The sequence below is a fragment of the Cyanobacterium sp. Dongsha4 genome, from assembly GCF_036345015.1.
Taxonomy (GTDB): Bacteria; Cyanobacteriota; Cyanobacteriia; order Cyanobacteriales; family Cyanobacteriaceae; genus PCC-10605.
On the sequence record NZ_CP084098.1, the window covers coordinates 1,557,132 to 1,672,474 of the forward strand.

The 115,343-nt window shown below is 34.9% G+C and carries 101 protein-coding genes and 2 pseudogenes (1 of these 103 only partly in view); 50 read left to right on the forward strand and 53 right to left on the reverse strand.

What is annotated here, in order from left to right; all coding sequences use genetic code 11:
• Positions 1–5: 5 nt before the first annotated feature.
• The 3 genes from Dongsha4_RS06570 to Dongsha4_RS06580 form a co-directional block, all read right to left on the reverse strand.
• A complete protein-coding gene (locus Dongsha4_RS06570) occupies positions 6–155 on the reverse strand; it encodes a hypothetical protein (RefSeq protein WP_330204901.1) in 150 nt (49 codons plus the stop codon).
• A gap of 260 nt (positions 156–415) precedes the next feature.
• Positions 416–1,729: a DUF2330 domain-containing protein gene (locus tag Dongsha4_RS06575; protein ID WP_330204902.1), complete on the reverse strand. Its 1,314-nt coding sequence runs from the start codon at positions 1,727–1,729 to the stop codon at positions 416–418.
• Between the two features lie 135 nt (positions 1,730–1,864).
• Entirely contained in the window at positions 1,865–2,722 is an 858-nt protein-coding gene (locus Dongsha4_RS06580; RefSeq protein ID WP_330204903.1) for an RnfABCDGE type electron transport complex subunit D, read from the reverse strand.
• A 259-nt stretch (positions 2,723–2,981) separates the two neighbouring features.
• Here Dongsha4_RS06580 and Dongsha4_RS06585 point away from each other — a divergent pair, with 259 nt between their 5' ends.
• Positions 2,982–3,731, forward strand: a complete 750-nt coding sequence (locus Dongsha4_RS06585) for a phycobilisome rod-core linker polypeptide (protein WP_330204904.1) — start codon at positions 2,982–2,984, stop codon at positions 3,729–3,731.
• A 117-nt stretch (positions 3,732–3,848) separates the two neighbouring features.
• Here Dongsha4_RS06585 and Dongsha4_RS06590 read toward each other — a convergent pair whose 3' ends face one another.
• On the reverse strand, positions 3,849–4,862 hold the full coding sequence (locus Dongsha4_RS06590) for a diguanylate cyclase domain-containing protein (protein ID WP_330204905.1): 1,014 nt from the start codon (positions 4,860–4,862) through the stop codon (positions 3,849–3,851).
• A 323-nt stretch (positions 4,863–5,185) separates the two neighbouring features.
• Between Dongsha4_RS06590 and leuC the strand changes: the two genes are divergently transcribed.
• Complete coding sequence (leuC, locus tag Dongsha4_RS06595; protein WP_330204906.1) at positions 5,186–6,595, forward strand: 3-isopropylmalate dehydratase large subunit; 1,410 nt, start codon at positions 5,186–5,188, stop codon at positions 6,593–6,595.
• A gap of 174 nt (positions 6,596–6,769) precedes the next feature.
• Here the strand turns inward: leuC and bfr (Dongsha4_RS06600) are convergent, their stop codons facing one another.
• The 3 genes from bfr (Dongsha4_RS06600) to Dongsha4_RS06610 form a co-directional block, all read right to left on the reverse strand.
• A complete protein-coding gene (gene bfr / locus Dongsha4_RS06600) occupies positions 6,770–7,237 on the reverse strand; it encodes a bacterioferritin (RefSeq protein WP_015220715.1) in 468 nt (155 codons plus the stop codon).
• Between the two features lie 21 nt (positions 7,238–7,258).
• A complete protein-coding gene (gene bfr, locus Dongsha4_RS06605) occupies positions 7,259–7,723 on the reverse strand; it encodes a bacterioferritin (protein ID WP_330204907.1) in 465 nt (154 codons plus the stop codon).
• A 169-nt stretch (positions 7,724–7,892) separates the two neighbouring features.
• Positions 7,893–8,405 (reverse strand): C-type lectin domain-containing protein, encoded by a 513-nt coding sequence (locus tag Dongsha4_RS06610; protein WP_330204908.1) that lies wholly within the window; start codon positions 8,403–8,405, stop codon positions 7,893–7,895.
• A 238-nt stretch (positions 8,406–8,643) separates the two neighbouring features.
• Here Dongsha4_RS06610 and Dongsha4_RS06615 point away from each other — a divergent pair, with 238 nt between their 5' ends.
• Positions 8,644–9,321 (forward strand): TrkA family potassium uptake protein, encoded by a 678-nt coding sequence (locus Dongsha4_RS06615; protein WP_330204909.1) that lies wholly within the window; start codon positions 8,644–8,646, stop codon positions 9,319–9,321.
• Positions 9,322–9,501: 180 nt separating this feature from the next.
• On the opposite strand, the gene Dongsha4_RS06620 is transcribed toward Dongsha4_RS06615, so the two are convergent.
• Together Dongsha4_RS06620 and Dongsha4_RS06625 are read right to left on the reverse strand one after the other, a co-directional pair.
• The gene (locus tag Dongsha4_RS06620) at positions 9,502–10,863 is read right to left on the reverse strand and encodes an OB-fold nucleic acid binding domain-containing protein (RefSeq protein ID WP_330204910.1); all 1,362 of its coding nucleotides are present in this window, start codon (positions 10,861–10,863) and stop codon (positions 9,502–9,504) included.
• A gap of 348 nt (positions 10,864–11,211) precedes the next feature.
• The gene (locus Dongsha4_RS06625) at positions 11,212–11,580 is read right to left on the reverse strand and encodes a hypothetical protein (protein ID WP_330204911.1); all 369 of its coding nucleotides are present in this window, start codon (positions 11,578–11,580) and stop codon (positions 11,212–11,214) included.
• A 39-nt stretch (positions 11,581–11,619) separates the two neighbouring features.
• Here Dongsha4_RS06625 and Dongsha4_RS06630 point away from each other — a divergent pair, with 39 nt between their 5' ends.
• Complete coding sequence (locus tag Dongsha4_RS06630) at positions 11,620–11,901, forward strand: DUF6439 family protein (RefSeq protein WP_330204912.1); 282 nt, start codon at positions 11,620–11,622, stop codon at positions 11,899–11,901.
• Here the strand turns inward: Dongsha4_RS06630 and Dongsha4_RS06635 are convergent.
• Both Dongsha4_RS06635 and Dongsha4_RS06640 read right to left on the reverse strand, forming a co-directional pair.
• Positions 11,896–12,348: an anti-sigma regulatory factor gene (locus tag Dongsha4_RS06635; RefSeq protein WP_330205397.1), complete on the reverse strand. Its 453-nt coding sequence runs from the start codon at positions 12,346–12,348 to the stop codon at positions 11,896–11,898. The genes Dongsha4_RS06630 and Dongsha4_RS06635 overlap by 6 nt on opposite strands.
• A gap of 235 nt (positions 12,349–12,583) precedes the next feature.
• Positions 12,584–13,546 carry a DUF362 domain-containing protein gene (locus Dongsha4_RS06640; protein ID WP_330204913.1) on the reverse strand — a complete coding sequence of 321 codons (963 nt, stop codon included), beginning with the start codon at positions 13,544–13,546 and terminating at the stop codon, positions 12,584–12,586.
• Positions 13,547–13,797: 251 nt separating this feature from the next.
• On the opposite strand from Dongsha4_RS06640, the pseudogene Dongsha4_RS06645 reads away from it, so the two are divergent.
• Positions 13,798–14,166, forward strand: a pseudogene (locus Dongsha4_RS06645) (transposase); the annotation flags it as partial.
• A 187-nt stretch (positions 14,167–14,353) separates the two neighbouring features.
• On the opposite strand, the gene Dongsha4_RS06650 reads toward Dongsha4_RS06645, so the two are convergent.
• Together Dongsha4_RS06650 and Dongsha4_RS06655 are read right to left on the reverse strand one after the other, a co-directional pair.
• Positions 14,354–14,542, reverse strand: a complete 189-nt coding sequence (locus tag Dongsha4_RS06650) for a type II toxin-antitoxin system RelE family toxin (protein ID WP_425590780.1) — start codon at positions 14,540–14,542, stop codon at positions 14,354–14,356.
• Complete coding sequence (locus Dongsha4_RS06655) at positions 14,542–14,802, reverse strand: type II toxin-antitoxin system Phd/YefM family antitoxin (RefSeq protein ID WP_330204914.1); 261 nt, start codon at positions 14,800–14,802, stop codon at positions 14,542–14,544. The genes Dongsha4_RS06650 and Dongsha4_RS06655 overlap by 1 nt, the downstream gene beginning before the upstream one ends.
• Positions 14,803–14,957: 155 nt before the next feature.
• Between Dongsha4_RS06655 and Dongsha4_RS06660 the strand changes: the two genes are divergently transcribed.
• Both Dongsha4_RS06660 and Dongsha4_RS06665 read left to right on the forward strand, forming a co-directional pair.
• Positions 14,958–15,788: a hypothetical protein gene (locus tag Dongsha4_RS06660; protein ID WP_330204915.1), complete on the forward strand. Its 831-nt coding sequence runs from the start codon at positions 14,958–14,960 to the stop codon at positions 15,786–15,788.
• Positions 15,788–16,807, forward strand: coding sequence for a DNA (cytosine-5-)-methyltransferase (locus Dongsha4_RS06665; RefSeq protein ID WP_330204916.1), 1,020 nt, complete (start codon positions 15,788–15,790; stop codon positions 16,805–16,807). Before Dongsha4_RS06660 ends, Dongsha4_RS06665 begins: the two co-directional genes overlap by 1 nt.
• Before the next feature lie 88 nt (positions 16,808–16,895).
• On the opposite strand, the gene Dongsha4_RS06670 is transcribed toward Dongsha4_RS06665, so the two are convergent.
• From Dongsha4_RS06670 to bchM, 3 genes are all read right to left on the reverse strand, one after another.
• Complete coding sequence (locus Dongsha4_RS06670) at positions 16,896–18,131, reverse strand: vWA domain-containing protein (RefSeq protein WP_330204917.1); 1,236 nt, start codon at positions 18,129–18,131, stop codon at positions 16,896–16,898.
• Entirely contained in the window at positions 18,128–18,832 is a 705-nt protein-coding gene (locus Dongsha4_RS06675) for a MerR family transcriptional regulator (RefSeq protein WP_330204918.1), read from the reverse strand. Before Dongsha4_RS06675 ends, Dongsha4_RS06670 begins: the two co-directional genes overlap by 4 nt.
• Positions 18,833–18,950: 118 nt before the next feature.
• Positions 18,951–19,649: a magnesium protoporphyrin IX methyltransferase gene (bchM, locus tag Dongsha4_RS06680; protein WP_330204919.1), complete on the reverse strand. Its 699-nt coding sequence runs from the start codon at positions 19,647–19,649 to the stop codon at positions 18,951–18,953.
• A gap of 247 nt (positions 19,650–19,896) precedes the next feature.
• On the opposite strand from bchM, the gene Dongsha4_RS06685 reads away from it, so the two are divergent.
• The 3 genes from Dongsha4_RS06685 to Dongsha4_RS06695 all read left to right on the forward strand — a co-directional run bounded on the left by Dongsha4_RS06685 (position 19,897) and on the right by Dongsha4_RS06695 (position 24,195).
• Positions 19,897–20,634, forward strand: a complete 738-nt coding sequence (locus Dongsha4_RS06685; RefSeq protein WP_330204920.1) for a 16S rRNA (uracil(1498)-N(3))-methyltransferase — start codon at positions 19,897–19,899, stop codon at positions 20,632–20,634.
• Positions 20,635–20,658: 24 nt separating this feature from the next.
• On the forward strand, positions 20,659–21,474 hold the full coding sequence (locus Dongsha4_RS06690; protein WP_330204921.1) for a M48 family metallopeptidase: 816 nt from the start codon (positions 20,659–20,661) through the stop codon (positions 21,472–21,474).
• Positions 21,475–21,669: 195 nt separating this feature from the next.
• A complete protein-coding gene (locus Dongsha4_RS06695) occupies positions 21,670–24,195 on the forward strand; it encodes a glycogen/starch/alpha-glucan phosphorylase (protein ID WP_330204922.1) in 2,526 nt (841 codons plus the stop codon).
• A 134-nt stretch (positions 24,196–24,329) separates the two neighbouring features.
• On the opposite strand, the gene Dongsha4_RS06700 is transcribed toward Dongsha4_RS06695, so the two are convergent.
• The 4 genes from Dongsha4_RS06700 to Dongsha4_RS06715 form a co-directional block, all read right to left on the reverse strand.
• Complete coding sequence (locus Dongsha4_RS06700) at positions 24,330–25,196, reverse strand: transporter substrate-binding domain-containing protein (protein WP_330204923.1); 867 nt, start codon at positions 25,194–25,196, stop codon at positions 24,330–24,332.
• On the reverse strand, positions 25,193–25,870 hold the full coding sequence (locus tag Dongsha4_RS06705; RefSeq protein ID WP_330204924.1) for a DivIVA domain-containing protein: 678 nt from the start codon (positions 25,868–25,870) through the stop codon (positions 25,193–25,195). The genes Dongsha4_RS06700 and Dongsha4_RS06705 overlap by 4 nt, the downstream gene beginning before the upstream one ends.
• Before the next feature lie 253 nt (positions 25,871–26,123).
• Positions 26,124–26,768 carry a ribosome maturation factor RimM gene (rimM, locus tag Dongsha4_RS06710; RefSeq protein ID WP_330204925.1) on the reverse strand — a complete coding sequence of 215 codons (645 nt, stop codon included), beginning with the start codon at positions 26,766–26,768 and terminating at the stop codon, positions 26,124–26,126.
• Positions 26,769–26,794: 26 nt separating this feature from the next.
• Positions 26,795–26,935 (reverse strand): hypothetical protein, encoded by a 141-nt coding sequence (locus tag Dongsha4_RS06715; RefSeq protein WP_330204926.1) that lies wholly within the window; start codon positions 26,933–26,935, stop codon positions 26,795–26,797.
• Between Dongsha4_RS06715 and Dongsha4_RS06720 the strand changes: the two genes are divergently transcribed.
• On the forward strand, positions 26,934–27,722 hold the full coding sequence (locus tag Dongsha4_RS06720) for a hypothetical protein (RefSeq protein ID WP_330204927.1): 789 nt from the start codon (positions 26,934–26,936) through the stop codon (positions 27,720–27,722). The two genes, Dongsha4_RS06715 and Dongsha4_RS06720, sit on opposite strands and share 2 nt — an antisense overlap.
• Positions 27,723–27,984: 262 nt before the next feature.
• Entirely contained in the window at positions 27,985–29,589 is a 1,605-nt protein-coding gene (locus Dongsha4_RS06725) for a 2-isopropylmalate synthase (protein WP_330204928.1), read from the forward strand.
• Between the two features lie 80 nt (positions 29,590–29,669).
• Here the strand turns inward: Dongsha4_RS06725 and Dongsha4_RS06730 are convergent, their stop codons facing one another.
• Positions 29,670–30,572 (reverse strand): phosphatidate cytidylyltransferase, encoded by a 903-nt coding sequence (locus Dongsha4_RS06730; RefSeq protein WP_330204929.1) that lies wholly within the window; start codon positions 30,570–30,572, stop codon positions 29,670–29,672.
• Positions 30,573–30,671: 99 nt separating this feature from the next.
• Here Dongsha4_RS06730 and Dongsha4_RS06735 point away from each other — a divergent pair, with 99 nt between their 5' ends.
• Entirely contained in the window at positions 30,672–32,501 is a 1,830-nt protein-coding gene (locus Dongsha4_RS06735; RefSeq protein ID WP_330204930.1) for a DNA phosphorothioation-associated putative methyltransferase, read from the forward strand.
• Positions 32,502–32,685: 184 nt separating this feature from the next.
• Entirely contained in the window at positions 32,686–33,060 is a 375-nt protein-coding gene (locus Dongsha4_RS06740) for a hypothetical protein (RefSeq protein ID WP_015219507.1), read from the forward strand.
• Between the two features lie 284 nt (positions 33,061–33,344).
• Here the strand turns inward: Dongsha4_RS06740 and Dongsha4_RS06745 are convergent, their stop codons facing one another.
• Positions 33,345–34,637, reverse strand: a complete 1,293-nt coding sequence (locus Dongsha4_RS06745; RefSeq protein WP_330204931.1) for an LCP family protein — start codon at positions 34,635–34,637, stop codon at positions 33,345–33,347.
• 541 nt (positions 34,638–35,178) lie between these two features.
• Here Dongsha4_RS06745 and Dongsha4_RS06750 point away from each other — a divergent pair.
• Both Dongsha4_RS06750 and Dongsha4_RS06755 read left to right on the forward strand, forming a co-directional pair.
• Positions 35,179–35,745: a J domain-containing protein gene (locus Dongsha4_RS06750; protein ID WP_330204932.1), complete on the forward strand. Its 567-nt coding sequence runs from the start codon at positions 35,179–35,181 to the stop codon at positions 35,743–35,745.
• 2 nt (positions 35,746–35,747) lie between these two features.
• Entirely contained in the window at positions 35,748–36,791 is a 1,044-nt protein-coding gene (locus tag Dongsha4_RS06755) for a hypothetical protein (protein ID WP_330204933.1), read from the forward strand.
• 281 nt (positions 36,792–37,072) lie between these two features.
• Here the strand turns inward: Dongsha4_RS06755 and Dongsha4_RS06760 are convergent, their stop codons facing one another.
• Both Dongsha4_RS06760 and Dongsha4_RS06765 read right to left on the reverse strand, forming a co-directional pair.
• Positions 37,073–38,368 (reverse strand): NYN domain-containing protein, encoded by a 1,296-nt coding sequence (locus Dongsha4_RS06760; RefSeq protein WP_330204934.1) that lies wholly within the window; start codon positions 38,366–38,368, stop codon positions 37,073–37,075.
• Positions 38,369–38,484: 116 nt separating this feature from the next.
• On the reverse strand, positions 38,485–38,940 hold the full coding sequence (locus Dongsha4_RS06765; protein ID WP_330204935.1) for a peroxiredoxin: 456 nt from the start codon (positions 38,938–38,940) through the stop codon (positions 38,485–38,487).
• A gap of 102 nt (positions 38,941–39,042) precedes the next feature.
• Between Dongsha4_RS06765 and Dongsha4_RS06770 the strand changes: the two genes are divergently transcribed.
• Positions 39,043–39,819 (forward strand): rhodanese-related sulfurtransferase, encoded by a 777-nt coding sequence (locus Dongsha4_RS06770; RefSeq protein ID WP_330204936.1) that lies wholly within the window; start codon positions 39,043–39,045, stop codon positions 39,817–39,819.
• Positions 39,820–39,920: 101 nt separating this feature from the next.
• Here Dongsha4_RS06770 and Dongsha4_RS06775 read toward each other — a convergent pair whose 3' ends face one another.
• Positions 39,921–40,874 (reverse strand): ABC transporter ATP-binding protein, encoded by a 954-nt coding sequence (locus tag Dongsha4_RS06775; RefSeq protein WP_330205398.1) that lies wholly within the window; start codon positions 40,872–40,874, stop codon positions 39,921–39,923.
• A 237-nt stretch (positions 40,875–41,111) separates the two neighbouring features.
• Here Dongsha4_RS06775 and hemF (Dongsha4_RS06780) point away from each other — a divergent pair, with 237 nt between their 5' ends.
• The 3 genes from hemF (Dongsha4_RS06780) (at position 41,112) to sfsA (ending at position 47,785) form a co-directional block, all read left to right on the forward strand.
• Positions 41,112–42,131 (forward strand): oxygen-dependent coproporphyrinogen oxidase, encoded by a 1,020-nt coding sequence (gene hemF / locus Dongsha4_RS06780; RefSeq protein WP_330204937.1) that lies wholly within the window; start codon positions 41,112–41,114, stop codon positions 42,129–42,131.
• Between the two features lie 293 nt (positions 42,132–42,424).
• Positions 42,425–46,768 (forward strand): putative Ig domain-containing protein, encoded by a 4,344-nt coding sequence (locus Dongsha4_RS06785; protein WP_330204938.1) that lies wholly within the window; start codon positions 42,425–42,427, stop codon positions 46,766–46,768.
• A gap of 285 nt (positions 46,769–47,053) precedes the next feature.
• Positions 47,054–47,785, forward strand: coding sequence for a DNA/RNA nuclease SfsA (gene sfsA / locus Dongsha4_RS06790; protein ID WP_330204939.1), 732 nt, complete (start codon positions 47,054–47,056; stop codon positions 47,783–47,785).
• Positions 47,786–47,908: 123 nt separating this feature from the next.
• Here sfsA and Dongsha4_RS06795 read toward each other — a convergent pair whose 3' ends face one another.
• Together Dongsha4_RS06795 and Dongsha4_RS06800 are read right to left on the reverse strand one after the other, a co-directional pair.
• The gene (locus tag Dongsha4_RS06795) at positions 47,909–49,690 is read right to left on the reverse strand and encodes an iron uptake porin (RefSeq protein WP_330204940.1); all 1,782 of its coding nucleotides are present in this window, start codon (positions 49,688–49,690) and stop codon (positions 47,909–47,911) included.
• Between the two features lie 964 nt (positions 49,691–50,654).
• Positions 50,655–52,289, reverse strand: a complete 1,635-nt coding sequence (locus Dongsha4_RS06800; RefSeq protein WP_330204941.1) for an AarF/ABC1/UbiB kinase family protein — start codon at positions 52,287–52,289, stop codon at positions 50,655–50,657.
• Positions 52,290–52,455: 166 nt separating this feature from the next.
• On the opposite strand from Dongsha4_RS06800, the gene Dongsha4_RS06805 reads away from it, so the two are divergent.
• From Dongsha4_RS06805 to Dongsha4_RS06825, 5 genes are all read left to right on the forward strand, one after another.
• Entirely contained in the window at positions 52,456–56,433 is a 3,978-nt protein-coding gene (locus Dongsha4_RS06805; RefSeq protein WP_330204942.1) for a hypothetical protein, read from the forward strand.
• Positions 56,434–56,520: 87 nt separating this feature from the next.
• Positions 56,521–56,754, forward strand: a complete 234-nt coding sequence (locus Dongsha4_RS06810; protein WP_330204943.1) for a DUF2281 domain-containing protein — start codon at positions 56,521–56,523, stop codon at positions 56,752–56,754.
• Between the two features lie 121 nt (positions 56,755–56,875).
• On the forward strand, positions 56,876–57,157 hold the full coding sequence (locus tag Dongsha4_RS06815) for a PIN domain-containing protein (RefSeq protein WP_330204944.1): 282 nt from the start codon (positions 56,876–56,878) through the stop codon (positions 57,155–57,157).
• A gap of 102 nt (positions 57,158–57,259) precedes the next feature.
• Positions 57,260–58,240: a cysteine synthase A gene (locus Dongsha4_RS06820; protein ID WP_330204945.1), complete on the forward strand. Its 981-nt coding sequence runs from the start codon at positions 57,260–57,262 to the stop codon at positions 58,238–58,240.
• Positions 58,241–58,275: 35 nt separating this feature from the next.
• Positions 58,276–58,449, forward strand: a complete 174-nt coding sequence (locus Dongsha4_RS06825; protein WP_330204946.1) for a hypothetical protein — start codon at positions 58,276–58,278, stop codon at positions 58,447–58,449.
• Between the two features lie 270 nt (positions 58,450–58,719).
• Here Dongsha4_RS06825 and ribH read toward each other — a convergent pair whose 3' ends face one another.
• A complete protein-coding gene (gene ribH, locus Dongsha4_RS06830) occupies positions 58,720–59,199 on the reverse strand; it encodes a 6,7-dimethyl-8-ribityllumazine synthase (RefSeq protein ID WP_330205399.1) in 480 nt (159 codons plus the stop codon).
• 126 nt (positions 59,200–59,325) lie between these two features.
• Positions 59,326–59,514, reverse strand: a complete 189-nt coding sequence (gene psbZ, locus Dongsha4_RS06835) for a photosystem II reaction center protein PsbZ (RefSeq protein WP_015219367.1) — start codon at positions 59,512–59,514, stop codon at positions 59,326–59,328.
• A 178-nt stretch (positions 59,515–59,692) separates the two neighbouring features.
• Here psbZ and Dongsha4_RS06840 point away from each other — a divergent pair, with 178 nt between their 5' ends.
• Positions 59,693–60,595, forward strand: coding sequence for a S1 RNA-binding domain-containing protein (locus Dongsha4_RS06840; protein WP_330204947.1), 903 nt, complete (start codon positions 59,693–59,695; stop codon positions 60,593–60,595).
• A 128-nt stretch (positions 60,596–60,723) separates the two neighbouring features.
• Here Dongsha4_RS06840 and Dongsha4_RS06845 read toward each other — a convergent pair whose 3' ends face one another.
• Together Dongsha4_RS06845 and Dongsha4_RS06850 are read right to left on the reverse strand one after the other, a co-directional pair.
• A complete protein-coding gene (locus tag Dongsha4_RS06845) occupies positions 60,724–62,160 on the reverse strand; it encodes a cation:proton antiporter (RefSeq protein ID WP_330204948.1) in 1,437 nt (478 codons plus the stop codon).
• On the reverse strand, positions 62,160–62,501 hold the full coding sequence (locus Dongsha4_RS06850) for a cation:proton antiporter subunit C (protein ID WP_015219364.1): 342 nt from the start codon (positions 62,499–62,501) through the stop codon (positions 62,160–62,162). The genes Dongsha4_RS06845 and Dongsha4_RS06850 overlap by 1 nt, the downstream gene beginning before the upstream one ends.
• Positions 62,502–62,659: 158 nt before the next feature.
• On the opposite strand from Dongsha4_RS06850, the gene Dongsha4_RS06855 reads away from it, so the two are divergent.
• Positions 62,660–63,289 (forward strand): LysE family translocator, encoded by a 630-nt coding sequence (locus Dongsha4_RS06855; RefSeq protein WP_330204949.1) that lies wholly within the window; start codon positions 62,660–62,662, stop codon positions 63,287–63,289.
• A gap of 37 nt (positions 63,290–63,326) precedes the next feature.
• On the opposite strand, the gene pyk is transcribed toward Dongsha4_RS06855, so the two are convergent.
• From pyk to Dongsha4_RS06870, 3 genes are all read right to left on the reverse strand, one after another.
• On the reverse strand, positions 63,327–64,739 hold the full coding sequence (gene pyk, locus Dongsha4_RS06860) for a pyruvate kinase (RefSeq protein WP_330204950.1): 1,413 nt from the start codon (positions 64,737–64,739) through the stop codon (positions 63,327–63,329).
• A gap of 285 nt (positions 64,740–65,024) precedes the next feature.
• Positions 65,025–65,759: a response regulator transcription factor RpaB gene (gene rpaB, locus Dongsha4_RS06865; protein ID WP_330204951.1), complete on the reverse strand. Its 735-nt coding sequence runs from the start codon at positions 65,757–65,759 to the stop codon at positions 65,025–65,027.
• 341 nt (positions 65,760–66,100) lie between these two features.
• The gene (locus Dongsha4_RS06870; RefSeq protein ID WP_330204952.1) at positions 66,101–67,069 is read right to left on the reverse strand and encodes a PRC-barrel domain-containing protein; all 969 of its coding nucleotides are present in this window, start codon (positions 67,067–67,069) and stop codon (positions 66,101–66,103) included.
• A 305-nt stretch (positions 67,070–67,374) separates the two neighbouring features.
• Between Dongsha4_RS06870 and Dongsha4_RS06875 the strand changes: the two genes are divergently transcribed.
• Both Dongsha4_RS06875 and Dongsha4_RS06880 read left to right on the forward strand, forming a co-directional pair.
• Complete coding sequence (locus Dongsha4_RS06875) at positions 67,375–67,926, forward strand: hypothetical protein (RefSeq protein ID WP_330204953.1); 552 nt, start codon at positions 67,375–67,377, stop codon at positions 67,924–67,926.
• Positions 67,927–68,019: 93 nt separating this feature from the next.
• Positions 68,020–68,256, forward strand: coding sequence for a DUF4327 family protein (locus Dongsha4_RS06880; protein ID WP_330204954.1), 237 nt, complete (start codon positions 68,020–68,022; stop codon positions 68,254–68,256).
• A gap of 278 nt (positions 68,257–68,534) precedes the next feature.
• Here the strand turns inward: Dongsha4_RS06880 and Dongsha4_RS06885 are convergent, their stop codons facing one another.
• From Dongsha4_RS06885 to Dongsha4_RS06895, 3 genes are all read right to left on the reverse strand, one after another.
• Positions 68,535–68,897: a hypothetical protein gene (locus tag Dongsha4_RS06885; RefSeq protein ID WP_330204955.1), complete on the reverse strand. Its 363-nt coding sequence runs from the start codon at positions 68,895–68,897 to the stop codon at positions 68,535–68,537.
• A gap of 77 nt (positions 68,898–68,974) precedes the next feature.
• Complete coding sequence (locus Dongsha4_RS06890; RefSeq protein ID WP_330204956.1) at positions 68,975–69,367, reverse strand: FHA domain-containing protein; 393 nt, start codon at positions 69,365–69,367, stop codon at positions 68,975–68,977.
• Between the two features lie 279 nt (positions 69,368–69,646).
• A complete protein-coding gene (locus tag Dongsha4_RS06895) occupies positions 69,647–71,731 on the reverse strand; it encodes a cation:proton antiporter (RefSeq protein WP_330204957.1) in 2,085 nt (694 codons plus the stop codon).
• 432 nt (positions 71,732–72,163) lie between these two features.
• Here Dongsha4_RS06895 and Dongsha4_RS06900 point away from each other — a divergent pair, with 432 nt between their 5' ends.
• From Dongsha4_RS06900 to ligA, 3 genes are all read left to right on the forward strand, one after another.
• Complete coding sequence (locus Dongsha4_RS06900) at positions 72,164–74,131, forward strand: DICT sensory domain-containing protein (RefSeq protein ID WP_330204958.1); 1,968 nt, start codon at positions 72,164–72,166, stop codon at positions 74,129–74,131.
• A gap of 29 nt (positions 74,132–74,160) precedes the next feature.
• The gene (locus Dongsha4_RS06905) at positions 74,161–74,994 is read left to right on the forward strand and encodes a M90 family metallopeptidase (protein ID WP_330204959.1); all 834 of its coding nucleotides are present in this window, start codon (positions 74,161–74,163) and stop codon (positions 74,992–74,994) included.
• Between the two features lie 190 nt (positions 74,995–75,184).
• Positions 75,185–77,200 (forward strand): NAD-dependent DNA ligase LigA, encoded by a 2,016-nt coding sequence (ligA, locus tag Dongsha4_RS06910; RefSeq protein ID WP_330204960.1) that lies wholly within the window; start codon positions 75,185–75,187, stop codon positions 77,198–77,200.
• A gap of 67 nt (positions 77,201–77,267) precedes the next feature.
• On the opposite strand, the gene Dongsha4_RS06915 is transcribed toward ligA, so the two are convergent.
• From Dongsha4_RS06915 to hemF (Dongsha4_RS06930), 4 genes are all read right to left on the reverse strand, one after another.
• The gene (locus Dongsha4_RS06915; protein WP_330204961.1) at positions 77,268–77,735 is read right to left on the reverse strand and encodes a response regulator; all 468 of its coding nucleotides are present in this window, start codon (positions 77,733–77,735) and stop codon (positions 77,268–77,270) included.
• A 38-nt stretch (positions 77,736–77,773) separates the two neighbouring features.
• Positions 77,774–78,526, reverse strand: a complete 753-nt coding sequence (locus tag Dongsha4_RS06920) for an ABC transporter ATP-binding protein (protein ID WP_330204962.1) — start codon at positions 78,524–78,526, stop codon at positions 77,774–77,776.
• Between the two features lie 318 nt (positions 78,527–78,844).
• Positions 78,845–79,084 carry a hypothetical protein gene (locus tag Dongsha4_RS06925; RefSeq protein ID WP_330204963.1) on the reverse strand — a complete coding sequence of 80 codons (240 nt, stop codon included), beginning with the start codon at positions 79,082–79,084 and terminating at the stop codon, positions 78,845–78,847.
• Between the two features lie 196 nt (positions 79,085–79,280).
• Positions 79,281–80,303, reverse strand: coding sequence for an oxygen-dependent coproporphyrinogen oxidase (gene hemF / locus Dongsha4_RS06930; RefSeq protein ID WP_330204964.1), 1,023 nt, complete (start codon positions 80,301–80,303; stop codon positions 79,281–79,283).
• A gap of 264 nt (positions 80,304–80,567) precedes the next feature.
• Between hemF (Dongsha4_RS06930) and acsF the strand changes: the two genes are divergently transcribed.
• The gene (gene acsF, locus Dongsha4_RS06935) at positions 80,568–81,629 is read left to right on the forward strand and encodes a magnesium-protoporphyrin IX monomethyl ester (oxidative) cyclase (RefSeq protein WP_330204965.1); all 1,062 of its coding nucleotides are present in this window, start codon (positions 80,568–80,570) and stop codon (positions 81,627–81,629) included.
• Positions 81,630–81,914: 285 nt separating this feature from the next.
• On the opposite strand, the gene pdhA is transcribed toward acsF, so the two are convergent.
• Positions 81,915–82,946, reverse strand: a complete 1,032-nt coding sequence (pdhA, locus tag Dongsha4_RS06940; RefSeq protein WP_330204966.1) for a pyruvate dehydrogenase (acetyl-transferring) E1 component subunit alpha — start codon at positions 82,944–82,946, stop codon at positions 81,915–81,917.
• 289 nt (positions 82,947–83,235) lie between these two features.
• Between pdhA and Dongsha4_RS06945 the strand changes: the two are divergent.
• From Dongsha4_RS06945 to Dongsha4_RS06960, 4 genes and pseudogenes are all read left to right on the forward strand, one after another.
• Positions 83,236–83,643 (forward strand): annotated as a pseudogene (locus tag Dongsha4_RS06945) (endonuclease domain-containing protein).
• 228 nt (positions 83,644–83,871) lie between these two features.
• The gene (locus tag Dongsha4_RS06950; RefSeq protein ID WP_330204968.1) at positions 83,872–86,199 is read left to right on the forward strand and encodes a hypothetical protein; all 2,328 of its coding nucleotides are present in this window, start codon (positions 83,872–83,874) and stop codon (positions 86,197–86,199) included.
• A 134-nt stretch (positions 86,200–86,333) separates the two neighbouring features.
• Positions 86,334–86,729: a hypothetical protein gene (locus Dongsha4_RS06955; RefSeq protein ID WP_330204969.1), complete on the forward strand. Its 396-nt coding sequence runs from the start codon at positions 86,334–86,336 to the stop codon at positions 86,727–86,729.
• Between the two features lie 90 nt (positions 86,730–86,819).
• Entirely contained in the window at positions 86,820–88,007 is a 1,188-nt protein-coding gene (locus Dongsha4_RS06960; protein WP_330204970.1) for a tetratricopeptide repeat protein, read from the forward strand.
• 219 nt (positions 88,008–88,226) lie between these two features.
• Here the strand turns inward: Dongsha4_RS06960 and uvrC are convergent, their stop codons facing one another.
• Together uvrC and Dongsha4_RS06970 are read right to left on the reverse strand one after the other, a co-directional pair.
• A complete protein-coding gene (gene uvrC, locus Dongsha4_RS06965) occupies positions 88,227–90,029 on the reverse strand; it encodes an excinuclease ABC subunit UvrC (protein ID WP_330204971.1) in 1,803 nt (600 codons plus the stop codon).
• 98 nt (positions 90,030–90,127) lie between these two features.
• On the reverse strand, positions 90,128–92,077 hold the full coding sequence (locus Dongsha4_RS06970) for a penicillin-binding protein 1A (protein WP_330204972.1): 1,950 nt from the start codon (positions 92,075–92,077) through the stop codon (positions 90,128–90,130).
• A 221-nt stretch (positions 92,078–92,298) separates the two neighbouring features.
• Between Dongsha4_RS06970 and ndhC the strand changes: the two genes are divergently transcribed.
• The 5 genes from ndhC to priA all read left to right on the forward strand — a co-directional run bounded on the left by ndhC (position 92,299) and on the right by priA (position 98,569).
• Positions 92,299–92,661, forward strand: a complete 363-nt coding sequence (ndhC, locus tag Dongsha4_RS06975) for a photosynthetic/respiratory NAD(P)H-quinone oxidoreductase subunit C (RefSeq protein WP_330204973.1) — start codon at positions 92,299–92,301, stop codon at positions 92,659–92,661.
• A 196-nt stretch (positions 92,662–92,857) separates the two neighbouring features.
• The gene (gene ndhK, locus Dongsha4_RS06980; RefSeq protein ID WP_330204974.1) at positions 92,858–93,598 is read left to right on the forward strand and encodes a photosynthetic/respiratory NAD(P)H-quinone oxidoreductase subunit K; all 741 of its coding nucleotides are present in this window, start codon (positions 92,858–92,860) and stop codon (positions 93,596–93,598) included.
• Between the two features lie 6 nt (positions 93,599–93,604).
• The gene (locus Dongsha4_RS06985; RefSeq protein WP_425590781.1) at positions 93,605–94,150 is read left to right on the forward strand and encodes an NAD(P)H-quinone oxidoreductase subunit J; all 546 of its coding nucleotides are present in this window, start codon (positions 93,605–93,607) and stop codon (positions 94,148–94,150) included.
• Between the two features lie 399 nt (positions 94,151–94,549).
• A complete protein-coding gene (locus tag Dongsha4_RS06990) occupies positions 94,550–95,998 on the forward strand; it encodes a cation:proton antiporter (RefSeq protein WP_330204975.1) in 1,449 nt (482 codons plus the stop codon).
• Between the two features lie 45 nt (positions 95,999–96,043).
• A complete protein-coding gene (gene priA, locus Dongsha4_RS06995; RefSeq protein WP_330204976.1) occupies positions 96,044–98,569 on the forward strand; it encodes a primosomal protein N' in 2,526 nt (841 codons plus the stop codon).
• Positions 98,570–98,576: 7 nt separating this feature from the next.
• Here priA and Dongsha4_RS07000 read toward each other — a convergent pair whose 3' ends face one another.
• Positions 98,577–98,930: a DUF86 domain-containing protein gene (locus Dongsha4_RS07000; RefSeq protein WP_330204977.1), complete on the reverse strand. Its 354-nt coding sequence runs from the start codon at positions 98,928–98,930 to the stop codon at positions 98,577–98,579.
• Positions 98,927–99,244 carry a nucleotidyltransferase family protein gene (locus Dongsha4_RS07005; protein WP_330204978.1) on the reverse strand — a complete coding sequence of 106 codons (318 nt, stop codon included), beginning with the start codon at positions 99,242–99,244 and terminating at the stop codon, positions 98,927–98,929. Before Dongsha4_RS07005 ends, Dongsha4_RS07000 begins: the two co-directional genes overlap by 4 nt.
• A 308-nt stretch (positions 99,245–99,552) precedes the next feature.
• On the opposite strand from Dongsha4_RS07005, the gene Dongsha4_RS07010 reads away from it, so the two are divergent.
• Positions 99,553–100,260, forward strand: a complete 708-nt coding sequence (locus tag Dongsha4_RS07010) for a transporter substrate-binding domain-containing protein (protein WP_330204979.1) — start codon at positions 99,553–99,555, stop codon at positions 100,258–100,260.
• Between the two features lie 196 nt (positions 100,261–100,456).
• On the opposite strand, the gene Dongsha4_RS07015 is transcribed toward Dongsha4_RS07010, so the two are convergent.
• From Dongsha4_RS07015 to Dongsha4_RS07030, 4 genes are all read right to left on the reverse strand, one after another.
• Entirely contained in the window at positions 100,457–101,575 is a 1,119-nt protein-coding gene (locus Dongsha4_RS07015; protein ID WP_330204980.1) for a Gfo/Idh/MocA family oxidoreductase, read from the reverse strand.
• A 149-nt stretch (positions 101,576–101,724) separates the two neighbouring features.
• The gene (gene ccsB, locus Dongsha4_RS07020) at positions 101,725–102,711 is read right to left on the reverse strand and encodes a c-type cytochrome biogenesis protein CcsB (RefSeq protein ID WP_330204981.1); all 987 of its coding nucleotides are present in this window, start codon (positions 102,709–102,711) and stop codon (positions 101,725–101,727) included.
• A 176-nt stretch (positions 102,712–102,887) separates the two neighbouring features.
• Complete coding sequence (locus tag Dongsha4_RS07025; RefSeq protein ID WP_330204982.1) at positions 102,888–104,084, reverse strand: DNA double-strand break repair nuclease NurA; 1,197 nt, start codon at positions 104,082–104,084, stop codon at positions 102,888–102,890.
• A 176-nt stretch (positions 104,085–104,260) separates the two neighbouring features.
• Positions 104,261–104,533 (reverse strand): DUF2470 domain-containing protein, encoded by a 273-nt coding sequence (locus tag Dongsha4_RS07030; protein WP_330204983.1) that lies wholly within the window; start codon positions 104,531–104,533, stop codon positions 104,261–104,263.
• A gap of 145 nt (positions 104,534–104,678) precedes the next feature.
• Here Dongsha4_RS07030 and Dongsha4_RS07035 point away from each other — a divergent pair, with 145 nt between their 5' ends.
• From Dongsha4_RS07035 to Dongsha4_RS07045, 3 genes are all read left to right on the forward strand, one after another.
• Positions 104,679–105,416, forward strand: a complete 738-nt coding sequence (locus Dongsha4_RS07035; RefSeq protein WP_330204984.1) for an RNA methyltransferase — start codon at positions 104,679–104,681, stop codon at positions 105,414–105,416.
• A 200-nt stretch (positions 105,417–105,616) separates the two neighbouring features.
• The gene (gene ahr, locus Dongsha4_RS07040) at positions 105,617–106,621 is read left to right on the forward strand and encodes an NADPH-dependent aldehyde reductase Ahr (protein WP_330205401.1); all 1,005 of its coding nucleotides are present in this window, start codon (positions 105,617–105,619) and stop codon (positions 106,619–106,621) included.
• A 220-nt stretch (positions 106,622–106,841) separates the two neighbouring features.
• Complete coding sequence (locus Dongsha4_RS07045; RefSeq protein WP_330204985.1) at positions 106,842–108,554, forward strand: ABC transporter ATP-binding protein/permease; 1,713 nt, start codon at positions 106,842–106,844, stop codon at positions 108,552–108,554.
• 89 nt (positions 108,555–108,643) lie between these two features.
• Here the strand turns inward: Dongsha4_RS07045 and Dongsha4_RS07050 are convergent, their stop codons facing one another.
• Entirely contained in the window at positions 108,644–109,330 is a 687-nt protein-coding gene (locus Dongsha4_RS07050; protein WP_330204986.1) for an SDR family NAD(P)-dependent oxidoreductase, read from the reverse strand.
• A gap of 88 nt (positions 109,331–109,418) precedes the next feature.
• Positions 109,419–110,876, reverse strand: a complete 1,458-nt coding sequence (locus tag Dongsha4_RS07055) for a PP2C family protein-serine/threonine phosphatase (protein WP_330204987.1) — start codon at positions 110,874–110,876, stop codon at positions 109,419–109,421.
• A 41-nt stretch (positions 110,877–110,917) separates the two neighbouring features.
• On the opposite strand from Dongsha4_RS07055, the gene Dongsha4_RS07060 reads away from it, so the two are divergent.
• Positions 110,918–111,151 (forward strand): hypothetical protein, encoded by a 234-nt coding sequence (locus tag Dongsha4_RS07060; RefSeq protein WP_330204988.1) that lies wholly within the window; start codon positions 110,918–110,920, stop codon positions 111,149–111,151.
• Between the two features lie 123 nt (positions 111,152–111,274).
• The gene (locus Dongsha4_RS07065) at positions 111,275–112,729 is read left to right on the forward strand and encodes an aminotransferase class I/II-fold pyridoxal phosphate-dependent enzyme (RefSeq protein WP_330204989.1); all 1,455 of its coding nucleotides are present in this window, start codon (positions 111,275–111,277) and stop codon (positions 112,727–112,729) included.
• A gap of 34 nt (positions 112,730–112,763) precedes the next feature.
• Here the strand turns inward: Dongsha4_RS07065 and Dongsha4_RS07070 are convergent, their stop codons facing one another.
• The gene (locus tag Dongsha4_RS07070) at positions 112,764–114,302 is read right to left on the reverse strand and encodes a serine/threonine-protein kinase (protein ID WP_330204990.1); all 1,539 of its coding nucleotides are present in this window, start codon (positions 114,300–114,302) and stop codon (positions 112,764–112,766) included.
• Between the two features lie 240 nt (positions 114,303–114,542).
• On the opposite strand from Dongsha4_RS07070, the gene Dongsha4_RS07075 reads away from it, so the two are divergent.
• On the forward strand, positions 114,543–114,743 hold the full coding sequence (locus Dongsha4_RS07075; protein ID WP_330204991.1) for a hypothetical protein: 201 nt from the start codon (positions 114,543–114,545) through the stop codon (positions 114,741–114,743).
• 342 nt (positions 114,744–115,085) lie between these two features.
• Positions 115,086–115,343, forward strand: partial view of a bestrophin family protein gene (locus Dongsha4_RS07080; RefSeq protein WP_330204992.1) — the start only. The gene runs 642 nt beyond the window's last position; 258 of the gene's 900 nt are visible here — the first part of the coding sequence; the start codon lies at positions 115,086–115,088; its stop codon lies beyond the right edge, outside the window.

A 115,343-nucleotide genomic window follows, 5' to 3' on the forward strand; every position in this document is an offset into this window, starting at 1 on the left:
TCGACCTAGGTTTTCTTGTCGCAGGGTTGAAGTAAATCTTCAATGACATTAGCGATTTTTTGTTCTTCGGGAGAAAGTTGAGAGATCAATTCTGGAGAATCAGAAAATTGATCATCGATAGTCATAGTATTGTTGTTAATGTTCAATAAAATCATAATGGTTTTGTACTAATTTTAGGACATTTAATTTGTTAATTTTATTTTAGGTGCGATCGCCCCTTGTTTTAGGGGAAGAATTAGTTATAATTATTGATATGCAAAGATTTGAAGAGTCTTATTTTTAGATGACACTAATTTGTTATAACGTCATTTAATTTGTTACTGTACACAAAATTTTAGAATGAAACAGCTCTGCTCATTTTCCCCTCATCCCCAACACCTAAAACCTCTTTCATAACTTTTAACTCATCTTCCTCTTAATTATCCCAAAGTTTACGCCACCAGGGTAAAGAGGCATTTTCAGGTTTAATGAAGTTTATTTGTTGTTTGATTTTAGTTAAATCCCAACCTGTAAGATTAGCAAGAGTTTGGGCTTCTTTTTCCTGTCTTTCTCTGGTTTGTTTATGATATTCTTGCCCTGCATCACAGGTAATTTTTTCTCGGTAGGGATGACGAATTACATAACGCCCTTGAAATAGTTGTTGATTGGATGTGTTTTGAAATTTTAAATCTTCGGGAAAATGGGTGCGATCGTATCTTATATGTAGTCTAGTAATAAATAGATTATTAAACCCCCTCGGATTATACCAAAATACTCCTGCTTGTTTTAACTCATCCGGGTTAAGGGGTTCAGCCGAACAAGGATCACAGTTACCCATATTCCAAGCATACTCTAAAAAAGCTACCTTTTTACCTTCTTTTTCATAACTACGGGTAAACATAGACTTATAGAAATCAGCAAACTGTTTTTCTACAAATTCAGGTATATCCACATTAGAAGGTATTTTCACCGTGCGATAATTAGTTAACTCGGTTTGCCCTTCTCCTGAGAGTAAATAAACAATTAAATCCTGTGCCTGTTTACTATTCACCATCCCCAAGCGAATGGGTAACATAAATTTTGGAGACTCATAGGCAATCATCAACGGGCGTAAAGACTGATAGTCAGACTTAGATAATTCCGTCAGATTTACTTTTGCTACAAAAAATTTCATCTTTTGACGGATATAGGGTTGTAATAATTCCTTTGCTCCCTTTGGAATGTTATAACCGTTGCTAATTAACCATTTTTCTAGTCCGTCTGATTCTTTGGCACTTAAAATAACAATATCGTATTCTCCCACCGTGAATTTACTTTCTACCGTCACTCCAAATGTCTCGTTTTTCTGCATCTGACTTCTTCCGCTTCTGGTAGTTTCGGCGGCGCTGGGCATATTATCCATCAAATACACAGGCTGACAAGGATCATTATCAAAATATTCAACTAATCTGGGGGCACTAAATGCGTCTAAACGCTCAATAATTTTGGGGTTGCCAACATTGACTTGATCTTCTTTAATGGGTACTGGCACTGGTACAACTAAGGCAAAATCTTTCACATTTCCTTGATAGTCATTCGCCATTGTTAAAACAGTGCGATCGCCATTTCGGGCTATAATAACTTGAGATGCCTGATTGTAAAGTTTACTGTCTGCTTTAGCCACATAAAAACCACAAAAAGCTAAAACTGAAGATGGAAAACAGAGGAATATAATTAATAATAAGCTAATTAAGGTTAGTATTTTTTTCATTTTTTTAAGACTAATTTTAATGAATATTTGGTTTATTTCTGTAAGTCCATTTTTCACCTTTACCTTTCCCTAATTTATCTACCAAAAAGAGTTTTTTAGATTAAGAAAAAATTTGCTTAACCCTTTGTTTACTAACTAATTGCTAATGGAATAATGCCAACGAAAACGATTACCTTTCCAGATTAAATCAAATAAAATTGTTAAGGGAGAAATAATAAATAATGACAAAAAAACACCATTATTAATGAAAAATAAATTACCTAAAATAAATCCCAAAAAAGCAATTACGATCGCCCACGTTATTCGACCATTTTTACCATCTGGAATAGAGCGAGGATCACTTAACATAAAAAAGGCAAAAACTAATAAACTTCCCGTCATTAATTGATGTAATAAAACATCAAAATTCCAGCCTAAATAATAGTTATAAATAGCCTCTAAAATACCGTAAGTACATAAGAATACTGCTGTTGTTTCCCACCTTCCCACTTTCTTAAGTACCATTGCTCCAGTGGCTAAAAATAAGCATAAATAAAGCCAATCACTGCCCCATTGCCCCGGAGAAATCCAACCATCATTAGTTAAAATTAATACCCCAATTATGCCAAAGTTAGCAGGGTTAAAAAAATGCTTATTATGATATTTAAAAATAAATTTAGATGCGATCGCGATCGTACTAGCAATAACTAAAGTAGAAATATCATTTGCCCTTAAAAGTAAAGATAAACCTAAGCTAGTAATCAAAGCACTTTTCCATCCCTGAAAACTAATGCTTTCTAATATTTTCTCGTTATAATTCTTATTAATTAAAGTGTTGAAATTTTGCTGATAATGTGTTAGTGATTCACATAAAAACTGTACTAATAAACAAGTAATAATAATCAGAAGAACTCTGATAGGAGATAAAGTCCAGTCCCGATTAACTACCCCCAAACTCAGAAAAAGAGAAAGGAATAAAATTTGATAGTCTCGTGCATCTTGAAAAACTTTCATAATAGTGAAACAATTTAATAATAAATACAATTTAGGTTTTTCCTGCCGTAAAATAGGCATCTTGCCCCTGTTTTGAATCAATGTTGTCCGTAATTTTGCCTCGATGTCTAATTAATAATTTCTCAGGACGAATCTGAGACAAAAAAGAGATTCAACTGTAACAAATCTTTACGTTTATTAAGGTGAGATCCCGTTGTCGATTATGCTTATGTAAAGTAGAAAAGTTTATAACAAAAGAATCAAATACGGAGGTCAAACCTTGAATCTTCCTCTTCTAAAATATGCACCTAGTTCTCAAAATACCCGTGTAGCTGGTTATGAAGTAGGTGGCGATGAACAACCTAAAATTTACGATGCCGAAAATCTCTATAGTTCCTCTGATATGGACAATTTGATTGAGGCCGCTTATCGTCAAATTTTCTTCCATGCTTTTAAATCTGATCGTGAAACCGTCTTAGAATCTCAATTACGCAACAGACAAATTACCGTGCGTGATTTTATTCGTGGTTTATTATTATCAGAAACCTTTAAAAATAGTTTTTACGAAAAAAATAGTAACTATCGTTTTGTAGAACATTGTGTTCAAAAAGTTTTAGGACGTGACGTTTACAGCGAAAAAGAAAAAATCGCTTGGTCTATCGTTGTAGCAACCAAAGGTTTAAGAGGATTTATTGATCAATTATTAGATTCTGATGAGTACCTCGAAAACTTCGGCTACGACATTGTACCTTATCAACGTCGTCGTTACTTACCTTCCCGTGAACAAGGAGAAATGCCCTTTAACATTAAATCTCCTCGTTACGATGCTTACTATCGTGGTATTCTTGGTTTCCCTCAAATTATTTGGCAAAATCAAGTACGTCGTTTCATTCCTCAAGAAAAACAGGCAAAAGCAGGAGACCCCTCTCTTTATCTCAATATGGCGCGCAGTATCAATGCACAGGCTTCTCCCACTCCCCGTGTATCTGCGTTAAATATCAGTTTAGATAAAGTTCCTTATCGCAAATAAATTCTGAGAGCAGAATAGGTAATAAGTAATTAAGTAGTAAGTAGCTGAGTTCGGTGTTTGGTGTTCGGTGTTCGGAGTTAAAAGTGATAAATGTCCCCTAATTCTTCGGTAAGTCTATTAAACATAGTCGAGCATTATTGCATTCCCTTTCCTTTGAGCTAAAGCAGTATATAAAGCATTCTCTCCCACATCTATCAACACACTAGCGGGTAAGGCTTGAGAAGGAATTGCCGTAGCGATACCGAAACAGAAACTTAAATACTCACTGATTTCTGAGTAGTGATGAGGTATTTGCAATTCTGATAAATTTTGGTTAATTTTTACAGCTACTGTTTTTGCCCCTTCTTGATCTGTGTTGGGTAATAATATGGCAAATTTTCCCTCTGTAAAATGACTCACTAAATCCCCCGGTCTTTTAACGGTAGCATTAAGGGTTTTACTCACTATATCAATACAGTTTTTGACTAATTCCTGTTCATGATTTTTTTGATAGGCTTTAAAATCCGTAATTTCTGCTAATATTAGTGAAATATTTGTTTCAGAAACATCCCCAAAAGAAGAACGTTGACGAGCCCCTCTTAACCATTCTTTTTCTAAAATTTTTAAGAAATAATCTTGATCTGGTAAAATACTTGATTCGTTTCTGTTGTTTATATTTGCTAACTCAAATTTAGCTTTTTCTAAGGCTATTTTCAATTTTTGATAATGAGGAATTAATTTTTGTAATTGATTATTTTTTTCTTTTATTTCTTGTCTTAATATTTGTAACTCAATTTGATTGGCAATTTTTGTTAAAATTTCAGCAGAACTAAAAGGATAGTTTATGTAGTCAGCACCTCCAGCATTAAACATAGTTTCTGCGTCGAAATATTTTTGATCTCTATTAATAAAAATAACTGGGATACTTTCACCTATTTCTAATAGCTTAATTTTTTTGCAAATAAGATAAACATCTTTATCTTTTAAACAAGCACTTAAAAGAATTAAATCAGGATATTTGCTATTGATTAAGTCTAGCAAATGACTCTCATTTTCAGTAATAATTACTTTATAATTAGCATTATTTAATAGTCTTAAAAATAACTGATTTTGGTCTTCTAAATCATCTAAGATAACAATTCTTTTTTTCATGATTGATAAAGGTTTTTGAGTTCTGGGTAATAATAGATTATTTTACTTTTTTATTTTAATTGAAACTTAAATTTTGAGATAAAAACTAAGTAGATTTTTAAAACAACATTAAGATATGACGATAGAACTTAAATTTAAACTTAATCTCGACTTTTTTTGGAGTTTACTATATTTATCATAAAATCAAATTTTATAAATAAGCAATAATTGTAAATAAATAAATAGGGAATCTTTAAGTTAATTTATAATTCCATGTATTGCCTAAAAAGGGTAATTTCACAGATAATAAAGGAAAAGAGAGCGTGAAAATATATTAAAACTATATGAGTAAAGGAACATTATTCGATAAAGTATGGGATTTACACACTGTAGGAACTTTACCTTCAGGACAAACTCAACTTTTCATCGGTTTACATTTAATTCATGAAGTAACGAGTCCTCAAGCCTTTGCAATGTTAAGGGAACGGAAAATAAAAGTATTGTATCCTGAACGCACTGTTGCGACAGTAGATCATATTGTGCCAACAGAAAACCAAGCTCGTCCTTTTGCTGATAGTTTAGCAGAAGAAATGATCCAAGCCTTGGAAAATAATACAGAGGAAAATAATATCAGGTTTTTTAATACTCATTCTGGAAATCAAGGTATTGTTCATGTAATCGCCCCTGAACAGGGTTTGACTCAACCCGGTATGACTATTGCTTGTGGCGACTCTCACACTTCTACTCATGGTGCTTTTGGTGCGATCGCATTTGGGATTGGGACTTCTCAAGTAAGGGATGTATTGGCATCTCAAACTCTTTCTTTAACTAAATTAAAAGTGAGAAAAATAGAGGTAAATGGAGATTTAGCCCCCGGAGTTTACGCTAAAGATGTTATTCTGCATATTATCCGTAAATTGGGAGTTAAAGGTGGTGTGGGCTACGCTTATGAATATAGCGGTACTACCTTTGAAAAAATGAGTATGGAAGAAAGGATGACAGTATGTAATATGTCCATTGAGGGAGGAGCTCGTTGCGGTTATGTTAATCCTGATGATGTCACCTATAATTATCTGAAAGATAAAGACTTTGCTCCCAAAGGAGAAAAATGGGAAGAAGCGGTTAAATGGTGGAATAGTCTTCGCAGTGATGAAGATGCAGAATATGATGATGTGGTCACTTTTTCCGCCAGTGAGATTGAGCCAACTGTAACATGGGGGATCACTCCGGGACAAGGTATTGGTATTAGTGAATCTTTACCCATCTTAGAGGAACTTTCAGAGAGCGATCGAGAAATCGCTTTACAAGCCTTTGAATATATGCAGTTACAACCGGGCGAATACTTAAAGGGCACTCCCATTGATGTTTGTTTTGTTGGTAGTTGCACCAACGGTAGGATTAGTGACTTAAGAGAAGCGGCAAAATTTGCCAAAGGGCATAAAGTCGCCCAAAACGTCAAAGCCTTTATTGTACCAGGCTCAGAACGAGTAAAACAACAAGCAGAAGCGGAAGGATTACACAACATCTTTATTAATGCAGGTTTTGAATGGCGCGAACCGGGTTGCTCCATGTGTTTAGCAATGAACCCAGATAAGTTACAGGGAAGTCAAATTAGTGCCTCATCTTCTAATCGTAATTTTAAAGGTCGTCAGGGTTCTGCTCAAGGGCGTACACTGTTAATGAGTCCTGCTATGGTTGTCGCCGCCGCTATTAATGGTAAAGTTGCCGATGTGAGGGAATTAGAAGTTAATTAGAAATAAAAAAGTAAAAAAGGCAAAGGGCAAAGGTATTTAATTAACCTCTCCCTCTCTCCTCATCACCTTATCCCCAAATATCCCAATACCCTGAACTCCGAACTCATCTACCCCTCTCCCCTCATCCTACTATCCTCTAAACACCCTGACACCTCTTTCCGAAACCTGAACTCATTACATTTGAGATTGAAGATAATTTTGTAAGCCGATTTTATCAATCAGTCCTAATTGCTTTTCTAACCAGTAAGCATGATCTTCTTCTGTATCTCCTAACATAACTCTCAAAAGTTCTCTAGTCTGGTAATCTTGTTCTTGTTCACAAATTGCGATCGCATCTTTAAGATCCCCAATAACTTTGTACTCTAATTCGAGGTCATTGCGTAACATTTCTGGGACATCTTTCCCTATTTTTAGTCCTTCTTGTTCAGATAAATCAGGGGTGGTTTCTAAAAACAACATCCGCTTGATTAACATATCCGCATGATGGGTTTCATCTTGCATTTCATGGTCAATGCGTTCATATAACTTAGTTAGTCCCCAATCATCGTACATTCGGGAATGAGTAAAATATTGATCTCTAGCGGCTAATTCACTACGCAATAACTTTTGTAACTGTTTGATAACTTTTTTATTACCTTTCATAAGATTCCTCTAAAAATAAAACTACATCATTGACTGTAAATAATTTTCCAAGCCTGAGTTGGCTATCAACCATTGTTGAGATTCTAACCAATCAATTTCTTCCTCAGTTTCTTCTAACAACTCCGTCAGTAAGTCTCTACTAACATAATCTTGTAAAGACTCACATAGATTAATAACACTACGAAGACAATCAGCTATTTCAGTAGCAATAGTTAGATCATTAGCTAAAATTTCAGGAACAGTCTCTCCGATTAACAATTTGCCTAGATTTTGTAAATTTGGCAATCCTTCCAAAAAGAAAACACGCTCGATAATTTTATCTGCCTGTTTCATTAATTTGATAGAGTATCGATACTCATACTCATTTAATTTATTTAAACCCCAACTTTTACACATTCTCGCATGAAGAAAAAACTGGTTAATAGCAGTTAACTTTAACTTGAGAACGTTATTTAGTTGTTGTTTTACCTCTTGATTTCCTTGCATATGATGATTCAGGTATTTATCTCTATAATTATAGACCACGAATTATCTTTAAATCCTGAAAATATGAATATAAGTAAAGCTAATTACTGTTAATTGCAATAAAATTTCACTAAATGTTTGAATTTAACAAGAAATAATCTTTTTTCTCAGTTAAGAAATATTTAAAATCTTAATTTTGATTATTGTCTAACTCAATAATACCCTTTAATTTAGCTTGTTCAGGTGCATCACTCCAAGTACCAACAGGGCGCTTAAAAGGATTATTCAAACCATTAATTACCCCAAAATTTTCCCCTCCTTGTTGAGGATTATTATTTGGTTCACCTTTAGCCCAATTGAGATAGTTAGAAGTTTCTCCACTAATCCATATAAATTCACCTTCCACGGCTTGATCATTAATTCCAATCCATAAAAAGTTAGTTTCTGGAGTGATGAAAGTTTTTGTGAGCCATTGATTTTCTTTTTCATCATTAATAGTGACTAAATTTCCTCCCATTTTTTCTGCCAAATCTTGGGCTTCTTGCCAAGACATTTCAGAAGTCAAAAAATATTTATGGCTATTATTTGGATTAGTAAATATTTCTTTTTCTTCGGCATTAATCGGATAATTAGCAACCAAAATATTAGCTAGAGTTAGTACCAATAATGTTTGATATTGATTTAGTTTCTGTTTTAAAATCATGGGAGTTAAATTTATAAACTAGCGTTAGAAAAATTATAGAATCAATTATTAATTTGAAAGTGTCAGGTTTAGCGGAGTAACCAGTAGGGAGAAAGAGGGATGAGGTGAGAGGCAAAAGTGTTTAATTAACATAAACCCTAATACCCCAATCCCCTAACACCTGAAAACTTACCCTTACCCGATATTCTTAAACCGAACTGAGGCTATATAATATTCTAAATTTATCAAAGGAGGTTCAATGTACATTCTCATTGGTGGGGTGGGAATGATGGGTTCTGATTTAGCAAGAACTTTGTTACAAATGGGGCATACTGTTGCGGTAGTTGATACTGATACTATGGCTTGTCAATATGCTCGTGAAAAAATAGGAGTTATGGCTTTTGAAGGGAGTGCAGTAAATACCACAGTTTTGTTAGAGGCGGGTATTCGTAAAGCTGATGCTGTGATTGCAACTTTAGGAGAAGATGCTCTCAATTTGGCCATGGTTACTTTATCTAAGTATTATGGAGTTACTCAAATTGTAGTCAGAATGAGCGATCGAGATTTTACTCAACCTTATAAATTAGCAGGGGCAACTCATATTATAAGTACTACAGAATTAGCCCTTAATCGTATAGTAAATGCGATCGAATATCCCCAAGTGGATGCAATGATGCACTTTGAGCAGGGACAAATAGAAGTTTTAAAACTTTCTCTTCCAAAAAATTGTTCTGTGGTGGGGCGTAAAGTTGCTGACATAGCCCAAGATGATAAGTTTCCCGCAGGAACTTTAATTATAGGTTATCAGATTAATCATCATGAACCTTTAAGTATCCCCAATGGCAATACGATTTTGGAAGGCGGTTCAACCATTTTAGCCGTGACAAAGCCCGAATTTGTCCGACAGTTAATTAATTTTATGGGATTATGTAATTAACTGATATTACCATTACTTTCGTTTATAAATCTAAAGGGCGTTGGTAAACTAAGGGATAATTTTTAGTTTAGATCGGGAATGAGAAATAGACAATCTGCCATGGTAATAATATTTCGAGTGCTATATACTTGAGGTAATTTAACAATATTTCATGCCACAATTAAGCAAATCCATCTAAAGTTATGAGTCAGTGTCAAAACCTTGTAAATAAGCATCAAAACTAGCATTAGTTAAAGCCTCCAAAGTATTATAAGCATCTTGAACCCAATAAGCATCTCCCAAGCGCACAATAATTCTTTCCCTTGCCCCCTCTATCACCACAAAAGTGGGAATTACTGCTTGATTTTTGTCTCCTGATTGTTCCTGCAAAATTCCTTTAATTTTACCCTGAATAGAAGGATTAGAGGCATTTTCGGGAGAAAGACGAATAAAGACTAATTTTGTCTCTGCAATTTTACTCATATAGTTAACTATAATTTGGGATTTTTCATTTTTGTTATCTGCCCTACCCCAAATAATTAAAGGGGTATCTTCTACTAAATTATCTTTTATTTGTTCATAACTACTAGCAAAAATTACCCCATCAGTTTGACCAGAAATGTCTTCTAAGGTTAGAAAAGCCATATTATTTCCATTTTTATCAATATGGGATTTGATAGTATTTAACATTGCTAATGTACAAATTTTCTGTCTTGATTTTTGATTGGATAATTCACTTAAATTAATGGGAGATAATATACTAATTTTAGTTTTTAATGGTTTTAAAGGATGTTCTGATACATAAAATCCTAGATGTTCTTTTTCTGATTTTAATTTTTCTTGGGGGGAAAAATCATCAACTCTGGGCAACTGTGGGGCGCTTTCATAACTAATTTCTGTGGTGCTTTCTGTAGCGGTATTGGTGTTATTACTCATCATTTGTTCAAAAATATTTAACTGCCCTGTTTCTTTTTCTTTTAAGCGTTTTTGAACCCAACTTACCATCAAATCTAAACCTTCTAGCAACTGCCGACGATTGGAGTGAATACTATCAAATGCACCGGCATAAATTAATGTTTCTAATGCTCTTTTGTTAACAGTTTTTAAATTTACTCTACTAATAAAATCAGCAAAGTTAGCGAATTTTCCTCCCGCTTCTTCTCTGACTTCTAAAATATTATCTATGGCAGATTCTCCCAAGTTTTTCACCGCCGAAAAACCAAATAAAATATTGTCACCTTGGGGAGTAAATTCTTTCTGAGATAAATTAATATCAGGCGGTTTGACATCAATTCCCATCTTGAGGCAATTTTCTCGATATTTTTCAACCTTATCCTGATTATCACTACTAGCAGTTAACAACGCAGACATATATTCAACAGGATAGTTTGCTTTTAAATAGGCAGTCTGATAAGTAACGTAAGCATAGGCAGTGGAGTGAGATTTATTGAAACAGTTAGAGGCAACTAAGCCATTTGCCAATATAAAATTATGGTCTTTTTCTACTCCTATATCATATACTGGTTGAACACCGAGCGATCGCCTCTTGACTATTTTCACCATCTTTTCAACGCTACAACAACGATAAATATTTTTTCATTATTTGTCATTCCCTATTATATTCATCATTCTCTAAAGTCTGCCCATAGGATATTTCTGAGTCAGGAGCAAAGTTTAAAAGGGTAAAGAAAAAAGGGCAAGGGGCAAAGGTAAATAGTGTTGGGGTGAATAATTAAAAACTCCGAACACTCATTACTCGTTACTTATTACTTTCTCCCAACACCTCACACCTGCAACCCGAAACCTGACACCTCCCAACCTAGCCCCCCAATACCCTATCCCCAATACCGTAAGGGATTAATATATTCACTCCCTACCACCTTCAACCGATAATCTTGTATCGAGCAGAGATTAGTTAATGGTTATAGTTTTTAAAATCCAACCGATAATAATACCAATGCCACTAAATCTCACTATCTGCCAAAAAGGTTCACTCAAACTACTCCATTTGAATAACTCGCTTTCGAGACGCACTTCAATTTCGTTTAATTCTTCTTCAATATATTTTAATTCACTTTTCAGGGAGTCAGGAGGATTATTTTCAGCTTTTAGGGTTTTAAGTTGCTCTTTTTGGTTAATTAATTCTTCTTTTCGCTGTGTATCGTTAATTATCTGTTGATGTCGTTGTTTTACTTTTTCTAGCTGTGCTTCCAATTGCAAAATTGCTTCTTCAATATTCAATTCATGGGCAGATTCGGGGGTCTTTTCAGAGTCAGACATTCTACAATAAAAACAAAATACTAAAGGAAATTATAACCGATGAATTCATCCCTAGAAATCAAATCAAATATTGAGGATATGAGTAATTTGGAAATTGCTCAAGTTTTAGCACAAAGAATGATGATAAGTTCCTATGATTGGCATAAATTAAAAAATAACCGTAAAGCACAAGCCGCCCAACAGTTAACAGCAAGTCTTGTCTATTTACTTAACGATGAAACAGAAGAAGCATTAGCCAGAATTAATCAAGCCCAAGGATGGTTAAATCGCACAGTCAACCCTTTGCCTTGTCCCACTCACGGACATAAAAAAAACTCATAAAAACATGAGCAAAGAAACTTTAGAATATTGAGGGACTTGTTTAGAGAGGGTTACTTGAGTGCCTTGACTATCCCAGAGAACTTGATCAAATATTTGATGTAGAATACATAAGCCTCTACCGTTTTCTGCCTCCTCTGGGGGCAAACTGCGTTCGTCTAAAGAGCAACTACATTTTTGAATAAAACCTTGTCCTTGATCACATACAACCCAAGAATATTTTCCTCGATGATAACAAAATTTAACGACAACTCTTTTACTAGGATCAAGTTTATTTCCGTGTTTAGCGGCATTGACAAGGGCTTCTTGTAGTCCTAATCGGATTTCGGGGTGAAGCCTTTTAGGTACTTTACATAACAGTAAATCAAGTATGGGAGAAAGGTATAATGTAGAGGCAAAACTGACTGTTTTCCAGTTACCAAGTTTCACAGGTAGGGAAATCGAAATCACGTTATTAACTCCCGATGATAAATAGTTGAGGGTTAAATTAAGGTTTTCGGTTTGTGAATTAAGCAAAATTCATTTTTAAACCTTGAAAAATAAGAACACCCTAATAGCAATTATACCATAATCATTGAGAGTCTTAATAAACTGTGTTTGGGATTGGGAAACTAGGGATTAGGGAGTTAGGGGATTGGCAGATTTGGAAGAATTTTTTTGTCTTCGCACCAAATTCTAAACCTTGCTATTTAATCATGGAATAGTGTTGTAAAGGTTCTTTAATAAAACGAATGTATAGATGTTTAAAGGTAGATCTTAAAACTCTAGGCAAACCGAAATCAATAGGCATTAATGCAGAGGGTAATTTCCAATCGTTGATTGCTAAATCTTGGGGTTTGAGAAGGGGAAATTTAATGTCCTCCACTTTGCTACATAGTCCTAATTTTTTTTGTGCGTTTAAAGTTGGTATTACTTCTTGCTCTACATTCAGTAAAGATGCGATCGCAACATCTAGGGCAAAAACATCATCAGAAGCTCCTAAAACGCCTAATTCTCTGGGTTCACCAGCACTAGGGCCATTTCCTTCGTGAGCAATAATACCGTCAATAATAGTCAAGTTAGGTTGAATTGCTTTGGCAGTTTCTACCAACATTTCTCCAAAACGGTTGACATCTTTTCCTGCTTCCATGTGCCACCATGCTTTCATTTTACCCGGTACGCAACCAAATAAATTTTTGACCCCCATAGTCATGGTTAACTGCATATGAGATTTAATTTTTGGTAAGTTGATGACTACATCGGCTTCCATTGCTTCTTTTGATAAGCGAAGATGATGAAAATTCTCATTTTCTACAGGATATTTATGACCATTAAATTCGATAATGGGTAAACTTAACTCTTGACACAAATCTAAGTAGCCATTGGCTTTCGCTACCCCTTCTGCACTGCCAAAAGCCGGGCTATCCCCTAAAAATGGTTTTCCTCCTGCTTCTATAACCATTTGAGCAACACAGTAAACAATTTCTTTTCTTGTAGTACACTCTTTTGTGGGACGAGAAGCTGTTAATAAATTGGGTTTAAGCAAGACGCGATCGCCTTTTTTTACGAAAGCGGACATACCACCAAAAGGAGCTAATAAAGATTCTAAAGAGTTACGTAACTCTTGTAATTCGTAGGATTGAGCTTTGAGCAAAGAAACTTGAGTCATGATAATATAGTGGTTTTAATTAAGACTGTAACAATAATATAATTAAATAAACATTGATTTCTCTAACAAACTCAGTACAGGACAGGGTTGCAATGTGGGAAGGTAGGAGGTTTGATAGAAGTTAACAAAAAATCACACAAATCCTCCTATGAATCAGGTTAACTTACTTCGGGATACTTTGAAACAACACTTACCATAGCATGGTGCAAGACTCAATTTTCTGGCATTATTCTTGATGGCACTAATTAGAGTGCGCAGATAGAGAATTTATCGGGAAACAATGGCTCACTTATCTGATGATAGAACCGCAAATACCATTTCGTCTCAGAATCAAAGCTAATCATAAAATCAGTGATGGTCGAAAAACCCTCAGTGCCAAGATAGTTTTTGCTCATCTTCAAAAAGGAGAGCAGATCACTCTGAGAGCAAAATGTTGGGTTTGGGGAAGAAAAGTCTGTGTCAGTGCCTTACGCTTGGATGATGGTGAGTTACTGATTATCATTAGCAATCAGAAAAATTCTCATGCCATCAGTGATTATGCTCATCGATGGGGAATTGAAACCTTATTCGGAATGTTTAAAACGAAAGGTTTTAACTTGGAGTCCACTCATTTTAATCAACTTATAGCATTTTTTTATAAAAGAAAGTACGTCATGAAGTGGTTAGGCTCGATCGAACCTCCCCCCACAAAATCGAACTTTTAAATTTTTATTGACTAGGATTAATCTCCATAATGAGTTTTTGCACGATGAATATAAATTAGTTTTTGAGATTCGTTAATAGTATAAAGGATTCTGTCTTTATAACTTAAACGTATAGAGTAGAATCCACTAAGATCTCCGAGGAGTTTTTTACCACTATGAGGAGTTTTTTACCACTATAAGGACTAATACTTATAATTTCTTGAATAATTTTTTTTAGTTTTTCTTTCTGTTTTTGGGTAAGTTGAGCAACATCTTTTTTGGCTTCTTTGGTAAATCTTATTTGATAAACCATCAATCAATATCTCCCAATACATCATCTAAAGAGTAAGTTTCCTGATTCGATATTTGTTCAAGGGAGCGTTGTAAACTTTCTCTGAGTCCTGAAATTGATAATAGCTCGATCGTTTCTTGTAAACTTTCATAATCTTTTTGAGAAATTAGCACCGCAGAAGCATTAACCCCTTCTAATTCATAGATTTTATTTTCTTCGTTGACTGATTTGATTAATTCGATTAAATCTTCTTGATTATTATTGATGAGCAATTTTTCCATAAGTGACACACAACTATTAATACAATTTTAGTTTAGCAAATCGATCGAACCTCCACCCCACCAAAATGCGATCGCACTTCATCCTATATTTAAGTTAAAAAAAGCTATAATAAAGCATTAAGAGGTTTAATTGATTACTATTCGTAAATGTAATAATGGATAGAGCAAAAATAGGCTCAATGACTGCAAAAGGTGGATTTATCAATGAACAAAATATTTGCGATAAATTTAACGCTTGGCAAAAAGATAATGAAGCAAGAGAATGGCTATTTATTATGGGTTATGATAGCGATAAAATAAAAAGTCTTAAAGCTATTCATATCCCCGTTAGAATATCCAAAAGTAAAGCATTAGATTTAGGCATTTTACCTCAAAAATATGAAGAAACAGTTAAATATAAAAAAGCTGATATTCAAATAAAATTAGAGATACTTATTGATCATGTTTTATATACAGAAAATATATCTTTAAAAAAAGCAAATAGTTCAGCAGGTTTTAACCAAGTTGATAAAAGATCGGTAAGTACATATAAAGCTATGTGGAATTTTGATGATGAAATCGAAACATGGTTAAAGTTATTTACGGGAGATGTTTTTCCACAAAATATTTTATCATCTGATGAATTATCGAATTTAAGAGACTCCCGAAGGTTATTTATGACAGAAATGCCCGTTTTTATTGTCAATAAAATTATTAATTTTTTCACTGAAAATAAAGTACTTATTGTTAATGATATTCTTAAAGGTAGAGGGGGTTTAAGTGCAGAGTGGTTATTAGTTACAAAAAAAGATAACAATGCAAATGATAAACTAGATTGGATTTTAAAAGATATAAATACTGCTTGTAATTTTTTTGCTCAAGGTGATGTAAAAATATCTCCTAAAGGAAGTTTATATATAGGTAAAATTACTATGCAAAGAAAAGGAGGAACTCCTGATCCTACAAGTTTACAATTTAAAATTAATCCCTTACAATTATTTGAATAATGAGTTTGTTAAAAGGAAAAAGTTTTATTGATTTATTCGCAGGAATTGGTGGTTTTCATCAAGCATTAAGTTGTTACAATGCTAAATGTGTTTTTGCTTCCGAATGGGATAAACATTGTCAGGAAATTTACTTAAAAAATTACGGAATTTTGCCTGAAGGAGATATAACTATCATTCCTGAAAATCAGATTCCTAGTCATGATATTTTGTGTGCTGGTTTTCCTTGTCAAGCCTTTAGTATTTCAGGAAAACAATTAGGATTTAATGATACTAGGGGTACTTTATTTTTTGATATAGTGAGAATTGCTAAATATCATCAACCGTCATTATTAATCTTAGAAAATGTGAAAAATTTTGCTAGACATGATGAGGGACAAACCTTAAAAGTTGTGGAAAATACTTTAAATGAGATTGGTTATGATGTTTTTTATCAAGTGTTAAATGCTTCTAATTTTGGCGTACCTCAAAAGCGAGAAAGAATCTATATTGTAGGTTTTAGAAAAGATTTAAACGTGAAAAAATTTACTTTTCCTAATAGTTATGGTAAAGCAACCAGTTTAATCAATTTTTGTTTAGATGACTCAGAAACAAAAGATTTTGTTATTAATAGAAGTGATATAAAAATTAATGATAATTTACAAATAACGAAAGATATTTTAGGAAATTATCCCCAAAAACCTATTAGAATTGGCACGATTAATAAAGGTGGACAGGGGGAAAGAATTTATCACCAATACGGTCATGCTATCACTTTATCAGCTTATGGTGGCGGTATTGGGGCGAAAACAGGAGTTTATTTAATCAATGGTAAAATAAGGAAATTAGCACCAAGAGAATGTGCGAGAATTATGGGTTTTCCTGATGATTTTAGGATTAGTAATAGTAATAATATTGCTTATAAACAATTCGGAAATAGTGTGGTAGTTAATGTGTTAAGTGCGATCTTAGAAAATATTTTACAAATTAATAATTTATGTTATGAGATAAAAGACAATAAATTAGAGAGAATTACTGTTTAGTATTATAATCATATCAACAAGATATATTTGACTAAATAATATTAAGCCCCTACGATGCCTTCATGCACACTGTGCGATCGCACCTTTATTAACGATTACGGCGTTTTTGATAATTTTGAAATTGGGCTTTTTTCCGCATAGATTGACGCTCACCTTTTTCTAAATCCTCTAATAAATCCTCCATTTCAACCATTTCAGGAGCTATCATCTCAAAACACACCCCAGAGGCCATCATTTCTTCTTTAGCCACCTGTAAACGCTCTTTTGTACCCCAAACATCCCCTCGATCCAAAGATGCGATCGCCTCTTCTTTTGCCCGTGAAGCCATTAACTGAGCCACTTTTGCCTTTACCTCCTCATTAAAAGGATAATCATTCAACTGGGCGGAATTAACTACAGGTAACTGTAACTCATGATGAGTGATTTTTCTTGACTGGGTTTCATTGTCATCATAAGCTAATCGGAATTTAACCAGAGGTGCTGATTCCGACATCGGAGGCACTTTTAACCGCAACACCATATCAAATTGATTTCCAGCGATAAGATTCGGTAATTTATAACGCCCGTATTCCGTTTTATCCAAATCATTAAACACATCCACCAATTCCACAGGTGCAAAAGTTTTAATGCCCAAACTCACCTTCTGCCCGATAGTTGCCATAATCCCCTGTAACTCAGCATTGAAGATACTTGGTAACTGATCTGGATTTTGGATAAAGTAATAATTGCCATCCCCAGATAATGCCATTCCCTGCATCAAATCCTCATTAAAATCATCCCCGATACCCATAGTAGTAGTGCTAACACCCCGTTTACTCAACCCATTAACGGCATTGCCAATGACATCAGGATTCGTTTCCCCCACATTCGCCAAGCCATCCGATAACAAAATAACACGGTTTAAATGCTCAGGTTGTAGATACTTACTAACTTGAGTCGCCCCTTCTAACCAACCGTCATACAACGCCGTCATATTGCGAGGAGTGATGCTATTGATGCGATTAATTATATTCTGCTTGTCAGTAGCTTGTTGAGAGGGAATAATTACTTCTATTTGATCATCATAGATGGTAACACTGATGCGATCGCGTTCTGCTAATTGTTGCACGGCATAGATAGCCGCCTGACGAGCATACCTGATTTTATCACCTCCCATCGAACCAGAGCGATCTACTACCAACCCTAAATTAAGAGGAGGGCGTTGTCGATTAGTCTGGATTTCAGGCACAGTGATTCTGACAATCACATCAAGATTAGTAACGCCATCACTAGAAATAGCATCTCTTAAACAGATAAATTGTACTTGAGGCCTAATAATGCTCATAACTGTCTCCTTTTGAAGAATTTACTTAAAATATTGCGGAAAAGTTCCATTAAAGACTCTCGCTCTTTGATACTATTGGGATAAATGAGATCATCACGAATATGTAACTCCAAACCATCTAAAATCCTTAAACGAGTCCAATTTTCTTCCTTATCCCATGAATTTTGATCAGTCTCATCTAACGCAGACATGGTATTTTGATTTGGTGCAGGTGATGACTGGCTTTTTTGTTTAACGTTACCTCTGATAGTGGATGGTGATTGACTTCTTTTTCCTTTTAAATCAGCGAGAAAATCTAAAGCGGAATTACTGGAATTTGGGATTGATTGTAACGGGGGATGGGCGGTAGTAATATTAAGAGAAATACCTCCGATTAGTAAACTTTTTAACTCGTCATTAGTTTTCGAGGTAAGTAAATCATTAATTGCCGTTGTGCCGATACCATCACTAAGTAAACGCTTAATCAACAATAACTGTAAAAGATGACGATAACGATAAAAAGCATAACGATTTTGCCGAATAGGCTCATCCATCAACCTTTGACTGGCGTAACTTCTTACTAGGCGAGTGTTAATTTCTTCTTTAACTTTGCTATTACCTTTAATATCAGGAAGATAGAGAGGTAATAACCCGTTAGCTACCTCCACAAATTCATCGATTAACCATTCTTGATGGTTGTTTTCTAATGTTTCTAAGTCCATAACTTTAAGATAATACTTACTTTGTCAAATGTCAATATCATTTTTAAGTGTTATCGTCTTGAAAATATAATTATCCGTAGGGGTTGAATACTATTCAACCCACAATCATTTGAAAAAATTATCTGACTGCCTCTAAAATGCGAGAATAATAAAAACTTGTACTCGTCATACCAGTGCGTTTAATTTGAAAGCCATTATCTTGAAGGATTTTAACAATATCTTCCTCTTTATGTTGATAGGCACGGGTTGTTTTACTAGGGCCAGGGAAAAATTCACCAATACGTTTTAATAAAGTCAGAAAGAAAGTTTTAGGGGCAAAACTAAGAATCAATCGAGATTTTGTTAGGGATGATAGGTGATTAATCATTTTTGCGGCATCTTCTGTGGGATAGTGAATGAGAACATCTAAACAGATAACCGTGTCATAACTTCCCCTAATAGATTCTAAATCTTGCACTCCCAATCTAATATTGCGGGGATTTTCCATCACTTGTTTTATTCTTTCTGCGGCTTCTCCTACCATTTTGGCGGAAATATCACTAGCGTAAACTGTTGCACCTTCTTGGGCAAGGGGAAGGGTTAAACTTCCGACTCCACATCCTGCGTCACAAATTGAGAGTTGAGATAAATTACCGTCATCTTTAAGCCAACTAACAACAGTGTCAATGGTTTGTTGATGCCCTTGGCGGATGTCTAATTGTACTTTATTAACTTTTCCCTCGCCGTAAATATTACGCCAACGCTCGAAACCAGTGGCGTTAAAATATTCTTTGACAACGGTTTTATCGTCTATGGTTTTTTTTGCCGTATTGACCATTTTATATATGCCTGAAAATAAGTAATTGATTAAATACAATCTCTTAATGTATCATCGTTTTGTCTTCTGTTTTGTAAGGCTTTTGTTAATTAAGCTATAATTTTTTGTCCTTCCTGTTTGATATAGTCTAGTTGTTCAATAATCACTTAAGTTATTTCTACTTTTTTCTGACCGCAACAAAAAAAATTTATCCTGAACTCAGGTTAAGATAAAATAGGTTTTTGGCTTGTTATGGAAGGATTTTCATTTGTATCGTTTAGTTATTGACCCTCAACAGAAACAGGATAGTTGTATCATATTAAAACCAGACCAAGAGCATTATTTACGTAGGGTGGTACGGTTAAATAGTGGTGATGATTTTATTGCTATGGATGGTAAAGGCAATTGTTGGCAGGTAAAATTGACCGTGACTGGTAACGAAATTGTTACATCTTTTCAGGAAAATAGGGAGTTAACTACGGCGGTGAGTTTGATTGTGGCTTTGCCCAAGGGTAGCGGTTTTGAAGATATTATTCGTTGCACCACAGAGTTAGGGGTTACTAAATTATACCCTGCTATAAGCGATCGCACTTTATTAAAACCAAAGGAAAATAAATTAGAAAGATGGCGTAAAATTGCTTTAGAAGCAGTTGAACAGTCAGAAAGACAAATTTTACCTTATATTGCCGAACCAATGCCGATAAAAGTGATATTTGAGCAATTTAAACTAAATAATAACCCAAAATATATTGCTTCCGCTCGAAGTAATGCCTCTCATTTAATGGAGTTTTGTCAACAAGATTTTCAAGATAATCCTCCCTCAGAAATAATTATTGCCACCGGTTGTGAAGGGGGTTGGACTCCCAGAGAAATAGAAAATGCGATCGCATCTGGTTTTCAAGAAGTATCTTTAGGAAAAAGAATTTTAAGGGCGATTACTGCCCCAATTATGGTAATGGCTTTAGTTGCTTCTTGGAGTGAAATATTTGAGCTAAAATCAGAATAATTACCCCTAAGATTATAAGATAAAATGTCTTTTAAATCCCCCATTATTGAGAATAAAAATCCTGAACCAAATAAGCGTCAATTATTAACAATATTTTTTCTATTTGGGGGAACATTAACTTTTTTAATTTTCTTAATTTTTTATTTATTTAATCAACTTATTTATTTAGTTCCTGTTGAGGTTGAGGAAAAAATAGGCAATTTAATTATTGAGCAAATTACCCCTAAACAAGAAAACTCAAATATATCTCAACAACTGAATGTGCTTGTTGATGAAATCGAAACATTGCTACCTAATCAAAATAATGTAAAAAGAAACTATCAAGTTATTTATATTCCTGAAAATACAGTCAATGCCTTAGCTATACCTAGTAATAAAATTATAATTTATGAAGGACTATTAAAAGAATTAAAATCAGAGAATGAGTTGGTGATGATTTTAGGTCATGAAATAGGACACTTTGCCCATCGAGACCATTTAAAAAGTTTGGGAAATATGCTCTTATTTAAGTTAATAATTAGTTCAATTGTTGGTGATTTAGATATTTTTAATTCTGGAGTTGATCTAGCTCATATTCTCGTTAATGCTCGATACTCTCAAAGGCAAGAAATGAAAGCAGATGAATTTGGATTAGATATTTTAAATAAATATTATGGTCATGTAGGAGGGGCAATCGCATTTTTTGAAACTTTAGAAAAGCAAGAAAACAATTCAAATAAACTGTCCTTTTTCTCTAGTCATCCGTCTCCCCAAAATAGGATTAAAAACCTACAAAAAATTATGGAAAAAAAAGAATATATCGAAAGTCAACCACAAGAGCTTAACATCTTACAACATTAAAAACGGTGACGTTATATTAATAAATATGAAGTTATTTTAAGGTTTTTCCCAAGAAAAATATATAGCTGAAAGTATTTGACAACAAATATAAAGTAATCCTGACTTAAATAAGTTAAATAGAAGAAAAAAAATATTCTAATTGTGAAAAAATCATATAACCTAAAGAGTATAGAGAGTATTGAAAATAAATTAAGTATGATTAAGAAAACTACATCCGGGCTATTTCGTAATAATTCTGCGAAAGAAGAACCTACCATAAGAGTAGAGGACGATCGCACCGGGATGAGTTCAGAAACCTTAAAAAGAGCGTTTTTGGACAACTTGTTTTATATTCAGGGCATAAATCGTTCTGATGCTAGTAATTACGACTATTACGTCGCTTTAGCTTATACCATAAGAGATAGATTACTACACCGTTTCTTAAAAACTACAGATACCTACAAAAAAAATCGCACCAAAATAGTGTGTTATCTATCCGCAGAATTTTTGATGGGTCGTCACCTAGGCAATAATTTAGTTAATCTCGACATTTACCAAGAAATTGAAGAAGTATTAAAAGAATTAGGACTAGACTTAGAGGAATTATTAGAACAAGAACCAGACCCCGGATTAGGAAACGGCGGTTTAGGAAGATTAGCGGCTTGTTTCTTAGATTCTCTGGCTTCTTTGGAAATTCCCGCCATTGGTTACGGGATTCGTTATGAATTTGGCATTTTTTACCAATTAATTAGAGATGGTTGGCAAGCAGAAATTCCCGATAACTGGTTAAGATTTGGCAACCCTTGGGAATTACCACGCCCCGATGAAACTGTAGAAATTAAACTCGGTGGCCACACTCAAGGTTATCATGACAGTAAAGGACAGTATAGAGTATCTTGGATTCCCGATCGCACCGTTGTCGCTATTCCCCATGATACTCCCGTGCCAGGTTACAAAACCAACACCGTTAACCCCTTAAGGTTGTGGAAAGCAGAAGCGAGTGAAGCCTTTAACTTTGAAGCCTTTAACGCAGGAAACTACGATCGCGCCGTTGAAGAAAAAATCAACTCAGAAACTATCTCCAAAGTTCTTTATCCTAACGATAACACCCCTGCTGGAAAAGAATTAAGACTAGCACAACAATACTTCTTTGTCTCTGCATCTTTACAAGACTTAATCCGCTTACATCTGCGCAATAACTCCAGTTTAGATAACTTCCACGAACGCTTTGCCATTCAGCTTAATGATACTCATCCAGCCATTGCCGTTGCCGAATTAATGCGTCTATTAATGGATGAACACGGTATGGAATGGGGACAAGCATGGGATATTACTCAAAAAACCCTTTCCTATACTAACCATACCCTGATGCCAGAAGCCTTAGAAAAATGGTCAGTTAATCTGATGGAAAAACTCCTTCCTCGTCACATGGAGATCATATACCATATCAATCACCTTTTCCTCGAAAATGTACGCTCTTGGTATCATGATAATCAAGAATTAATCGATCAAGTATCTCTGATTGAAGAAGGAGAAGAGAAAAAAGTCCGCATGGCAAACCTTGCTTGTGTGGGAAGCCATGCTATTAATGGAGTTGCGGCTTTACATACCCAACTACTCAAACAAGACACCCTCCGCTCCTTTGCCTTTATGTGGCCTGAAAAATTCATCAACAAGACTAATGGTGTCACTCCCCGTCGTTGGATTTTACTCAGTAATCCTCTATTATCTAAACTTGTCACTTCCAAAATTGGCGATGGTTGGTTAAAAGACTTAAATCAAATGCGTCAACTAGAAAAATTTGTTGATGATGCACAATTTTGTCGTGAATGGCGAGAAATCAAACAAGCCAATAAACAACGTTTAGCCGAATACATCTTCAAAAAATTAGGTATCGAAGTCGATGTTAATTCCATCTTTGACGTACAAGTGAAAAGATTACATGAGTATAAACGTCAACACCTGATGGTACTCCACATAATTGACCTCTATAACCGCATTAAACGCAACCCAGAAGCAGATATTTACCCTCGTACCTTCATTTTTGGAGGAAAAGCGGCTCCGGGCTACTTTATGGCGAAATTAATCATTAAGTTAATCAATAGTGTTGCTGATGTAGTCAATTTTGATCCTGATGTGCGAGGACGTTTAAAAGTAATTTTCTTACCTAACTTTAACGTTTCTCTTGGACAAAAAATCTACCCTGCCGCCGACTTATCAGAACAGGTTTCCACTGCAGGAAAAGAGGCTTCCGGAACTGGTAATATGAAATTTGCCATGAATGGAGCGTTAACTATTGGTACTTTAGATGGTGCTAATATCGAAATTCGAGAAGAAGCTGGAGAAGAAAACTTTTTCCTCTTTGGTTTAACCGCCGAAGAAGTCTATCGTCGCAAAGCAGAGGGTTACAATCCGTATCATTACTATGAACAAAATCAGGAATTGCGGGATGTAATCGATCGCATCAAAGATGGTACATTTAGTCATGGTAACACCGAACTATTTAAGCCCATTGTCGATCACTTACTCTACGAAGATACCTATATGCTCTTAGCAGATTACCATTCTTATATAGAATGTCAAAAACACGTTGCTATGACTTATAAAGATCAAGAAAAATGGACAAGAATGTCTATTCTTAACAGTGCCAGAATGGGCAAATTTTCAAGCGATCGCACCATTAAGGAATATTGCGATGAAATCTGGAAAGTCAGTCCCGTCAAAATTAAACTAGAATCTTAGGGATTTGGGGTATTAGGGTGTTAGGGAATTTTTAAAAGTGGGTAGAGGTTGAATATATTCAACCCGTAGTAAGTAGTAGGGAGAAATTAACCATTGTCTGTTGCCTGAGAGACCAAGAAGTCTATCATTCTTAATCAGTTTTCAACACATTGCTGACGGGGAATTAATGATTCTTTTGCAAGGGAAATAAACCAATCACGTCTGATACGGCGAAAATCCTCCGATTGTAGAACAGAGTTAACTAGATTTTCCCAATTTTCATCCTTTGATAAAATTAATCCGTATCTTTCACAGGTTAAAGGGATTTCTGGCACAATACTTAAGGAGGAATTATCCTCAATGGGTATTCTGTTTAATATTGCCTCTCCTAAAAGAAGTATCCCATCATTAGCAAAAGCGTCAATTCTTTCTTGGTTAACCGATTGAATACCCCGTAAATTACCCTTTGCTCCTTGGAAAAGTTCTAATTGGGCAAGGGGATATTTTTCTTTAATTAAATTTTCTGTGTTGGTGTAGGCTAAAACCCCAATGGTTAAATCTTTGCCATCGGAATTGAGAATAGAAGAAATGCGATCGCGCCTTGTAATTAATTGAACACCCGAAATAAAGAAAGGTTCAGAAAAAGTAACCTGATCATATTCTGGAAGACTTCTAATAGAATTAGGACCACATTCAAGATAAACAACTTTGTCTTGTACAATATCGAAACGATTATAAAGCCCAGAGACTAAAAGATTGATCGAGATAATATTTCTCTGCTCTCTTCTGATAATTTCTTCCCTAATTAACTGTACTAAACTTAAGCAAAGTCCTTCTAAACGACCATTATCACGGTAGCCAAAAGGAATTGCATCATTTCTCACCCCTACTTTTAACACCCCCGTGCGATTAATTTCTTCTAAAACTGTCTCCCCCCTAGCGACAGAAGGGGTTAAATAACCCCCTCCAAACCAACAAAAAAGGGAAAAAGACAGTAGTAGTTTAGATAACTTAATACTCATGAAGCCTTTTTATTCATCTGCTCAGATACTTTTTGAGAAGGAGTTAGCTTTTGTTGATAAACCTGTTGGCGGCCATTGCTGACGATTCTCAACATTTGTGCTAAATCTCTTTCTAACCTTGATAATACCTGATCTGCATAAACATCCGCTTCATTTTGAATTTCTTCCGCTTCAGTGATGGCTTGTTGTCTAATTTTGACGGCATCTTGTTGTATTTTTTGCCTAATTTGTTCTACTTCAGCGACAGTTTTTTGCTGTAAATTTTCACAGTCTTGTTGAACTTGTCTTCTAATTTGATAGGCTTGACTTTCTGCTTGTTGAACAATTCTCGATTCATCTAAAAGTTGACTAGCTTTTCTTTGGGCATTTTCAACTATTTTTTGAGCATAACTTTGAGCATCCGCAAGAATTTTTTGCCTTTGTTGTAAAATTTGGGTTGCTTGTTCAAAACAGTCAGGAAGATTAATCCTAATTAAGTCTAGTTGATTTAATAAAACATCCTCTGCCATAAGAGTTTTACTAATGAAAGGAATGCGAACACCACTTAAAATGAGGTCTTCTAATCTATCTAATTCTCCTGTTAAATCAAATCCCATTTCTTCCACTTGGGGGGGAGTTGTTCCGTTATTAGACATATTGGGGTTGCTTTGAGTGACAATAGAGTTTTCAGTCATGATTTTGCAGTATCTTCCCTATGAGTTTATCAATTTTTCACAAAACTTTATGGAAATAATAAAACTATATATTAAAGTGATGAAAAAAAAACATTGATAATCAAATCTTTTTGACTTATAAGTTATAAACAAATTTGACTAATCAATGACAATATAGACAAGATTCAAGAAAGAAATTAAGAAAAACACAGATTATTAACTATGTAATTTTTACTTATGATTCTTAAATATTATTTTCTAATTGATAAACTCTTTATTCCACTTCTTCTGCTTCTTTGGGATTTAATAATCCTGTGGGGGGATTAACTTCGATTCTGCCATTTTCTAAATCGACAATAGGCACTATTTCTTCCACAAAAGGAATTAATATTGTTACGGGTTTAGGTTTTTTTATTTTGACTTTTTTTCTTTTTGAAATGCGACTAATTTTCGATATATCTGGTTCTTTTTCTTCGGTTTTAATTTCTGGTTGTTTATGCAATTCTACTTCTAAAATGTCATTTCCTGCACTTAAAATATCAATTACAACACCTATATTTTCTCCTGTTTTTTGATTATAAACTTCTAAATTGATTAAATCAGCAACATGATATTCTCCAGGTTCTAGGGAAGGTTTTTCTGTTTTTTCTACATATAATATCGATCCTTTTAGAGTTTCTGCTTGGGTGCGATCGCATACTTGTGCTAATTTGATAATAAAGATATTCTTCCCGGGTATTTGTCTGCCTTGAAGTAAATCCACTGGTTGAGGTTGTTTTTGAGAAGGAGAAGTTATCCACCGCACTCCCGCCGTTTCAAATCTTTCGGGAAAATCTGAGTCTGTTTTTACCTTTAACTCTCCTTTTAATCCTTGAGGTGCAACAATTGTACCGATTGCAATTAAATCTTTAATCTCCAATTTTATATCCTGATTTACCTTATTATTTACATAGTCTCATTTTTATTATTAACGATCGCATCATTGTTAAGCAATATTTTTCTGAGTTTTTTTTCGTGGTTGTGCATAAACCTAATTTTTGGACTGGATAAAGAAATAGACATAAAGATTAAGGTATTGCGAATCATGATAAAATCAACTGTTGACAATCTTTTCACTTCTATTTTTTGCCATGAAACTAACTCTGCGAGTTTAATTATCAAGTTTCTTTTGGTATTGGAAACAGAAAAACTAATTCCTCTGTTTAACATTTCTACTGATGAAAATAATCAATCTCCCATTGATGCAGTTGTCACTAATCGTCAAAATGAAATACTTTTAGTTAGAGATATTATTCAAGAAACCCAAGAAAAATCGAATTTACCAACCTTATTTTTTGGCTCAAATTTTTCTATTAATCTAGCTCAAGGATGGCGTTTAGGAGTAGTAGATAATCTAAAATTTAGCACTTTTTTAATTTTTACTCAAGAAGGTTTAATCTTAGAAAATCCTGAACCTTATTTAAGTTTTCTTCCCCACCATCGTCAAGAATATTATGCTCAACTATCAGAAAAATATAGTTTTATTCCTTGGGATTATTGGCAAAATATTACCCTTAAATTTGCTGAAGATAGACCAGAATGTACTCTAATTTTAAGCCATGATAAAAATCATTATTTACAAGTTAATTTAATTAACAATTACAATTCAGAAGCCGAGCAGATTGAAAGCCAATTACCTTTAATTTTTTGTTATTTTATCTTAAAAAGATTTTGGCAATATGTGGAAGAATTCCGTCAAAAATCCTTTTTTATCTTTAATCCCCATGATTTTCTCTATTTAGACTGCGATCGCCTTTCTTATTTTATTAATAATGTGTTAAAAAACATCGATATTACAGAGGAGGATTTAGACCAATTAATTAGAAGTTGTTAAACAATCAAAATTAACTAATCTTTTTTCATCACAGAGCCTAATATTTTAGTTTAAAAAAGTAATAAGTAGAATAAAGGTTTCAGGTTACAGGTGTTCGGGGTTCGGGGTTCGGGGTTCGGAGTTATTAATTATCATCAACTATTTACCTTTGCCCCTTGCCCTTTCACTCCCTGACAAACTCCAGAGAGAAATCATTACCGATCGAGTTTCTTTTTGTTTATGATAGAGGGATATGTTATAACTGGGCATTTTTGATTTTATTATGACCAATCAGCCAGATAGAATTATTATATTTGATACCACTTTAAGAGATGGAGAACAATCTCCCGGGGCGAGTTTAAATGTAGAAGAAAAATTAAATATAGCCAAAGCCCTATCCAAATTAGGAGTTGATGTTATTGAGGCAGGATTTCCCCATGCTAGTCCGGGGGATTTTAACGCTGTACAAAGAATTGCGGAAACCGTAGGCACGGAAAATGGCCCCACTATTTGTGGTTTAGCAAGGGCAACTAAGCAAGATATTAAAAGTGCAGGAGAAGCCCTTAAACCTGCTTTTAAACGCAGAATCCATACTTTTTTAGCTACCTCTGATATTCATCTTGAGTATAAGTTGAAGAAAACCAGAGCTGAAGTGTTACAGATTGTGCCTGAAATGGTAGCCTATGCCAAAACATTTACTGATGATGTAGAATTTTCCCCTGAAGATGCAGGAAGAAGTGATCCTGAATTTCTCTATCAAGTTTTAGAAGCTGCGATCGCATCTGGGGCAACGACAGTAAATATTCCCGATACAGTAGGTTACACAACCCCTAGCGAATATGGTGCATTAATCAAAGGAATTAAAGACAATGTGCCGAATATTGACCAAGCAATTATATCTGTGCATGGACATAATGACTTAGGTTTGGCCGTTGCTAATTTCCTCGAAGCAGTGAAAAACGGAGCAAGACAATTAGAATGTACCATTAATGGTATCGGTGAAAGAGCAGGAAATGCTGCATTAGAAGAATTAGTTATGGCTCTCCATGTGCGCCGTCAGTATTTTAACCCCTTCTTGGGTCGTCCAACTGATTCTACCGAACCTTTAACTAACATTGATACAAAACAAATTTACAAAACTTCTCGCTTGGTATCTAACTTAACTGGCATGATGGTGCAACCCAACAAAGCTATTGTGGGGGCGAATGCCTTTGCCCATGAGTCAGGAATTCATCAAGATGGCGTTTTGAAAAACCGTCTCACCTATGAGATTATGGACGCAGAATCCATCGGTTTAACCACTAACCAAATTGTATTAGGTAAGCTATCTGGTCGTAATGCTTTCCGTACCCGTTTACAGGAATTAGGCTTTGAATTGTCCGAAGATGATTTGAATAAAGCCTTCTTGCGTTTTAAAGAAGTGGCAGACAAAAAACGGGAAATCACTGATTGGGATTTAGAAGCCATTGTTAATGACGAAATTCAACAACCCCCCGAATTATTCCGTTTGGAATTAGTACAAGTTTCCTGTGGTGATCATTCTTCTCCTACAGCGACAATTACCCTGAGAACCCCAGATGGTAAGGAGTTGAGCGACGCTTCTATCGGAACTGGTCCCGTGGATGCAGTTTATAAAGCCATTAATCGAGTGGTAAATATCCCCAATGAATTAACGGAATATTCAGTCAAATCCGTTACTGCTGGTATTGATGCTATGGGAGAAGTTACTATTCGTCTTAAACATGAGGGTAAAACCTATTCTGGTTATGCGGCGAATACAGATGTTATTGTTGCTTCTGCCCGTGCTTACGTCAGTGCTTTAAATCGTCTTTATGCGGCTTTAGAAAATAGAAAGGAAAATCCCGATTTAGCTTTGGCTAATCAGTAATTGGCTCTTAAATTTGCTCTTAAGACTATTTTTGAATAGTGAATGGATTTTAGAAGGGGAATTTGCTCCCCTTTTTTTATTCAAAAACTATGGGAAAATAATGGTAAAAGTAGGGTGACAAAATAGTAAACTAATGGTGCAGTAAATACATAACTATCAGTGCGATCGAGAATTCCGCCATGGCCAGGGATTAATTGCCCAGAATCTTTCACTCCTGCATCTCTTTTCATCATCGATTCCATTAAATCTCCTAACAGGCTAACCACTCCGATTAATAAACCCAAAAAAGAACCAGTAATTATCCACGCATCCCACTGCAATAACCATGCCCCAACTAAACCCACCAAAATACTTCCTGTAATTCCTGACAGAGAACCCTCAACAGTTTTTTTCGGACTAATATGAGATAGTTTAGTTTTACCAAAATTCTTCCCGATTAAATAAGCACCAATATCAGCCGCCCAAATACAAGCCATTGCCATAAAAGTCAGTTTAAGGGCATCAGGAAAACTACTAATATCAAAAGGATGTATGGGAAAATAACCATCTAAAGGTAAGTTGTGAATATTGGGAATAGACTGGGCATAAGCAGTATTTTGATCTAAACTAACTCTTAAACGTATCCAATAGCTAGGTAAATATCCTGCATAAAACAGCCCTAAAATAGAAGTTGATATATCAGCAATGGTTGCTAACTTCGGCTGAAAGAGCAAATAAAAACAAATTAACGCCCCTGCAAGGGCAAAGGTTGCATCCGTTAAATTAGGAATAAAAGTAGCAGTAATTAGTAATAGTTGAGAAACTACTAGAGTGGTTTTTGCGGCAGGTTCGATTCCTTTAGCTTTGACTAAACGAAAATACTCTAATTGGGCGAGAAAGACTATCACACCAAAACAGATGGTAAAATATAAACCCCCCAATACAATCATTATCAAAGCAAGGGCGATCGCAACTATAGCACTAATAGTTCTGGCATAAGGCATATCTTAACAATTGACAACATATTTGGGACTAATCCTTTATTCTACCTTAAAATTTAAGACAATTAGGATAATATTCTCTTTAGTAATAGATAAAATAACATGGTGAATAACTTTGATCAAATTTCCTTACTATTGCGTCAAAGTACCATCGGAAAACATCTTCCGCAAAATCTTTATGTGCATATTTCGACTTTAGATTTTTTAGATCAATATATTCAAGAATATGAATTAAAAGCGAGAAAAATTATTAATAATATAAGCACCTTTACTCTCATTAAATTTAGCTTAAGTGAACCAAAAATATCCTATTTATTTTATCCTGAATTTTTAACTAATCCTCATCCTCCTTTAGCCAAAAGTATTGTCGTTAATTTAAAAGATTTAACAACCAAAAATATAGAATATTCTCAAAGTAATAATCCTCCCATTCTACACCGCAAAGAAACTTTTTTAACCCCTAACTATCCAGATTATCAAAAATTTGCATATCTAACCCATCTTGAAGAAGAATTAGGACTATTAGATAATCCTCGCTACATCGGAACTCAAAAACAATGGGAGCAATTATTACAGGATAATTTTATTAGTTTTTCTGATCATTTTTTAATTTGCAATCTTGATGATAATCCAGCAGAATTTATAAAAATTAAGCGTCATCGTGCCGCTATGGTGAGAAATAGACTTTCTCGTCCTGTAAGATTAGTTTTAGAAGCAGGTTTATTTGCAGAAAAAAATAGTTTTTTTGACTATGGTTGTGGGCATGGTTTAGATGTTGAAATAATAAAAGAAAAAGGCTTTATTAGTCATGGATGGGATCCCTATTATCAGCCTTATAATTCTTTAAAAAAAGCTGATATTGTTAACTTAGGTTATATAATAAATGTGATTGAAAATGTCACAGAAAGACGAGAAGCATTAATCAAAGCATGGTCATTAACAAAAGAAATATTAATTGTTTCTGCTCAAGTTCTAATTGACGATCGCACTTCTGGTTATATGATTTATGGAGATGGTATTGTTACCGAGAGAAATACTTTTCAAAAATATTATGAACAAGAAGAATTAAAAAATTATATTGAACAAGTTTTAAATGAAGAAGCAATCCCCATTGGCTTAGGAGTATTTTTAGTTTTTAGAAATGTAGAAAAAGCTAATAATTTTCGTCTTTCAAGGTTTCATTCACGGGTTAAATCTCCTCGTATTTTATCCCCAGCCAAAAAATTCGCTGACTATGAAGAATTATTAAAACCATTAATGGATTTTTATAGTGAAAGAGGAAGACTACCTCAAAAAGGGGAGTTACTTCAAGAAGAAAAAATTAAGGCAGAATTTAGAACTTATCGACAAGCATTTAAAGTTATTTTACAAGTAACAGACCAAAAAGAATGGGATAAAATCGAAGATCAAAGAAGACAAGATATATTACTTTATTTAGCCTTAAGTCGTTTTAGCAAACGCCCTACTATTAGACAACTATCTTCTACACTAAAAGCAGATATAAAAAGTTTATTTGGTAGCTATCAAGGAGCTTGTTTTTTAGCAGATGAAATGTTAATAACCCTAGGAAATTTGGAAATTGTAAGAAAAATTTGTGAGGAAATGACATTTGGTAAACTTTTTGAAAAAAGCTATTTAGTACATATTAATAATTTAGATAACTTACCTACCTTACTAAGATTATATGAAGGGTGTGCCAGTAGAACAGTGGGTAGAATGGAAACGGCAAATTTAATCAGATTCCATCTCAATATTCCTCGCATTAGTTATTTATATGTTCCTAATTTTGACACAGAAAAAGAACCAATTTTGTTTTCAACAATGAGTATTGATTTACAAGATTTGCGGGTAAAATATCGTAATTATGATAACGAACCAAATCCACCAACAGTTAAAGATAAAGAAAAACTGATACTGAGAGATTTACAATAACTTCTGAAAAAATAGCAAGGGGCAAGGGGCAAAGGGCAAAGATGAATAGTTGATAATAAATAATATTACCCCGAACTCCTAACTCCTACTTATTAAATATTCCTAATTCTTTGGTGTCGAATGGTGTTAATATTTTGTAACAAATAAATTATTTACAATAGTCATTAAAATTAAAAGTTTATCTATGTATTATTTTCCAGAGCCTCCTTTAGGGTTATTGTTTTTTGGTTTTTTTATTGGTGTTACTTGTGGTTTAGCTTTTGAATCAACATTAAAACAACAGGTTAATATTTGGATGAAGCGGGGACAAAAAAATAGAACATCTGATATGAGTGCGATGTCTCGTCTAACTTTACCATTTTTTGGGGTTTGTCTCGGAATTTGTATTTTTCTAGCGGCGGGTTTGGAAATTTTTACTTATAACCGTGTTATATCCTATCTTATTTCTGGGGCTTTAACTCTTCTAATTGGTGGTTTAATTTGGAATCAATTACAAAAACTGATTATTCAGTTATTAGAAGGAGGCTCAAAAGCTCTCGATTTAGATGCTTTTTACTAGAAAACCGAAGTTACACACAATATAACCTCTGTTATTCAGTAAGAATATCCGATAAGGTTAGGTGTCAGGTTGCAGGTTGCAGGTTACAGGTGTTAGGGAGATGAGGGGAGAGGGGGAAGTAGGGGCTTAGGGTTTGGGGTGGTAGGTAGGGGTTGAATATATTTTTAACGTCAGTTCGGATTAAGGCAATTTTATCGTTATTTCTAAGAAGAAGCTATAAGGTTTTCTGACTAGGAGATAATGCTTTCAGCTTATCCAAAACTCAGGTTAACAAGTACGTAACGTCAGTTAATAAAACTATTTTCTTCTAATAACTTTTCTGCGTCTGTACCCAAGATAATGGTAATGTCAGAATCAATATCTCCTGTAGATGAATATTCTAATTCACCAAAATTTAACACCCTTTGAATTTGTTGGGCTGACTCATTATCCCCTTTCTGGACAATAATTTGAGTGGTAGCGCTGGGAATAGTAGATTTTTGACTAATGTAAACATTGCGATAACCGTTTTCTCCTAATAATTCTGCTAATTTATCATCTAATTGTCGGTTGGGAGTAGCGTTTTTGATGGCTATACGGATACGACTGGGAGAAGGGCGGTTATATGGGGTTGCATTTTCTGTTTGTAAGTATTCTTCGATAACGCTTTGCTTATTTTCCTCGGAAATTAGCCAATAACTTAGTTGATATTCTCTAGGATAGCTTGGACGTCCGGGTAACATTAACATTCTAATATCTTTTTTGTCTAAACCAAGGGCAAAACCTGCTAGTGTCATTATTTGTGAAGATGTTAAATCTGTGTCTATTTCTTCTTGCAACAAGTCAATTATTTGTGGTGTTTTAAATATCATTTGGGGCGATCGCATCTTGTCACCCAATGCTTTCAATAGTATTTGTTGCCGTTGTACCCTACCTATATCCCCTAAATTATCATGACGAAAACGAGCAAACTGTTCCGCTTCTTCTCCATTTAAGACTTGTTTTCCTTGTTTTAAATCAATATATAATCCTTGAGTGCGATCGATATATTGCATATCTACAGGCACATAAACCTCTACACCCCCAACCAAATCCACTAACTTTTTAAATGCGTCAGTAGTAACCCTGATATAATGATCCACTGTAACGCCGTTTAAATTATCTTGGATAACCTCTTTGACTAAAGGCACTCCCCCTCTTGCATTTGCCCCATTAATTTTTGTATAAGCCCCATTGGGTAAACGCACACGGCTATCTCTAGGAATAGATAGCATTTTTAAGGTATGAGTATCAGGATCTAATCGCACCAGTAACATTGTATCACTACGACCAGTGAATTTATCAACACCCTCGGCATTAGGCACTCTATCAATACCCATTACTAAGATATTAGTTGACTGCTCAAGAGGTGAAGTAAATAACGCTGACAAACCAAAACGTTTTAAAGCCTGTACTTTTTCCATAAAAGGCTCTATATTTACAGGCAAAGGGCTTTTCAATGCTACTGTCATACCCACAAAACCCGAAATAGCTGCAGTGAGGGTAAAACATCCTCCCCAAATAAAGCCCTGTAATAAAGGAGAAACTGATTTTTTCACGGAATAGGTGTTTTTTATTTTAGATTTAGAATTATAGGATTGACGTGCCAATTTATTTTCGGGTTCAAAAATTGAGATTGTTTTTGTGGTTTAGCTCACTGATACATATACCATACTATAGCCACCTTAAATAACTTCGTCAAAGAGAATTTCTTGACAAATTCAATTATAATTTTTCTGGAAGTGGGAAATAGATATTTAGTAAAAACCTAAATTTTTCACATCATTTTGGGCTTATAACCAGATTTATGAACAAGTATGATAAATTGTATTTTGTATAAAGGAGCGATCGCACTTTTTCTTAATTAAGTGAACTCAACCTCACTATAATCCTTACATTATAATTTTTACTTTACTTTTCAGGAATGAGTAAATTTTAGAAATTTCCTCAATATTACTGCATAATTTCCATTTTGGATACTGATAGATGAATAGGAGGAAAAATTATCCTTCCCTTTATTCCATGAGATATTTTGTGAAGTTACTATGAGAAAAATTAAATTAAAATGTCCATAATATTAGCATTGTAGGGAAAAAAGTTATGTTAAACAAAATTATTTGTCAAGAAATTGAGCGTATTGCCAAGGAAAAAGGAATAGAAATTTCTCTTTTAAAAGAGTTTGCTAACTTCGTTATTATTAATCAAAAAACGAAAATAACCAAGAAAAAAGTAAGTAAAACAAAAGGGAAAAAGCCTCTGTCTATGACAGCAATAAAAAAAGCTGTTTTAGATTATTTTCAAGTGAAAGATACTAAAGATTTACGTAAATCTTCTGAGTTTAAATTAGCCACAGAAAGCATGGATTTAAACTTTCGTCAAAAAGAATCATGGGAAACTCTCTATCGGGAATTCGTTGGTATTTTGCCTGAAGAAGAAGGAGAAGAAGGAGTTAACTGTATCAATGGCATTAATATTTTCAAGTATTTTCGTCCTTGGCGAGTATTTGGACTTAACCCTAAAACTGCAACCGAAAAAGAGATTAAATCTGCTTATCGAGAATTATCAAAAAAATATCATCCAGATAATCCAGAAACAGGAAGTGCTCAAATTTTCGATCGCATCAACACTATGTATCAGTCAATTTTACCTAAGACATTTCAGAGTTAATCATGACAAAAGAAAAAAATTTATTTACTATTTCTGAAGAAGAATTAACAAATGCTTTAGAAATTTCCTTAGAGCGTTTAGATGAAATCATTGATTTTTTTGATTCTGATCCAGATGATGAATGGGATTTACAAGAAAATCAGGATTATATTTTTCTCAATAAAAACAAAAAAATTAGGAAATATTCAACTAACGGAGCGTTAAAAATTGCCACCTATTTAGATACCCATGAAAAGAGAGGAATTATTGCCCAAATAAAAGAATTTATTACAGGACATCGCCGAAAAATACGTAATGCTTTAGCGAAAAAAATCATTTTAGAGGAATTAAGTGATAATGACAAAATTATACAAGTAAATGGTCGCTCAATGATTCAAAAACAAAGCCTAAGAAGAATATTGGCAACCAGTGGAGCAAGATTAAATAAAGCCATAGAAGACTTAAGACAATCGGAAAAACCATTAGAAGCAAATGTGGATTTTACTGAAAGAGAATCACTAAAAAACAAGACAAAAAAAAGAAAAAATAACCAAGATAATAGCGAAAATACAGTATTTGAACTGTGGTTTTCTGGCAAAGGTTCAGTAAGAATTGCAAGAGAATTAGGCGAAAATTTAAAAGATAAATCTCGCCAAAAAATGTGCATGGCAGTAAGCCAACAAATTGAACCTGTTTTACAAGAAAAAGAGCGGAAAAAATTAAGATTTAATAAAGATATTGAAAGTGCGAAAAATAGAGCTAAAAAAAGAGATAAAAATACTTGTCAAGTTACCTTAGTTCATAAAAATGACAAGAAAATAAATGCGATCGCAGCTCATCATTTGTATAGTATCAATAAATATACCCATTTAGCTACATCTATCGATAACTTAATCACCATTGATGAAAGAATACATAAAGAATTTCATTTAACTTGGATGGGAGGCTATGATGTGGAGTGTACAGTTCAAGATTTTATTGATTTTATCACAGAACGTTATCCTGAACAGGTAACAGAAGAATTACTTGATCGCCTTTTTCACATTCAAAAAACTTTAAAAATTTGAGAAAAAATACAATGATAATTATGAAAGATACTAAGACTTGCTCTCATTTTTTACGGGGTATTTGATAATTTTTTACTTTATAAATAGAAAAACAATAATAACAATAAAAAACAAATAAATATAGAAAATAAGATAGGTTTTTTCGTTTGTTCCCATCCCATGCCTTGATGATTGATATAACTACCATCAATAAAACCAAATAAAACGAACAAAATGAATAAAACAAAAAAAGTTATTAATAGACAAAAAGCAATAAGTATTTTCCCAAACAACATTGTAGTTTAAAAATCTAAAATAATTTGCTCAATAATATTTTCTTTTAAATCCTTCCCCCAGAACGATGATAACTTATTAAAAATAGATTCTTTAAATTTTTTAATAATTGCTTTATGTTCTTGAAACTCTAATTTTAGCCGAAAAACCTTTTCAGAAATATGTTTATGAGAATTAGTAATGGCAAAAATATCTAAATTAATTAGAGAGAGTAAACAATTATTTATATTTTCACTTTCAATATCTGGATAAATATTATTAATATTTTCTAATAGAATATCTAAAGTATATTCATCTGTTAAACAGGCAACAGCAGAAGTAATCTTTAAAAAATCTTCTGAATCAATAATTTTAATCCGAGGATTATTAATAGCTAAAATTGATTGATAGTTTTCTGAAGAGTGTAGAAAATTATCGTCTAAATAGGGTAAAGGTTCAAAGTTTTCAAGAATAGTATTTTTAAGAGCTAATTTAGTTTGAAACTTATCGGAAGTAACAATTTTTAAATCAGTATCCTTACAGATATATTGTAAAAACTGAATGAATTTAGGTAAACCAATTTTATGGGGATCAAAATCTTCTATTCCATACTTAAATGCTTCTTTTATTACTGATAAATGTATTCCAGAATGAGATAACTCTCTAACTGCTTCTTTATCCTGAATAAACCAATTTAAAATAATCTGTGATTTCTTAATTATTTCCTCTCTATTATTACTAGATAATCTGTCCAAAGATTGAGACATTTTTAATACTAAAGGATTAGTAATTTTTAAATTTTGCTCTACCTCTTTTTTCTCTTCTGTAATATTTTCATTTTCTTCTTCTGGGTCATCTATACCGATAAAATAATCACACATGGATTCTAATACTTGATTAGTTGATGATTTGTAACCACAGGCAATAACATATTTACCATATTCATGTAACTTTCTTGCAACAGCAGAAAAACCACCATCCCCAGAAACAATCACAAATATATCAATATTATTTCTCACATAAGCTAAATCGATCGCATCTACAGCTAATTGTATATCGGCGGCATTCTTTTTTTGATAGTAAGAAAAACCAAATATTTGTACAGGCTCAATACCTAATTCATTAATTTCTCTTTTCATCACCGACAAACGAGAATCGCTCCAATTAGCATAGGCTTTCTGCACTAAAATTCTCTTAACTTTGGGGATTTTTTCTACTTCTTTAAATATATTTTTTAAGGAGATGCTATTAATATAATTTTTAGGCATATTATAGCCTTTCAAAAGATTCTCAACATCATAAAAAATTGCTGTATTTCCATTCATGAAAAAAAATTAGGTAATCGTTAGATTGATGAGAGCGAGGTGTTAGGGTGTTAGGGTATTAGGGAGAAAATAATTAATTACCTTTGCCCTTTGCCCCTTGCCCTTTTCTTAATTATTTAAAGAGATTTTATGGTTTTTAAGGCTTCATCCACATGGGCTTTAAAATCCATCATTGAATTAAAGATATGTCTGACAATTCCTTCTTTATCAATAACATAGGTGACTCTACCGGGCAATAAAAATAACGCATTTGGCACACCAAAGAGTTTTCTTACTTTTCCCTGACTATCACTAAGTAAAATAAAGGGTAATTGATATTTACTGGCAAATTGTTGATGAGATTGAGGAGAATCACTACTAATACCGATTACTTCCGCCCCTGCTTCTTTAAATTCTTCATAGCTATCTCTAAAGGTGCAAGATTCTATGGTGCAACCGGGGGTGTCATCTTTAGGATAGAAATAGATAACGACGGATTTTTTCCCTAAAAATTCACTCAAACTAACGTTTTTTCCGTCCGCAGAGGGTAAAGTAAAATCGGGAGTGCGATCGCCAATTTTTAAACTTGTCATATAATTAGAATTAATTGCGATAATAATAAGTTAACTTAATAATCAATTGTATCGAAAGACTGGTAAGAGTTAAGATAGAAAACGGACGTTTAAGAGTATTAGATGAAAAACAGACTTTCTATGAATCTCATTTTTGCCTCATTTTATCGTTTTTTGCCCTTAGAAAACTTAGAAGATTTACAGACTGAATTTTTGCATTGGTGTCAAGAAGGAGATATAAAAGGAACTATTTTAATCGCCAAAGAAGGAATTAATGCTAATATTGTCGGAGAAAAAGAGCCGCTAAAAGAAGTTATTAAAAAGATCCAAAAAAAACTTAATTGTGATGAGTGGGAAATAAAATATTCTGATGTGGAAATAATGCCTTTTGCTAGAATGAAAGTCAAAATAAAAAAAGAAATCATCACTTTTGGTATTTCTGAAGCTGATCCTAATAAACAAGTGGGAACTTATATTAAACCTAAAGATTGGAATAATTTAATTTCTCAACCCGATGTAAAATTAGTAGATACCCGTAATGAATATGAAGTTCAAATCGGCACTTTTAAAGGAGCAGAAAATCCCCATATTGACTCTTTTACAGAATTAAATAAATATATTGAAGAACATTTAAACCCAGAAAAAGATCAAAAAGTGGCGATGTTTTGCACTGGAGGAATTCGTTGCGAAAAAGTGACGGCGTTAATGTTAAGTAAAGGTTTTAAAGAAGTTTATCATCTACAAGGGGGAATCCTTAAATATTTACAAGAAATTCCCCCAGAAGAAAGTCTCTGGGAAGGAGAGTGTTTCGTATTTGATGAAAGAGTGGCCGTTAAACATGGTTTAGAGAAGGGAAGTTATAAATTGTGTCCTGAAACTGGAGAACCAATTCCTGTATAATCTGCAATCTGTCAGGAGTGGCTTTAAAGCTGTTTTCGGGAAGATTAGATTAGGAGTCAAGAGAAATAACTATTAATCATAATTCTTCATTCTCAATTCTTTTAACTGACTTGTTTATGTCCGAGTTTGAGGAAAATAGTTTCTAAATCTTCTTTCTCACAATGGAAATCTGCGATCGCAACTCCTGCTGTGATCAAATTTTTTAACAACAAGGCACTATCTTCCTGATTGCCTGTAAATTCTAATTTATATCGTTGTCCATCCGCTAGTTTTTCCCATGCTTTGACGGTAGGACAATTTTTTAATTCCCCAATGAGTTTGTCTTCTCCTTCTAAAATGGTAATCAGTATTAATTGACGGCTCAAACGTTGATATAATTGGGCTAAAGAGGTGCTTTCCACCAAAAAGCCTAATTCCATTATTCCCACCGATGTACACAATTCCGCTAAGTCTGATAAAACGTGAGATGATATTAAAATCGTCATTCCAGCCTGTTGCAGTTGTTTGATAGTTTCCCGAAAGTCCATCCTTGCGATCGGATCTAGTCCAGACACAGGCTCATCTAACAATAATACTACGGGTTGATGAATGATAGTTCTAGCAAGGCTTAACCGTTGTTTCATCCCCCTAGAAAGAGTTGCAATTTCAGCATTGCGTTTATATTCTAACTGCACTAATTCCAACACATCAGCTAAACGGCGGTGTCTTTCCGAAGCAGGTATATTGTACAATCTCGCAAAATATTCAAGGTAATCAATCACCGTTAAATCATCGTAGAGGGGAAAATCATCGGGAAGGTAGCCTAAATATTTTTTCAGATGGGAGTTACTATTATCCGTTAAGAGGCGATCGCCATAGAGATAAATTTCCCCTTTAGTGGGAGTTTCCGCCGCCGCTAACATCCTAATTAAAGTTGTTTTTCCTGCACCATTAGGACCTATTAAACCATACACATCCCCTTTTTTTATCTGTAAATCCACATCATTGACAGCAATATGTTTATCAAATCTTTTCGTTAAGCCAAAGGTTGTAATAGCTGTTTCAGGAGTGATTATCTGTTGCATAATATTAAGATCTGAAAATAATCCTAGTCTAATGGGTATGTAAAGGTTTAGATTGAAAGATTGTAAATCAAATCAATCAGTTATGATTTGTGAGAATTTCCCCTTAACTTTCCCCTTATTAAAAATTTTCCATTAATTTCCCCCCTTATTAAGGGGGGTTAGGGGGGATCTAATTCCCATGAATGATTATTGATTGCTATATTTTAATTATTTATTAACAATTCCATCATGACAACAGTTGAGACTAATTCCGAGAAAATTGTTCCCACTTTACCTCCAGAAGATGCCAAAGCAAGGGTAAGTGAATTTATGAAAACTATACAAGACGAAATTTGTGCAGGATTAGAAGCCTTAGACGGCAAAGGTAAATTCAAAGAAGATAGTTGGCAAAGAGAAGAGGGAGGGGGGGGAAGATCCCGTGTAATGACTGATGGAGATGTGTTTGAGCAAGGCGGAGTCAACTTTTCCGAGGTTTGGGGTAATCATTTACCTCCCAGTATTTTAAAACAACGTCCTGAAGCAGAAGGTCATTCTTTTTATGCTACGGGTACATCTATGGTTTTACACCCCAAAAATCCCTATATTCCCACAGTACATTTAAACTATCGTTACTTTGAAGCAGGTCCTGTGTGGTGGTTTGGTGGTGGTGCGGATTTAACCCCCTATTACCCTTTTGCGGAAGATGCCAAGCATTTTCATTCTACCTTCAAGAAAACTTGTGATCAACATCATCCCGAATATTACCCCGTGTTTAAGCGTTGGTGTGATGAATACTTTTTCTTAAAACACCGCAACGAAACCAGAGGAGTAGGAGGACTCTTTTTCGACTACCAAGACGGTACAGATCCGCTATATAGAGGACCTCATCCCGATAAAGCCGCCGCTACCTATAGTAATCAATTACCCTCTCAACCTCAACGCAGTTGGGAAGAACTTTTTGCCTTTGTGCAAGATTGTGGTAGAACATTTTTACCTGCTTATGTACCCATTGCGGAAAAACGTCGTGACACGGAATACGGAGAAAGAGAGCGTCATTTCCAACTATATCGCCGAGGTAGATATGTAGAGTTTAACTTGGTTTATGACAGAGGTACAATTTTCGGCTTACAAACCAATGGTAGAACCGAATCGATTTTGATGTCATTACCTCCCCTAGTGCGTTGGGAATATAACTACAAACCTGAACCTAATACTCCCGAAGCACAATTATATGATGTCTTCTTAAAACCCCAAAATTGGGCGGAATGATAAGATTTATTAATAAATAGAGATTTTGTTAAGAAAAATACTAAATAATTGACATATAAGGGGTTATAACCACCTGAGTTCGAGGAAAAAAGTTTTGAGAAATAAGAAGTTGAGAGTTATCGCAGAGAAAATTTTGCGAGAAAAAATAACTAAATAAATTCTTATGAAATTAATTTATTCAGCTTTTTTGTCAATAACTATAACTTTTAACTCCGAACCCCGAACTCCGAACTCCGAACTCAGGTATAACCCCTTTTTTTGATGATTGTGAAGTTTAGTAACTATGTAGAAAAATGACTGAATCAAATATTTCCAACTCGGGACTTCCTCAAAAGTTGATCGCCTCAGTTTATCCTTGGAGTGAAGATGCAGTTTACCCTGAATTTATTGATTTTGACAATTTTCAAAAATATCATCCTGATAATTCTCCCATTGGTGTTGCTATTTCTGGAGGGGGTTCTCGTTCCTTTAGTGCTGCGATCGGACAAATTCGAGGACTTTTGGGGATAGATGACTTTTTCTCGGAAGTAGGGGCAATTTCTAGCGTTTCTGGTGGTACTTGGTTCAGTTCTATTTTTAACTATGCTTCCGAATCTATTAGTGATGAAACTCTTTTAGGTGCAAGTATTAATCCCTCTGATTTAACTGTAGCTAATGTTTCTTCCTTCGATCGCACTTTTATCGGTCAAGCAATTAACGGAGAAGGCTTTTTAGCGTTAGGTACAATTTCTTTACTCTTAAACCTCATTAATAATTATTATGATGGAGTTCCTGTCGATTATTTGTGGTCAAGGGCAATCAATGACTTTATGCTCGAACCCTTTGGCTTAGGAGATCCTGAAAAGTTTTTCACCCTTGATGAAGATTCCCTCAATGAGATCCTAGACAATAATCCGCAATTGTCAACAGATAATTTCTATTTGATGAGGCGCGATCGCCCCTATTTTATCGCCAATGGTATCCAAGAATATCCTACCGATACATCAGATCCCACCAGAAGAATTCGTCGCTGGTTTGAATATAGTCCACTATATACTGGTACACCCCAACAATTTAACAATGTCGGACCCGATGGACAAACCTTTGGAGGGGGATTTGTTGACAGTTTTGCCTTTAATAGTTTACAACCTACCGATTATTTTATTGATCCCGAAACCAACTTAATTACTCAGGTTGAAGTTAGAACCCCCGATCAACTATTTAACCTTTCCGATGTCATGGGTAGTAGTAGTGCCGCACCGGGAGATGCGGTACTTGAACTTAATGCTATTATCAAAAATATCGGCAACTATGCCCAAGTAGCCGAATTTGTCGCTAATTTTATACTTAGTTACTTCGGCACTGAAGTTCCCCAATGGATTAAAGATTTTGTTGATTCAATCCGCACAGGAGAAATCAAACTTCCCGAAATATTTCCCCAGTTTAATTATTGGTCGCCCCAAGATATTACAGAAAACCTCAACTCTGTTAAATATAATTTTCCTGATGGTGGTTTATTAGATAATACGGGTATTGTTTCCCTTTTACAAAGAGGTTATCCCATCGTTGTCTCCTTTGTTAATGAAACGAAAGTTGGCACAAGTGAACTAAATAATCCTAGTACAGATGAGGATAATGTACTGGAAAATTATCAAGGAATTCCGGGCTCTATTTCTCGTCTATTTGGTTTTCCACCTCCTGATAATACTGGACTTTTATACATTCCAGACATTCAAATTTTCCCTGAATCAGAATTTGAGAAAGTCCGTGATGGTATCCTAGCAAATAAAGATCAAGGAGGATTCTTTATCAGTAGCCACTCCATTTTGCCTGATAATCCTTTTGGTATCGATGCCAGTGAACCCGTTACCATTGCTTGGTTTGCGAATGGTCAAACCAACACCGATTGGTTAAATCAGTTAACCCCAGAAGTTCAACAGTTATTAACGGACAATTTCCCCGGTTATGATACTTTTTATCAAAACACTATCCCTCTAGGTTTATTTGATCTTCCCGATGCAGTGTCTCTTACTCCTTCACAGATCAATCTTTTATCTCAAATGTGGAGTTATACTCTCACCAGTGATTCTATTAGTGATTTATTAAGTGGATTAGCTAATCAGATCGAAATTTTCCCAGAAATTCCTTTTGAGTATCAAATTAACGCCGATACCTTTGACAAATTAGACACCCTTCCTAATGATGTTGTTATCAATGTGGAACTAGCAGGGGGAAATAATTTACCCAACTGGTTAGCAGTCGAAAATTCTGGTATTTTAAGTAACCTTTCCTTCTCTCCCACCACTACAGATAAAGGATCTTACAGTTTGTATGTAACCGCCGAAGATTCTCAGGGCAATTTATTAGATGATGAAATCTTAACCTTTGAAGTGACGGATAATCCCAAAGAACCGCCTTTCAATACAAATTTATCTAACAGTTATGTCGAAAATGACATAGTTATCCAAGACCCTATTGATAGTAGCAAATTGTCTTGGTTTGTTAAAGTTTTAGGTCGTGACTTTGATATAGACATTAAAACTGAACAATATGAAAATGCTGTATATAAAGCCAAAGAACGTTTCGACGAGAGAGATATGGTTATTTCTCCCACAGGTGCTTTAACTGTCCCTCAAATTGTTTATGGCGAAGGTGGACGTAATCACATTTATGGTTCAGAAGTTAATGATATATTAGTTGCAACAAAATTCTATTATGCAGGTGGTTTTAACCTTGATACTAAATTTTCTGAAAATCGTCTTTTTGGAGAGGGTGGGAATGATATTCTGATTGGTTCTAATGATTATGATGATAGATTTACCCCCGTTTGGGGTACTGAACTTGCAGTTGACCTTTTAGATGGTGGTGAAGGAAACGATACTCTTTTCGGAAATAATGGTAATGATACGCTCTATGGTGGTAAGGGTGACGATAAACTTAATGGAAATGATTACGATGATGTTTTGTATGGCGGAGAGGGAAATGATTATTTAATAGGTGCTTCAGGTAAAGACAAACAATACGGTGACGAGGGTAATGATATGCTCGTGACTGCTGATAGAGGAGAAAATAACATCTTAAATGGTGGTTTAGGTAAAGATATTTTCATTATTTCTAAGCCGTTTAAATCCAATGGTGGTTTTTCCGCTAATGACTTTATTAAGTTAACAGAGGATTCTCTCAAAATTTATAAACTTATCAATACTTTTAAAACTATTACAGAATTAATTCCTGTCATTGGAGTTGTCACCGATTTAATCGGAAATTTAGCTAGTGTTGTCAAACTTTTTCTTGGTGCTGGGGCTACACCGTCATATTTTGATGTCACCACTATGATTGAGGATTTTTCTCAAGAGGATCTTTTGATCTTACCCAATAAAAGTTTTTTTTTAGGGGCTACAAATCGAGCTGATTTTGTTGAGCAATTTGACTACAATGGTCCTGGTGTACTTCTTTTTCAGGAAAATGGCGATCGCCTCAATGCTAGTTTGTTGATTAAGACTCCTGAAGATATTAGTCCTTTTTCAGTGGATTTACCTCCTCTAATTCCCGAAAACCCTGAAGATGTCGATCCCAATTCTAAAACAGTTTATATGGACTTTGTATCAATTCCTAGCAAGATTCAAAACTGGTATGAGGGTTTAGGAATCAATCATGTCAAAGATCCAGACTTTTTCGAGTACAAATTCTATGCAGGATTTGATGATCCTGAAATCATGGCAACGGACGAAAATGATGTGATTTATGCCAACACCAGTATAACGGGAACTCGTATCATAGCTTTAGATGGTAATGATCATGTTATCGGTTCTGATGCTGATGACATCATTGAAGGTGGATTTGGCAACGATTTTATCGAAAGTGGTAACGGTAATGATCAATTATTGGCAGGAGAAGGAGACGATTTTCTTGATGGTGGAGAAGGTATTGACTCGCTTATGGGGGGTGAAGGTTCAGACACTTTCATGTTAAGACTGGGAGATGGTAATGATGTAATCATGGATTTTGATCTCACTGCCAACACAGGAGATAAATTAGGTTTAGAAGAAGGGTTAATCTATGGCGAAAATGTAACTCTCGAAGGCAATCAAGTAGTTTATAATGGTCAAGAAATTTTAGCTACCATTCAATCAAACAGTAATATAGATTTATCTTCCTTATCTGATGAGCAAATTGGGGATTTATTTGTTACTATAGCATCTCCATCTTCTCTGGAAAATGATTTACTCGATACCAGTATTTATCGTTTTCGTACTGGTTTTGGTACTTATCTTTATGTGGGAGAGGAAGAAAAACAAGCCATCTTAGATGATGGTTATAGTTTTGTGGAAGAAGGGAAAGCATTTAAAGTGGCTTCTCAACAAGCTGACGGTTTAATTCCTATCTACCGTTTCCGCAATGAAGATGTTGCAGGTGCATATCTCTATGTGGGAGAAGAAGAAAGACAAAATATTCAAAACAATCATGATAATTTTGTGGAGGAGGGTTTAGCATTTTATGCTTATGGTGCGGATGCTCAAAAAGCAGATGACATTTATCGTTTACAAACTATCCCCGGTGCTTATATGCTAGTGGGAGAAACTGAATGGGAATCAATCTCTAACGAGGGTTTTGGTTTTGTGAATGAGGGAGTTGCTTTTGAGGCTTCTTTTGCTTAATTGTTTTGACTCATTAGCAAAAATGACTTATTAGTTTTTCCCTTTTTTAGCTAACCTGAGTTCAGGATAAATTTTTATCTATAAGTGATAACGAAAAGGGTCAAGGGCAAAGGTAATAAACAATTAGTAATTAGTAATTTCAGCACTTTAAGGATTAGTTTCCCCCTAAAACCCCAATACCCCAATCCTCCAACAACCTGACACCTACCCGATATTCTTAAACCGAACTGAGGTAGATTCTATATCTATGTTATTATTTTTCTGTAATATAGTTTTTCTTGATGTTTGAAATTGAGCTTTTTATATAAATATCCTCCTTTAATTTCAGGTACTCTAGTTCGTCGTTACAAACGTTTTTTATCGGATATAGAATTGGACAACGGGGAATTAATTACAGCCCATTGTGCTAACACAGGACCAATGTTAGGTTTATGTAAAGTGGGAAGTCGAGTTATGGTATCAAGAAGCAATAATCCCAAACGTAAACTTGCATACACTTGGGAAATGATAGATGTTGGAGAAGAAAATGATCCAACATGGGTGGGTATTAATACTGGTTTACCTAATCGCATCGTTAAACTTGCTTTAGAGAAACACATAATTAGCGAGTTAGCATACCAATATACTCAGATCAAAAGTGAGGTAAAATTCGGTCATGATGGCAAAAGTCGTATTGATTTTGTTTTGCAATCAGAAGAATCTCAACCACCGATATATCTCGAAGTCAAAAATACAACCCTGGCAGAAAATAATATTGCTATGTTTCCTGATACGGAGACGACAAGGGGACAAAAACATCTAAAAGAATTAATTAAATTATCTGAAGATGCCAAACCTGTAATGCTTTATTTTATTAATAGAAGTGATTGTCAGCATTTTGCCGTTGGTAGAGAATTTGATTCTGTTTATGGGAAATTATTTGATGAAGCCTTAGATAAAGGAGTGAAAATATTACCTTGTCGTTTTGATATTTCTCCTCAAGGAATAAATTACTTAGGTTTAGCCCAAATTCTTTGAGACTGTCTTTAATTATATATTTTTATAAACATTCAAATTGACCATAAAAAAACCCACTCGGTTAAACGAGCGGGGATAGAATTTAAAACTTTCTGTATATATTTATTATCTGTTCAGAAAATATTAGAAAGTGAAAGTAGTTCTTAATGTACCGATGATTTGATCATCATTTTGTCCTTGGTTAGTGGAGTTAACCCAAATTACACCAGGAGTTAATGAAATATTATCGGTTAACTGATATTTGTAGAAAGCCTCTACATGAACGGGAAGGGTTGTACTGGAAACACGAACACGACGAGAGTTACCAGCCGCATCAGTGATAAAGTAAGTAGGAGAGGCATTATAGGGCTGAACACCAGCAAAGATACCTAAAACACTGCCTTCTTTACCTAAATCAGGGAATGCAAAACCGCCACCATAAGTCCAGATGTCATCATTTCCACGACCAATTCTGGTTACGTTGGAATAGTTGAAGAAAGCACTGAAGCTAATGGAATCAGTAATGCGCCATGCAAATTGGCTTCCGTAAGAATTAACAATTTTGTCTTTCTGGTCAACGGTTGCTCCGGGGAAACGACTATCAAAACGTTCATTAAGAGCGGATGCACTTTGGTTAGCGAACGTTGTACCAACGATTCCAGAAGTGCCACCACCACCAAATAAAGCAGTATCAGCTTTTTGGAACGCATTAACGTAGGTAAAACCTAACGCAACGGTATCACTGAGATTAAAGTTTAATTGGCTCAATAAAGCATAGTCACCATTGAAAAGACCTTCACCGTCAGCAGGAGAAGCCGCACTACTTGCACCACCTGCAAGATAACCTACTGTTAAAGTACTAGGTCCGAGTAAGCCTTCTAAGAAACCTAATTGATAACTTAAACCAGCACCAGAACCACCACCAATACGATAGATGGGGTTTTCAGAAGCAAAGGTACTTAATGCACCATTACCACCGTCATAGTCTTCAAAGAAAGGATTGAGAGTAGGAGTGTAGTCGCTGTGAATACCACCAAAAGCGGCTAAGTAGGCTTGAAGTTGTGTGTCCTTACCTAATTTAATGGGGGCATAATACGCTAACCAGTCAACGGAAACATCATTTCCAGAACCGGGATAGAGGTTAAAGGTTTGATTTGTAGTTCCGCTAGTACCAGAGGTAGATGCGTTAGTGATAGGTAAGCCACCTGTTCTGTAACGGTTAGTACCTGTGGTATTGAATGCTCCAAAGTTTCCAGCAGATAAACGGGTAACAAGGTTATCTTCCCCAGTGAAACTGGTATTTAAAGCTAAACGAACACGATTACCTAAAATTGCTTGGTTGCCGTCTTCAAATGCCTGAGTTAAAGCAATAATTACTTCCCCTTGTAACTTGGTAGTTGTAGAGAATTGGTGATCTTCTAAGAATGCAACTCTGCCTTCTAAGTTATCAACTCTTGCACCTAATGCCGCTAACTCAGCTTCAAATTCGGACATTAAGCGTTTTAGTTTTTCAATATCTTCTCTTAATACTGATTCACTAGAAGCAATTAAACGTTCCATTTGTTGCATACAAGCGTTTAAACCTGCGGCAAATTCGTAACGACTTAATGCTCTGTTTCCTCTATAAGTACGGTCAGGATAACCAACAATACAACCGTAACGCTCAACGAGGCTTCTTAATGCTTCAAATGCCCAATCGGTGGGAGATACGTCTCTTAATTGGGAAACGCTAGTTACTTGATCTTGGGAAGTAACTCCACCCTCTGCACCATAACTATCTAATTGGTTAATAATTTGAGTGTTAGCGTCATTATTAGCTTGGGCTAAGTTGATTTCTTCACCAGCTTTAGCGGGGGAATTTGCTAATAAACTTGCTCCTACTAGAATAGGAGTAACTGTAATAGATTGCCAAAAGTTTTTTTTCATTGTTGAGCTTCCTCACACCTTAATTCATTGGAAGTTAATAATCTGCTTTGAAAAAGCTAGATAGATTTTTGTTTATTTCTGATCATCATATTAGCATGAAAAGATTTATTGTTCACTGAAATTTTAATAGTTTTGTTAACGTATCTTAACTTTCCCTTAATATCCATTTATATTCAACCTTTTCAGAGACTAATCGAATAATTAATGTTTGGAAAATTAAGCCCTAGACTGATAAGTTGATACCCTATACCTATTCAAATATCCAATAAAATCGTAAATTCTTACGTCTAACTTAAGGGCAAAGATACGTAAAAATGACTCATTCCTATCTTTAAATTTCTTTAATTACTTTTTATACTCAGGAAGGGCATAACTTGATTTGGTGATGGTAGGCTACAGGAAACAAGCAAGAGTTTTTTTTGTTTTTTTGCAGTCTTAAAAGTCATAGTATTGAATAGTATTTTTCGATCCATGAAAATAGAAATATACAAGTAAGAAAGAGTCCCAAGCAGTTGAGCAGAATAGTTATCTACTGACTTGCTGGAACTCTCTCTCAATTATTTTCACAAGGAATTTAAAATCCTCAGACTTCTGACTGCTGGAAGGAATAGTTTAAATTTAAGATAGCTTTATCTGTTAGTTAAACAGAGCTTCAGGTATCTGCTAATAACTACACTGCCCCAGCACACAGCCGAATCTGAAAACCTAAAGACCCCACGAATTTACTACTACTATCTATCATGGGCATCACCTCCTGTTTCCCTTAACGGCTATAAAATTTTTATTTGACTCAATTGTAGATCATGATTCTATAAAATGGCAAGAGTATTTTTTTTATTTTACAGATTTTTAATTGAAATCCAATTCCTAACCCTTAATTCCTTAAATATCACTGAAGATTTTATGTTCAACCAAAGATTATATGAGTTTATTTTAATGGTTCTGAAATCAATAATCTTCAAAACTATTTTAATTTGCCTGATCGCAATATGCTAACGATAAGCCAAATACCGAGAAAAGTGGCGGCGGCGAAGAGAATATTACTAATAAAAATAAGTTGAGCAGTGGTTGCACCAGTGGAAATAATTGCGGCACCCATGGTCAGAGAACCGACTACTATACTGAAAGATAATCTATTGGCAGAATCGTCTAAACTACGCCTTAGGCCTTCTAATTCTCTAAGTTGAAGTTTCCATTGGAAGGTTTCTGAACTTAGTCTATCTAAGATTACATCTATTTGACGAGGCGATCGCAAACTAATTGCTTTCAAATCTAAGATTGTCCTAAACAAAGTTTGGAAGGGAGTATCACCAATTAACTGACGACGGAATAAGTCAGTTATTAAGGGCTTTATTTCTGCAAGAAGATTAATTTCGGGGTTAAACTTACGAGCAACACCTTCTAAATTAGCTAAACTCTTGGCATACAATCCCATATTGCCGGGGAGTTTGATTTTATTTCGACGAGAAATATCCAATACTTCGTAGAATACTTCACTGAAATTCAATTGAGATAAACTCAGATTATAGTATTTTCTCAACATACGACTATAATCATTTTCTAGTTGAGCTAAATTGGTTTTGTAACTATTGCTTTCCGATAACTCAAGGGTTAATTGGGCACATCTTTGAGCATCTATATCAACGATTGCTAAAAGCATTTCTGTCAAGAGTTGCTGAGTACGGGGGTCAAGTCTGCCAATCATCCCACAGTCAATTATTCCTAGTCTGCCATCACTCAAATAGAATATATTACCGGGATGAGGATCAGCATGGAAAAAACCATCTATAAAAATTTGCTGAAAAAATGCTCTAAATAATAAGGTACTGATTTCTTGTCTTTTTTTGCTGTCAGGTGCTATGTCAGCGTCTAAAATAGGTTTACCATCAAGCCATTCCATGAATAAAACTTTCTCGGTGGTAAACTCCCAATATATTTGCGGAATTTCTAACTGTTTACTATCAAACCAATTACTATTGCTAAGGTTTAATCTCAATTTATCTGTAAATTGTGCCTCTTGGCGAAAATCCAATTCTGCTTGTACTGCTTTAGTAAACTCATCAGCTAAAGTAATCACATCATAATCATTGCCAAAGTCAGTGAGTGCCACTATTTCAGCAATACCTTTAATCAAATTTATATCCTGATTGACAATTCTTTCTATGTCTGGGCGCTGAACCTTAATGGCAACTTCTTCACCAGTAGTAAGAGTCGCTTTATGTATCTGTGCGATCGAACCTGCGGCAATGGGATTACGATTTATATCAGCAAAAATTTTATCTAGGGGTTGATTTAATTGCTCCATCAAAGTTTTTTCAATTAATCCCCAAGGCACAGGAGGTACTTGAGCTTGAAGGGCGGTTAAAGCCTCTATATATTGAGGGGGTAATAAATCTGGACGAGTACTCAATAATTGTCCAAACTTGACATAAAAAGGACCTAACTCTACTAAAATTTTGCGCAGTACCTCTGGTGGTGGAAGTTGAGGGCGATCGGATTTTCCCCCAGTTAATATACTACGCATATAATCCCAACCATTACCTAAAACAATTTCTACAATTTCTCTTTGACGAGTACTGGTTTGAGTTAAGGAAAACATAATTGATGTATATTAGTCTTTAGATTTATAATTAATACTAATACTTTAAAGACAAACTTCTGAATTTTATTTTCGAGTTAACAGTAAATTAAATTAACTATTTAACTGTTTTTCTTAAACTAATTTATACTATTAAAAAACCCCCTATTGATTGATTCATAGCTCCATGATGACCTCTACAGAACTAATCGTTAAAATTTCTTCTCAACTTTGGTTAAAACTTTACTCTTTGTCAAGTTACGTCCCCATTGACTTTGTTAACAATTTCTTGGAGTTAATCAATCAAAAAGATTCTCAAGATAAAATAAAACTATTCTTCCCTAATAAATATCAAAAAATTGCCCTCTTTTTTTCTGATAGTAATATTTGTATATCTAGTTTTTTAGTAGAAAATAATGGGCAATATATTGTTAAAATAGTTGATATTATTTCTGTTAATAATCTAGCTAAAAAAATTGAAAACTTTATAGATAATAATTCTGAATTTTCTAAATATATAGAAATATTTTTCAATTCTAATCAATTTAGTTATTCAGAGCAAATAATTGGTGTAGTTGATCCTAAAGAACAAATAAAAAGAGAGTATTTTTCTTTTAGCAAAGATGATTTTTCCGCAGAATATATTTTTTCCTCAACTAAAGGAAGTAGTAATTTAGTTATTTTATCTCCTCAACAAGAAGAAATAATTGGCAAAAGTCCTAGATTTCCTTCTGTTATTACAGGTCATAAAGGCACAGGAAAAACCACTACAGCCATTTATTCAGCCCTCATAGAAGAGGGAAAGTTAGAAGAAGACTTACCAAAAAAAATACTATTTTTAACTAAGAGTAAATCAGATGCTCAAAAATATCAAAAGATTAGTCAAAAAATAGTTAGTGATAACGATATTAACTTCACTAATTATCTCAGCTTAGGAAAAAATATTATAGACAAATACCCTCTGATTTTTAACTATAAATTTTTATCCCAAAGGCAGGTTACTTTTTATAAATTTTATGAAGAATTTTTTAAGGGGCAACAAGTAATGTCTCTGAATCCAGAGTATTTATGGGAAGAAATCAGGATACTAATAAAAGGCTCATTCAAAAGTATTAGAGGAGAAAATAATTTACTAAGTCTTAAAGAATATTTAGCTTTAACAAATCAAAGTATTTTCCCGTCAAATTCAGATTTTACTTTCATTTATAATTTAGCAACCTATTATCAAGAATGGTTAGTTTCACAAAATTATTGGGATGAGTTAGATTTAACTCAATATTTACTGCGTCAATTGCCTAGTAATTATCAGGGAGATTTTGATGTTGTTTATATTGATGGAGTTGAAAATTTTTCAGAATTACAAACACAATTTGTATTAAAGTTACTAAAAATTAAATCTAGTGATGATTATTTTCCGCAAATATTTTTTGTGGGGGATAATGATAATTATTTAAAAGTTAATAACCAAAGCTGGAATAGATTAAAAAAGATTTTAATTAATTGTTTTCACAAATTACCCAATTGGGCGAAGATTAGAGAACTAATTGAAAATTTTGAGTTAAATGGTAGCTTTTTATATAATAAAAATATAGTTAATCTTCAATCCAAAATAGCCAGTATAGCGGGAATTTCTCTCAATCATAAATCATGGATTCAATCCACTAATAAACCCTTAGTTATTTCAGAAATAAACTCAGAATTTATCGTAAGTAAGTTATCTCTAAATATTGATAGTGCTATCATTGTATTTAGCGAAGCAGAAAAAGCAAGATTACAAAATATTTTCCCCCAAGATAGTGAAAGAATTATCAGCTTTAATGAGGTAGATAACTTGGATTTTGAAGAAGTTTTAATTTGGAAGCCTTTTGATAGCAATAATGACATTTTTAATTCTCAGATTGGTAGTTTATATGATTGTAATAATCCGACAGTGTATAAGCAAGACTTAATATATTTATGTTCTAATTTAGGGAGAAAGCAAATATATTTTTATGATGATACTTTTGATAACATCTGGAATGAGTCCGAGATTAATCAGATGTTGGAAATCGGGTATGAAACTGAATTAGAATCGATGTTTAATAGAAAATATAGTTCTGGTCAACAAATAGACATTACTGATAAATATTTAGAGGTAGGAAACAATAAAAGTTATCAAATAGCGGAGCAAATTTACAGTCTTTATCAAGACGAATTTGGATTAAATAAAGTTAATGCTCTTGGGGAGGAGAAAAAGGGAAATTATGGTAAAGCAGGAGATATTTGGAATAAAGTTGGTTTTTTTGATTATGCGATTAATTGCTGGAATGAAGTTGATCATAAATTATGGTTAGCTAAATGGTCTGTTTTGGATAATGAAGGATGGCAAAAAAGAGGATTATATTTTGAGAAAATTAATAATTATAAATTAGCAAAATTATGTTATGAAAAAGGGAATGATTTTGAAGGAAAATTAAGATGTTTAGCACGGGATAATCAATGGGAATTAGCAGGGGATGAATGTTTGGAAAGAAACCTATTAGAAAGAGCAAATGAATATTATGATTTAGCAGATAAATTTTATCGTCAATCAGAGCAAATGAAGTTGGCGGTAAAAATGTGGACAAAGTTAGGTCAATGGGAAAAAATTGCGTTAATTTGGGAAGAATTAAATCAATGGGAAAAAGCTGGTAATTGTTGGCAAAAGGATGGAGATATAGAAAGGGCGGCAAATTGTTGGCAAAAAGCACAAAAATGGACTGAAGCACAAAAATGCTGGGAAGAGTTAGGAAATTGGCGAGAGTTAGCGTTATCTTATGAGCATGAAGAAAAATGGATTTCTGCGGCTCAAACATGGCTAAAAATTACGGAAATGGAAAAAGCCGCTTTATGTTATCAAAAAGGAAATCAATGGGATTTAGCCCAGAGTATTTGGCAGGAATTAGGATATTGGGGTTTTGTTGCGATCGCACTTCAACAACAAAATAAATGGGAAGAAGCGGCACAGGCTTGGAGTAAAACGAACCCAAATGAATTACAGGGACTATGTTATGAGCAATCAGAAAAATGGGATCAAGCAGAAAAGGCATGGTTAGAAGCCAAAAATTGGTATAGAAGTATTCTAGCCGGTGAAAAACAAGGAAAATGGCAAGAAGCGGCTGAAAGTTGGGAAAATTTGGGGGAATGGCAAAAAGCAGGAGAAGCATGGGAAAACATCAATCAGTTAGAAAAGGCCGCCCTTTGTTTTGAAGAAGGAGAATTGTGGCATTTAGCTCAAAAACATTGGCAAACCTTGCAAAAAAGCGATCTCCTCGCTGAAAACCTAGAAAAACAAGAAAAATGGCAGGAATCGGCCCAAGAGTGGGAAAAATTGCAGGAATGGGAAAAAGCAGGAAGGGCATGGCAACAAATAGGAGAGAAGGAAAAAGCCGCCCTTTGTTTTGAAAATGGGGAATTGTGGCACTTAGCAGAGGATTGTTGGCAGGAATTGGAAAATTGGGAAAAACTAGAGTATGTCTGTAAAAAACAAGGCTCATGGCAAAAAGCCGCTCTGGATTGGTTAAAAGTTAATCAATTTGAAAAAGCCGCCCTTTGTTATGAACAATGCGATAATTGGCAAAAAGCCGCTCAATACTGGGCTCGTGCGGCACAGCAAAACCCTTCAGGAGTTCAAAATTGGGAAAAAAGTGCCAATGCTTATGAACAGTTACAAGAATGGGAAAAAGCGGCAGAAAATTACCTTAAAGCAGGAAATCATGAAAAAGCAGGTTTCTGTTATGAAAAATGCAAACATTGGGAAAAAGCTGAAGAATGTTGGCGTAAATCGTGGAAATGGGAAAAATTAGCCCTTGTTTGCGAACATCAACAAAAATGGGAAGAAGCAGGAAAAGCATGGTTTTCCATTAAAGAAATAGAAAAAGCAGGTTTCTGCTATGAAAAAGCCGAAAATTGGCAAAAAGCAGAGGATTGTTGGCGACAATTAAGTAATTGGCAAAGGTTGGCAATGGTTTGCGAAAATCAACAGCAATGGGAAGAAGCCGCACAACTGTGGCAATTTTTGAGTGAATGGCAAAAAGCCGCTTTAGCCTGTTTAAAAATGGATGATTTGGAAACTGCGATAAAATACTATGAGAAGGGAGGTTATACTCAGGAAGCAGAAATTTGCCGTCAAAAATTAAATAGTTAATAGTTATTAATTACTTCTTCCTACTTCCTACTTCTGACTTCTAGCCTCATTATTAATTATTAATTATTAATTTTTAATTCTTCAGATATGACATTAGAACAATTATTAATCAGTAAATTTCAAACATTATCACCCCACAGAAAGCAAGAATTGCTGGATTTTGCGGAATTTTTAGCCCAAAAATATGACTCCCAATCTCAAGGAAAATTGTCTAACAATAAAACCACAATAAGGGGTTTGTGGAAAGATGTTGTGGTAACAGATGAGGATTTAGATGAAGCAAAAAAAGCAGTATTTAAGAATATTTCAGACTGGGATTAATAACAGTATGATTACTTATATAGTTGACACTCATGCTCTAGCTTGGTTTATTAGTGAAGATGAAAGATTATCTTGTAAAGCTAAAGAAATTTAGACTCAGGCTGAAAATGGAGAAGTTAAGGTGTTAATCCCTACCTTAGTAATGGCAGAACTTACTCATATTGCTGAAAAAGGAAAAGTAAAGATTATAATCGAGGAATTACTAGATAAGATTAATCAAGGAGATGGTTTTAGTATCGTTGGTTTTGATTTTGTAATTTTTCAACAAATGCTAATTCTCCCTAAACATTGGGATATTCATGATCGCATTATTGCCGCAACAGCCAGTTATTATCAATCAACATTAATTACTAGAGATCAAATTTTAGGGAATTTTCCCAATCTCAAAACTATTTGGGAGTAAAAAGAATAAACCTGAAAGCCTTTCAAGTTATTAATAAGTCAAATTGAGATAAAATAGAACAGCTAGATAATCAGAATTATTCTTAGATAAAATAACTGACTAATGGATATTAAAAACGGCTTCGTTGGTACTATTGGCAACACTCCTTTAATCCGTCTTAATAGCTTCAGCGAAGAAACAGGATGCGAAATTTTAGGCAAAGCTGAATTTTTGAACCCCGGCGGTTCAGTTAAAGATAGAGCGGCATTGTATATTATTCAAGAGGCAGAAAAGCAAGGATTACTTAAGCCCGGAGGTACGGTGGTAGAAGGTACGGCAGGAAATACGGGTATCGGTTTGGCTCATATTTGCAATGCGAAGGGATATAAATGTGTAATTGTCATTCCTGAAACTCAATCTCAAGAAAAAATGGATTTGTTACGTACTTTAGGGGCTGAGGTTAAGGCTGTTCCAGCTGTGCCTTATAAAGATCCCAATAATTATGTTAAGTTATCGGGTAGGATTGCAGAAGAAATGGATAACGCAATCTGGGCAAATCAATTTGATAATTTAGCTAATCGTCAAGCCCACTATGAAACAACGGGAAAAGAAATTTGGCAACAAACTGATGGTAAGGTTGATGGTTGGGTTGCGGCAACAGGTACTGGAGGAACTTTTGCAGGGGTATCTTTGTTTCTAAAGGAAAAAAATCCTAATATTAAGTGCGTTTTGGCTGATCCTATGGGTAGTGGTTTATATAGTTATGTCAAAACAGGGGAAATAAAAATTGAGGGTAATTCTATTACTGAGGGGATTGGTAATAGTCGCATTACCGCTAATATGGAAGGTGTACCCATTGATGATGCGGTGCAAATCCACGACAATGAAGCCTTAAGAGTTATTTATCAGTTACTCTATAAAGAAGGTTTATTTATGGGCGGTTCTGTCGGTATAAATGTAGCAGGGGCGATCGCACTTGCGAAACAACTAGGCCCCGGACATACCATTGTGACAGTTTTATGTGATGGTGGGGCTCGTTATCAATCTCGTCTTTACAACCCCCAATGGCTTAAGTCTAAGGGCTTAACTATTCCTCAATTCTAGGCAGTTAATTTATTCTATTAAACAACTACAACATTATGCAATTTATTCGTCAACAAATTATTCCTTTTATTACGATCGCGATCGCACTTTTTGCTTTAGTGGCAGTCACAGCCCGTAGTTTTATTGCTACAGATTTAGCAGAACCTGCTCCGATAGAAACGATTACGGGGAGTTCGGAGTTCGGAGTTCAGAGTTCGGAGTTAAGATAAAAAAGGGCAAACCCCCCTTTATCCTTCAGGGCTGTTTCATTCTAAAATCTTTGTTTAAGAGGGAGTAATGAGTAGTGAGTAGTGAGTAATGAGTTTTGATAATTTACAATGATTTATTGATTGTTTGAAGATTTTTTATTATTACTTAAAATCGGCAAGTCAAAAATCCACCTCATCCCTCTAGCATCCTGACACCTAAAACCTGCCACCTGCCACCTGACACTTTTTCCTAACCGATAATTTACACGACGAGCAGTAAGAGAGCCAAAGTTATTTTTCAATCTGCTTCATTAAAGTAGCCATTTCCAACGCATTCATGGCATAATTCCAACCTAAATTACTTTTTACTCCTGCTCTTTCTAAAGCCTGTTGCATTGTGTCTGTGGTGACAATACCGAAAACAATCGGCACACCAGTATTTAAACCAACAGAAGCAATTCCCTTCGCCGCTTCATTGCACACATAGTCAAAGTGAGGAGTATCTCCTCTAATAACTGCCCCTAAACAGATAATGGCATCATAACGCCCTGTAAGAGCTAATTTTTTGGCAACTAAAGACACCTCAAAACTACCCGGCACCCAAGCATAATCTACCTGATTTCCTTCTGGGTTTATATCCACTCCATGTCTTTTCAAACAGTCTTGACAGCCAGATAATAACTTATTCGTAATTAAATCATTGAAACGTCCTATGACTAATGCAAAACGTAGATTTGATGTATCTTGAAAATTTCCTTCAAAAATTGCCATGTTTACCAGTAAATATTTTTGTCTAATTTGGTGAGCAAAAATACTCATTTTTTTGATTTAATTTGGATTTTGCCCACCGAGTTAAATTTTGTCTTAATTCTTAATATTTCTTAACAAAAAGTGAAATTAAACCACGAAAAAGTTTAAGACGGCAACGGCAACCACTAAGGCTAACCAAATGCCAGAACCTAAGTATAATAAAGGCTTAGACTGTTCCCAGTTTTGAGGGGAAGCATAAGCAACAGGCACATAAACGATCATTAAGAAAGAAAAAAGCACTAGCGCGGTTAATACTAATTGGAATATAACTCCCATTTTCTTAATCTCCTAAAAATATATTTTTTTAACTAAACTTTATTAGATTAGTTTAGGCTAATTTGTGTCATTCTGACTAATGAATCCTTTGACTGTTGATTGTTTTTATGAATAGTCAGAGAGAATCTACATTATAATAAAGTAATTTGTGTAATTTTACTATATTGTCTAATTTGTTATGACCGCTAATTCTCATTCCTCTGCATCTAATAATCTCTCGTTTTCTATGGATGATTTTTCTCAGGCTTTAGAACAAGAACAGTATGACTATCATTTTAAGCAGGGAGATGTTGTCAGGGGGAAAGTGTTCGAGTATTCTTCCGACGGTGTTTATGTGGATATTGGCGGTAAATCTCCCGGTTTTGTTCCTCAGACAGAGGTGGACTGGAGAGGTTCTTCTAATGTTAAAGAAGTATTACCTTTAGAGCAGGAATTTGATTTTGTTATTATCAAGGAACAAGATGCAGAAGGACAAGTGAAATTATCTCGCCGTCAATTATTTATTGATCAAGCATGGGATAATTTAAAGGAGATTGAAGAAAAAGGTGCGATCGTGCAAATGTTGGTTACAGGGGTTAACCGTGGGGGTGTTTTTGGAGAAGTACAAGGTTTAAAAGGTTTTATTCCTAAATCCCATTTAACTCAGAAAGAAGATTTAGAGACTTTAATAGATCAAACTGTTGATACTAATATTCTACAATTAGACCAAAAAGAAAATAAGTTAGTATTAACCCAAAGAAATATTGCTCGTTCTTCCGCTCTATCTCAGCTCAAGGAAAACGAGGTTGTTGCTGGTAAAATAGCTAAAATTCAACCCTATGGTGTTTTTGTGGATTTTGGTGGTGTGAGCGGTTTACTGCACATTAAACAAATTAGTGAGGGTAAAGTAAACGCCTTAGAAAGTTTATTTCAAATAGGAGAAGAAGTAAAAGTTGTAATTATGGAAATTGATACTTTTAAAAATCGTATTTCCTTATCTACAAAAATATTAGAAACTTATCCCGGAGAGTTTTTAGAAAATAAAGAAGCAGTAATGGCAAATGCGGAAGAAAGACTGACAAATAAAAAAGCACAGAGTTAGTAGGCAGGGGTTGCCAAAAAATTGGGTGTCATTGGGGTAGGTTTTGGGTTTTGGGTTTCAGGTTTTAGATATTTTTAACTGTTAATTAATGGTTAATTACCTTTGCCCTTTGCCCCTTGCCCCTTTAACTATGGTAAAACCATCCAAAATAAGCCCACTAGGGTTAAGCTCATAATGCCAATGAGATGATCAAAATCTTCTAGGATGCGAGGTAATTTGATAACTGCTTTTTTAATCAAGACAAAGTAAACTAACCAACCAATAAAGACTGTAATTAAGGCTTTAATAATGTTACTTAGGGTGTAAGTGGATAGATAGAAACCGTTAGCAAAAATTAACCCTGCCAATAGAAAGATAACTCCAAACCAAAAACCCCAATTTTGTTTTAGTATTTTGGCAGATGTATCATGAGGTAAAAAAATAAATTTAGCGAAGGAAATAGCTGTACCAACGGCGGCAATATTCATTAACATTACTTGCCATGGATAAAGATTTTTAACGGTTAAAACTTTGGCACAATATCCAGCAAGTAGAGGTACACCTGAAATGGATAAACTGGCGATAACTAAGGCTATCCACAAATAAGTATTAATATTAGTGTGTTTTAATTCTTTGATATTCCGTGTTGGCAATGAACCTGCCATTAAAAATAAGCTAGATTTTACTAAGCCGTGGAAAAGAGCGTAAATTCCCGCAACGGGGGGAGAAGCCAAAACAAAACCCAATTGAGATACGGTGTGAAAGGCTAACATCCTCTTTACATCGCTTTCAAAAATAGCGTATGTGACTCCTAATAGGGCAGTGGCTATGGCTACAATACGCACAATATGATCCATCTCATCCACAATTAAAGCAAGGCGAATGAGGGGATAAACTCCTGCTTTAACTACCACTCCTGATAATAATGCAGATACGGGAGTTTCGGCGGAGGCATGGGTGAGGGGCAACCATAATCCAGAAACAAAGACTCCTCCTTTAACTAATAATCCTAACAGAATAAGTGCGATCGCTTCTGGGGGGGAATTACTTAAACCGTTGAAACTAAAAGAATTATTAGCTTTATAGATTAAAATTGCTCCTATTAGGTAAAACAACATTGCTGTATTACTAACAAAGAGATACCGTAAACCGATCCAGATACTTTTGTCTGTGCGAGGATAAACTATTAAAAGAAAAGCGGCAATGCTAATAACCTCAATGGCAACATAAAAACTGATAAAGTCGTAGCCAATAAAACAGGCGTTAACACTACCATAGAGAATCATTAATTGGGTATAGAAAAAAGCCTTCCTTTCCTCATACCAACAATAAAATAAAACAGCAATGGTAACAAGACTATTGGTAAGAATAAAATAACCACTTAGCTTATCGATAAAAAGACTAACACCAAAATTGTCTAATAATTGTAAAGTTAAATCTTGCCCAGAAGCCAGTAACCATACAGGATATAAAACGGAAATTGATAAAACTGTTAGGGAAAGTATGTGGCTACATCTTGGTAATAAGTAAATAATAAAACCTGCCAAAAAAGGTAAAGCTAACCAAATTAAAGTAATTGTATCCATTATTTTCCAATAGTATTTTCAATCTCGTCGGTTTCTAAAGTAGGATTATCAACAGCTAATTTCATGACACCCACTAACATCAAAGCCTGAATGGAAAAACCAATGACGATGGCTGTTAAAATGACCGCTTGAGGCACTGGGTCCGCATAATCAACATTATCCTTAGCCGTGAGAATAGGGGTGAAAAAACCCTTCCGAGAAGCAATGAAGACATAATAAGCAATAACCCCACTACTCATTACATCCATGCCCATAATTTTCATAACTAGATTACGCTTCAACATAATCCCTAAAAATCCGCATAGGATTGTGGCAAGAATAAATCCCTCTAAAATTATCATTGGCTTAATTGTCAGTTCCTTAAAATAGCTAAAAATCAATAAATATAAAATTTTAAATAGAGTTTAATCTATAATAATTGTTCTAATATAAAACATATTTTTACCGTTGACAACTGATTTATTTCTTCTTTCATGGTTGAGATGATAGAATTTTAATCATGATGAATATAAGTTTAACTTTTAGTAGTGCGATCGCTCTTTTTACGGCGATGGTAATTTTAGCTTCAATACCCAGCATGAGTGTTTTAACCGTATCAACACGAACCATTACTCACGGTTTAACTCATGGAATTTGGACAGCTATGGGCATAGTTTCGGGAGATATTTTATTTCTAATTGTAGCGATTTATGGTTTATCAATTTTTGCAGGAATTAATGTTTTTTTCAGTTTAATTAAGTATATTGGTGCTTTATATTTATTGTGGTTAGGCTTAAATTTATGGAAAAAAACACCAGTCAATCAAATCTTAGTTAAATCAAATGAAAAATCTTCTTTTGTCGCTAGTTTTTTCATGGGATTTGTGATCACGACTGCCGATTTAAAAGCGATTCTTTTTTATTTGAGTTTTCTTCCTGCTTTTTTGGATTTATCTAGTGTTTCTTTAATGGACACTTTTATTATTATTTTAATTACTATTGTTGCTGTGGGAGGAATCAAATTTATTTATGCTTTTTTTAGTTATAAAACAGGCTCAGTTTTAAAGAAAAATAATAATTTTAAATATATTAATTATGTCGCTGGAACAATGATGATTGCGATCGCATTTTTCCTCTTATTTAAAACCTGATACCTGCCTTGATATTATTAAACCGAATTGAGTCAATTTAGCTTATAACGTGTATTTTCAAAAAATTAGTACCTTTACTAATTCCCGTAGGAATACCCGCCATAATTAAGATGCGGTCGCCTTTTTTCGCTAAATTGCGTTTATGAATAACTGTTTCTACCTGATTAAGTAAATCTTCAAAATTGAGAGGCTCTTGATCAATTAAAATCGGTTTCACACCCCAAACAAGATTAAGACGATGATAGACTTTATCTTCTACCGTTAAAGCTAACACAGGAGTTTTAGAACGCTCTCCCGCCGCAATTATGGCACTATAACCACTTTTCGTATAAGCAACAATGAATTTGAGAGACATAGTTTTGTCAATGGCATTTAAAGCCTCGCTCAAAGCATGGGTTTCATCATTCAAAGAAGGGGGATGGTTAGTAAAATTCAAATTAGGTTCAACACTTAAAGCTATTTTCGCCATCATTTCCACCGCTTTAACTGGATATGAACCCACTGCCGACTCTCCTGATAACATAATTGCATCCGTACCATCAATAATCGCATTAGCCACATCACTAGCTTCTGCACGGGTGGGACGAGGACTGCGTATCATGCTATCTAACATTTGTGTAGCGGTAATTACTGGCTTAACTTGCCGATTACATAAAGAAATAATTTGTTTTTGCAGTAAAGGAACTTTCTCAGGACTCATTTCCACCCCTAAATCTCCTCTCGCCACCATAATGCCATCACATTCATTGATAATTTCTTCAAGGTTATCAACCGCTTGGGGTTTTTCAATTTTGGCAATTACAGGAGTATCTTGTGCATTATTTTGAGCTAAAAATTGTTTTAAAGTGATAATATCTTGTGCCCTACGAACAAAACTGAGGGAAACCCAGTCAACTCCCTGAGACAAGCCAAATTCTAGGTCTTTTTTATCCTTTTCTGTCATAGAAGGTAAACGCAGATTAAGACTTGGTAAATTCACTCCCTTACGACTTTTAAGAATACCTCCTTCTATTACTTCACAAATAACCATCGGTTTCTCTATGGCAACAATTTGAAATTCCAACAAACCATCATCGAGAAGGATTTGTGTACCAATTTCCGCTTCTTCGGCTAAATGAGGATAGTCAATGGTAATAATATTTTCTCCTGTTTGCGACCAATTTTCAGGAATAAGAGTTAATCTATCTCCTTGCTTTATCTCCAACTGCCCTGAAGGTAATTGGCCAACCCTAATTTTTGGCCCTTGTAAATCTTGTAATAAAGTAATAGGAGTATCTAATTCTTCTGATACCCTTCTTAGTAAAGATACAATTTGAGCATGATCTTCATAACTACCATGAGAAAAATTTAGTCTAGCCACACTCATTCCTGCTATTATCATTTGCCTAATAATTTCAGGAGAAGTACTTGCAGGTCCTATGGTGGCGACAATCTTTGTATGGTGTTTCATTTTTTCTTTTGTGTAATTTAATCCCGTAAATATTTTCAGGATAATTACTTTTTGTGAATTAGAGGTTAGGCTAAGGTTAACACAACTATTTCATCCATCTAGTTAAGGATTAAGAACAGACTTCTTATAAAACTAAAATTAAAATTAATTTCTTTTCTATAGGGGAAATAGTCAATTTTCTTAACTCTTGCCTTTTGCCATTCAGCTCTTGCCTTAGAAAGCAAGAAGTCTAATTAAGAATTATAGTAATACTTAATTACTAATTCCTAATTACTCATTAATTTCCTACTTTTTCTTTTCCCCCGGTTCTAATATTCTTTGAAACAAATATCCTGTACCTCTAGCGGTTAAAATCAGTTCAGGATTGCTGGGGTCATCTTCTAACTTTGCTCTTAAACGAGATACGTGAACGTCCACAACTCTAGTATCGACATGACGCTCAGGTGTATATCCCCAAACTTCTTGTAATATTTCTGAACGAGAAAAGGGATCTCCTGATTTACTTACGAGGAGTTCTAACAAGCTAAACTCCATTCCTGTTAAGCGGATTCTTTGATCTCCTTTGTAAACTTGTCTTTTGTTGGTGTCAATTCTGATGGAATTAATGGAGATAACCCCCGAACTAGGTATTCCTGCAACTCCTGTTTTGTCAACTCTTCTTAACACAGAGCGGATTCTTGCTTCTAATTCTTTGGGAGAGAAAGGTTTAACCACATAATCATCTGCTCCTAGTTCTAACCCTGTAATACGGTCTGCTACATCACCTAAAGCGGTTAACATGATAATGGGTATGTCAGATTCTTTTCTTAGTTCTTGACAAACTCCATAACCGTCTAATTTAGGCATCATCACGTCTAAAACCACTAAATCAGGCTGAGTCTCATGAAAAGTTGCGATCGCATCTTCTCCATCGGCGGCGGTGACAACGTCATAACCAATCATCGAGAGACGAGTTTCTAAAATACGGCGAATACTGGCTTCATCGTCCACTACTAAAATTTTTTCTTTTTGAGTTTCCAATGTTTGCTCTCCTATACTAAAGATTTTTCTTATATATTTATCTGATCTAGTTTATAGGAAAAATGAGTCATGAGGAATCAGTAATTAGTAAATAATTAGGGCTTATTGAAAAAGTATTTTGTCAGGTAGCTAAAGGAATAAAAAGCAAAGGGCAAAAGGCAAAGGTAAATAGGGAATAGGGAATAGGGAATAGGGAATAGGCAATGGTTTAATAATTAAGAATTAATAACTCCGTTCACGACCGAAGGGAGTACATGAGCGTGGCAAACTCTCCGAACCCCGAACACCTACAACCAGAAACTTACCTTTATTCCATATTATTAGGCTGAACAGAGGTTTAATTAGTATTCCTCGTATTCTGGCATTTTCTGTTTTTGGGGAATATTCACTTTTTGGGGACGATAATCATCCTCAACATCATCATCCCACATATCATCTTCTAAGGATTCATCATATTTAGAGCGTGTTTCTGATTTATCATAATTATTTAGTTGATAACGAGGTGCAGGTTCTCTTTCAACGCCACTTTCTCCCCAATTATCTTCTTCTATTTCTTCCTGATAGGCCATTGCTTCTTGACGACGGGCAGGAGGAGGAGTAATAACTTCCGCTTGTTCCCATTCATCTTCCGTCCAATTTTCTTCCACTACAGCCGTACGTTGAGGTTTAGGTTGGGCAACGGGGCGGATTGGTACTCCTGTTGGTAACTGATTTTCTGGTGGAGTTGTTGGAGCGTAATACATTTCATCTTCATCTTTTTCCCAAGGGGGACGACCAATTCCAAGTCTTTCTAATACTCCTACTGTTATTTGTGTGACTCGTTCCTCTGCACCCTCAAAAACGATAATGCGATTAGGCCCACTACTAACAATTTCATCTACAGATATTTCATAGGTACTAATTAACTGTTCAGGTATTTGGGGAAGACCGATCGCAGCTATAATTAAAGAGTTTAATTGACCATTTTCTTGATTAAATTGAAAATCTCTTACTTTACCTAATGGTTCACCTGTTTCGGTAACAACTTCAGAATTAATTAAAGCACTATAAAGGTCTATATCAACATCTTCAATAACATCCTCATCTTCTACTAAAACCACGTCTCCCATTTGGGAAATGCGATCGAGATACATATATTTAGGAATACCAGACATGGCTAAACGATTATCTCTTAATCCTAGTGCAACTACTTCTCTGCGATCGACATCTACTAACACCTCCTTAACAACCCCTAATCTTTTTCCTGTATTTCTAGTAATAACTTGAGTGTTTAAAAACTCGTTCCTTAAGCTACTTTGTGCATCTATCATAATAATTTAATATATATCTAACAAATATACTTGACTTTAATTTGTTAATTTAATTTAACTTACTCCTAGTCATTTGATAATAACTCATATTTATGATTTTTGATATTTCCCCTCATGGTTTATCCCCTTCAGAAAAAATTTCCCCTTTTAAGGCAACATTAACGGATGGGTTTCCCCTTACTAACTAAAGAGCGTAAACTTTTTTAGTGAACTAGCTAACTTGATACTTTAGCAAATTCAATGTTTTCGTCTCTAACTAAGGTGATATATTATGAGCTTAAAAGATTCACTTTTCTCCGTAAAATATGGAAAATATAAATTGGCAATTAATCGATACTATTGTCGAAATTAAATCTCCTTGGATAACTTTAATAGGTGAAAAAATTAAGGATAATCAAGATAATATTTTAGATTATTGGAGAGTAGAAAAAGAAGATTCTTTAATAGTTATCACTAGATATAAAAATTCTTTAATCTTTCCTAAATTAACATTTCGTCCGGGCATTAAGAAAGTAACCCTTGATTTTGCAGGAGGGAGATTAAAAAAGAATAATAGTTTAGAAAATACTACCTATCAAATTTTGCAAAGAGAATTAAATCTAACTCAAGATAAGATTAAGATAATTACTCCAATTAATCATCAAGGATTTATGATTAACAGTTCTTTTAGTAATCAAAAGTTATGGGGTTTTTATTGTGAATTAAAATCAGATATTAGTCTCGATGATCTCTATATTGGTGCTATTTATAGTCTGAATAGTAATGATTTTAAACGCTTATTAAACGATTTACAGTGTCTTCAGTGTCGTAGTTTACTTTTAGAGTGCGTTTCTCAAGGATTAGTTGCGACTTTTTAAAAATAAAGTATAGAATTTAACTGACAGATTTGTTTTTTTAGTATCTATATTTCGCAAGACTGTAAACTTAACACTGCAATCATATCTTATATTATGACTACTCAAACTATCATTCCTAGCTACAATCATGATCTTAATTTTATCCGTGACGAAATTAGGGCTTTATTAGAAAAGGGTTGTATTAGTCGTCATCAACCTTTATACGTATTGGCTAACTATGTGCCTCCTAGAGAATGGTTAAATATTGAAAGGCAATTGGAAGAAAAAGATTTCTTACTGCGCGATCGCATCTGTGATTTACTGACAGAGGAAAAATGGGACAATGATTAAGTAGCCTTTACCGCAAAAGTGCTTTAGCAGGGTAAACAATAGGCACAAAGCAAGAATTTCAATTGATTATTAGAACTTAACAAAATGGTGTTGCTTAATTGCCATACAAGATATTATTGACTTGCTTCAAGTATCTAACACTCAAAAGATTATTACCATTACCCGTTGCCTATTCCCCATTCCCGATCTAAACTAAAAATCATGGCTAAATGCTCCAACACCACAAAATAAATAAGGGGCTTAAGCCCCTTGCCCTAAAACTAATACAGTTAAGAGAATTAAGAGGACTTAATTTTTTCCAATTCCTCTCTTAAGGCAACGACTTCTTGAGTCAGTTGTTGAATATTTTGATAGGGATTATTTACCGCTTTTGTTTCTACTGTTTCATCATAAGTTTCATTACTATTGGTGTTTTCGCTCTTATTTTGAAAGAATTGCTCAATAATTTTTTTGGCTTCTTCTTCTGTTAGTGCGCCTTTCTCTTGCCATTCTTGAGATTTTTTTTGTAATTCTGTCGTTAATTCCGAAACAATTTGATTGCGTTTATTATTGTCTTGCAAAGTTTCGATTGCTGAAGCCGTAGCACCGACTACGGTGCGAAAACCTTGTTGCACAAAATTGATTAAATTATTATTCTCCATGATGACTAACTAATCAGTAATATTGTTAATTTAAGACATTGACTTTAATATAGCCTAGCTTGAATAGTCTTATTTTTTTAGTTCATCACTGTTTCCTTCGATATATCTTTACTACTAATTGCCCGTCGTTTTGGTTGTTGATTATCCCTAGACGTAGGAGAATCTACCGAGTCATCAAGAGTAATTTTAATTTTAGGACCTGAACTAGCTAAACGAATCACCATTCCATGTTTAACTAATACTTTATTAATCTTTTTTCCGTTGATAAATGTACCGTTAGAACCTAAATTGATTAATGCCCAATCTTTCCCCCTCGGACGAATTTCTAAATGATGCCGCGATACAACAGCACTATAAAGCACTACATCATTGTCATTAGCTCGTCCAATTCTAATCACCGAGTTGGGATCAAAGTTCCATTTTTGAACTGCAACTGATTTGAGGGGGTGTAATAGAGTTAAGGTAATCACCGACGTTCCATGGGAGTAAAGAGTGCAATTATTCTTAAGTCAAACACTATTTTATTAAATAGTCTGACTAAATCTACTCTCATATTCTACATGATTTAGGAATTGATGAGTAATAATTAACTTCAGTTCGATGTAAGAATATCGAATAGGGGTAGGTTGCAGGTGTTAGGGTATTGGGGTATTAGGGAGAAATTAATTAAAAACTTTTGCCTATTGCTCTTTTTGCTATCACTAAGAGATAAAGGTTTATCCTGAATTCAAGTGAAAATCAGGTTGTAATTAGTGAGGTTCGCCAAATATAATTACTGAACGAGTAAGACTTTTAATAATTTCGGTAGTAACATCACTTACAGCTAGTCCTCCAGCAGTACGACGGCGAATTGACCTTAAAATTACGAGATCAAAATTATGTTTATGGGCGGTACGGACGATCGCTTCTGCGGGGTCTGAATAACGGAGAGTTTTGATTGTAACTGATGTTTTTGGGGCTATTTGTTGCACTCCTAAGTGTAGGGCGTTTTTAAAATTTTCGATGTTATTTTTACTTAAGTGTCGATCATATACGTGAAGCAAGGTTATAGTACCTTGGTTACTTTCCGCTAAGATACAACCTAGTGCGATCGCATTTAGGGTTTTTAGATCTATTTTTTTGACGGGTACGAGAATTTTGCGTAGATGGGTAGGCTCATCTAACATTTTGACAACGGCAACGGGGCAATGAGAAGACCAAAAAACATTATCAATTAAATTACCAAATAAACGAGCTTGAATGGTGCTAGTGGGACTCCATCCCATGACAATCAGACTACCTTTATTTTCTTTGGCGGTGCGACTAATTCCCTCGGCTAAGTCATCATCTATGCGAATAATAGGCTTGACAGATACGGAAAACTGTTCGCTATATCGCAATGCTCTATTAATTAATTGATTACTGTTATGAAAAGAAAAATCCAATTCAGGCTCATCCATGTGAACATGAGCTTTGACAATTGATAGAGGGATAACTAAACCTGTTTCATTTCCTGCTAAGATACAAGCCATTTCCACTAAGGATTTTTCTGTCTGAGGATTTGCGATCGAAACTATGATTGTGCGATATTGTTCATTAATAAAAGAATGTTGATAGTTATTGGATAGCTGTAGAGAGCGATTATTATTATTTTCTCTTAAATTTGTATCTACTTCTGATTGAAATAGATTTCGGGCAAATTTGCTGGTTAAAATCGGTCCACTAACGGAAGTAATTAACATCATTACAATCACCCCATTAAATACCGAAGGAGATAACACCCCTGCATTAACACCAGCTAAGGTTGCGGCTAAGGTGGCGGCCACTTGGGGGAGAGATAATGACCACATAGTCAAACATTGATCCCAACTATAACGGAATAATATTTTAGGAATCACACTAGCAATAAATTTACTCATGAATAGAGTAATAACAATACCTAAAGTAAGCCATAAATCTTGGCTAAAAATAGTCGCAAAATCAGATACTTTCAGAATTAAACCAATGGAAACGAAAAAACAGGGAATAAATAGGGTGCTACCCACAAATTCAATTTTTTCCTTAACAGGGCCATTTCCTACTACATCATTAACGGCTAAACCTGCTAAAAATGCACCGACAATTTGATCTACATTAATTAACTGCGCTCCGACTGAAGCCAAAAACACGGCTAATAAAACAAATAGAAATTGATTACTTTCTTCATCTCCAGTGCGACGGAAATATTCTTTCCCAGCGCGATCGAATCCATACAAAACAATGGCACAATAGATGGCTAAACTGGATAACTGTAAAATTAAACTAGCAAGGGTAAAATCTCCCCCATAAATAGAAAGACAAATAGCTAAAACTAATAAAGCTCCAATATCTGTGAAAATAGTTGCGCCAATGGTGATAACAACTGCTTCATTTCCTGCAACGCCCAAACGATTAACAATGGGATAGCCCAACAGAGTATGAGAGGCTAAAAGTGAGCCAATTAAAATAGAAGCGTTTAAGCCCATGTTAAAAGCTAATCCCAAGGCTGTACCAAATACTAAAGGTACAAAAAAGGTGCTAAACCCGAAAAAGAGCGATCGATTTTTGTTCTTGCGGAAATCCTCTAAATCAATTTCTAAACCCGCCACAAACATCAAATAAATTTTCCCAATATCGGCTAAAAGACTCATGGATTCGCTTTTGTAATCCAATAAACCTAACCCGTCACTGCCAAAAACTACTCCTGCGAAAAGTAATCCCACTAACCCCGGTAATTTGATACGCTCAAAAATAGGGGGAATAGTGAGAATAACTAGAAGTAAAATGGTAAAAGTAGTTAGAGGACTATCGGGAATAGAGCTTAAAAATTCAGGCATTGAATTAATATTTCGGCTTTTGTGCTGTTAATATTGTTACACTATGATGCTTAATTAACCTAGTTTCAGCTCAAAATACTTAGTTTTTAGTTATATTACCCAAAGTCATAATTTATAGTTCAAAAAAACTGTTGCCTATTCTCACCTCAAGTTATGCCCAACCGTGAATATATTAATCATCAATCATTCACCTTTGCCCTTTTAACTTTGCCCCTTGCCCTTTAATAATTGCCCATTTCCGAATGCTGGTGAGCTCGCATTAGGAACATCTTTAGTGATCGCTTTACAAAACTTAATAGTTAAGCAGTGATAACCAAGTAATAGTAGGATAGATGATGAGTAAATACTTAGTGCCTAAATATTCGTTCTTGGTTAGTTAAAACCCTGAATATGGCAATAATTAAAGCATAATAAATCACCCTAATTGATTCGATGAGTAACCAAAATTCGATCATTACAGAGTTATTACAATTCTTTCCTGATCGGCGCTTGCAGATGTACTTTAAGTCATCTCTGACAGCCCTTTCTCACGCTATGGAGGATCAAGTCTTAGCAGGAAATGAACAGGCTTTAATTATTGCTAGTTTTCAGAAAGAGAAGTTTTATCGTCAAGAAGCCCATCGTTATTTACGTATTGGCAAAAAATCGCCCCATGTTTATGTGTTAGCCGCACCAGAGACGGAATTTAAACATGATTCTGATGTTTATGAAAAAGTTGCTTTTGCCCCTGATGATAGTTTGACAATGGAATGGCATTTAATTGTTATCAGCCCTAATTATGCTAATTGTCTGATTTGTCGGGAAAAACCCTATTCTAACTCGGAAAATTCCTCTGATAGTTTAATGATGATGGATAATAGTCGTCGTTTTGAGGGTATTTGGACTTATGATCGAGATATTAGTGTGAAAGCGGCTGAACTTCTTTTATATCGAATTGCTGAGTATCGCCCTGAGTTACAAACTAAAATTCAAGATGCGATCGCATCCTATTGTGCTGATTTTTGTGCTTTGGAAGAAACTAATAATATTATCAATCCTGATCCATTTGTGCAAAGGTTAGTCACTTATTTACAGGCAGGGCAGTACAAATTAATTAAAGCAAATCGTTTCCTGAGTGCCAAGGAAAAAAAAGAGAGGTTATTAAATTCTGTTACAGGTGCAATACGCAGATCCCTTGATCCCGAAGAAATTTTGCAAGTGGCTGTGGATAAATTAGGTGAGGGTTTTGGGGTATGTCGTTGTTTAATATATCGCTGTCAGGAAAATGACTTAAATGCCCATATTAATCATGAGTTTCTCAACGAAAATATCAATTCTGTTAAGGGAGAAGCATGGCCTTTAAGAAATAATCCTCTCTTTCAAGAAATTCTCTCTCTGCGAGAGTCTATTAGTATTGATGATGTTACCATTGATCCTCGTATTCAGAAAGACCCTACTATCTTATCCAAGTTAATTAAAAGCTGTTGTATTGTTTCTTGGTTAATTGTTCCCATTCTTTATCAGGGTAAACTATTAGGGATGATGGAATTGCACCATTGTGACAGTAATCCTATTACTTGGAAACCTGAAGATATTGCCCTAGTAGATGCGATCGCAACTCAGGTAGGTGTAGCCCTAATTCAAGCGGAATCCTACGCCCATTTAGAAGACTTAAACGAACAGCTAGAAGCCTTAGACAGAACGAGATCCAACCTTGTCGCTATTACAGGTCACGAATTGCGTACCCCCCTTTCCACTATTCAAGTATGCTTGGAAAGTTTAGCTAATGAACCCGATATGTCTGAAGAGTTACGACAGGTAATGCTTACCACTGCTTTACATGATGCGGAGAGAATGCGCAAATTAGTACAAGACTTTTTAACCCTTTCTCAACTAGAAAGTGGTAGGGTAGAATGGAATCCTGAACCCTTATCCTTAGAAGAATGTATCGAATTATCTCTATGTCAAATTCGCTCTCGCAAAGACAAAAATTCCCTCCCCAAAATTCGCATTAATCTTAGCCAAACTTTACCTCTCGTACAAGCCGATGGAGAATGGTTAGTGGAAGTATTAAGCAAACTTTTGGATAATGCTTGTAAATTTACCAATGGCAACGGTGAAATTGCAATTAATGTGGAGGAAAAAAATAGCAATACCCTTAAAGTTACTATATCCGATAATGGTAGAGGCATAGAACCCGATCGCCTCGATAAAGTCTTCGATCGATTTTACCAAGAAGAAGGTGCATTAAGAAGATCAGCCGGAGGCACAGGGTTAGGATTAGCCATTTGTCGCCAAATTGTTCATAATTGGGGTGGGAAAATATGGGCAGAATCTCAAGGAAAAAATCAAGGTAGTGAGTTTCATTTTACTATTCCTGTTTTTAATAACGATTCTCTATCTACTTTAAAAAATAATTAATAAATTCTGCATTTCAGAAGCAGTAAATAATGGAAAAATTGATTTTATTAACTGTACTAATTCTTGCTTTTTTAGCTTATTATTATCAAACACAAATAACAACTAACTACCGCAGAAAAACTCTTAAACAAGGCTCTTTTCCACAAGAATGGATTTATTTTTTATCTAAATATATTTATCTTTATCGGATTGTTCCCCAAGAATTAAAGCAAGAATTGCATAGTCATATTAAAATATTTCTTCACGAAAAAGAATTTATTTCCCATGATAAACAACCAGTAAATATTGAAACAAAACTTGCGATCGCATCTCAGGCTTGTTTATTACTATTAGGAGATAAAAGACAAAAAAGAAACTATTTTCCCTACTTAAAATATGTATATATTTACCCTAATTTAATTGTCCAAAAAAAAGGAGAGCAGATGTCTGCAATCTTGTCAGGGCAATCTTCAGTAGGCAATAAATCAGGCAAAGATGGAGTAATTTCCCTCTCATGGCAGGAAGTCATTAAACAATCATCGTCACCCCATCAGATTGAAAATGTTATCCTACACGAATTTGCCCATCAACTAGATCAAGAATTTGGTACAGCGACAGGAGTACCACGACTAAGCAACCTCCAAGAAACCCTTATTTGGGGGGAAATCTTAAAAAAAGAATATGAAAACCACTATCAAGCCGTTCAAAAAGGTAAAATAACTATTATTGATCCCTACGGTGCAACTAACATGGCAGAGTTTTTCGCCGTGGTTACGGAAGCATTTTTTCTCAAATCCAAATTATTAGCGGCTTATCATCCTTTACTTTATAATCAGTTAAGTAATTATTATGGAGTCAATCCCATTGAATGGAAGCCCCATTAGGAGAAAAGGTAACAATTCACTAGGCAAGAGGCAAAGGTAAATAGTTAAGAATTAAGAATTAAAAGCCCCGTTCACGACTGAAAGGAGTGTACGAGCGAAGCGAACTCTCCGAACTCCGAACTCCGAACTCCGAACTCCGAACTCTTAACCTTATCCGATATTCTTAAACCGAACTGAAGTTAATTAATTTATGAACAATATTCCTACAGAAATTATTACTAGAATAACAGATTTAAAAAAGCAATTACAAAAGGCTAGTTATGCTTATTATGTATTAGATAATCCCATCATGGAAGACTCTGTTTATGATCAATTATACAGAGAATTATTGAACCTAGAAAATCAATATCCTAGTTTAATAACTCCTGATAGTCCTACTCAAAGAGTTGGAGATAAGTTAAGCAATCAATTCAGTTCAATTCCCCATAATATTCCTCTTTATAGTCTTGATAATGCTTTTAATTTTGCAGAACTAAAAGAGTGGGAAAATCGTTGGCAAAGGCAATTAAATAATGTTCCAGAATTTGCCTACGTTTGCGAATTAAAAATAGATGGATCTGCCATAGCTTTAACCTATGAAAATGGTATTTTAGTAAAAGGTTTGACAAGAGGAGATGGAGTTACAGGAGAAGATATAACCAATAATTTACGAACTATTCGCTCTATTCCTTTACGCCTACAAATAGATAATCCTCCCGAAGTTTTAGAGGTGAGAGGAGAGGCTTTTTTACCTTTAGATGAATTTACCAGAATTAATGAGGAACGAGAGAAATTAGGAGAAAATTTATTTGCTAATCCTCGTAATGCTACAGCAGGAACATTGAGACAATTAGATCCCAATATTGTTAGTGCCAGAAAATTACAATTTTTCGCTTATAATGCTCATATTCTACCTGAAAATAATAACCTCAATACTCAAGATCAAGTATTAAAATACTTAACAGAAATTGGCTTTTTAGTTAATCCTAATTATCAAGTTTTTAATAACCTACAAACTGTAAAAGAATACCTTGATTATTGGGAAAAAAATCGTCACAATTTACCATATATGACGGATGGAGTTGTCATTAAAATAAACTCTTTTTCTTTACAAAATCAACTAGGTTTTACTCAAAAATTTCCTCGATGGGCGATCGCACTTAAGTATCCTGCCGAAGAAGTGCCAACAGTGGTAGAAAGAATAATCGTTAACGTCGGACGCACGGGGGCAGTAACTCCCATGGCAATAATGAAACCTGTACAGTTAGCTGGTACAACAGTTCAAAGAGCTACTTTACATAATGGCGATCGAGTGCGAGAATTAGATATTAGAGTGGGGGATACCGTGACTATTCGCAAAGCGGGAGAGATTATCCCTGAAGTAATAGAGGTTTTAACCGAATTAAGACCAGAAAATACTCAACCCTTCCAAATGCCTACTCATTGCCCTGAGTGTAATTCACCCCTCGTCAAACCTGAAGCCGAAGCGATACTTCGTTGTGTTAATACTTCTTGCCCTGCTATTCTTCGAGGTAATCTGATTCATTGGGCTTCCAGAGATGCCATGGACATCAGAGGTTTAGGGGAAAAAATTATTATCTCTTTAATGGAATATCGATTAGTAAATTCGATCGTAGATTTATATAAATTAACTCCATTTCAATTGGTTGACTTAGATAGAATGGGGGAAAAATTAGCACAAAAACTAATACAAGCTATTCAAGAGAGTAAAAAACAACCTTTTGCTAGAGTTTTATATGGTTTAGGAATCCGTTATGTAGGGCAAGTAAATGCAAAAATCTTGGCAGAAAATTTTGAAAACGTTGATAATTTAGCCAAGGCAACTCAAGAAGAATTAGAATCTGTTTACGGTATTGGTGAAGAAATAGCAAATGCAGTATTTTTATGGTTTAAAGTACCAGAAAATCAACAATTAATTAGTGAATTACAAACTCTCAATTTTAGTTTAGCCATAGATACAAAAAACAAACAAACTAATCAGCAATTATTGAATAAAACCTTTGTTTTAACTGGAACATTACCCACCCTAAAAAGAGAAGAAGCAAAGCAAATTATTGAGTCATCAGGTGGAAAAGTTACTGGCAGTATTAGTAAAAAAACTGACTTTGTAGTAGTGGGAGAAAAAGCAGGTTCTAAATTAGAAAAAGCTCAAAAATTAGGGATAAAAACCATAACAGAGGAGGAGTTATTAGCTTTAGTTAAATAATCCCATTTTTGTGTAAAAACAGTAGGATTTGGAAAGATTTTATGTATCAAGTAATAGATATTAGATTCTATTTATGATGTTGAGAATTTTGTAAACACTCTATTTTTTCTAACAATTCTTGAATTAATTTGCTTTGTTTTCTTAAAGTTAATTGAGTTTTTATTCTCGCCAGTAATTCTGGCTTACGAAAAGGCTTATTTACATAATCATTTGCCCCTAAGCTATAAGCCTCTATGAGATGGTTTTCTTCAATACTAGCCGTGAGAAAAATTACTGGTATATGTTCATATTCAGGATTAGATTTAATACGGCGACAAACTTCTAAACCGCTAATATCTGGCATCATTAAATCCAATAAAATTAAGTCGGGATTTAAAACTTTTAATCTTTCTAACGCATCTTTTCCACTGAGGGCTAAACTGGTTTGATAATGTGCCGATTCAAGTATGATATTTAATAATTTTAAATTTTGTTTCAAATCATCGACAATTAGGATAACTGATTCTTCAGGATTAACTAAATCTAAGTTACTCATATTTATGGTTTGTCCTACCTTACATCAATAAAGTGCTTTTAAAAATCCTCATCAATATTCATCTCTTTATTTAAAGTTAGTAGATGTTTTTCTATCATTTCCCAATCTACTAATTTAGCACTTAAGTCCTTTTTTATTCTACCTTTATCCAACCAAATTACCCTTTGAGCGAAATTTTTTACCCACTCCAAATCATGATTGATAACAATAACTGTCATCTTTTTTTCTTCATTCCAAACTTGTAATTTTTCCCTTAACCAATGGGCATTACCCTTATCTAAGGCTGAAGTAGGTTCATCTAATAATAAAACTGACGGTTGCATAATTATAGCACGTGCGATCGCAACTAATTGTTTTTGTCCTAAAGAAAGCTCACTCTCTCCTTTTTCTAACCATGATTCAATAAAATTAAATTCCTGTAAACAATATATGAGTCTTGCTTGTATTTCTTTCTCCGACAAACCTTGAAGTTGTAAAGGATAACTCAAAGCAGATTTTACATTCATCCCCAATAACTTCGACTCTTGAGGAATTAAAACTACTTGGCGACGAAATTCTAAAACATCCCAATCATGAACCGATTTTTCCCGAAAATATAAATCTCCTTTACTAGAAGTATATAAATGATTTAAAACTTTTAATAAAGTGGTTTTTCCTGCACCATTACCACCAATTAAAGCTATTTTTTCTCCTTCATTAACATCAAAAGAAATATTATCTAACAAATGATTCTGATGAATTTGAGTAAGCAAACTAATATTTTTCACTTGTAAAATAGGAGAAATAGACATATATAAAAATTTGTTATAATTTATATTAATTATTTTATCGTAAGCTAGAAATGTTTAAACATTCGATATTGCTGATATTTTTCTAGCCATTAATTTATCACAAAATTATTAATAATAATTATTTTTTAATAATCTCAAAAAATATAAATTTAAAAACTTAATTAAACTAAAAACCTGATGTTTTAATAACTTTAGAATATAATAACCAAGCTCATATTTTGATATTAAAAGAAAACTCTTATATATCAGCACCTTCACCTAGATTAAGTGATCAACTAACTTACTGAATATAAATTTTCTCTAATAACCATAATTAAATCAATTTCCATGCAATTTTTCAAACTGATTTGTTTTTTCTGTTAAACCAAAATTATTCATTATTGTCACCACTCCCCAAGCGGTAAAAATACCAATCACTAAACCAATAGCTAAGAGTATCATAAACAATTTTTGAATTTCCTTTTTTTTCTGTGGAGATATTTTTTCTACCTCATTATCTGCAGAAAAATCATTAACATTGCCAGAGTTTTGATCAGGGTCAAAAAAGTTATTATTCATAATATTATTTCTCTTAATAGTAAATCTCTTGTTAATATAGCATTCCACAAAAAAATAGAGGCAATAAACTAAAGATTAGCCTCCTAAAATTTTTAACTATCTAGTTGAAATATACTTTTTCGATACAATTATTACTTTTACTTATTAATTATTACTTCTCAAAGTTGACTCATGACAGTTGAAATCGATTCAAACCCTAAACCCAATCTCTACCTGTTAAGAAATAATCAGTTAATCGGGCTTCGGGTGAACCTTTTTCGGGGGTGTAGCAGTATTCCCAACGGGTGAGAGGAGGTAAAGACATTAAAATCGACTCGGTGCGCCCATTGGTTTGTAAACCGAAAATAGTACCACGATCATAAACTAAGTTAAACTCCACATAACGTCCTCGGCGGTATAATTGGAAGTTGCGCTCTCTTTCCCCGTATTCGGTATTGCGATGACGCTCAATAATGGGTAAATATGCAGGTAAGAAAGCATCTCCACAACTTTGAGCAAAAGCAAATAAATCTTCCCAATTACGAGACACTTTGCCTACTTTTTCACTGTAAGCATTGGCTTCTCCATCGGCATTTGAACCAGCGTAGAGAATACCGCTATCATCTTGATAGTCAAAGAAAATACCGCCAATTCCTCTGGCTTCTTTGCGATGTTTTAAGTAGAAATATTCATCACACCAACGCTTGAAAGTAGGATAATATTCTTTATGATGACGATCGCACGCATCTTTATGAACTTGATGGAAATGAATAGCATCTTCTTCAAAAGCATAATAAGGAGTTAAATCTGCACCTCCTGCAAACCACCAGATAGGACCTGCTTCAAAATAACGATAGTTGAGGTGAACTGTAGGAATATAGGGGTTTTTAGGATGCAATACCATAGAAGTACCTGTAGCGTAAAATCCATGACCAGCCCCTTCAGGACGTTGCATTAAAATAGAAGGAGGTAAAGTGTCACCCCAAACCTCAGAAAAATTAACACCACCTTGCTCAAAAATACCACCATCACGAATAACTCTGGTGCGTCCACCGCCACCCTCTTCTCTTTCCCATTTATCTTCACGGAAACGGGCTTTGCCGTCGATTTCTTCCAATCCCTGACAAATTTTGTCTTGTAAATCCATTACAAAACGTTTCGCTTTCTCACGGGCATCGCTAGGGGGTAAAACTCTTTTTGTATCGTTGTTTATTAAAGGTTGGTTAACTAAACTGCTCATATTATTTTTAGACTGTTTAAAATATTCTTTTCATAACTATAAAGCGATGATTAGATAAATGTCATCCCTACTTAATAAAACTTCACATGAATAAATTAAGAATCAATAAACTCTTCTACTTATAAATTTTAATTATTAACTCCTAACTCCTAACTCCTAATCCCGAACTCAATTTCTCAAATTAAGTAATGTAAACATTAATGCAGAGATCCACCTTTTGAGTTAAAATCGTAAAAATAAAATATAACAATTAAGTAATTAAAGATGACCGCAACCGCAATTAAACCCCAAAGTGATAAAAAGAAAGAATTAAAAGAAACTTTATTAACCCCTAGATTTTATACCACTGACTTTAAGGCGATCGCAGAAATGGACATTTCCGCCCAAGAAAAGGAATTACGGGCGATGTTGCAGGAGATGAAAAACGACTATAATCGCAATCACTTTGTTAGAGATGAAGAATTTGAACAAACATGGGATCATTTAGATGAACAAACAAGATCCGCTTTTATCGATTTCCTTGAAAGATCCTGTACTTCCGAATTTTCTGGATTTATCCTCTTTAAAGAAATTTCTCGCCGTATCAAGGATAAAAACCCCTTATTGTCCGAAATTTTTAGCTTAATGGCAAGGGATGAGGCGCGTCATGCAGGATTTTTAAATAAAGCCATGAGTGATTTTAATATTACCCTTGATTTAGGATATTTGACCAAAAATAGAGTTTATACTTTCTTTAAACCTGAATGGGTGATTTATGCTGTATATTTATCCGAAAAAATCGGTTATTGGCGTTATATCTTAATGTATCGTCACTTAGAAAAAAATCCTCAATACAAATTTTATCCTCTTTTCAAAAAATTTGAGCATTGGTGTCAAGACGAAAGCCGTCACGGTGACATTTTTAACGCCTTATTACGCTCTCAATTTTCCATGTGGCAAGGATGGCAAGCGAAATTATGGTCAAAATTCTTCCTCTTATCGGTATTTGCAACCCATACTTTAACCGTACATGAAAGAGAGGATTTTTATGAATCCGTTGGTTTAGATGCCAAAGAGTACGATCGCCAAGTCATCGAAAGAACCAATCACACTGCGGCAAAAGCCTTTCCCGTCATATTGGACACCAACCATCCCAAGTTTTTTGCAGGTTTAGAAAAATGTTCGGAATATAACTTGCAGATGTCTAAAATCGATGAAAGCAATCAACCCAGTTTCATCAAAGCCTTAAGAAAACTTCCCTTGCAAATTGCCATTTTCTTTAATTTACTCGGCTTATACTTTATTAAATCGGTAAATGCAGAAGAACTAAGAGGCGTAGTCAACTAAAAAGAGTTCGGAGTTCAGAGTTCGGGGTTAGGAGTTAAAACAATCGATTCAATTAGAAAGGCGATCGCAAAAGAATCTGCTATGTATAAAATCTTTTGTGTCTTTGCAATGAAAAATCGACACTGTATCTGGAAAAAATAGTTATTATTCTCCAAAAGGGGAGGGGGCGTAAAGCCCCCTGTTAGGAATGAAGTTCGGAGTTTGGAGTCGCTAACTATTATAGCGAAAAAAAATATAGTTGGGAGCTTTTTTCAAATTTTATTTATAAAACCCCATCACAGTTAGTTAATCATCAGCAAAAACATAACGATATAATTCAGAGCCATCGGGTTCAGGACTAGATTCCGCAAACTCTACAGCTTCTTCAATCAAAGCGGTAATTTTTTTATCGATCGCATCTAACTCTTCTCTGGTAGCAATTTTATTATCCGTGATATACTTGCCAAATTGAATAATAGGATCTTTTGCGTTCCAAAATTCTTTTTCAGCTGGGTCTCTCAATTCATCAGGATCAGCCAAAGAGTGACCACGAAAACGATAAGTTAATGTTTCAATTAAGGTAGGTCCTTCCCCTGCCCTTGCCCGTGCGATCGCTTTTTGTGCTACATCTCTAACAGCCAATAAATCCATTCCATCGACTTCATAACCCTCCATATTGAAAACACTAGCTTTCTTATAGATTTCAGTTTGAGAAGCCGCCCTTTCATGAGCCATACCAATTGCCCATTTATTATTTTCTACCACGAAAAGAATTGGTAACTTCCACAATGCCGCCATATTGAGACATTCAAAAAACTGCCCATTATTAGTAGTACCATCCCCAAAGAAACAAGCAGTCACCTGATCAAAATTAGTCTCACCCAAAACCTTACGACGATACATACTTTGATAAGCCGCCCCTAAAGCCACGGGGATACCTTCCCCAATAAAAGCATAACCACCTAATAACTTATGCTCGGCAGAAAACATGTGCATCGAACCGCCACGCCCTTTACTACACCCAGTCGCTTTACCAAATAATTCCGCCATAACCTCCTTCGCAGGTACACCACTACTTAAAGCATGGACATGATCTCTATAGGTACTGCAAACATAGTCTTCTCCCGGACGCATAGACTTAATAATACCGCTAGAAACAGCTTCTTGCCCATTGTAGAGGTGAACAAAACCGAACATTCTACCACGATAATACATTTCAGCGCACTTATCCTCAAACATACGCCCTAAAACCATGTCCTCATAATACATGAGGCTTTCTTCTTTATTAATTTTAACTTTGGAGTTATCAAATTTAGGTATAGTTCTTTCTTTTACCATAAGATTTTATTTTAGTTGCCAATTAACAATTATTTCATTATCTATGATTAATCGGCAATTAGAATTAACGATTCAATAATTATTTATCTCCTAATATTTGACCTTGCTGATTAAATTACTTAAAGATGCTTGTGAAGTTCTTTTAATTATATATTTCCTTTAATTGTATATATGATGAATAGAAAATATTTGTGGCAATATATCAATTTCTCTCTTATTACGAAAGCTATAATAAAACCACATTCCCCCCTTATTAAGGGGGGTTAGGGGGGATCAAAACAAGAATTTTATGACAGATTTTTATTTACCATACAACAAACAATTAATTCCCAGAGCAAAAGAATTAAGGCAAAATATGACCATGCCTGAGAAAAAACGATGATCAGAATATTTGCGTCATAACTCTTTCAAATTCATGAAACAACGCTTGATCAATGACTTTATAGTAGATTTTTACTGTGCAAAAGCAAAACTTGTCATCGAAATTGATGGAGATACCCATTTTACAAATGACGGTATCGCTTATGATCTAACTAGAACTGCCATCTTAGAGAGTTATGGATTAAAAGTAATTCGGTTTACTAATCATGACGTGATTCACTCTTTTGAAGGTGTTTGTCAAGCTATAGAAAAAGCTCTTGAGATCCCCCCACCCCCCCTTAATAAGGGGGGCTCAATACAGGCTTTTAGAAAATAGTTGAACTTAGTAATTGACCCACCAAAAAATTCCAGGCAATAACTTCATCTTTACAAAAACTTTATATAGCAATTTAAGTAGTATTACGGTTATGTAAATCTCTTTTTTCGGGCAATATGGTAGTTAGAGATCCTATGTGTAAATAATCAATACAAAACCAGATTTATAAGTAATATTTTATATCCATAACTTAACCTTAAACTGCTAGAGAAAAAAGAGGAAATTGCCATGTTAACCAACAATCAAAACGAAAATCCGAAAAAACCCCTAGTTACTAACTTTATCCGTAATTTATTACCCTTCGGTGTCAGAAGTCAACAGGGTTCAACTCTTCCAATGGCGATCGGTTTAGGCAGTGCCATGATGGTTGTGGGAACTCTGGCAATTATGAAAGGTGGGCAGGAGAATACAAATACTACATCCTCAGAGCAAACCAAACAAGCCCTTGCTATAGCAGAGGGAGGAGTAGAAAATACTTTATACAAGTTTACTCAAGGGGAAAAAGGGGCAAATAAATATTTATTACTAGCACAATATGATAAGTACAATGGTGGATGGAAAACTCCTACAGATGAAGATGTTTTGAAAAAATTGAGCAATGGTAAAACAGATAAGTCTGGCAATCCTGTAATTGAACAAGCAAACGGTTGTAATAGTGAAAATGGAACGGCGGTTTTAGATACATCAAAAGATCCAGAAGACTTATACAAGCCGATTATTAGTAATGCGGGGGCTACCTTTGATGGTGGTAAAATAGGTCAAGATTCATTCGAGTTACTTTCTTCCAAATACAATAAAAATAATGAGTCAACGGAATTTGAGATAGTTGGGAAAAAAGCTAATAATCCATCTCAGGCTAAATACACGGTTGTAGTGCCAGTTGCGATTACTCCTCCTACTATTAACACTACTAATAGTCCAGCAACTGCGGCAGGATTAATGGCAAAAGATATGAACACGAAAGGAATGGCAATTTTTACTAATACCTCTATTTGTACTGACCCTGAAACAGGGGGAAGTTGTGGTAGTGATATTACTATAAGCGATGCTAGTTATTGTAGTGATGGAGTTTTAGGCGTAGATACGAGCAAAGACTATTCTTCTCTGAGCAATAATGAACAAGGAGAATATTCTCAGCTAGAAAAAATGATGGGGGTTGACAAAAATGGTTTTCGTGCTCCTGATAATAAAAAACCGAGCAATATTGTCATTACTTCCACAGAAATTCCTGCAACTCCCGTCGCTCCTTCTGGTGCAAAAATTCTTTATGTGGATATGAGTACTGGTGCGATTACAACTCAGGTCATGGCAAATCTTCCCAATCAAAATGTAGTTGCATCCTCAAGTCAATGGAGAAATTTATTTTCTTCAGCCTTCAGTCATCTCTGGCAATGGATTGATGCTCCTGCATATGCTCAAAGTTCTCCTTCTGATTTGGTAAACATAGCAAAAAGTAATGCCTCTCAAATAGCGAATCTTGCAAGTGCAAATCCCAGTAACTCAAGTATCCAAACTGCAAATCAAACTGCTTCAAGTGCGGTCGCAGATGCAGAAAAAGCTCTAGCTGATTTAGTAGCAGAACAAGGCAAAAAAAATCCGAGTCAAAGAAAAATAGACGCATATTTAGCAACTATTAATACAGCCATTACCACAACAACGACTCAACTTGCTATTGCTCAAGCGCAGGCCGCCATCGCATCTAGTGGAGGTTCAGGCAGTTCTAGCGGCTCTTCTAGTGGCTCTAATGGTTCTGGTAGTTCTGGCACTAGCTATACAATCAGAATGGATAAAAAAGATGTTTATATTGATCTTGATCAAGAACCTTTTGCGAGTGCCTTTATTGAGGAAATGGTAGATGGCGAACTTTACCACGCTATTTACATTCAGGCTCAAAATCTTGATAGTGTTGGTGACGATATTAATGTTGTTATAGACAAAACTGCACTGGAAAACATTACCGTCAATGGCAAAAATATTGATGCAGAAAAAATGATAGTAAGACTTTATGTTTCTGAAAATACTTCTTTAGGGGGTAATTCCTCAGTTAATGTTTACAACAGCAGTGATAAAAGAATAACTGGTTCAACAGAGGATGAAAGAAAACAAATTGCTTCTTTAAGAATAATAGGGGGCAATGCGGACGGTACTCCTGTGGGTGACTTGGCTTGGACGATGAAGGGAACAGTTTGTATTATGGGACACATTCATGCTCCTACGGCAACAGTTTCTCTACCTCAAGGTAATGGTTGTGGTAACAGTGGTGGACAAACTCCCATATCTTTGAATACTGTAGCGGCTGATGAGTATGGCAGTGGTAACTATGTTTCTATTGGTAGCAGTGTAGGAACTCCAAATGTTTTTGGTGCTATTTGGGTTAAAAATTTCACAAACAGTTCTAATGGTGCTTCTGGTGCATTTTACGAAAATCCATCACTTACTCAAAATTTGATCGCAGAGTTCGGTAATGCTTATCCTTCCATTGGCGGTAGTACAGAAGGAAATGCTCAAATAAACTTAGAGCTAACCCGAAGAATTGTAAGAGATAAGGTTAATTAACAACTCTAAAAAAGCAAAAAAGCAACAAACGAATGATCGCCTCTTCGGGGGCGTTTTTTTTGTGGGATTGAGATATAAACAAGAAAAGATTAAGCTATGATTGAACTAACAATTAATCAATATTGTAGGTAGTTATGTGGGGTAAATTTCAACAGAGTGAACTTAGAATAGAAGTCTCCGCCGATGAAAAGAAATTAAAGGATAGTCTTCTGAGCATTGAACAATTAGAAAAATGGTTTTTTCCCCTTAAGTTTCAGGATAAGCGTCCAAATCAACTAGAATCAGGGGATAAGTTCACCATTAAATTAGGATTAGTTGAAGTAAGAAATGAGGTAGAAATAATAAATAGTAATTGTATCCGCTTTTTATTAAGTGGAGGAATTGACGGCTATCAAGAATGGTGTTGGGGTGATGGATGGATTCAATCTCGCTTAGAAGGTGTGTCAATACTACCCTTGAATTTTGCCCAAACGATGAATTTATTAAGGTTAAGAACTTTTGTGGGTGCAAGAATCGAGGAGAGAAAATAATAAATAATTTGCTAAAGAATATCGATTATTTTGAGATCATCAATTATGATCAAATATTAAAAGAGAGGGAAATCTGAAACTGAGAAAACAATGATTGAAAGAATTGGGCAATGGTTAAAATTAATTCCAACAACCATTCAACCCTATGATCCTGAAAAGGATGATGTGAAAGGTAAGAATGGGGATTCAATTGCCACTCATCCTGTGGTTAAAGATGGAGATTTAGAATTTTTGTTTTATCAGTTATTAGAAGGGGTTGCTAACGGGTGGCAAGAGTCTCGTATTGAGCAATTTTTTGAGAAATTAGAGCCGAGAATTTCCCTTGAAACTTGGTTAGATTGGTTACAGCGTTACCGTAATCAGTTAATTAAGTCTTCTCATGCTCATAGTCAATTGGCAGTAAGAATGATTCGTTTAGGTGAATTGACGGCAACATTACCTTTTATGCGAGGGGTGGGAGATTTAGCTTATGAAATAGGTAAAGAGTTATTAAATCAGACAAAAAATAACAATTTTGTTAATTCCTTCAATTCCCATCATCAAGACAATATAGATAAAAATATAGATAAAACTGAAGATAAAACGCCTACAAATGAAGTAACCGAAAGTTTAACCGCAAAAATAAACTCTCCTACATCATTAGGTGAATTACTATCTCTATTACAAAAAGATGAAAGTTTTGCTTCTGAAATTGCCCATCAGTTAAACTTAAATACGGCTGATCCTAGTGTAATTATTGCTAAAATTGTTGAGCAAACAGAATCTGATTCTTTACCTATTTTTTCTGGTTCTATTTCTGAAGAATTAGTAGAATATTTATTTAATTTAGGCTTAGAAAAAGCGTCAGCAGGAGATTTTGAAGAGGCTTTAATTTCATGGAATCAGGCTGTAACTCTTAACCCTGATTTTGCTCCCGCTTGGCATAACAAAGGTAGTGCTTTAGCTTACTTGAATCGTTTACCAGAAGCAGTTCAAAGTTTTGATCAGGCGATCGCACTTAATGTAAATGACCTCGACTCTTGGTATGATAGGGGGAGTGCTTTATTTAGCATGAGACAGTGGCAAGAAGCAATCATTAGTTGGGAAAGAGTAATTGGGATTCAACCTAATCATTATCAGGCGTGGTATCATCGTGGTCTAGCCCTAGAAAAACTAAAAAAATTAGGGGATGCTTTGAATAGTTACGGAAAATGTTTAAGTATTAATCCTCTTTTTACTCCAGCCCAGAAACGACAAGAAAAATTAAATTTGCTTCTTTCCTCTGATTCAGAAAATTAAAATTTAATCATGGTCTTTTTTGGTTATATTTAATCTGAGTTCAGGATAAATTTTCATCTATGAGTGATAGCGAAAAGGGCAAGAGGCAAAGTAAAAAGGGCAAAGGTGAATAGTGTTGGGGTGAATAGTTGATAATTAAGAATTAAAAATTAAAAACTCTAAACTCCGAACCCTTATCCGATATTCTTAAACTGAATTGAGGTTATTTATGAATCGTTTTTAGTGAAAATATCGATAGATTATCTGAGCTAAATTATCCCCAATTCCTGACACTTCTGCTAACTGTTTAACCGTTGCCTGACGAATATAATCTACCGAATGAAAATGAGCTAAAAGCCTTTTTTGTCTCTCAAATCCTAATCCCGGTATCTCATCTAAAATTGATTTACGACTAGCTTTTTGTCTTTGTTGACGGTGAAATGTAACAGCAAAACGATGGGCTTCGTCTCTTAATCTTCTCAATAATTGTACCCCTGATTGTTCCTTATTTGTATTAAGGGGTAATGATTGATTAGGTAAAAATATTTCTTCCCTTTTTTTTGCTAAACTAATAACCTTTATTTTCTCCATTAAATTCATTTCTGTTAAGACTTCACAAACTGATGAAAGTTGACCTTTTCCTCCATCAATCATCACTAAATCTGGATAATCTTCTGTATGGGAAAAACGTCTTTTAATTACTTCTTGTAGAGATAAAAAGTCATCAGAGTGACCTATTTTGATTTCGGGATTTTTAATCTTATAATGACGATAATATTGTTTAGCAGGTAAACCATCTATAAAAACAACCCTTGAAGCTACTGCATTTGAGCCTTGCAAATGGGATATATCATAACCTTCAATGCGACGGGGAAGAGTGGCTAAATCCAATATTTTGGCTAAATCCTCCATACCTTCTAAATTAGTTTGACTAAACTTTTGACTTCTTTCTAGCTCTATTTGAGCATTTCTAGCCACCATAGAAATTAATTCTGCTTTTTGCTGTCTTTGAGGAGTAGTAATAATAACTTTTTTCCCCTTTTTTTCTCTTAGCCAACTAGCTAAAATTTCTTCTTCTTTGAGAGGATATTGAACTATTATTTCTGTCGGAATTTCTGAGGAGTCAATATTTTGATAGTGTTGCTCCAAGACTCGTTGTAAAATTTCCCCCTGTTCATCATTATGACCATTATCGGTAAAAAATCCTAATCTGCCAATTAAGCGCCCTGCTCGAATCTGAAACAGTTGAATACAAGTATAATTTTCATCTTGAGCAAGTGCGATCGCATCTCTGGAAATGGTATCATCAGGTAAAGCAACTTTTTGACTGGAAAATAATTGTTGTAAACTCAGAATTTGATCCCTATATTGAGCCGCCTTTTCAAACTCTAGGGCTTCTGAAGCGATTTCCATTTGAGTTTGTAATTGTTTAATTAATTCATCAGTACGCCCCTGAAAAATAAAAGCAACCTTACTAATAATTTCCCGATATTGTTCAGGAGTAATTAAATTTTGACAGACTCCGGGGCATTTTCCTAGATCATAATTCAAACAGGGGCGATCTTTATATAAAGGCTTTGATCGCTGCCGTAAAGGAAAAGTACGTTTAATAATATCTAAAATTTCCCTTAACCTTCGACTATCCACATAAGGACCATAATAGCGATCGAGTTTATCAGTTAAACGACGCTTACGAGTAATAAAAATACGAGGATAATTTTCAGACCAAGTAATGCAGACATAGGGATATTTTTTATCATCCTTAAGTAAAACATTAAAATGAGGTTGATGCTGTTTAATTAAATTTGCCTCTAAAGCTAAAGCCTCTGCTTCCGTATCGGTGACAATATATTCAATATCCCCCACCTGAGAAACCATTAAAGCGATTCTATGGGTATGTTTAGCAGAAGGATTAAAATAAGATTTAACCCTTTTCTTGAGATTTTTTGCCTTACCAATATAGAGAATATTTCCCGATTTATCTTTCATAAAATAAACCCCAGACTCATCAGGCAAACCCTTTAATAAATCCTCTACTTTCATCCCACAACCATTTTATTTTCCTTAAACAAAACCATCAAAAATTAAGAATGAAGAATTTGTTTCTCCCTTTTCCCCATCTGTCTAATACTTAAAATTGCCTAATCATTCTTTTTATTATCAGACTTTGGACGAGTAAATTGAGAAGCGGCAGGAAAATATTTAACGGGTTCATTTTGTAATGCTGACACCATAAATTGTCGCCAAATAGGTGCGGCATATCCCCCTCCTGTCACCCCACGTCCTAAACTACGATTAAAATCATCATTACCAATCCAAACAGCCGTTGCTAATTGAGGCACATAACCCACAAACCAAACATCCCTTTCCCCAGATGTTGTACCAGTTTTACCCGCCGCAGGTCTGCCAATACTAGCACTACTTGCAGTACCTCCTTGTATTACTTGAGTCAGAGTTGCAGAAAGAGAAGCCGTTGCCCATTCATTTAAAACCAACTTGGGTTGAGGAGTGTTATCTAACAACACATTACCATTGCTATCTGTCACTTGTAGAATCATAGTAGTGTCTGATTGCCAACCATTATTCGCAAAAGTTGCGTAGGCCTTAGCCATTTCCATCGGTGTAACGCCAATAGGTCCTAATGGCAAGGATACCACTGGACTTAAAGGGCTTTCTATCCCTAGAGTGCGACATACTTCAATGACTTTATCTAAACCTATTTCCTGCCCTAAAACCACTGCGGGAATATTTAAAGACTGACTTAGAGCTTGAATTATACTGACATTTCCTCCTCCGAAACTTCCACCATAGTTCTGAGGACGATAATAACCACTACCGTCTCGATAACCCTTGGAATAGTTGGGAACAGATGAAGAGGGAGTATATTTTCCCGTAGCGAAAGCAGTATAATAAACAAAAGGTTTAAAAGCTGAACCGGGTTGACGACGAGATTGTAATACTCGGTTAAATTGACTTTCTTTATAGTCCACACCACCTACTACTGCTTTGACAAAATGGGTTCGAGGGTCGATCGCAACTAGGGCTATTTGATCCGCCTTAACCCCCCATGAAATTAAATTACGATGGGATTTTTGGACGATTTCTTCTGCCTTAACTTGTAAATCATAGTCAATGGTAGTTTGAACATGAAGTCCCCCCTTAGTAATCATTTCTTGTCCAAAACGCTCGACTAATTCTTTACGTACAGAATCAGTGACATAGGGAAGTTTACTACTTTGCCATGCTTGAGGCTTACCTAAATAAAGAGGAGTTTTTTTAGCAGTTTCAGCCTCTTCATTAGTAATCCAGCCCAAATCTACCATTCTTCCTAAAACTAAAGCCTGTCTTTCCTTGGCAATATCATAATTAGCAAAAGGGCTATAAACTTCGGGGGCTTGAATAATTCCCGCCATCATTGCCGCCTCTGCCAAATTTAATTCCGATGCAGACTTATTAAAATAACTTTGAGCCGCCGTTTCTGCACCATAATTGTTATGTCCCCAATAGATATTGTTGAGGTACATTTCCAAAATATTATCCTTTTCAAAAACCTGCTCTACTCTAACGGCTAAAACGGCTTCTGCTAATTTACGGGAAAAAGTCCTTTGATGGGACAGAAAAACATTTTTAACTAACTGCATTGTTAAGGTTGATGCACCTTCTACCACCCCACCACTTTGAATATTGACCAGAATCGCTCTACCTATACTGGTGGGATTGATACCTTTATGATCATAAAAATTACTATCTTCGATGGCCAATACTGCCATCTTTAAATTAGGGGAAATATCTTGAAAGTCCACTGTTGTGCGATGTTCTTCCCCGTGATATGTAGTTAATAAACGTCCCTTAACATCATAAATGTAGCTAGTTTGAGAAGGAACATAATTTTTTAAAACCCTTACATCTGGTAAGTTACGAAAACTAACAGCTAAACCAACCAAACCACCGGCTATCGCTGATGTGGTTAACAATGTTAGACCTAAAAATGTCCCAGTGGTTGCCTTTGCTACTCCTAGAAAAAAATTGGAGGGAGTTTTTGGATTGGGGACGGGATTATTAGTTTTACCTTTGATGCTAGTAGATGCCACAGTTTTTGACCAAAAAAATAATTTTATAAAATAGTTGCAAGAGTATTACACTAGCTTAGTTACATAACATTATAATTAAGCAGAAAAGGACTGCGCTTTATCCTAGCACAAACCTTTTATAATAAATCAAGATTCAAGAATTAAACTTGACATAACTAAGGTTTTTCTTTAGTTTAGCTATAAAAAACGGATAGTTAACCCATCAGGAGTTATAAAAACATATGTTTGTACTTAATGGTTATGAGTATTTTTTAGGTTTTCTGATAGTTAGTAGTTTAGTACCTATTTTAGCTTTGACCGCATCTAAATTACTACGTCCAAAAACAGGAGGCCCCGAAAGACGCACTACCTATGAATCAGGGATGGAACCCATCGGGGGAGCATGGATTCAATTTAATATTCGTTACTATATGTTTGCCCTTGTGTTTGTAGTTTTTGACGTGGAAACAGTCTTTTTATATCCTTGGGCAGTAGCTTTTAACGCATTGGGTTTATTAGCTTTTGTAGAAGCCTTAATTTTTATTGCAATTTTAGTAGTTGCTCTTGTATATGCTTGGCGTAAGGGTGCTTTGGAATGGTCATAAAGAGCAATTAGGAATTAGTGATTAAGACAAGGGAATAGGCAATGGGCAATAGGCAATAGTTTATGGTTGATAATAAATAATAAAAACACCTGAAACCTGAAACCTGAAACCTGAAACCTGAAACCTCTACCTTAACCCCGAACTCAGATCAAGTCCATTACAATAAAAATGATGCTATCTTAGTAAAGAAAAACTTATGAATATTTCTGCTACAGATTTAAAAAACTTAGAAAATCAAGCAAAGGAAAAAATCCTCAATCCTGTCGCCCGTAGTCAAGTAACTCAGGATTTATCAGAAAATATAATTTTAACCACTGTTGATGACTTACACAATTGGGCTAGATTATCAAGTTTGTGGCCTCTCCTGTATGGAACAGCTTGTTGCTTTATCGAATTTGCCGCTCTAATTGGTTCTCGCTTTGATTTTGACCGTTTTGGACTTGTTCCTCGTTCTAGCCCCCGTCAAGCTGATTTAATCATCACTGCAGGAACTATTACTATGAAGATGGCACCTGCCTTAGTGCGTTTATACGAGGAAATGCCTGAGCCTAAATATGTTATCGCTATGGGTGCTTGTACTATTACAGGAGGTATGTTTAGCAGTGACTCTACAACGGCAGTGCGTGGGGTTGATAAGTTAATTCCTGTTGATGTGTATATTCCGGGTTGCCCTCCTCGCCCTGAAGCTATTTTTGATGCGATCGTAAAATTGAGAAAGAAAGTAGCAAATGAGTCAATTCAAGAGCGTGGGACTGTCAGAAGTCAAACCAATAGATATTATTCTACTACCCACAATATGAAGGTAGTTGATCCTATTTTGACAGGTAAGTATATTCGTAGTGAATCCAGAAATAATCCCCCTGCTGAATTAGCGGCGGCCATGGGAATGCCTGTGGATACAGCAAAATTAACAGAAAAAACTCAAGAGGAGGCTTAATCATCAATGACAGAAGCAAATAACAATCCAGAAATGGAAAATCAGCAAGAAAATACCGAAGCCACAGAAATTGTCCAAGCAGGGGTAACATCTCAATGGTTAACGGAAAATGGTTTTGCTCATGAAGCCCTTGAAAAAGATCATTCAGGAGTAGAATTGATTAAAGTTGATCCTGAATTTCTTATTCCCATTGCGACTGCCTTACGTGCCTATGGATTTAATTATCTACAGTGTCAGGGTGCTTATGATTTAGGCCCGGGAAAAGAATTAGTTAGTTTTTATCATTTACTTAAAGTGGAAGATAATATAACTAATCCTCAAGAAGTTAGAATCAAGGTTTATTTGAATAGAGAAAATCCTCAAGTGCCTTCTGTATATTGGATTTGGAGGGGGGCAGATTGGCAAGAAAGAGAATGCTATGATATGTATGGCATCATCTATGAAGGACATCCCAATTTAAAACGTATTTTAATGCCTGAAGATTGGGTGGGTTGGCCTCTGAGAAAAGATTATGTATCTCCAGATTTCTATGAGTTACAAGATGCTTATTAATTACTAGCCAACAATTATGGGGATTGGGGGAAACGAGTTAGGAGTTAGGAGTTAGGAGTTAGGAGTTAGGGGTTAAGAGTTAGAAGTTATTAATTATCAACTATTTACCTTTACCCTTTTCGCCATCACTCATCGATGAAAATTCATCCTGAATTCAGGTTAAATAGGTCTTAGCTTCACAAAAATACCTATTAGTAACCCACTTACTACTCTATAAAATCTATTGATTTGCTTCAAGGTTAATTGAATATTATTCTCAGTTGTCGAAAAAGAAAATATAATCTACCATTGGAAAGTAAGTATTGAACAGATACGATGCTTTATTTGAAAATAATTGATTTTTGTCTATGTTTATTTTTGATGCTCAATTAAAAATTAGGAGAAAATTTGAGTAGATAAATGAATAATACTATTACTTTGATTTGGTTGGCGTTGCCTTTTTTTGCTGGTTTTTTAGTTTATTTATTGCCTAAATATTCTAATCATTTGAGTTTAGGAGTATTGTTAATATCTGTTTTTTATCCTGTTTGGTTATTGACATCAGAAGAAGATTTTACTTTGCGGTTATTGGATAATTTTGGTGTTACTTTGTATGTAGATCAACTTAGTGGTTATTTTATTCTTACAAATTGTCTTGTTACCATTGGGGTTTTGCTTTATTGTTTGTCGGAAGAAAGGAAGGCTTTTTTCTATACTCAATTAATGATTCTCTACGGTAGTGTTAATGCCTGTTTTATTGGCTATGACTTTATTAGTTTTTATGTTGCCATCGAGGTGATTAGTATTGCCGCTTTTTTGCTTATGGTTTATCCTCGCAGTGATAAAAGCATTTGGATAGGATTACGATACCTTTTTGTTAGCAATACTGCGATGCTACTTTATCTAATGGGGGCAATTTTAATTTATAAGGCGAATAATTCTTTTAGTTTTGATGGTTTAATTAATTCTCCTCCAGAAGCGATCGCACTTATTCTGTTAGGATTATTAGTAAAAGGAGGAGTGTTTGTGTCTGGATTGTGGCTTCCTCTTACTCATGCTTCGGTGGAAACTCCATTATCAGGATTACTTTCAGGCATTGTGGTTAAGGCAGGAATTTTTCCTTTTCTTCGTTTAGCATCTATTAGTGATGAAGTTGACTTTGTTATCAGAATTGTCGCTATTGCTACGGCTTATTTAGGAGTTACACAGGCTATTTTTGAAAATGATACTAAAAGATTATTAGCTTTAAGTACCGTTTCTCAACTAGGATTTATCATTGCTTCCCCAATGATTGCAGGTTTTTATGCCTTAACTCATGGTTTGGCTAAATGCACTCTGTTTTTAACTGTGGGTAATTTACCTAGTCGTGATATTAAACAATTAAATCAAGAAGGAGTTAATCTTTATCTTTGGTTCGTGCTATTGTTAGGAAGCTCATCTATTATCGGTATTCCTTTATTGGCCGGTTTTAGTGCCAAGGTGATGGTAATGAAAAATATTGTGAGTTGGCAAAATATACCTTTCAATTTAGCAGTTATCGGAACAGCGATCGCACTTTCTAAACTAATTTTTCTCCCCATTGCTAATACATCTATATCTGAAACAAGAGTGAAAAGAGGTTATTGGCTAGGAGTCAGTATTTTAATGGGAGGATTAATAGCAACTAATCTGATTTATCCTCAAGCCTATACCATTGCCAATATAAGTAAAGCCCTAATCACATTTGCTATTGGAGCATTAATATATCTATTTATACTGAAAAAAATTACCCTAAAATTGCCCCGAATACTAGAAAAATTTGATAACCTGATTGGTATTATGAGCTTAACTGTGATTGGCTTATTTTGGATGGTTTTACCCATTGGTTAAAAAAAGAATTCAAGAATTATTAACTATTTACTATTAACTATAATCATGAAACTAGCTGAACCCGTTATCGAGTACAGATATGATAATCAAGTACCACAGCAATGGGTAGAGGTTTTAGTAGATTGTGTCTATGCAGAGGGGCTATATACTTATCAAAATAAACCCGATATTCTTATTAAAGCAGGAGATATTGTTAGTGTTCCTTTTGGTAATACTATTGTGGGAGGGGTAGTAGTTAAGATTATTTCTCAACAACCTGATCATCTTGATTCTAGTGAAATTAAAGAAATAGATGATATTGTGAGTAGTGGTTTTTTCCCCCCTCACTATTGGGAATTATTAGAGCGCACTGCTAATTATTATTTAACGGATTTAATCAACGTGATTCGGGTTGCTTTACCGCCAAAACTTTTGGGGCGATCGCAGCGTCGGGTTAAGTTATTATTTAATAATATCCCTGAAAATCCTGAAGATTTCTGTACGGTGAAAGAATGGGAAGTAATTAAATTACTAAAAAAAAGTAAACAAGGGGATTATAGCTATCGTTTTATCACCCAGAAAGTCAATAATAGCCGAAAAGCAATTTCCTTGTTGGTAAAAAAACAATGGTTAGAAACTTATTTACAACCCCCCAGTAAGGCAAAACCAAAATTCACAAAAGTTGTCACCTTTTTAGGGGAAAATAACAACTCAGAAAAATTGACTCCTAAACAAAAAGACGTTTTAAAAAACCTCAAAAACCATGATGGAGAATTAGCTTTACAAGAATTATTAAAAGTATGCGAATTGAATAGCGATTCTGTAGTTAAAACCTTAGAGAGAAAAGGATGTGTTGTTATTCAAGAAAGAGAAACCTTGCGTTTATTACAGGATTCTAACCCCACCGAAGATCAACCAAAATCATTAACTTCCCCTCAAAATCAAGCCTTGGAATTAATTAACAGTTTACATTCTTTTTCCACTGTATTATTACATGGTGTAACAGGTTCAGGTAAAACAGAGGTATATCTACAGGCGATCGCACCTATCTTAGCACAGAAAAAATCTGCTCTTGTATTAGTCCCCGAAATTGGTTTAACACCGCAATTAACAGATCGATTTCGGGCAAGATTCAAAGGACAAGTATGTGTTTATCACAGTGCCTTGAGTGATGGAGAAAGATACGACACATGGCGACAAATGCTCACAGGTGAGCCTCAAGTGGTTATCGGCACAAGAAGCGCAGTGTTTGCCCCTTTACCTAATATTGGTATTATTATCTTAGATGAAGAACACGATACCAGTTTTAAGCAACATCAACCTATCCCCACTTATCACGCTGTTAAAGTAGCCCAATGGCGTGCAGAATTAGCAGATTGCCCCCTTGTTCTAGGTTCAGCTACCCCCTCCCTTGAAACATGGCAAAAAGCCTTTTCTGTTGTTCCTAAACCCCTTAAAATTAAGAATATTGAGGACTTTTTAGTTAGTTCCTATCCCCATTATTATCTTTCCTTGCCCGATCGCATCTTAGAAAGACCTCTCCCCCCAGTAGAGATAATTGATATGCGTCAAGAGTTGCGCAAAGGTAACAGAAGTATTTTTAGCGATCGCCTCAAAGTAGAGCTTCAAAACCTTAAGCCAGAAGGAAAACAGGCTATTTTATTTATATCTCGGCGGGGTCACAGTACTTTTGTCTCTTGTCGTAGCTGTGGTTATGTGATGGAATGTCCCCACTGTGATGTTTCCCTATCCTACCATTATAGCCATCACGGTGCAAGGGAATTATTACGTTGCCACTATTGCAATCATGCAGAGCTACACCCAAAGCAATGCCCTCAGTGCTTTTCACCTTATTTGAAATTTTTTGGCACGGGAACACAAAAAGTTGTATTAGAAATGGAAAAAGAGTTTCCTGACTTGAAAGTATTGCGATTTGATAGCGACACCACTAGCAGTAAAAATGCTCACCGTCGTATCCTAACCGAATTTGCCCAAGGAGAAGCGGATATTTTAATCGGTACGCAGATGTTAACCAAAGGCATTGATTTAGCTAATGTTACCCTTGTGGGGGTAGTTTCTGCCGATGGTTTGTTGTTTCATTCTGACTACAGAGCCTCAGAAAGAGCCTTTCAAACGCTCACTCAAGTGGCAGGAAGGGCAGGCCGTGGAGAAGATAGGGGAAAAGTTATTATTCAAACCTACTCCCCCGAACATCCTGTTATCCATGCAGTGCAAAATCATGATTATTTGGCTTTTTGCGACCGAGAATTAACCGAAAGGGAGAGTTTAAGTTATCCTCCTTATGGTCATTTGATTTTATTACGTTTTAGTGGTTTAGATGGGGATAAAGTTCGAGATAGTGCAGATGCGATCGCTTCTTTATGTGCTAATTTATTACCAGATTATATGGAAATTTTAGGACCTGCTCCTGCTAATATTATGAGGGTAGCAAGGCGTTATCGATGGCAAATTTTGTTAAAAAGTGAAAGAGAATTTTCTTTAGAAATAAAACAAGAGTTAATCAATTTAAGACAATATTGCCATAATTCTGTATCATTAGTTATCGATCCAGACCCCTTAAGAATTGAATAATTTATCTTTATTGGTCAAGATTTTCTAAAATATCTTGTATAACTGGTTTTAGTAGAGGTAGATCATTTTGAATAGTATCCCAAACAATTTCCACTTGAATTCCAAAATATTTATGAATTAAAATATCTCTCATTCCAGCAATTTCTTTCCAGTTCATATTAGAATATTTTTCTTTCACATAGGGCAAATTGTCAGTAACTTTTTTGGTTGCTTCTCCTATTCTTTCTAATCCATGAATGACAGCGAAAATAGTTTTTTCATCTTCACAAAAATCATCAAAATTAAAACCATCAATAAATCGATTAATAGAGTTAATTGTGTCTAAAATATCATGTAAAAAGTCTTTAACTGTTCTTTTCATAGATAAATAACCTCACTTAAGATTTGTTTCCCGATGTGAGGTTTTAAACCTTTTTTCATAACTAAATCTACTTTTTTGCCTAACCTGTCACTAAATAAATTTTGTAACTTGCCATACTTTACCAAGCCAAATCTTGCTTCTGGCTTAAAAGTAACTAACAAATCTATATCGCTATTTTCCGTTTCTTCTCCTCTCACATAAGAGCCAAATAATCCTAATTCATCTATTTGATATTCTTCTTCAATTTCTAACTTTATTTTTTTGATGTTTTCTTTGAGAATGTCTAATTTATTCTTTTTAACCGTTAGCGTCATTTTTACATCCTCCTATCTTCATAAAATTGGCAATATAAGAGTAATTTAGTTTACTTATATCTTTGTTTTCATTTTACCTAAATAATCGATAAAATTAATGAAAATAGTTAACAATTCAAAGAGAATTTCTGTTAATTGCTTTTCCTTAAATCTTCTAAGATTATATTGATTATTATTTATTGACAAAAAAACTTTATCATTTTTTACATTGTCTGTTTCTTTACCCCAATAATTTGTTAGTTATGACTATTATTAAATCATTTCTTTTTTCCATAACCCTATGTTTATACTTAGTTTCCTCGCCTTTGGTGAAAAGCGCAGAATGGGAGGAAATTCAAGCTAGGGGTAAAATTATTGTTGGAGTTAAAGATAATTTACCACCACTAGGTTTTACTGACCAAAACGGTAATTTACAGGGATTTGAAATTGATTTAGCTCATAAATTGGCAGAAGAATTATTGGGGGATAAACAAGCAATTAAGTTTGTACCTCTCCTCAATCAAGATAGGCTAAATGCTGTCATAGAAGATGATGTGGACATTGCGATCGCATCTATTACTTTTAATTCTTCCCGTCAAAGATTGGTGGATTTTAGTGACATTTACTATTTTTCTGGGACAGGGATTATAGTCAAAAAAAATTCATTTTTTAACAATATTGGCAATATTTCGGGGAAAATAGGCATTTTAAGCCATTCAAGAGCGATCGCAGAAATTCAATATCAATTTCCACAACTATCATTACAAGGGGTTTCTAGTTATCAAGAAGCACTAGAATTAATGGAAAAAGGAGAAATACAAGGTTTTGCAGGAGATGTAATGGTTTTAACGGGTATAACTCAACAAACATCAAATTATCAGCTATTACCTCAAATTATTGGAGCATATCCCATTGCGATCGCACTTCCAAAAGGAAGAGAATATCAATCATTACGAAATCAAGTTAATCAGGTAATGAGAAAATTAAAGCAAGAAGATTGGTTTAAGGAAAAAGCTAAATTTTGGGGCTTACCGTGAATTTGAAAAGGGCAAAGGGCAAGAGGCAAACCCCCCTTTATCCCCCCTCGAGAGGGGAGAGGGCAAAGGTGAATTAGTGAATAGTTGAGAATTAAGAATTAAAAACCTCGTTCACGACTGAAAGGAGTGTACGAGCGCAGCGAATTCTCCGAACTCCGAACTCCGAACTCCGAACTCCGAACTCCGAACTCATTACTTACTCATTGCCTAAGAGAAAATCCTGTAAAGAAGGTACTTTTAATCGTTGTTTTTGAGTGTGAGATTTATGGGTTAAATCCATTAATAATTGAGAGTAAATCCCTTCAATAATAGAAGGTGCATTCATCTTATTATTATCAATATTTTCTACTAATTGATTTACCACTCTGATAAATGGTGCGAGTCTGCCATCGTCAAACACTTGCGGAAAGGCTAACCTTTCAGGAATTTTTATTTCTTCTAAGGGTTGATTGTCCCTAGAAGCGTATAATTTAAAACCGTGTACATAATCCTTGAGGTTATCACTGCCTAAGACTAATGTGCCTTTTTCTCCGTAAATTTCTAGCCAATGACCGCGCCCTTGATAGGTAACTGAGCTAAGATTAACTTGTACTGGTGTGCCTTCATGCAATTCTAAGGTTATTAAACAGGTATCATCAGCAGTAACAGGCTTTAATTGATTGTTAGCTAAAGGATCAGGGCGTTGGGGTATGGCACAGCCTAAATAAGCAGAAATTGTGGCTATTTCCCCGAATAACCAGTTAATATAGTCAAAAGCATGAGATCCGATCGCACCTAATGCCCCTCCTCCTTTTTCTTTAACAGAATACCAATTCCATGCGCGGTTAGGATTACCCCTAGATGCCACTAACCAATCGATTTTGATAAGTCTGGTTTTACCGACATAGTCATTATCTAAATATTCCTTGAGTAATTGCCATGCTGGAATAAAGCGAAATTCAAAGTCAGCGATGACAATTTTTTGTTTTTGTTTAGCTAAACGATAAATTTCCCTAGTTTCATAAACATTAAGATTCAGGGGTTTTTCGAGCAAAATATGCTTATTGTGGTTAAGGGCGATTTTTGCCATGTCATAGTGCAGAAACGGAGGGGTAGAAATACTGACTATATCTACTTCTGGTAAACGGCAAATATCCTCTAAATCATCCATTGCATGGGGAATATTATACTCAGATGCTATGGCTTTTGCTTTATCTAAGACACGATGATGTATGGCCACCACTTCTGTGTGAGGGTGAAGTTGAAAGGCAGGTAAATGAATTTGTTTCCCAAAACCCGTGCCAACAATGGCAACGCCTAGTTTTTTTTCTGTCATAGGAGAAATGTACAATTTAGAATGTAGAATTTAGAAAAAGGGAACAGGGAACAGGGAACAGTGTATAGTTAATAATTAATAGTTATTTAGACTCTTCACTCCCCACTGCCCACTCCCTACTTCCAACTCCTTACTTCACAATACCCCCATTAGAAAAACCAACCGTAAGAGTGTAAACCTTTACCCAATAAATTGACTCCTAAATAACAAACCCATACCACTAAAAAACCTCCTGCGGCTAAAAGAGCGGGTTTTCTTCCTTGCCAACCTTTGGTAATTCTGGCGTGTAAATAAGCGGCAAAGACTAACCATGTAATTAATGCCCATGTTTCTTTGGGATCCCAACTCCAATAAGACCCCCATGCTTCATTTGCCCATACAGCCCCTGAAACAATGCCAATGGTTAATAGAGGGAAGCCTAAACCGATGATACGATAACTAATATTATCAAGGGTGTCCACTAAACTCAAGCGCTCTGGAGAAAGTTGATTGACGATAGTTTTCTCTTGGGTTAATACTGCTGTACCGCCTTGATTCTCAACTTCTGTGAGTTTTTCCGCTTGATAGTTTAATTTTAAGGCTTTAACATTACGGTAAGCTCCCGTACCAACAGAACTACCTCTTAATTGAATCTCTTTACCTTGAGTTAAAATCAAAAATGCGATCGCAACTAATGAGCCTACCATCAAAGCAGAGTAACTAAACATCATGACACTAACGTGCATCATCAACCAATTAGATTTTAAAGCAGGAACTAAAGGTTCGCTATGTTGCATTTCTGGAGGGAGAGAAAGAGTAGCAAAAGCGGCGATACCCATAGCAGTAGGAGCACTGACAACTCCCACTAAACGACTACCACTCATAGATTCTGCAATTAAATGCACAGTGGTAACACCCCACCCCAAAAAGAAAAGGGATTCATAGAGATTACTAATAGGGAAATAACCCCCTTCAATCCACCGCGCTAACAGTAGAGAGGCGATAGATAAATTACCGATAATCATGCCCATTGTACCGAGTTTAGGCAATATTGAAAAATTGGGAAAGGCTGTACCTACCCAATAAAATAACATGGTGATAAACAATACAGCGAAAGAAACGTTATCTAAAATATTTTCTAAACTAACTAAATCCATAGGGTCAATATATTAAATTTATTTTCTATTATCCATGATGACTCACTCCAATTGCATCTACTCAAAAATTTATGTGGAGAAGAAGGTGATGAGGTGATGAAGGGAAGGTGTGAGAGACAGAAATCGGAGCTTAGGGGTTAATAGTTCAGAGTTATTAATTATTCACTATTCTCTATTTAAGCAATACTGCCTCTTTTTCTTGCTTCCTTGTAAGAAACCCCCACATTTTTGATTCCAGCTTTGATCATTTGTTCTTCTAATAAGGCAAAAAAACGAGTGCGATCGCTTCCTTTGATTACAGCGAGATTATGAGCTTCAGCTAAAGCAACAGGATAGCCAAAACCCTTATCAACTTGAGCAAGGGTAATACTTAGAGATTGATTGAGGAGGGATTCATTTTCTGCTACCCATTGGGGAAATTCAACCCTAGCAATTTCTGAACCAACATGGAGATAACAGAAATAAATATGGTTTTCTTCTCCATATAAATCTAAAATACGAGAATTACTACGGAATATAGCACTTCTTTCTCCTCGTTGTAAAAGGTGAGTCCAAAGATTAACATCTCTGAGGGGTTCAACTTTCTGACAGGGGGTTTTATCCACTTCTTCCCCACAAAATGCCATACAATTAGGATTATCGTAGGGACATAAAGGAAAACGAAGAAAGTTAATTGCCGATGTGCCACGGGAAGCACTAACATATCCCACGAAAGGAATTTTTGTCTGTCGTAAACTTTCCCATGCTTTTAGAATGGGATTCAAAATTTCTTCTCTAGCCTCAACGGGTAAAGTTTCTAAAAACCAGTAAACCAATGAGCCATCCATCATAGCAAGGTTAGGGGTATCAAAATGCGCTCCGGGGGGATTTACCCAGGTACAAGCCATTTCTGCTAATACCTCGGCTTCAGCGACAGTGCGTCTATAACTCATCCATTCTTCGGTACGAATTCCCCATTTTCGGGATGCGTAGAGGTCTTCACTTTTATAGTATATTTCAGGAAGGGTATCAAGGAGAGGATGTAAATTCTGCCCATAATGCAACATAATTCGCCCAATATTGATCAAATAACAATAGGCAATTTCATGATGAGAGGGGGCAATTTGAGAACCATCTGCCGAAAAAACACTATGATTATTAGGTGCAATGGAAATTTTTACTTTTTTAGTAATCGATTCTTGAGGGGTGGCCGCAGTAAATAAGAGGCGATCGCTCCATTCTTTTTGAGCTTTAATAAAAGTATCTTGGTCTTTTTCGACTATAGCCAATAATTGTATTGCTTTTTCCAAACGCTGACTACTTTTTAGGGCTTCTTTCTGGATTTCTTGCCCCATATCTGGCATTTGACGGGCTAATTTTGCTAAATCTAACACGGCTGTTTTTATCTGGGTATTTGGGAATGAGGTGATTTGATAAATTTGGGGATTGGGCTGTTAGAGGAAAACCAGTTATGAGTTAGGGGTTAGGGATTAGAAGTTATTAATTATCAACTATTTACCTTCCCCCCTCGAGAGGGGGGATATAGGGGGGTTTGCCCCTTGCTCTTTTCTTAATTTCTAATAGATTTAAGCATTTCAACTAATGTATGATGTGCATCTTTGGCATCAACTAGAGTATGATCAAAGTTAATTCTTAATGGTTTTTCCTCGTTATTATCTATAATTAGAAACATACCTTCATTATCAATAGACAACATTTTTGCACTATTTAAGTGTTCTAAACTACCATAGTGTTTGGCATATAAGACTAAGGCATCTCCATGATCATCGTTCATATGTTTACAGATGCGATCGCTCACTGCGGTGGTAATAGTTTCACTCATGGGTTAATAAATATGATCTTATAAAATAGCTTTTTGACAAATTATATCATCAAGTAACGGAAAGATGATCTAAGCAATAAAGCACTATTGATTAATGGTAGGATTTTAGAGTGTCTTTTTCCTAAGTATAGATCATTTAGCTATCATGACTGTAATTAACTCTGTGAGAATTGTTTTAGTTGAACCGGCAGGAGAGAGAAATATTGGTTCAATTGCTAGGGTTATGCGTAATATGGGTTTAACGAAGTTAGTTATTGTCAATCCTCATTGTAATCCTTTTTCCGAGGAGGCTAAAGTTATGGCAGTGCATGGAGTAGAGGTATTAGAAAAAGCGAAAATAGTTAATTCTATTCCCTCCGCATTGCAAGGATGCCAAAGAGCCATTGCAACTACCGCCAGAGAAAGGGGAATTCCTACTCCTTTAGAAAAACCAAGAGATGTTATGGGATGGTTGCTAGAAGAAAATATTAACTCAGCTTTAGTTTTCGGTCCTGAAGATAGAGGATTAAGTAATCAGGAATTAAGCTATGCTCAAAGATTTGTCTGTATTCCCAGTAATCCTGAATATCCCTCTCTTAATTTAGCTCAGGCGGTGGGAGTTTGTGCCTATGAGTTATATCAAGAATTTCTTAATCAAAACCAAAAAACAGTAATTGACTCAGAAACAGAAAAACATGATGATTTAGCTGATTTAAAAGCCTTAGAAGGTTATTATCAACATTTAGAGTCGGTTTTGCTACAGGTTAATTATTTATATCCCCATACTGCTAAAGCAACAATGGAAAAAATTAAGCGTATTGTCAACCGTAGTGATTTAAAAACCCAAGAGTTAGCTATGTTGAGAGGGATGTTAAGACAAGTGGAATGGGGAATTAAAAATTAAGAGTTAACTATTTTTTATTTTTTGTTTAACATTGCTGAGTAAACACATAAAACACAGAAAAAACTAGGTGAAAATAGAAAGCCAAAGTCTAAATATGGTTTACTTTTGCCTTTTGCCCTCGTCCTTTTCCTTACCTTAATTCTTTGATTAACTAATCGAGTATATACTTTAAATAAATTACGATAATTTTTGTTATGACGATTGTAAATGCCTACGCCGCCCACGAAATAGGAGGGATACTCAAGCCTTTTCAATATCAATTACCCCCCATTGGTGCTTATGAAGTTGATATTCAAGTACAGCATTGCGGTATTTGTCATAGTGACTTAAGTTTGCTGGAAAATGCTTGGGGTGTTACTCAATATCCTTTTGTACCGGGTCATGAAATTGTTGGTACTGTTTTGGCTGTCGGACAAGATGTAGTTCACTTAAAAAAAGGCGATCGCGTCGGCTTGGGATGGCACTCAGCATATTGTTTACACTGTGATCAATGTTTAACTGGTAATCATAATATGTGTTACTCTGCTCAAGCTACTATCGTGGGCAGACATGGAGGATTCGCCGATATAGTTAGGGCAAAAGTTCCTAGTGTAGTTAAATTACCCGATTCTGTGGATATGCGTACTGCAGGACCTTTGCTTTGTGGTGGTATAACGGTTTTTAATCCTTTAATTCAATTCAATATTTTGCCAACGGCTAAAGTGGGAGTGATTGGCATAGGTGGTTTAGGTCATATTGCGGTGCAGATTCTTCGGGCTTGGGGATGTGAGGTAACTGCTTTTACTTCTAGTGAGTCAAAAATAGAAGAAGCCTTAAAAATGGGGGCAAATAAAACTCTTAACTCTAGGGATTCAGAGGAGTTAAAGTCGGCAGAAAATAGTTTTGATTTGATTCTCTCTACTGTTAATGTTGAGCTTGATTGGAGTACATATTTAAGTTTACTAAAGCCAAAAGGTCGTCTTCATCTTTTAGGGGTGGTTCTTGAACCCTTAAACCTCAGTGTTTCTTCTTTGCTTTCACGACAAAAATCCGTTTCTGCTTCCCCTGTAGGTAGTCCAAATGCGATCGCACAAATGTTGGAGTTTTGCCAAAGACATAATATAAAGCCCATCACACAACATTTTCCCCTCAAGGAAGTGAATGAAGCAATGGAACATTTGAGAGCTGGAAAAGCCCGTTATCGAGTGGTGTTAGACATGAATTGAGATATTGGGGTATTGGGGAGAAACTAATTATTAAAGTGCTGAAGTCACTAATTGTTCATTACCTTTCCCCTTTGCCCTTTGTACATTTACCATTCCCGATAAAAACTAAAAATTATAGATTAATTCACCAATATCGAAAATTCTTTGTTAGGAATTAGGAATTAAGAGAGATAATTGAAGATTCAGGAGAAATAATTTAACTTCAGTCATCACAGAATCTATGAAAGGTTTTAATTTCGTTGTTTTTCGTAAGTTTTGGGCGATCGCAAAATTATATTGGCTAGGTTCAGAAAAAAAAGGAGCTTTAACACTACTATTTATTTTAGGAGTGTTACTTATAGCTTATACTCAACTGAGTGTTTTACTAAACGAATCTCAAGGAGGATTAATTTCTACCCTAGCGGCAAAAGATGAAACCGCTTTTTGGCAAACTGTGGGGAAATTTCTCTTAATTTTAATTATTTATGTTCCCTTATTTGCTGGTTTTTCTTATACTCAAAGTAAATTGGGTTTATATTGGCGTAGATGGTTAACAAATAATTTTTTGAATAAATATTTTCAGCAAAGACATTTTTATCAATTAGCCGTTAGAAATAAAGAAATTGATAATCCTGATCAAAGAATTTCTGAAGATATTAGAAGTTTTACTCAAGATTCTTTACTGTTTTTATTAGTAGTTGTTCAATCAATTTTACAAGTAATTGCCTTTAGTGCCGTTTTGTGGTCTATCTCTCAAAAATTAGTAATTTTTCTATTATTTTATGCGATCGCAGGTACTTTAATTACTACAGGAGTTTTTGGGAAAAAATTAGTAAATCTTAACTTTGCTCAACTACAAAAAGAAGCAAATTTTCGTTTTGGCTTAGTAAGAGTGAGAGAAAATGCGGAATCTATTGCTTTTTATCGAGGAGAAAACCAAGAGCAAAATAATTTAAGTAATCTCTTTACAGACTTATTTAATAATTTTAATAGCCTTATTGTTTGGCAAGAATTATATCTCGGTTTATTTGTCAATACCTTTGAATTTTTACCCTATGTTATTCCAGCGATTGTCGTTGCACCTAGTGTTTTATCTGGCAATTTAGAAGTAGGGAAAGTAAGTGAAGCAACAGGAGCATTTGCACGAGTATTTTTCTCATTAAATATTATTGTTAGTCGTTTTCAATCTTTGACTAATTTTGCGGCAGGAATTGATCGTTTATCAGGATTAGATGAATTTTTATCTATTCCTAAAAAAGAACAATTATTAAGCAAATCATCTTCAACAAAAAGAATTATTGACACCATTGAAAATGATAATTTAGAAATAAAAAACTTAACTTTACAAACTCCTAATTATCACAATACTTTGATGGAAAACATTAGTTTTCAGCTATCCAATGGTCAAGGATTATTGATTATGGGGGCGAGTGGTTGCGGTAAAAGCTCACTCCTAAGAGCGATCGCAGGTTTATGGAACTCAGGCACAGGAGCGATTATACGCCCAGAGTTAAACAAAATTCTCTTTCTTCCCCAACGTCCTTACATGATTATTGGCACACTAAAACAACAATTAATATATCCCGCCACCAATCTTGATATTTCCGAAGAAGAATTACAAAGAGTTCTCGAATTAGTTAATTTAAAAGACTTAGCTGAAAAATTTGGCGGTTTTGAAGTAGAAAAAGACTGGGGGGAAGTTTTGTCCCTCGGAGAGCAACAGAGAGTTGCCTTTGCCCGAATTTTGGTCAACAAACCCCAATATGCCATTTTAGATGAAGCCACGAGTGCTTTAGACACCAATAATGAAACATTTTTATATCAACACCTCCTTGATACTCACACCACTTTTGTTAGCGTTGGGCATCGAGATAGTTTAAAGCAGTATCATCAACTTTTACTGAAAATTTCCGAGGATAAATCATGGTGTTTAGAAACCATCCAATTAACTTAACTTGAGTTAAGGATTAGAAGTTTTTAATTATTAACTATTAACCCTAATAGCTTTGCCCCTTGCCCTTTGCCCTTATACCTATTTATTCCTTATTTTTCCAAAGCAAAATTAATCAATACTTCACCAACATAAGCAGTATTTGGTAACTCTAAAATTGTTTTGACAATATCGGCAATATCTTCGGGTTGAGTAATAGTTTCTGAATCTAATTTGACTCCTTTTGCCATATCTGTATTAACAAAACTAGGACAAATTGCCGTTACCCTAATACCATCTTCCCAACCTGCATTACGCATACTTTGACTTAGTGCCAAAAATGCAAATTTACTCATAGAATAACCTGCTAATGTACCTTTAACTCTTTTGCCCGACATGGAAACAAGATTAATAATTCTACCTTTCCCCGATTGCTTGAGATAAGGAAAAGCCTCTCTAGTTAATCGCCAAGGAGCTTTCAAATTCACTTCAAAGAGGCGATCGAGTCCTTCTTCATTATCATCCTCAAATTGTATTCTCTCTAAAATACCAGCACAATTAATCAGCCCATCCAACCTGCCAAATTTATCGATAGTCGTTTTTACCCAATCAATGGGAGATTGTTTATCTTTTGCTTCATAGGGTTGAATTAAAACTCGCTCATGATTAGCAAATACCGTGTTTTGAAAATACTTTGGCTCTCTCACCCCTAAACTAAGGTAATAATCATCTTGTAATAGTTTTTCCGCAATACTTCTACCGATACCACGACTTGCACCACTAATTAAAATAACTTTCATATCAAAAATAATTGACTTGAGTTCAAGATAAATTTTTCTGGTTTTACTAGGGAAAAGGAAAAAGGTAAACCTCTCTGTATCCTTATTCTTAATCGCTACACTGACAAGTAAAAGAATGGTCAGGATTAAATTTAACCACCACTAAAGTTATATCGTCACTATTACGATTACCCACCCCAATAAAATTCTCGATAGTTTTTAAGATGTAATTTAAAATTTCCTCCGCAGTATTGTAGTTTTCACAACCATAACGAAAACACTTAATCAAGTTTTCCTCTTCAAATCTCTGATTATTTTGATTAACTGCATCTGTTAAACCATCGGTATAATACAAAATAGTATCATTAGGTTGTAACTGTAAACAATCATCTTGATAATGAGAATTAGGCTCTAATCCTATAAGCATACCTTCCGTATCCAAAGGAATTAGATTACTCTTACCTTCTCTCCATAATAAGGGAGGATTATGAGCGGCATTGGCATAGCGTAAAAGATGAGTTTGAGGATCATATTCAGAATAAAATAGTGTAACAAAGCGATGGGAATTTTCTAAATCAGGATACATTACCCTATTCAAATGCTCTAGCACCCTTGAAGGAGAATGACGGTTTAAAACCTCTGCCCTTAACATTCCCCTTGTCATAGTCATAATTAATCCTGCGGGTACACCTTTACCCATCACATCCCCAATAACGATACTCCAAGGCTCACAAGGAGCATTCTTGTTAATAGCATTATTTTCATCCCATTGATCATAATTAACGGGGATAAAATCGTAGTAATCTCCCCCCACACGGTTGGCTGTTTGACACTTGGCCGCTACCTCTAACCCTTTAATCGTGGGACATTTCCTTGGCAGTAATCTAAGTTGAATTTCTGAGGCAATTTCTAATTCTCGATCTTGTCTTTCTTTTGATCTTAATTCTACGGTTAATTCATGATTTGCGATCGCAACTGCGGTTTGATCTGCTACTAACTGGGCTAACTTACGCCGAGTTTGAGTCCATACATATTCTGAATCTTGACTAAAAACATAAAAACGTCCTCTTTCCACATTTTTGACAATAATAGGAGTGCTAAAAATAGGAAATAGAGGAGAAAATCTTGATTGTACCTGAGACTCCACAAAACTAGAAAAACACTCCATTTCAGGGCATAAACTGGGGTCATGTTGACAAGTTTGAGAATAAGTATTTATTTCCTGCACCAACTCTTGAAAAGAAAAAGTAATCTCCTCCCGCCAATGATTATTATGACAGTATATTTGCTCTAAACTAATTTCCTGCTGACGATAGAGTATCAAAGCACCACCATCCGCATCTGTCACTCTAGCAACCATTAAAGGGGTTAACTCTAAAAATTGATTGAGATTATTAAAGCTACGTAAGGCAAAACTTAATGAACTTAAAAGATTTTGTATCTTGTTTTGTTCTCTTTGTAAACTTGCCACTAACTCTTTTAACGCAACCACAGGAGTATATTTCCCATTTGAGTACAGATTATTATTAGTTTCTGAACGCAGATAATTTTGATTAAAAATAGACACAGGATTTGATTAATTAAGCCTTAGATAAATCACAGCTAGAAATGAGTCAAAAAGAAGAAAGGACAAAGGGCAAAGGTCATTTTGAAAGTAGCCTTAAACCACTATCAAGATTAATAATGCCTTACAAGGCTAGACTTGAAACCCTTGACCTTTTATTTTATGAATTAAAGGTAATTTTACTTTACCATTATGATGAAGAAAGTATAGAAATCTCTTTCTCAAATGTCAACTATAAATTAATTCTTTTCCGAGCAAGGATTGGGATTAGAGACTAGAACTAAGTATATTTATCAAAAAAGTTGATTAAGAAAAAAACTAAAAATTATTCTTTTTTATCAATTCTAAATCTTAAGTTTATTGTTATTCATAAAATTTGTTAAAATTCAAAAAAATCTAATATGTCTTTCCCTCAAAAAAAAACTCCTCTTTTAACCCAACTAAGTAAATTAGCTTTTAAACAAGAAGCGCCATTTTACGCTCCCGGACATAAAAAGGGTAAAGGTATTAACTCACAGTTTAAAGCATTATTAGGAGAAAACGTATTTAAAGCAGATTTACCAGAATTACCAGAATTAGATAATTTATTCAATCCAGAAGGAGTTATAAAAGAAGCTCAAGACTTAGCTAGTCAGGCTTTTGGGGCAGGACATACTTGGTTTTTAGCCAATGGTTCGACATCGGGAATAATTGCCTCCATTTTGGCGACTTGTTCCGAGGGGGATAAAATAATTTTGCCTCGTAATGTTCACCAATCAGCTATTTTTGGTTTAATCTTGTCTGGTGCAGAACCTATTTTTATTAATCCTGAGTACGATCGAGATTTTGATTTATTTTATAATATCTCTACCACACAAATAATTAAAGCCTTAGACAACAATTCCAGAGTCAAAGCGGTACTTTTAGTTTCTCCCACTTATCACGGCATCTGTGCAAATTTGAAAGAAATAGCCCGTTGTTTGCATAACCATAACATTCCTTTGATTGTTGATGAAGCTCATGGCGGACATTTTCATTTTCATTCAGATTTACCCATATCAGCAATAGAAGCAGGGGCAGATGTGGTTATTCAGTCAACCCATAAAGTTTTAGGAGCAATGACTCAGGCTTCTATGTTGCATTTACAAGGTAGTCTAGTTTCCTCTGACAAAATTAGTCGGGCTCTACAAATGGTTCAATCTTCTAGCCCTAATTATCTACTATTAGCTTCTTTGGACTCAGCACGACAACAAATGGCAACAGAGGGAGAATATTTATTAAAAAATACTTTAGACTTAGCTTTAATGGCGAGAGAAAAGCTGAGTAAATTAGATTATTTATCGGTATTAAATTTTGAACAAAAAAAAGATAGTTTTAATAATTTAGATTTGACAAGATTGACAATAAATATTTCTAAATTGGGTTTAACTGGATATGAAGCCGATGAAATCCTCAATACTGAATTAGAAGTTACTTGCGAGTTACCATCACTAAAAACTTTAACTTTTATTATTTCCATTGGGAATAATCTTGATGATATAAACAAATTAATTGAGGGTTTAACCAAAATAGAAAAATACCGCAAAAAAATAAACCAAAATGATATTTTGATCACAAATTTCCCTACTCCAAAACTAAAAATAACTCCCCGTCAGGCATTTTATGCAGAGACAATCACTTTAAAGCAAAGTCAAGCTATTAACCATATTAGTGGGGAAACAATTTGTCCTTATCCCCCCGGTATTCCCGTCATTATGGCAGGAGAATTAATTACCCAAGATGCGATCGTATCTCTTCAAAATATTATTAATCATGGTGGTACAATTACAGGAGCTAGTGATTCGAGCTTACAAACACTAAAAGTAGTTAATTCTTAATTTTTTCTTTGCCCTTTCTTGATTCTTGATGAAATTACCACCATCTTCTCTTACCATCAGGAAAAATAGTACGCCAACTGGTTTTTGCCATTTTTAACTGCTCATCATCCACTTTTGCCCCTTTCAAATTAGCCCCTGCTAAATTACAATCTTTCAACAACGCACTGGTTAAATTTGCCGCCGTCAAATTAGCACCCTGTAAATCCGCATTTTTCAAATTAGCCTTATATAACTCCGCTCGTCTTAAATCAGCTTCTTTTAAGTTGGCTTGGGCTAAATTGGCATTATAAAAATTAGTGCGATAAAGATTTGCTTTTTGTAAATTCACTCCAATTAGTTTACTTTGAGAAAAACTAGCCCCCGCTAATTTAAAGCCCTCCAAATCAAATCCATTTAAACTCTGTTGACTGAAATTGCGATCGCCCTGACGATAATATTCCTTAATAGCATCAGGAGTTAGTTGTGCTTTCGGTTGAGTGGGAGGAATAGCACTTACATTAACCTTTGCTTTTGCTGGTGTATTACCTCCAGACTGTTGTAACTTTTCTCGGCGTTTTCTGATGGCATCAGCAAGATTTTGAGAGGTAGAATTAGTAACAGTCATATCCTCATCATCTTCACTGCTTACCTCTTTGCTAACACTTAAATTGACCATACTACCCGCCAATTCCTCTTCATAGGGAACTAGCTCTAAAGCCTTAATAACATCATCTGCTGAACTGTAACGCTTACGCACGTCCAACTCCAACATTTTATTTAACACCTTAGCAAAATTGGAACTAACGGCTGTGTATTTTTCCCATGCCAACTCCCCCGTCACATTGTCGCATAAATCTTTGGGGGCTTTTCCTGTCAACAAAAAGATACAAGTTGCCCCTAAAGCGTAAATATCACTGGAATATACAGGACGCATCGCCAACTGTTCAGGAGGAGCGAATCCCATTGTACCGACAGATATTTTAGTAAAGGCACTTTCAGGATTTTGACTCATTAATTGAGTGTTAACCTGTTCTTTTACCGCCCCAAAATCAATTAAAAATAATTTATTTGTCTTTTTCTCTCGAAGGATATTCCCCGGTTTTATATCTCGATGAATTACTTTTTCTGAATGTATGTACTGCAATACAGGCAACATTTGGCGGAGGAATTTTTTTGCCGTAGTTTCGGGATATATCCCCCCTTTTTTGATTTCTCGTTCTAAATTTTTTCCTAAGACAAAATCTTGAATGAGATAAAATTGGTTATTCTCTTCAAAATAATCCAACAGTTTCGGGATTTGAGGATGATTTAACTTTGCCAGTGTTTTTGCCTCTCGATTGAATAAATCTAAAGCTGTACGGTAGGATTCCGGATTTTCCTTAGAGAGTTCAAGTTGTTTAATGACGCAATAAATGTTTTTCCGTCCCATATCCACCGCTAGATAAGTCGTACCAAAACCGCCCCTGCCTATTTTTTTTATGGCAACATAACGTTTATTCAGGATTAAATTAGACTGACAACTACGACACTTTCTGGTTTTGGTATCGTTGACTGGATTTTCGCAATCGGGGTTGAGACAATAGATAACGCTCATTCACACTGGTTTCTCTGCTGAGTTAATGGAAAAATATTCATCTCAAGATGTATTTTTAGTTTATCTTAATTTCTTCCCCCTCGAATAAATTTACTTAAAAATCTTCCTCTTTTACTTGATTTTCTGTTTCTTAAATTTTTTGTTAAGTTTTTTTACTTTTTGTCAATTTTGTAGCAATTTATACAGAATTTTATTATCATAGTGTATGTAAGCAATAAATCCTCATAAGGAGATAAGACTATGAACACCAATCAAAAATCTCGTGCTTTAATGATGCGTCACGATAAAATGATTAGAAATCGTCAACAATCTATGTTAGGTAGAGTTGCTGGTGAAATCGGCATGGATGTAAATAACACAGAATATTACGAAAATTTAAAATCTGCTCCTTTATCCAATTTTGCTCGTAGCTACGATCGCAGTGGTAGCACTTTAAGTTAAGATAATCTATGAATAAATAATGTTACAACTAAATATTAGTCTGTTTTGGGCGTTCTTTCTTTGAGAAGGAGCGCCTTTAGGTTATGTTCTAAAGTTGTGCATTTATTTAGCATTGTTTCAGTTAAGATAGGCTTCAGATCAAAGGTTGCAGGTTTCAGGTTAAATATTAAGTAAAGGTAAAGCAAAAAAGGCAAAAGCGAATAGAGTGAATAGTTGATAATTAATAGTTAATAAACCCGAACTCCTCATCTCGTTAACACCCCAAATTGTAAAAACTCCCAACTCAGGTAAAATTATGGTGTTGTTTAACGATAACTGGATGCAAAGGACGGAAAAATATAGATGAAAATTAATACCCTCGTTATTATTAAACGAAAACCTTGGTTTAGGGAAGCATTTAGGGTTAAATATTCTGTTTTTCCAGATGTTTGGGAAAAGGCTCTTTTTTTTGCTGTTTTTTCCTTTGTTATTTGTTTACTGCACAGTGTTGGTTTTCCTGTTCAACAACCGATTCTAAGTAGTTTAATACCTACTATTGTCTTGGGTTTATTATTAGTTTTTCGTACTAATTCTGCTAATGAACGTTTTTGGGAAGGGCGA

What these genes read in the sequence shown, in the direction of transcription:
- Dongsha4_RS06570 (WP_330204901.1), bottom strand. Translation starts at nt 155, where the DNA reads ATGATTTTATTGAACATTAACAACAATACTATGACTATCGATGATCAA.
- Dongsha4_RS06575 (WP_330204902.1), bottom strand. Translation starts at nt 1,729, where the DNA reads ATGAAAAAAATACTAACCTTAATTAGCTTATTATTAATTATATTCCTC.
- Dongsha4_RS06580 (WP_330204903.1), bottom strand. Translation starts at nt 2,722, where the DNA reads ATGAAAGTTTTTCAAGATGCACGAGACTATCAAATTTTATTCCTTTCT.
- Dongsha4_RS06590 (WP_330204905.1), bottom strand. Translation starts at nt 4,862, where the DNA reads ATGAAAAAAAGAATTGTTATCTTAGATGATTTAGAAGACCAAAATCAG.
- leuC (WP_330204906.1), top strand. Translation starts at nt 5,186, where the DNA reads ATGAGTAAAGGAACATTATTCGATAAAGTATGGGATTTACACACTGTA.
- bfr (WP_015220715.1), bottom strand. Translation starts at nt 7,237, where the DNA reads ATGAAAGGTAATAAAAAAGTTATCAAACAGTTACAAAAGTTATTGCGT.
- bfr (WP_330204907.1), bottom strand. Translation starts at nt 7,723, where the DNA reads ATGCAAGGAAATCAAGAGGTAAAACAACAACTAAATAACGTTCTCAAG.
- Dongsha4_RS06610 (WP_330204908.1), bottom strand. Translation starts at nt 8,405, where the DNA reads ATGATTTTAAAACAGAAACTAAATCAATATCAAACATTATTGGTACTA.
- Dongsha4_RS06615 (WP_330204909.1), top strand. Translation starts at nt 8,644, where the DNA reads ATGTACATTCTCATTGGTGGGGTGGGAATGATGGGTTCTGATTTAGCA.
- Dongsha4_RS06620 (WP_330204910.1), bottom strand. Translation starts at nt 10,863, where the DNA reads ATGGTGAAAATAGTCAAGAGGCGATCGCTCGGTGTTCAACCAGTATAT.
- Dongsha4_RS06625 (WP_330204911.1), bottom strand. Translation starts at nt 11,580, where the DNA reads ATGTCTGACTCTGAAAAGACCCCCGAATCTGCCCATGAATTGAATATT.
- Dongsha4_RS06630 (WP_330204912.1), top strand. Translation starts at nt 11,620, where the DNA reads ATGAATTCATCCCTAGAAATCAAATCAAATATTGAGGATATGAGTAAT.
- Dongsha4_RS06640 (WP_330204913.1), bottom strand. Translation starts at nt 13,546, where the DNA reads ATGACTCAAGTTTCTTTGCTCAAAGCTCAATCCTACGAATTACAAGAG.
- Dongsha4_RS06650 (WP_425590780.1), bottom strand. Translation starts at nt 14,542, where the DNA reads ATGGTTTATCAAATAAGATTTACCAAAGAAGCCAAAAAAGATGTTGCT.
- Dongsha4_RS06655 (WP_330204914.1), bottom strand. Translation starts at nt 14,802, where the DNA reads ATGGAAAAATTGCTCATCAATAATAATCAAGAAGATTTAATCGAATTA.
- Dongsha4_RS06660 (WP_330204915.1), top strand. Translation starts at nt 14,958, where the DNA reads ATGGATAGAGCAAAAATAGGCTCAATGACTGCAAAAGGTGGATTTATC.
- Dongsha4_RS06665 (WP_330204916.1), top strand. Translation starts at nt 15,788, where the DNA reads ATGAGTTTGTTAAAAGGAAAAAGTTTTATTGATTTATTCGCAGGAATT.
- Dongsha4_RS06670 (WP_330204917.1), bottom strand. Translation starts at nt 18,131, where the DNA reads ATGAGCATTATTAGGCCTCAAGTACAATTTATCTGTTTAAGAGATGCT.
- Dongsha4_RS06675 (WP_330204918.1), bottom strand. Translation starts at nt 18,832, where the DNA reads ATGGACTTAGAAACATTAGAAAACAACCATCAAGAATGGTTAATCGAT.
- bchM (WP_330204919.1), bottom strand. Translation starts at nt 19,649, where the DNA reads ATGGTCAATACGGCAAAAAAAACCATAGACGATAAAACCGTTGTCAAA.
- Dongsha4_RS06690 (WP_330204921.1), top strand. Translation starts at nt 20,659, where the DNA reads ATGTCTTTTAAATCCCCCATTATTGAGAATAAAAATCCTGAACCAAAT.
- Dongsha4_RS06695 (WP_330204922.1), top strand. Translation starts at nt 21,670, where the DNA reads ATGATTAAGAAAACTACATCCGGGCTATTTCGTAATAATTCTGCGAAA.
- Dongsha4_RS06700 (WP_330204923.1), bottom strand. Translation starts at nt 25,196, where the DNA reads ATGAGTATTAAGTTATCTAAACTACTACTGTCTTTTTCCCTTTTTTGT.
- Dongsha4_RS06705 (WP_330204924.1), bottom strand. Translation starts at nt 25,870, where the DNA reads ATGACTGAAAACTCTATTGTCACTCAAAGCAACCCCAATATGTCTAAT.
- Dongsha4_RS06720 (WP_330204927.1), top strand. Translation starts at nt 26,934, where the DNA reads ATGATAAAATCAACTGTTGACAATCTTTTCACTTCTATTTTTTGCCAT.
- Dongsha4_RS06715 (WP_330204926.1), bottom strand. Translation starts at nt 26,935, where the DNA reads ATGATTCGCAATACCTTAATCTTTATGTCTATTTCTTTATCCAGTCCA.
- Dongsha4_RS06725 (WP_330204928.1), top strand. Translation starts at nt 27,985, where the DNA reads ATGACCAATCAGCCAGATAGAATTATTATATTTGATACCACTTTAAGA.
- Dongsha4_RS06730 (WP_330204929.1), bottom strand. Translation starts at nt 30,572, where the DNA reads ATGCCTTATGCCAGAACTATTAGTGCTATAGTTGCGATCGCCCTTGCT.
- Dongsha4_RS06735 (WP_330204930.1), top strand. Translation starts at nt 30,672, where the DNA reads ATGGTGAATAACTTTGATCAAATTTCCTTACTATTGCGTCAAAGTACC.
- Dongsha4_RS06740 (WP_015219507.1), top strand. Translation starts at nt 32,686, where the DNA reads ATGTATTATTTTCCAGAGCCTCCTTTAGGGTTATTGTTTTTTGGTTTT.
- Dongsha4_RS06750 (WP_330204932.1), top strand. Translation starts at nt 35,179, where the DNA reads ATGTTAAACAAAATTATTTGTCAAGAAATTGAGCGTATTGCCAAGGAA.
- Dongsha4_RS06755 (WP_330204933.1), top strand. Translation starts at nt 35,748, where the DNA reads ATGACAAAAGAAAAAAATTTATTTACTATTTCTGAAGAAGAATTAACA.
- Dongsha4_RS06760 (WP_330204934.1), bottom strand. Translation starts at nt 38,368, where the DNA reads ATGAATGGAAATACAGCAATTTTTTATGATGTTGAGAATCTTTTGAAA.
- Dongsha4_RS06765 (WP_330204935.1), bottom strand. Translation starts at nt 38,940, where the DNA reads ATGACAAGTTTAAAAATTGGCGATCGCACTCCCGATTTTACTTTACCC.
- Dongsha4_RS06770 (WP_330204936.1), top strand. Translation starts at nt 39,043, where the DNA reads ATGAAAAACAGACTTTCTATGAATCTCATTTTTGCCTCATTTTATCGT.
- hemF (WP_330204937.1), top strand. Translation starts at nt 41,112, where the DNA reads ATGACAACAGTTGAGACTAATTCCGAGAAAATTGTTCCCACTTTACCT.
- Dongsha4_RS06785 (WP_330204938.1), top strand. Translation starts at nt 42,425, where the DNA reads ATGACTGAATCAAATATTTCCAACTCGGGACTTCCTCAAAAGTTGATC.
- Dongsha4_RS06795 (WP_330204940.1), bottom strand. Translation starts at nt 49,690, where the DNA reads ATGAAAAAAAACTTTTGGCAATCTATTACAGTTACTCCTATTCTAGTA.
- Dongsha4_RS06800 (WP_330204941.1), bottom strand. Translation starts at nt 52,289, where the DNA reads ATGTTTTCCTTAACTCAAACCAGTACTCGTCAAAGAGAAATTGTAGAA.
- Dongsha4_RS06805 (WP_330204942.1), top strand. Translation starts at nt 52,456, where the DNA reads ATGATGACCTCTACAGAACTAATCGTTAAAATTTCTTCTCAACTTTGG.
- Dongsha4_RS06810 (WP_330204943.1), top strand. Translation starts at nt 56,521, where the DNA reads ATGACATTAGAACAATTATTAATCAGTAAATTTCAAACATTATCACCC.
- Dongsha4_RS06820 (WP_330204945.1), top strand. Translation starts at nt 57,260, where the DNA reads ATGGATATTAAAAACGGCTTCGTTGGTACTATTGGCAACACTCCTTTA.
- Dongsha4_RS06825 (WP_330204946.1), top strand. Translation starts at nt 58,276, where the DNA reads ATGCAATTTATTCGTCAACAAATTATTCCTTTTATTACGATCGCGATC.
- ribH (WP_330205399.1), bottom strand. Translation starts at nt 59,199, where the DNA reads ATGGCAATTTTTGAAGGAAATTTTCAAGATACATCAAATCTACGTTTT.
- psbZ (WP_015219367.1), bottom strand. Translation starts at nt 59,514, where the DNA reads ATGGGAGTTATATTCCAATTAGTATTAACCGCGCTAGTGCTTTTTTCT.
- Dongsha4_RS06840 (WP_330204947.1), top strand. Translation starts at nt 59,693, where the DNA reads ATGACCGCTAATTCTCATTCCTCTGCATCTAATAATCTCTCGTTTTCT.
- Dongsha4_RS06845 (WP_330204948.1), bottom strand. Translation starts at nt 62,160, where the DNA reads ATGGATACAATTACTTTAATTTGGTTAGCTTTACCTTTTTTGGCAGGT.
- Dongsha4_RS06850 (WP_015219364.1), bottom strand. Translation starts at nt 62,501, where the DNA reads ATGATAATTTTAGAGGGATTTATTCTTGCCACAATCCTATGCGGATTT.
- Dongsha4_RS06855 (WP_330204949.1), top strand. Translation starts at nt 62,660, where the DNA reads ATGATGAATATAAGTTTAACTTTTAGTAGTGCGATCGCTCTTTTTACG.
- pyk (WP_330204950.1), bottom strand. Translation starts at nt 64,739, where the DNA reads ATGAAACACCATACAAAGATTGTCGCCACCATAGGACCTGCAAGTACT.
- Dongsha4_RS06870 (WP_330204952.1), bottom strand. Translation starts at nt 67,069, where the DNA reads ATGATAGATGCACAAAGTAGCTTAAGGAACGAGTTTTTAAACACTCAA.
- Dongsha4_RS06875 (WP_330204953.1), top strand. Translation starts at nt 67,375, where the DNA reads ATGGAAAATATAAATTGGCAATTAATCGATACTATTGTCGAAATTAAA.
- Dongsha4_RS06880 (WP_330204954.1), top strand. Translation starts at nt 68,020, where the DNA reads ATGACTACTCAAACTATCATTCCTAGCTACAATCATGATCTTAATTTT.
- Dongsha4_RS06885 (WP_330204955.1), bottom strand. Translation starts at nt 68,897, where the DNA reads ATGGAGAATAATAATTTAATCAATTTTGTGCAACAAGGTTTTCGCACC.
- Dongsha4_RS06895 (WP_330204957.1), bottom strand. Translation starts at nt 71,731, where the DNA reads ATGCCTGAATTTTTAAGCTCTATTCCCGATAGTCCTCTAACTACTTTT.
- Dongsha4_RS06900 (WP_330204958.1), top strand. Translation starts at nt 72,164, where the DNA reads ATGAGTAACCAAAATTCGATCATTACAGAGTTATTACAATTCTTTCCT.
- Dongsha4_RS06905 (WP_330204959.1), top strand. Translation starts at nt 74,161, where the DNA reads ATGGAAAAATTGATTTTATTAACTGTACTAATTCTTGCTTTTTTAGCT.
- ligA (WP_330204960.1), top strand. Translation starts at nt 75,185, where the DNA reads ATGAACAATATTCCTACAGAAATTATTACTAGAATAACAGATTTAAAA.
- Dongsha4_RS06915 (WP_330204961.1), bottom strand. Translation starts at nt 77,735, where the DNA reads ATGAGTAACTTAGATTTAGTTAATCCTGAAGAATCAGTTATCCTAATT.
- Dongsha4_RS06920 (WP_330204962.1), bottom strand. Translation starts at nt 78,526, where the DNA reads ATGTCTATTTCTCCTATTTTACAAGTGAAAAATATTAGTTTGCTTACT.
- Dongsha4_RS06925 (WP_330204963.1), bottom strand. Translation starts at nt 79,084, where the DNA reads ATGAATAATAACTTTTTTGACCCTGATCAAAACTCTGGCAATGTTAAT.
- hemF (WP_330204964.1), bottom strand. Translation starts at nt 80,303, where the DNA reads ATGAGCAGTTTAGTTAACCAACCTTTAATAAACAACGATACAAAAAGA.
- acsF (WP_330204965.1), top strand. Translation starts at nt 80,568, where the DNA reads ATGACCGCAACCGCAATTAAACCCCAAAGTGATAAAAAGAAAGAATTA.
- pdhA (WP_330204966.1), bottom strand. Translation starts at nt 82,946, where the DNA reads ATGGTAAAAGAAAGAACTATACCTAAATTTGATAACTCCAAAGTTAAA.
- Dongsha4_RS06950 (WP_330204968.1), top strand. Translation starts at nt 83,872, where the DNA reads ATGTTAACCAACAATCAAAACGAAAATCCGAAAAAACCCCTAGTTACT.
- Dongsha4_RS06955 (WP_330204969.1), top strand. Translation starts at nt 86,334, where the DNA reads ATGTGGGGTAAATTTCAACAGAGTGAACTTAGAATAGAAGTCTCCGCC.
- Dongsha4_RS06960 (WP_330204970.1), top strand. Translation starts at nt 86,820, where the DNA reads ATGATTGAAAGAATTGGGCAATGGTTAAAATTAATTCCAACAACCATT.
- uvrC (WP_330204971.1), bottom strand. Translation starts at nt 90,029, where the DNA reads ATGAAAGTAGAGGATTTATTAAAGGGTTTGCCTGATGAGTCTGGGGTT.
- ndhC (WP_330204973.1), top strand. Translation starts at nt 92,299, where the DNA reads ATGTTTGTACTTAATGGTTATGAGTATTTTTTAGGTTTTCTGATAGTT.
- ndhK (WP_330204974.1), top strand. Translation starts at nt 92,858, where the DNA reads ATGAATATTTCTGCTACAGATTTAAAAAACTTAGAAAATCAAGCAAAG.
- Dongsha4_RS06985 (WP_425590781.1), top strand. Translation starts at nt 93,605, where the DNA reads ATGACAGAAGCAAATAACAATCCAGAAATGGAAAATCAGCAAGAAAAT.
- Dongsha4_RS06990 (WP_330204975.1), top strand. Translation starts at nt 94,550, where the DNA reads ATGAATAATACTATTACTTTGATTTGGTTGGCGTTGCCTTTTTTTGCT.
- priA (WP_330204976.1), top strand. Translation starts at nt 96,044, where the DNA reads ATGAAACTAGCTGAACCCGTTATCGAGTACAGATATGATAATCAAGTA.
- Dongsha4_RS07000 (WP_330204977.1), bottom strand. Translation starts at nt 98,930, where the DNA reads ATGAAAAGAACAGTTAAAGACTTTTTACATGATATTTTAGACACAATT.
- Dongsha4_RS07005 (WP_330204978.1), bottom strand. Translation starts at nt 99,244, where the DNA reads ATGACGCTAACGGTTAAAAAGAATAAATTAGACATTCTCAAAGAAAAC.
- Dongsha4_RS07015 (WP_330204980.1), bottom strand. Translation starts at nt 101,575, where the DNA reads ATGACAGAAAAAAAACTAGGCGTTGCCATTGTTGGCACGGGTTTTGGG.
- ccsB (WP_330204981.1), bottom strand. Translation starts at nt 102,711, where the DNA reads ATGGATTTAGTTAGTTTAGAAAATATTTTAGATAACGTTTCTTTCGCT.
- Dongsha4_RS07030 (WP_330204983.1), bottom strand. Translation starts at nt 104,533, where the DNA reads ATGAGTGAAACTATTACCACCGCAGTGAGCGATCGCATCTGTAAACAT.
- Dongsha4_RS07035 (WP_330204984.1), top strand. Translation starts at nt 104,679, where the DNA reads ATGACTGTAATTAACTCTGTGAGAATTGTTTTAGTTGAACCGGCAGGA.
- Dongsha4_RS07045 (WP_330204985.1), top strand. Translation starts at nt 106,842, where the DNA reads ATGAAAGGTTTTAATTTCGTTGTTTTTCGTAAGTTTTGGGCGATCGCA.
- Dongsha4_RS07050 (WP_330204986.1), bottom strand. Translation starts at nt 109,330, where the DNA reads ATGAAAGTTATTTTAATTAGTGGTGCAAGTCGTGGTATCGGTAGAAGT.
- Dongsha4_RS07060 (WP_330204988.1), top strand. Translation starts at nt 110,918, where the DNA reads ATGAGTCAAAAAGAAGAAAGGACAAAGGGCAAAGGTCATTTTGAAAGT.
- Dongsha4_RS07065 (WP_330204989.1), top strand. Translation starts at nt 111,275, where the DNA reads ATGTCTTTCCCTCAAAAAAAAACTCCTCTTTTAACCCAACTAAGTAAA.
- Dongsha4_RS07070 (WP_330204990.1), bottom strand. Translation starts at nt 114,302, where the DNA reads ATGAGCGTTATCTATTGTCTCAACCCCGATTGCGAAAATCCAGTCAAC.
- Dongsha4_RS07075 (WP_330204991.1), top strand. Translation starts at nt 114,543, where the DNA reads ATGAACACCAATCAAAAATCTCGTGCTTTAATGATGCGTCACGATAAA.